The organism is Streptomyces sp. NPDC018031 (assembly GCF_044327625.1).
GTDB lineage: Bacteria > Actinomycetota > Actinomycetes > Streptomycetales > Streptomycetaceae > Streptomyces.
Window position 1 is genome coordinate 350581 of sequence record NZ_JBIRFT010000001.1, and the last position, 113978, is coordinate 464558.

Annotated in this window: 100 protein-coding genes, 1 tRNA gene, 2 pseudogenes and 1 riboswitch (2 of these 104 only partly in view); of the genes and pseudogenes, 38 read left to right on the forward strand and 65 right to left on the reverse strand. The window is 72.4% G+C overall.

The window, feature by feature from the left end; translation table 11 throughout:
* Together ACH4B3_RS01425 and ACH4B3_RS01430 are read right to left on the reverse strand one after the other, a co-directional pair.
* On the reverse strand, nt 1-812 hold the 5' portion of the coding sequence (locus ACH4B3_RS01425; protein ID WP_398461545.1) for a sensor histidine kinase. Its footprint begins 529 nt before the window's first position; the window shows 812 of its 1341 coding nt (coding positions 1-812); it begins with the start codon at nt 810-812; the stop codon falls past the left edge of the window.
* 400 nt (nt 813-1212) lie between these two features.
* Nucleotides 1213-1875, reverse strand: a complete 663-nt coding sequence (locus tag ACH4B3_RS01430) for a response regulator transcription factor (RefSeq protein WP_398460662.1) — start codon at nt 1873-1875, stop codon at nt 1213-1215.
* Between the two features lie 131 nt (nt 1876-2006).
* Between ACH4B3_RS01430 and ACH4B3_RS01435 the strand changes: the two genes are divergently transcribed.
* The gene (locus ACH4B3_RS01435; protein ID WP_398460663.1) at nt 2007-2534 is read left to right on the forward strand and encodes a PepSY domain-containing protein; all 528 of its coding nucleotides are present in this window, start codon (nt 2007-2009) and stop codon (nt 2532-2534) included.
* 104 nt (nt 2535-2638) lie between these two features.
* On the opposite strand, the gene meaB is transcribed toward ACH4B3_RS01435, so the two are convergent.
* Nucleotides 2639-3616, reverse strand: a complete 978-nt coding sequence (gene meaB / locus ACH4B3_RS01440) for a methylmalonyl Co-A mutase-associated GTPase MeaB (protein ID WP_398460664.1) — start codon at nt 3614-3616, stop codon at nt 2639-2641.
* A 155-nt stretch (nt 3617-3771) separates the two neighbouring features.
* Nucleotides 3772-4974: an acetyl-CoA C-acetyltransferase gene (locus tag ACH4B3_RS01445; RefSeq protein ID WP_398460665.1), complete on the reverse strand. Its 1203-nt coding sequence runs from the start codon at nt 4972-4974 to the stop codon at nt 3772-3774.
* 139 nt (nt 4975-5113) lie between these two features.
* Here ACH4B3_RS01445 and mce point away from each other — a divergent pair, with 139 nt between their 5' ends.
* The 7 genes from mce to ACH4B3_RS01480 all read left to right on the forward strand — a co-directional run bounded on the left by mce (nt 5114) and on the right by ACH4B3_RS01480 (nt 15517).
* A complete protein-coding gene (mce, locus tag ACH4B3_RS01450) occupies nt 5114-5554 on the forward strand; it encodes a methylmalonyl-CoA epimerase (protein WP_398460666.1) in 441 nt (146 codons plus the stop codon).
* A 191-nt stretch (nt 5555-5745) separates the two neighbouring features.
* On the forward strand, nt 5746-9858 hold the full coding sequence (gene scy, locus ACH4B3_RS01455) for a polarized growth protein Scy (RefSeq protein WP_398460667.1): 4113 nt from the start codon (nt 5746-5748) through the stop codon (nt 9856-9858).
* A gap of 395 nt (nt 9859-10253) precedes the next feature.
* The gene (locus ACH4B3_RS01460; RefSeq protein WP_398460668.1) at nt 10254-11192 is read left to right on the forward strand and encodes a cellulose-binding protein; all 939 of its coding nucleotides are present in this window, start codon (nt 10254-10256) and stop codon (nt 11190-11192) included.
* Nucleotides 11193-11346: 154 nt separating this feature from the next.
* Nucleotides 11347-12375: an ABC transporter ATP-binding protein gene (locus ACH4B3_RS01465; RefSeq protein WP_398460669.1), complete on the forward strand. Its 1029-nt coding sequence runs from the start codon at nt 11347-11349 to the stop codon at nt 12373-12375.
* A 1-nt stretch (nt 12376) separates the two neighbouring features.
* Entirely contained in the window at nt 12377-13147 is a 771-nt protein-coding gene (locus ACH4B3_RS01470) for an ABC transporter permease subunit (protein ID WP_398460670.1), read from the forward strand.
* A 178-nt stretch (nt 13148-13325) separates the two neighbouring features.
* Nucleotides 13326-14630 carry an ATP-binding cassette domain-containing protein gene (locus ACH4B3_RS01475; protein WP_398460671.1) on the forward strand — a complete coding sequence of 435 codons (1305 nt, stop codon included), beginning with the start codon at nt 13326-13328 and terminating at the stop codon, nt 14628-14630.
* Nucleotides 14627-15517 carry an ABC transporter permease subunit gene (locus ACH4B3_RS01480; protein ID WP_398460672.1) on the forward strand — a complete coding sequence of 297 codons (891 nt, stop codon included), beginning with the start codon at nt 14627-14629 and terminating at the stop codon, nt 15515-15517. Before ACH4B3_RS01475 ends, ACH4B3_RS01480 begins: the two co-directional genes overlap by 4 nt.
* Nucleotides 15518-15599: 82 nt before the next feature.
* On the opposite strand, the gene ACH4B3_RS01485 is transcribed toward ACH4B3_RS01480, so the two are convergent.
* Nucleotides 15600-15923, reverse strand: coding sequence for an ATP/GTP-binding protein (locus ACH4B3_RS01485; RefSeq protein WP_398460673.1), 324 nt, complete (start codon nt 15921-15923; stop codon nt 15600-15602).
* A gap of 259 nt (nt 15924-16182) precedes the next feature.
* Here ACH4B3_RS01485 and ACH4B3_RS01490 point away from each other — a divergent pair, with 259 nt between their 5' ends.
* The gene (locus ACH4B3_RS01490) at nt 16183-17304 is read left to right on the forward strand and encodes an LLM class flavin-dependent oxidoreductase (RefSeq protein WP_398460674.1); all 1122 of its coding nucleotides are present in this window, start codon (nt 16183-16185) and stop codon (nt 17302-17304) included.
* 157 nt (nt 17305-17461) lie between these two features.
* Here the strand turns inward: ACH4B3_RS01490 and ACH4B3_RS01495 are convergent, their stop codons facing one another.
* Nucleotides 17462-17854, reverse strand: a complete 393-nt coding sequence (locus ACH4B3_RS01495) for an SCO5389 family protein (RefSeq protein ID WP_398460675.1) — start codon at nt 17852-17854, stop codon at nt 17462-17464.
* 329 nt (nt 17855-18183) lie between these two features.
* On the opposite strand from ACH4B3_RS01495, the gene nucS reads away from it, so the two are divergent.
* Nucleotides 18184-18846, forward strand: coding sequence for an endonuclease NucS (gene nucS, locus ACH4B3_RS01500; protein WP_398460676.1), 663 nt, complete (start codon nt 18184-18186; stop codon nt 18844-18846).
* Nucleotides 18847-18964: 118 nt separating this feature from the next.
* On the opposite strand, the gene ACH4B3_RS01505 is transcribed toward nucS, so the two are convergent.
* The 5 genes from ACH4B3_RS01505 to ACH4B3_RS01525 all read right to left on the reverse strand — a co-directional run bounded on the left by ACH4B3_RS01505 (nt 18965) and on the right by ACH4B3_RS01525 (nt 24992).
* On the reverse strand, nt 18965-21679 hold the full coding sequence (locus ACH4B3_RS01505; protein ID WP_398460677.1) for an ATP-binding protein: 2715 nt from the start codon (nt 21677-21679) through the stop codon (nt 18965-18967).
* Between the two features lie 351 nt (nt 21680-22030).
* On the reverse strand, nt 22031-22354 hold the full coding sequence (locus ACH4B3_RS01510) for an STAS domain-containing protein (protein ID WP_398460678.1): 324 nt from the start codon (nt 22352-22354) through the stop codon (nt 22031-22033).
* A 199-nt stretch (nt 22355-22553) separates the two neighbouring features.
* Nucleotides 22554-23402, reverse strand: coding sequence for a 3-hydroxyacyl-CoA dehydrogenase family protein (locus tag ACH4B3_RS01515; protein WP_398460679.1), 849 nt, complete (start codon nt 23400-23402; stop codon nt 22554-22556).
* A gap of 101 nt (nt 23403-23503) precedes the next feature.
* Nucleotides 23504-24154 carry a histone deacetylase gene (locus ACH4B3_RS01520; RefSeq protein WP_398461546.1) on the reverse strand — a complete coding sequence of 217 codons (651 nt, stop codon included), beginning with the start codon at nt 24152-24154 and terminating at the stop codon, nt 23504-23506.
* A gap of 184 nt (nt 24155-24338) precedes the next feature.
* On the reverse strand, nt 24339-24992 hold the full coding sequence (locus tag ACH4B3_RS01525) for a TetR/AcrR family transcriptional regulator (RefSeq protein WP_398460680.1): 654 nt from the start codon (nt 24990-24992) through the stop codon (nt 24339-24341).
* Nucleotides 24993-25073: 81 nt separating this feature from the next.
* Between ACH4B3_RS01525 and ACH4B3_RS01530 the strand changes: the two genes are divergently transcribed.
* The 3 genes from ACH4B3_RS01530 to ACH4B3_RS01540 all read left to right on the forward strand — a co-directional run bounded on the left by ACH4B3_RS01530 (nt 25074) and on the right by ACH4B3_RS01540 (nt 27301).
* Nucleotides 25074-25865 carry an ABC transporter ATP-binding protein gene (locus ACH4B3_RS01530; RefSeq protein ID WP_398460681.1) on the forward strand — a complete coding sequence of 264 codons (792 nt, stop codon included), beginning with the start codon at nt 25074-25076 and terminating at the stop codon, nt 25863-25865.
* A gap of 84 nt (nt 25866-25949) precedes the next feature.
* Complete coding sequence (locus ACH4B3_RS01535; protein ID WP_398460682.1) at nt 25950-26699, forward strand: ABC transporter permease; 750 nt, start codon at nt 25950-25952, stop codon at nt 26697-26699.
* Between the two features lie 29 nt (nt 26700-26728).
* Entirely contained in the window at nt 26729-27301 is a 573-nt protein-coding gene (locus ACH4B3_RS01540; protein WP_398460683.1) for a cob(I)yrinic acid a,c-diamide adenosyltransferase, read from the forward strand.
* Between the two features lie 88 nt (nt 27302-27389).
* Here ACH4B3_RS01540 and ACH4B3_RS01545 read toward each other — a convergent pair whose 3' ends face one another.
* On the reverse strand, nt 27390-27977 hold the full coding sequence (locus tag ACH4B3_RS01545; protein ID WP_398460684.1) for a hypothetical protein: 588 nt from the start codon (nt 27975-27977) through the stop codon (nt 27390-27392).
* A 172-nt stretch (nt 27978-28149) separates the two neighbouring features.
* Here ACH4B3_RS01545 and ACH4B3_RS01550 point away from each other — a divergent pair, with 172 nt between their 5' ends.
* From ACH4B3_RS01550 to ACH4B3_RS01560, 3 genes are all read left to right on the forward strand, one after another.
* Nucleotides 28150-29430, forward strand: coding sequence for a sensor histidine kinase (locus ACH4B3_RS01550; protein ID WP_398460685.1), 1281 nt, complete (start codon nt 28150-28152; stop codon nt 29428-29430).
* A complete protein-coding gene (locus tag ACH4B3_RS01555; protein WP_398460686.1) occupies nt 29427-30074 on the forward strand; it encodes a response regulator in 648 nt (215 codons plus the stop codon). The genes ACH4B3_RS01550 and ACH4B3_RS01555 overlap by 4 nt, the downstream gene beginning before the upstream one ends.
* Before the next feature lie 159 nt (nt 30075-30233).
* Nucleotides 30234-32087 carry a glycosyl hydrolase family 18 protein gene (locus ACH4B3_RS01560; RefSeq protein ID WP_398460687.1) on the forward strand — a complete coding sequence of 618 codons (1854 nt, stop codon included), beginning with the start codon at nt 30234-30236 and terminating at the stop codon, nt 32085-32087.
* A 416-nt stretch (nt 32088-32503) separates the two neighbouring features.
* Here ACH4B3_RS01560 and ACH4B3_RS01565 read toward each other — a convergent pair whose 3' ends face one another.
* From ACH4B3_RS01565 to ACH4B3_RS01685, 25 genes are all read right to left on the reverse strand, one after another.
* Complete coding sequence (locus tag ACH4B3_RS01565; RefSeq protein WP_398460688.1) at nt 32504-32953, reverse strand: DUF2550 domain-containing protein; 450 nt, start codon at nt 32951-32953, stop codon at nt 32504-32506.
* A 118-nt stretch (nt 32954-33071) separates the two neighbouring features.
* Complete coding sequence (locus tag ACH4B3_RS01570; RefSeq protein WP_398460689.1) at nt 33072-33449, reverse strand: F0F1 ATP synthase subunit epsilon; 378 nt, start codon at nt 33447-33449, stop codon at nt 33072-33074.
* 111 nt (nt 33450-33560) lie between these two features.
* A complete protein-coding gene (gene atpD / locus ACH4B3_RS01575) occupies nt 33561-35003 on the reverse strand; it encodes a F0F1 ATP synthase subunit beta (RefSeq protein WP_398460690.1) in 1443 nt (480 codons plus the stop codon).
* A gap of 5 nt (nt 35004-35008) precedes the next feature.
* Complete coding sequence (locus tag ACH4B3_RS01580) at nt 35009-35923, reverse strand: F0F1 ATP synthase subunit gamma (protein ID WP_398460691.1); 915 nt, start codon at nt 35921-35923, stop codon at nt 35009-35011.
* Nucleotides 35924-35925: 2 nt separating this feature from the next.
* The gene (gene atpA / locus ACH4B3_RS01585; RefSeq protein WP_398460692.1) at nt 35926-37497 is read right to left on the reverse strand and encodes a F0F1 ATP synthase subunit alpha; all 1572 of its coding nucleotides are present in this window, start codon (nt 37495-37497) and stop codon (nt 35926-35928) included.
* Nucleotides 37498-37639: 142 nt separating this feature from the next.
* Nucleotides 37640-38455: a F0F1 ATP synthase subunit delta gene (locus tag ACH4B3_RS01590; RefSeq protein ID WP_398460693.1), complete on the reverse strand. Its 816-nt coding sequence runs from the start codon at nt 38453-38455 to the stop codon at nt 37640-37642.
* Nucleotides 38452-39000, reverse strand: coding sequence for a F0F1 ATP synthase subunit B (locus ACH4B3_RS01595; protein ID WP_398460694.1), 549 nt, complete (start codon nt 38998-39000; stop codon nt 38452-38454). Before ACH4B3_RS01595 ends, ACH4B3_RS01590 begins: the two co-directional genes overlap by 4 nt.
* Before the next feature lie 41 nt (nt 39001-39041).
* On the reverse strand, nt 39042-39293 hold the full coding sequence (gene atpE / locus ACH4B3_RS01600; protein WP_398460695.1) for an ATP synthase F0 subunit C: 252 nt from the start codon (nt 39291-39293) through the stop codon (nt 39042-39044).
* Between the two features lie 76 nt (nt 39294-39369).
* Entirely contained in the window at nt 39370-40179 is an 810-nt protein-coding gene (gene atpB / locus ACH4B3_RS01605) for a F0F1 ATP synthase subunit A (protein WP_398460696.1), read from the reverse strand.
* A 264-nt stretch (nt 40180-40443) separates the two neighbouring features.
* Nucleotides 40444-40899, reverse strand: coding sequence for a hypothetical protein (locus ACH4B3_RS01610; protein ID WP_398460697.1), 456 nt, complete (start codon nt 40897-40899; stop codon nt 40444-40446).
* 238 nt (nt 40900-41137) lie between these two features.
* Nucleotides 41138-42517, reverse strand: a complete 1380-nt coding sequence (locus ACH4B3_RS01615) for an MraY family glycosyltransferase (protein ID WP_398461547.1) — start codon at nt 42515-42517, stop codon at nt 41138-41140.
* Between the two features lie 151 nt (nt 42518-42668).
* On the reverse strand, nt 42669-44024 hold the full coding sequence (glyA, locus tag ACH4B3_RS01620; RefSeq protein ID WP_398460698.1) for a serine hydroxymethyltransferase: 1356 nt from the start codon (nt 44022-44024) through the stop codon (nt 42669-42671).
* 173 nt (nt 44025-44197) lie between these two features.
* Nucleotides 44198-44872 carry a protein-tyrosine-phosphatase gene (locus ACH4B3_RS01625; RefSeq protein ID WP_398460699.1) on the reverse strand — a complete coding sequence of 225 codons (675 nt, stop codon included), beginning with the start codon at nt 44870-44872 and terminating at the stop codon, nt 44198-44200.
* Nucleotides 44869-45516 carry an L-threonylcarbamoyladenylate synthase gene (locus ACH4B3_RS01630; RefSeq protein WP_398460700.1) on the reverse strand — a complete coding sequence of 216 codons (648 nt, stop codon included), beginning with the start codon at nt 45514-45516 and terminating at the stop codon, nt 44869-44871. Before ACH4B3_RS01630 ends, ACH4B3_RS01625 begins: the two co-directional genes overlap by 4 nt.
* A gap of 55 nt (nt 45517-45571) precedes the next feature.
* Nucleotides 45572-46417 carry a peptide chain release factor N(5)-glutamine methyltransferase gene (gene prmC / locus ACH4B3_RS01635; RefSeq protein ID WP_398460701.1) on the reverse strand — a complete coding sequence of 282 codons (846 nt, stop codon included), beginning with the start codon at nt 46415-46417 and terminating at the stop codon, nt 45572-45574.
* 142 nt (nt 46418-46559) lie between these two features.
* Complete coding sequence (prfA, locus tag ACH4B3_RS01640) at nt 46560-47648, reverse strand: peptide chain release factor 1 (RefSeq protein WP_398460702.1); 1089 nt, start codon at nt 47646-47648, stop codon at nt 46560-46562.
* Between the two features lie 129 nt (nt 47649-47777).
* Entirely contained in the window at nt 47778-48002 is a 225-nt protein-coding gene (gene rpmE, locus ACH4B3_RS01645) for a 50S ribosomal protein L31 (RefSeq protein ID WP_398460703.1), read from the reverse strand.
* A gap of 216 nt (nt 48003-48218) precedes the next feature.
* Nucleotides 48219-49325 carry an LCP family protein gene (locus ACH4B3_RS01650; protein WP_398460704.1) on the reverse strand — a complete coding sequence of 369 codons (1107 nt, stop codon included), beginning with the start codon at nt 49323-49325 and terminating at the stop codon, nt 48219-48221.
* Nucleotides 49326-49704: 379 nt separating this feature from the next.
* Complete coding sequence (gene rho / locus ACH4B3_RS01655; RefSeq protein ID WP_398460705.1) at nt 49705-51741, reverse strand: transcription termination factor Rho; 2037 nt, start codon at nt 51739-51741, stop codon at nt 49705-49707.
* Nucleotides 51742-52170: 429 nt separating this feature from the next.
* Nucleotides 52171-53085 carry a homoserine kinase gene (thrB, locus tag ACH4B3_RS01660; protein ID WP_398460706.1) on the reverse strand — a complete coding sequence of 305 codons (915 nt, stop codon included), beginning with the start codon at nt 53083-53085 and terminating at the stop codon, nt 52171-52173.
* Nucleotides 53086-53548: 463 nt separating this feature from the next.
* Nucleotides 53549-54619, reverse strand: coding sequence for a threonine synthase (gene thrC, locus ACH4B3_RS01665; RefSeq protein WP_398460707.1), 1071 nt, complete (start codon nt 54617-54619; stop codon nt 53549-53551).
* Nucleotides 54620-54702: 83 nt separating this feature from the next.
* Nucleotides 54703-56055, reverse strand: a complete 1353-nt coding sequence (locus tag ACH4B3_RS01670) for a homoserine dehydrogenase (RefSeq protein WP_398460708.1) — start codon at nt 56053-56055, stop codon at nt 54703-54705.
* Between the two features lie 116 nt (nt 56056-56171).
* The gene (gene lysA, locus ACH4B3_RS01675; protein ID WP_398460709.1) at nt 56172-57563 is read right to left on the reverse strand and encodes a diaminopimelate decarboxylase; all 1392 of its coding nucleotides are present in this window, start codon (nt 57561-57563) and stop codon (nt 56172-56174) included.
* Between the two features lie 29 nt (nt 57564-57592).
* On the reverse strand, nt 57593-58690 hold the full coding sequence (nrtL, locus tag ACH4B3_RS01680; protein WP_398460710.1) for an ArgS-related anticodon-binding protein NrtL: 1098 nt from the start codon (nt 58688-58690) through the stop codon (nt 57593-57595).
* A gap of 372 nt (nt 58691-59062) precedes the next feature.
* The gene (locus ACH4B3_RS01685) at nt 59063-59503 is read right to left on the reverse strand and encodes a response regulator (RefSeq protein WP_398460711.1); all 441 of its coding nucleotides are present in this window, start codon (nt 59501-59503) and stop codon (nt 59063-59065) included.
* A gap of 669 nt (nt 59504-60172) precedes the next feature.
* On the opposite strand from ACH4B3_RS01685, the gene ACH4B3_RS01690 reads away from it, so the two are divergent.
* Nucleotides 60173-60244 (forward strand) — tRNA-Arg (locus ACH4B3_RS01690).
* Between the two features lie 249 nt (nt 60245-60493).
* Here ACH4B3_RS01690 and ACH4B3_RS01695 read toward each other — a convergent pair.
* The 6 genes from ACH4B3_RS01695 to ACH4B3_RS01720 form a co-directional block, all read right to left on the reverse strand.
* Entirely contained in the window at nt 60494-61894 is a 1401-nt protein-coding gene (locus ACH4B3_RS01695; protein ID WP_398460712.1) for a tyrosine-type recombinase/integrase, read from the reverse strand.
* Complete coding sequence (locus ACH4B3_RS01700; protein WP_398460713.1) at nt 61891-62088, reverse strand: helix-turn-helix transcriptional regulator; 198 nt, start codon at nt 62086-62088, stop codon at nt 61891-61893. Before ACH4B3_RS01700 ends, ACH4B3_RS01695 begins: the two co-directional genes overlap by 4 nt.
* Nucleotides 62078-63427, reverse strand: a complete 1350-nt coding sequence (locus ACH4B3_RS01705; RefSeq protein ID WP_398460714.1) for a replication initiator — start codon at nt 63425-63427, stop codon at nt 62078-62080. The genes ACH4B3_RS01700 and ACH4B3_RS01705 overlap by 11 nt, the downstream gene beginning before the upstream one ends.
* Nucleotides 63428-63865: 438 nt before the next feature.
* Nucleotides 63866-64048, reverse strand: a complete 183-nt coding sequence (locus ACH4B3_RS01710; protein ID WP_398460715.1) for a hypothetical protein — start codon at nt 64046-64048, stop codon at nt 63866-63868.
* Between the two features lie 23 nt (nt 64049-64071).
* Nucleotides 64072-65400 (reverse strand): FtsK/SpoIIIE domain-containing protein, encoded by a 1329-nt coding sequence (locus ACH4B3_RS01715; RefSeq protein ID WP_398460716.1) that lies wholly within the window; start codon nt 65398-65400, stop codon nt 64072-64074.
* Between the two features lie 29 nt (nt 65401-65429).
* On the reverse strand, nt 65430-65786 hold the full coding sequence (locus tag ACH4B3_RS01720) for a hypothetical protein (protein WP_398460717.1): 357 nt from the start codon (nt 65784-65786) through the stop codon (nt 65430-65432).
* Nucleotides 65787-65949: 163 nt separating this feature from the next.
* Between ACH4B3_RS01720 and ACH4B3_RS01725 the strand changes: the two are divergent.
* Together ACH4B3_RS01725 and ACH4B3_RS01730 are read left to right on the forward strand one after the other, a co-directional pair.
* A pseudogene (locus tag ACH4B3_RS01725) lies at nt 65950-66153 on the forward strand (GntR family transcriptional regulator); the annotation flags it as partial.
* 123 nt (nt 66154-66276) lie between these two features.
* Nucleotides 66277-66690, forward strand: coding sequence for a UTRA domain-containing protein (locus tag ACH4B3_RS01730; RefSeq protein WP_398461548.1), 414 nt, complete (start codon nt 66277-66279; stop codon nt 66688-66690).
* A 482-nt stretch (nt 66691-67172) separates the two neighbouring features.
* Here the strand turns inward: ACH4B3_RS01730 and ACH4B3_RS01735 are convergent, their stop codons facing one another.
* From ACH4B3_RS01735 to ACH4B3_RS01765, 7 genes are all read right to left on the reverse strand, one after another.
* Nucleotides 67173-68852: a hypothetical protein gene (locus ACH4B3_RS01735; RefSeq protein ID WP_398460718.1), complete on the reverse strand. Its 1680-nt coding sequence runs from the start codon at nt 68850-68852 to the stop codon at nt 67173-67175.
* A gap of 266 nt (nt 68853-69118) precedes the next feature.
* Nucleotides 69119-70219: a Swt1 family HEPN domain-containing protein gene (locus ACH4B3_RS01740; RefSeq protein WP_398460719.1), complete on the reverse strand. Its 1101-nt coding sequence runs from the start codon at nt 70217-70219 to the stop codon at nt 69119-69121.
* Nucleotides 70220-70279: 60 nt separating this feature from the next.
* Nucleotides 70280-71131, reverse strand: a complete 852-nt coding sequence (locus ACH4B3_RS01745; RefSeq protein WP_398460720.1) for a hypothetical protein — start codon at nt 71129-71131, stop codon at nt 70280-70282.
* Between the two features lie 505 nt (nt 71132-71636).
* Entirely contained in the window at nt 71637-71840 is a 204-nt protein-coding gene (locus ACH4B3_RS01750; protein ID WP_398460721.1) for a hypothetical protein, read from the reverse strand.
* 11 nt (nt 71841-71851) lie between these two features.
* On the reverse strand, nt 71852-72148 hold the full coding sequence (locus ACH4B3_RS01755) for a hypothetical protein (RefSeq protein ID WP_398460722.1): 297 nt from the start codon (nt 72146-72148) through the stop codon (nt 71852-71854).
* A 23-nt stretch (nt 72149-72171) separates the two neighbouring features.
* Entirely contained in the window at nt 72172-72477 is a 306-nt protein-coding gene (locus tag ACH4B3_RS01760) for a hypothetical protein (RefSeq protein ID WP_398460723.1), read from the reverse strand.
* On the reverse strand, nt 72470-73024 hold the full coding sequence (locus ACH4B3_RS01765; RefSeq protein ID WP_398461549.1) for a bifunctional DNA primase/polymerase: 555 nt from the start codon (nt 73022-73024) through the stop codon (nt 72470-72472). Before ACH4B3_RS01765 ends, ACH4B3_RS01760 begins: the two co-directional genes overlap by 8 nt.
* Nucleotides 73025-73415: 391 nt before the next feature.
* Here ACH4B3_RS01765 and ACH4B3_RS01770 point away from each other — a divergent pair, with 391 nt between their 5' ends.
* On the forward strand, nt 73416-74675 hold the full coding sequence (locus ACH4B3_RS01770; RefSeq protein ID WP_398461550.1) for a hypothetical protein: 1260 nt from the start codon (nt 73416-73418) through the stop codon (nt 74673-74675).
* Here the strand turns inward: ACH4B3_RS01770 and ACH4B3_RS01775 are convergent.
* The gene (locus ACH4B3_RS01775) at nt 74672-75598 is read right to left on the reverse strand and encodes a phosphotransferase family protein (protein WP_398461551.1); all 927 of its coding nucleotides are present in this window, start codon (nt 75596-75598) and stop codon (nt 74672-74674) included. The genes ACH4B3_RS01770 and ACH4B3_RS01775 overlap by 4 nt on opposite strands.
* 399 nt (nt 75599-75997) lie before the next feature.
* On the opposite strand from ACH4B3_RS01775, the gene ACH4B3_RS01780 reads away from it, so the two are divergent.
* On the forward strand, nt 75998-76408 hold the full coding sequence (locus tag ACH4B3_RS01780; protein WP_398460724.1) for a PPOX class F420-dependent oxidoreductase: 411 nt from the start codon (nt 75998-76000) through the stop codon (nt 76406-76408).
* Nucleotides 76409-76599: 191 nt separating this feature from the next.
* Here ACH4B3_RS01780 and ACH4B3_RS01785 read toward each other — a convergent pair whose 3' ends face one another.
* Nucleotides 76600-78561: a bifunctional serine/threonine-protein kinase/glutamate ABC transporter substrate-binding protein gene (locus ACH4B3_RS01785; RefSeq protein ID WP_398460725.1), complete on the reverse strand. Its 1962-nt coding sequence runs from the start codon at nt 78559-78561 to the stop codon at nt 76600-76602.
* Between the two features lie 527 nt (nt 78562-79088).
* Nucleotides 79089-79297: riboswitch (cyclic di-AMP (ydaO/yuaA leader) on the forward strand.
* Nucleotides 79298-79302: 5 nt separating this feature from the next.
* On the opposite strand from ACH4B3_RS01785, the gene ACH4B3_RS01790 reads away from it, so the two are divergent.
* Nucleotides 79303-80484 (forward strand): transglycosylase family protein, encoded by a 1182-nt coding sequence (locus ACH4B3_RS01790; protein ID WP_398460726.1) that lies wholly within the window; start codon nt 79303-79305, stop codon nt 80482-80484.
* Between the two features lie 94 nt (nt 80485-80578).
* Here the strand turns inward: ACH4B3_RS01790 and ACH4B3_RS01795 are convergent, their stop codons facing one another.
* Nucleotides 80579-80965, reverse strand: a complete 387-nt coding sequence (locus ACH4B3_RS01795; protein ID WP_398460727.1) for a DUF427 domain-containing protein — start codon at nt 80963-80965, stop codon at nt 80579-80581.
* 567 nt (nt 80966-81532) lie between these two features.
* Complete coding sequence (locus ACH4B3_RS01800) at nt 81533-82018, reverse strand: MarR family winged helix-turn-helix transcriptional regulator (protein WP_398460728.1); 486 nt, start codon at nt 82016-82018, stop codon at nt 81533-81535.
* 253 nt (nt 82019-82271) lie between these two features.
* On the opposite strand from ACH4B3_RS01800, the gene ACH4B3_RS01805 reads away from it, so the two are divergent.
* On the forward strand, nt 82272-83873 hold the full coding sequence (locus ACH4B3_RS01805) for an MFS transporter (protein WP_398460729.1): 1602 nt from the start codon (nt 82272-82274) through the stop codon (nt 83871-83873).
* On the opposite strand, the gene ACH4B3_RS01810 is transcribed toward ACH4B3_RS01805, so the two are convergent.
* On the reverse strand, nt 83819-84052 hold the full coding sequence (locus tag ACH4B3_RS01810; protein ID WP_398460730.1) for a hypothetical protein: 234 nt from the start codon (nt 84050-84052) through the stop codon (nt 83819-83821). The genes ACH4B3_RS01805 and ACH4B3_RS01810 overlap by 55 nt on opposite strands.
* 485 nt (nt 84053-84537) lie before the next feature.
* Here ACH4B3_RS01810 and ACH4B3_RS01815 point away from each other — a divergent pair, with 485 nt between their 5' ends.
* Nucleotides 84538-84729 (forward strand): DUF1059 domain-containing protein, encoded by a 192-nt coding sequence (locus ACH4B3_RS01815; RefSeq protein WP_398461552.1) that lies wholly within the window; start codon nt 84538-84540, stop codon nt 84727-84729.
* 140 nt (nt 84730-84869) lie between these two features.
* Nucleotides 84870-85628 carry a thioesterase II family protein gene (locus ACH4B3_RS01820; protein ID WP_398460731.1) on the forward strand — a complete coding sequence of 253 codons (759 nt, stop codon included), beginning with the start codon at nt 84870-84872 and terminating at the stop codon, nt 85626-85628.
* Nucleotides 85629-85818: 190 nt separating this feature from the next.
* Here ACH4B3_RS01820 and ACH4B3_RS01825 read toward each other — a convergent pair whose 3' ends face one another.
* Nucleotides 85819-87048, reverse strand: a complete 1230-nt coding sequence (locus ACH4B3_RS01825; RefSeq protein WP_398460732.1) for an MFS transporter — start codon at nt 87046-87048, stop codon at nt 85819-85821.
* 205 nt (nt 87049-87253) lie between these two features.
* Here ACH4B3_RS01825 and ACH4B3_RS01830 point away from each other — a divergent pair, with 205 nt between their 5' ends.
* The 3 genes from ACH4B3_RS01830 (at nt 87254) to ACH4B3_RS01840 (ending at nt 91608) form a co-directional block, all read left to right on the forward strand.
* A complete protein-coding gene (locus ACH4B3_RS01830) occupies nt 87254-88369 on the forward strand; it encodes a LysR family transcriptional regulator (RefSeq protein ID WP_398460733.1) in 1116 nt (371 codons plus the stop codon).
* Between the two features lie 435 nt (nt 88370-88804).
* Entirely contained in the window at nt 88805-90154 is a 1350-nt protein-coding gene (locus ACH4B3_RS01835; RefSeq protein WP_398460734.1) for an FtsW/RodA/SpoVE family cell cycle protein, read from the forward strand.
* Complete coding sequence (locus ACH4B3_RS01840) at nt 90151-91608, forward strand: penicillin-binding transpeptidase domain-containing protein (RefSeq protein ID WP_398460735.1); 1458 nt, start codon at nt 90151-90153, stop codon at nt 91606-91608. The genes ACH4B3_RS01835 and ACH4B3_RS01840 overlap by 4 nt, the downstream gene beginning before the upstream one ends.
* A 50-nt stretch (nt 91609-91658) precedes the next feature.
* Here ACH4B3_RS01840 and ACH4B3_RS01845 read toward each other — a convergent pair whose 3' ends face one another.
* Nucleotides 91659-92486 (reverse strand): polysaccharide deacetylase family protein, encoded by an 828-nt coding sequence (locus tag ACH4B3_RS01845; RefSeq protein WP_398460736.1) that lies wholly within the window; start codon nt 92484-92486, stop codon nt 91659-91661.
* Nucleotides 92487-92732: 246 nt separating this feature from the next.
* Between ACH4B3_RS01845 and ACH4B3_RS01850 the strand changes: the two genes are divergently transcribed.
* Nucleotides 92733-93317, forward strand: coding sequence for a hypothetical protein (locus ACH4B3_RS01850; RefSeq protein ID WP_398460737.1), 585 nt, complete (start codon nt 92733-92735; stop codon nt 93315-93317).
* Between the two features lie 220 nt (nt 93318-93537).
* On the opposite strand, the gene ACH4B3_RS01855 is transcribed toward ACH4B3_RS01850, so the two are convergent.
* Nucleotides 93538-94644, reverse strand: coding sequence for a ferritin-like domain-containing protein (locus ACH4B3_RS01855; RefSeq protein ID WP_398460738.1), 1107 nt, complete (start codon nt 94642-94644; stop codon nt 93538-93540).
* Between the two features lie 169 nt (nt 94645-94813).
* On the opposite strand from ACH4B3_RS01855, the gene ACH4B3_RS01860 reads away from it, so the two are divergent.
* The 4 genes from ACH4B3_RS01860 (at nt 94814) to ACH4B3_RS01875 (ending at nt 98680) form a co-directional block, all read left to right on the forward strand.
* The gene (locus tag ACH4B3_RS01860) at nt 94814-95743 is read left to right on the forward strand and encodes a diiron oxygenase (protein WP_398460739.1); all 930 of its coding nucleotides are present in this window, start codon (nt 94814-94816) and stop codon (nt 95741-95743) included.
* Between the two features lie 182 nt (nt 95744-95925).
* The gene (locus tag ACH4B3_RS01865) at nt 95926-96735 is read left to right on the forward strand and encodes a TetR/AcrR family transcriptional regulator (protein WP_398460740.1); all 810 of its coding nucleotides are present in this window, start codon (nt 95926-95928) and stop codon (nt 96733-96735) included.
* A 379-nt stretch (nt 96736-97114) separates the two neighbouring features.
* Nucleotides 97115-97420: a hypothetical protein gene (locus ACH4B3_RS01870; protein WP_398460741.1), complete on the forward strand. Its 306-nt coding sequence runs from the start codon at nt 97115-97117 to the stop codon at nt 97418-97420.
* A 168-nt stretch (nt 97421-97588) separates the two neighbouring features.
* Nucleotides 97589-98680: a C40 family peptidase gene (locus ACH4B3_RS01875; RefSeq protein WP_398460742.1), complete on the forward strand. Its 1092-nt coding sequence runs from the start codon at nt 97589-97591 to the stop codon at nt 98678-98680.
* A 94-nt stretch (nt 98681-98774) separates the two neighbouring features.
* On the opposite strand, the gene ACH4B3_RS01880 is transcribed toward ACH4B3_RS01875, so the two are convergent.
* From ACH4B3_RS01880 to ACH4B3_RS01900, 5 genes are all read right to left on the reverse strand, one after another.
* On the reverse strand, nt 98775-100058 hold the full coding sequence (locus tag ACH4B3_RS01880; protein WP_398460743.1) for a styrene monooxygenase/indole monooxygenase family protein: 1284 nt from the start codon (nt 100056-100058) through the stop codon (nt 98775-98777).
* A gap of 70 nt (nt 100059-100128) precedes the next feature.
* Nucleotides 100129-100767: a GTP-binding protein gene (locus ACH4B3_RS01885; RefSeq protein ID WP_398460744.1), complete on the reverse strand. Its 639-nt coding sequence runs from the start codon at nt 100765-100767 to the stop codon at nt 100129-100131.
* Nucleotides 100768-100786: 19 nt separating this feature from the next.
* Complete coding sequence (locus ACH4B3_RS01890) at nt 100787-101191, reverse strand: DUF742 domain-containing protein (RefSeq protein ID WP_398460745.1); 405 nt, start codon at nt 101189-101191, stop codon at nt 100787-100789.
* The gene (locus tag ACH4B3_RS01895) at nt 101188-101673 is read right to left on the reverse strand and encodes a roadblock/LC7 domain-containing protein (protein ID WP_398460746.1); all 486 of its coding nucleotides are present in this window, start codon (nt 101671-101673) and stop codon (nt 101188-101190) included. The genes ACH4B3_RS01890 and ACH4B3_RS01895 overlap by 4 nt, the downstream gene beginning before the upstream one ends.
* The gene (locus tag ACH4B3_RS01900) at nt 101670-105482 is read right to left on the reverse strand and encodes a nitrate- and nitrite sensing domain-containing protein (RefSeq protein WP_398460747.1); all 3813 of its coding nucleotides are present in this window, start codon (nt 105480-105482) and stop codon (nt 101670-101672) included. The genes ACH4B3_RS01895 and ACH4B3_RS01900 overlap by 4 nt, the downstream gene beginning before the upstream one ends.
* A 385-nt stretch (nt 105483-105867) precedes the next feature.
* Between ACH4B3_RS01900 and ACH4B3_RS01905 the strand changes: the two genes are divergently transcribed.
* Nucleotides 105868-106638, forward strand: a complete 771-nt coding sequence (locus ACH4B3_RS01905) for a hypothetical protein (protein WP_398460748.1) — start codon at nt 105868-105870, stop codon at nt 106636-106638.
* A gap of 220 nt (nt 106639-106858) precedes the next feature.
* Here ACH4B3_RS01905 and ACH4B3_RS01910 read toward each other — a convergent pair.
* Nucleotides 106859-107335 (reverse strand): annotated as a pseudogene (locus ACH4B3_RS01910) (MarR family winged helix-turn-helix transcriptional regulator); the annotation flags it as partial.
* A gap of 205 nt (nt 107336-107540) precedes the next feature.
* On the opposite strand from ACH4B3_RS01910, the gene ACH4B3_RS01915 reads away from it, so the two are divergent.
* Nucleotides 107541-108392, forward strand: a complete 852-nt coding sequence (locus ACH4B3_RS01915; RefSeq protein WP_398460749.1) for a lysozyme — start codon at nt 107541-107543, stop codon at nt 108390-108392.
* A gap of 270 nt (nt 108393-108662) precedes the next feature.
* On the opposite strand, the gene lon is transcribed toward ACH4B3_RS01915, so the two are convergent.
* Nucleotides 108663-111083, reverse strand: coding sequence for an endopeptidase La (gene lon, locus ACH4B3_RS01920; RefSeq protein WP_398460750.1), 2421 nt, complete (start codon nt 111081-111083; stop codon nt 108663-108665).
* 608 nt (nt 111084-111691) lie between these two features.
* Between lon and ACH4B3_RS01925 the strand changes: the two genes are divergently transcribed.
* From ACH4B3_RS01925 to ACH4B3_RS01935, 3 genes are all read left to right on the forward strand, one after another.
* Nucleotides 111692-112399, forward strand: a complete 708-nt coding sequence (locus ACH4B3_RS01925) for a spermidine synthase (protein WP_398461553.1) — start codon at nt 111692-111694, stop codon at nt 112397-112399.
* 104 nt (nt 112400-112503) lie between these two features.
* The gene (locus ACH4B3_RS01930) at nt 112504-113244 is read left to right on the forward strand and encodes a response regulator transcription factor (protein WP_398460751.1); all 741 of its coding nucleotides are present in this window, start codon (nt 112504-112506) and stop codon (nt 113242-113244) included.
* On the forward strand, nt 113241-113978 hold the 5' portion of the coding sequence (locus ACH4B3_RS01935) for an ATP-binding protein (protein ID WP_398460752.1). It continues 384 nt past the right edge of the window; the window shows 738 of its 1122 coding nt (coding positions 1-738); the start codon lies at nt 113241-113243; its stop codon lies off the right edge, out of view. Before ACH4B3_RS01930 ends, ACH4B3_RS01935 begins: the two co-directional genes overlap by 4 nt.

Sequence of the window (113978 nt, forward strand, 5' to 3'; positions counted from 1 at the left end):
CGCTGCAACCGCACCACGTCCGTCACCGCCCCGTCCAGGTCCAGCAGCCCGGGATGGGCCGCGCCGACCTCCAGCTGGGTACGGAGCGAGGCGATCGGTGAACGCAGCTCGTGCGAGGCGTCGGCGACGAACCTGCGCTGCCGCTCCACCGACGTCTCCAGCGCCGCCAGCGTCTCGTTGGTGGTGCGCGCCAGCCGCGCCACCTCGTCCCGGGAGGCGGGCTCCGGAACCCGGCGGCTCAGGTCCGCGCTGGCCGTGATCGCGGACATCTCCCGGCGGATGCCCTCCACCGGGCGCAGCGCCCGCCGGGTCATCAGCCAGGTCACCGCGGCCACCACCAGCAGCAGCGGGGCCAGGCCCGCCAGCATCGCCCGCCGGACGGTGCCCACCGCCTCCCGCTGCGCCGCCAGCGGCGCGCCCGCGTACACGGTGAGCTCCACATCGCCGGGGGTGGTCACCTCGACGGCCGCGAAGCGGTAGTCCGCCCGCTCCCCGTCGACGGTCGCGGTCCCGTCGGTGTACCCCTCCACGGAGTCCGGGAAGTCGCCGGCGGCGGGCGAGCGCCCGGCCCCGTCCCGCTCGCCGGCGTCGTCGTCGGCGGTGTCGGCGGTGTCGTCGGCGGTGTCGGCGTCGTCGGCGGTGTCGTCGGCGGTGTCGGCGTCGTCGGCGGTGTCGGTGTCGTCCGCGTCGTCGGCAGCACCGTCGTCGGTGTCGGTGCCGGTGTCGGAGTCGTTCGCCCCCGTGGCGTCGGGGTCGCCGGGGTCGCGGGTGTCATCGGTGCTGCCGGCGCTGCCGGTGGCGTCGCCCGCCACGCCGTCCTCCGCCGGGTCCGGGCGTCCGGGCCCGGTCGTCCGCTCGTCGTCGTCCGGGCGGGGTCCGGGCGTCCCGGCTTCCGGCGGGCCCGGGACCGGCTTCACCGAGCGGCTGCCCGCCCCCGACACCGCCTCCAGTTCGTCGCTGACCGCACGCACCCGCCCCGCGCCGTCCACCACCTGGACCGGCGGCTCCTCGTCGAGGTCCAGCCGGTCGGCGGCGACCCCCGCCGCGAGCTGCGCGGCGACCTTCTCCGCGGCCGCCCGGGACTCCAGGTCCGCCTGGTCGGAGAGGTTGGCCCGGAGCACTCCGAGCACCGCCAGGCCGGCCGCCACCAGGGCCACCGCCACCACCACGGTGGCACCGAGCGCCGCCCGGGAGCGGACCGAGCCGAACGGCCTACGCACGGTTCACCAGCCGGTACCCGGCGCCGCGCACCGTCTCGATCAGCCCCGGGCCCAGCTTCCGGCGCAGCGCGCTCACATAGACCTCGACGATGTTCGGGTCGCCCTCGTAGGCGAAGTCCCAGACGTGTTCCAGGATCTCCGCCTTGGAGACCACGTCACCGGCGCGTACCGCGAGCTGCTCCAGAACCGAGAACTCCCGGGTGGTGAGCGTGACCGGCACCCCGTCCCGGGTCACCTGCCGGGCGCCCCGGTCCACGGTGAGCGCGCCGGCCCGCAGCACCGGTGAGGCGCCCTGGCCGCGGCGCCGTACCAGGGCCCGTACCCGGGCGAGCAGCACCACGTAGGAGAACGGTTTGGTGAGGTAGTCGTCCGCGCCGGTGTCCAGCCCCTCGGCCTCGTCGTACTCGCCGTCCTTGGCGGTCAGCATGAGGATCGGCACGTCGTTCCCGGCCGCCCGCAGCGCCGCGCACACCCGGTAGCCGTTCATGCCCGGCAGCATGATGTCGAGGACGACCAGGTCGTACGGCCCCTCACCGGCCCGGTGCAGCCCCTCCAGGCCGTCGTGCACCACATCGACGGCGAAGCCCTCGGCGCCGAGCCCGGCGGCCAGCGACCGGGCGAGCCGTTTCTCGTCCTCCACGATCAGCACGCGCATACGGCCACCCTCCCAAACGCCGCCTGAAGAGATCTTCAGGCTCGTTCAGCAAGGCTTCAGCATCCGTCCGCGACGGTGGTGGACGTCAGCCGGACACCCCGTCCGGCGGGAACGAGCCGGAGGAAGCACTCATGAAGCGCAACATCGTCATAGCCGCCGTCGCCGCCGCCGCCCTGGTCACGGGGGGCACCGCGACCGCCTTCGCGGTCGCCGCGGACGACTCCCCGCGGCCGGCGGCCACGGCCACCGCGGACCGGGACGACGACCCGGCGGGCTCCGCCGGGGACGACGACCGGGACGACCGGGACGACGACGCGCGCACCGGCGCCGACCGGTCGGACGACGGCCGGGACGACGACGCCCGCGAGGCGCGCGCCGCCCTGAAGGACGCCCGGGTGGACGCCGCCGGGGCGGTCGCCGCCGCGGCCGAGCACGGCACCGTGACCTCGGTCGACCTGGACGACGACGGCGCGGTGCGGGCGTGGGAGGTCGAGGTCCTCGGCAAGGACGGCAAGGAGCGCGACCTGCGGGTGGACCTGAAGACCGGCAAGGTCACCCCGGACACCGACCGCGATGACGACACCGACACCGACGACGACACCGACGCAGCCGACGACGCAGCCGACGACCGGGACGACCGCGACGGCGACGACGACTGACCCGCCGGGCGGCCGTCAGCGGCCCGGGCGGCACCCGCCCGTTGGGCCGGACCGGCGGCCGGTCCGGCCCGTACCGGGCGGCGGCGGGCGGGGCGCCGGCGTGGTCAGCCGCCGGCCGGGGCCGGACCGCCCGAGGTCAGCTCCGCCACCAGTTCGTCGGCGGCGGCGTACGGGTCCAGCTCCCCGGCCGTGATCCGCTCCGCCAGCGCCCCCAGCCGCCGGTCGCCGTGGAGGTCGCCGATCCGCTCGCGGAGCGCCGTGACCGCGATCGTCTCGACCTCCAGCGCGGCCCGCCGGCTCCGCCGCTCGGCCAGCACGCCCCGCTCCTCCATCCAGGCGCGGTGCTTCTCCAGGGCCTCCACGACCTCGTCGACGCCCTCGGCGCGCGCCGCGACCGTCTTCACGATCGGCGGCCGCCAGTCGCCGGCGCTGCGGGCCTCGCCCAGCCCCAGCATGTGGTTGAGCTCGCGGACGGTGGCGTCGGCGCCGTCCCGGTCGGCCTTGTTGACCACGTACACGTCGCCGATCTCCAGGATTCCGGCCTTCGCGGCCTGGATCCCGTCCCCCATGCCGGGCGCCAGCAGCACCACCGAGGTGTCGGCCTGGGCCGCGATCTCCACCTCGGACTGCCCCACCCCGACGGTCTCGACCAGGATCACGTCGCAGCCCGCCGCGTCCAGCACCCGGATGGCCTGCGGAGCGGCCCAGGCGAGCCCGCCGAGGTGGCCGCGGGTGGCCATGGAGCGGATGTACACCCCCGGGTCGGAGGCGTGATCGCTCATCCGCACCCGGTCGCCGAGGAGCGCGCCGCCGGAGAACGGCGACGACGGGTCCACCGCCAGCACCCCGACCCGCTTCCCGGCCTTGCGGTAGGCGGTGACCAGCGCCGAGGTGGAGGTGGACTTGCCGACGCCGGGCGACCCGGTGAGGCCCACCACGTACGCCCCGCCGGTCAGCGGGGCCAGCGCGGCCATCACCTCGCGGAGCTGCGGCGACGCCCCCTCCACCAGGGAGATCAGCCGGGCCACGGCCCGGGGCCGCCCCTGCCGCGCCTGCTCCACCAGCTCGGGGACGTCAACCATGGTCTCTCCGCTCTCTCGTCGTCTCACCCGGCACCGTCGGCCGGTCGGGGCGGTGGCGCCCCGGGGCGGTGGTCACGTTCCGGCGCGACCGGGCCGGGCCGGTCGTGCGGGGCGCCGTCCGGGGGGCACCGGGACCCCCGGACGCGCCCGCTCGGTCACTTGCCGGGGACGCGGATGATCAGGGCGTCGCCCTGACCGCCGCCGCCGCACAGCGCCGCCGCGCCGACCCCGCCGCCCCGCCGCTTCAGCTCCAGCGCCAGGTGGAGCACGATGCGGGCACCGGACATGCCGATGGGGTGGCCCAGGGCGATGGCACCACCGTTGACGTTCACCTTTTCGGTGGACACGCCGAGGTCCTTCATGGACTGCACGGCGACCGCGGCGAAGGCCTCGTTGATCTCGATCAGATCGACGTCCTCGATGGTCAGGCCCTCCTTGCCCAGCGCGTGGGCGATCGCGTTGGACGGCTGCGACTGGAGCGAGTTGTCCGGGCCCGCCACGTTGCCGTGCGCACCGATCTCGGCGATCCACTCCAGGCCCAGTTCCTCGGCCTTGGCCTTGCTCATGACCACCACCGCGGCGGCGCCGTCGGAGATCTGCGAGGAGGTGCCCGCGGTGATCGTGCCGTCCTTGGCGAACGCCGGGCGCAGCCTGCCCAGCGAGTCGGCCGTGGTCTCCGGGCGGATGCCCTCGTCCTTGGCGAAGACCACCGGCTCGCCCTTGCGCTGCGGGATCTCCACCGGGGTGATCTCGGCCTCGAAGAGCCCGTTCTTCTGGGCGGCGGCGGCCCGCTGGTGGGAGAGCGCGGCGATCTCGTCCTGCTCGGCGCGGCCGATGCCCAGGCGGGTGTTGTGCTTCTCGGTGGACTCGCCCATGGCGATGCCCTCGAAGGAGTCGGTCAGGCCGTCGTGGGCCATCGTGTCCAGCATCTCCACGGCGCCGTACTTGAAGCCCTCGCGGGACTTAGGCAGCGCGTGCGGGGCGTTGGTCATGGACTCCTGGCCGCCCGCGACGATCACGTCGAACTCGCCGGCCCGGATCAGCTGGTCGGCGAGGGCGATGGCGTCGAGGCCGGACAGGCACACCTTGTTGACGGTGAGCGCCGGGACGCTCATCGGGATGCCGGCCTTGACCGCGGCCTGGCGGGCCGGGATCTGCCCGGCGCCCGCCTGCAGCACCTGGCCCATGATCACGTACTGCACCTGGTCGCCGCCGATGCCCGCCCGGTCCAGCGCGGCCTTGATGGCGGCGGCGCCGAGGTCGGCACCGGAGAAGGTGCGGAGGCTGCCGAGCAGGCGGCCCATCGGGGTACGCGCGCCCGCGACGATCACTGAGGTGGTACCAGCCGTACGAGTCATGGTGCTGCCCTTCGGGAGAAGGAAGGAAGTTAACGAGGGTTACCTGCAATGTACTGAGACGTACCGGCCGGGTCATCGGGCCATGGGTGTGATCGCGCGCACGTTGCGTAACCACGTGCCCGAGCGGTGGACTGGTGCCATGCTGACGCGAATCGACCACATCGGGATCGCCTGTTTCGACCTCGACAAGACCGTCGAGTTCTACCGTGCCACGTACGGCTTCGAGGTGTTCCACAGCGAGATCAACGAGGAGCAGGGGGTCCGCGAGGCCATGCTCAAGATCAACGGTACGGACGACGGCGGCGCCTCGTACCTCCAGTTGCTGGAGCCCACCCGCGAGGACTCCGCGGTCGGCAAGTGGCTGGCCAAGAACGGCGAGGGCGTGCACCACATCGCCTTCGGCACCGCGGACGTCGACGGCGACTCCGAGGCCATCCGGGACAAGGGTGTGCGGGTGCTGTACGAGACCCCGCGCCGCGGCTCGATGGACTCCCGGATCACCTTCCTGCACCCCAAGGACTGCCACGGTGTGCTCACCGAACTCGTGACCTCCGCGGCCCCCGGCACGGCGGAGCACTGACCTTCCCCTTCCCCGGCCGGTAGAGTGCAGGCTCGGCCGGGGTAACGGGAAACGGAAGCAGAATCGGGGCCCGGCCCAAGCTTTGCCGATGATCTGACACCATTTCTTCGTCAAGGGCCAGCTCCGGTACGACCAACCACGCAGGACGGAGCCGGCTGCCAACGCGACCAGGGGACGGATGGGACCGCGCAGTGCGGGGCTACGACCGCTACGAGCCTGACGACCACCTCGCGAAGTTCGAGGCCGAGATGGAGCGGCTGAAGACCGAGCGGGAGAAGGCCGTCCAGCACGCCGACGACCTCGGCTACCAGGTCGAGGTGCTGCGCGCCAAACTGCACGAGGCGCGCCGCACCATCGCCAGCCGTCCCGCGTACGACAGTGCGGACATCGGGTACCAGGCCGAGCAGCTGCTGCGCAACGCCCAGATCCAGGCCGACCAGATGCGCGCGGACGCCGAGCGGGAGCTGCGCGAGGCCCGGGCGCAGACCCAGCGGCTGCTGCAGGAGCAGGCCGAACGGCAGGCCCGGCTCGAAGCGGAGCTGCACGCCGAGGCCGTGGCCCGCCGTCAGCGCCTGGACGAGGAACTGGCCGAGCGCCGGGCCACGGTCGAGTCGCACGTCAACGAGAACGTCGCCTGGGCCGAGCAGCTGCGGGCCCGCACCGAGTCCCAGGCCCGGCGGCTGATGGACGAGTCGCGGGCCGAGGCCGACCAGGTGCTCGGCGCCGCCCGCGCCGAGGCCCAGCGGGTGACCGACCAGACCCGGCAGCGGGCCGGCGCCGAAGCGGAAGCCGCGCGGGCCGAGGCGGAAGCGATCCTGCGCCGCGCCCGCACCGACGCCGAGCGGCTGCTGGGCGCCGCGTCCACCCAGGCCCAGGAGGCCACCGAGCACGCCGAGACGCTGCGCAGCAGCGCGGTCGCCGAGACCGACCAGGCGCGCCGCCAGGCCACCGAGCTGTCCCGCACCGCCGAGGCCCGCATGCAGGAGGCCGAGGAGGCGCTGCGCCGGGCGCGCGCCGAGGCGGAGGAACTCCTCACCGAGGCCAAGGACGCGGCGGCCAAGCGGCTGGCGGCCGCCGAGACCGACAACGAGCAGCGCGCCCGCACGGCCAAGGCGGAGATCGCACGGCTGGTCGGCGAGGCCACCAAGGAGGCCGAGGCGCTGCGCGCGGAGGCCGAGCAGGCGCGGGACGACGCCCGCGCCGAGTCGGAGCGGGTGATCGCCGAGGCGCGGGAGGCCGCGCGGGCCAAGGCCGTTGAGGATTCCGCGGCCCAGCTGGCCAAGGCGGCCCGGAGCGCCGAGGAGGTGCTCTCCAAGGCGTCCGAGGACGCCCAGGCCACCACCAGGGCCGCCGCCGAGGAGGCGGAGCGCATCCGCCGGGAGGCGGAGGAGGAGGCCGACCGGCTGCGCGCCGAGGCGCACGACACCGCCGAGGCGCTGAAGGGCGCGGCGCAGGACGACACCGCCGAGTACCGCGCCAAGACCCGGGAGTTGCAGGAGGAGGCCCGGCGGCTGCGCGGCGAGGCCGAGCAGCTGCGGGCCGAGGCGGTCACCGAGGGCGAGCGGATCCGCGGCGAGGCCCGCAAGGAGGCCGTCCAGCAGATCGAGGAGGCGGCCAGGACCGCCGAGGAGCTGCTGACCAAGGCCAAGTCGGACGCGGAGGAGACCCGTTCGGGCGCCACCGCGGAGAGCGAGCGGGTCCGCACCGATGCCATCGAGCGGGCCGCGACCCTGCGCCGGCAGGCCGAGGAGGCGCTGGAACGGGCCCGCGGCGAGGCCGAGGAGCTGGTCTCGGCGGCCGAGGAGCAGGCCGGCCGGGTCAAGTCCGAGGCGACGCGCGGCGCCGAGCAGCTCCGCGAGGAGACCGAGCGGGCCCTGGCCGGGCGGCGCGCGGACGCCGAGGCGGAGCTGACCCGCCGCGGCGAGGAGGCCGAGGCCAAGGTGGCCGCGGCCGAGGAGGCGCTGAGCGAGGCGCGGGCGGAGGCCGAGCGGCTGCGCCGCGAGGCGGCCGAGGAGACCGAGCGGCTGCGCACCGAGGCCGCGGAGCGGCTGCGCGGCCTCCAGGAGCAGGCCGAGGCGGAGGCCGAGCGGCTGCGCACCGAGGCCGCCGCGGAGGCGGCGGGCAGCCGCGCCGAGGGCGAGGAGATGGCGGCCCGGCTGCGCGGCGAGGCCGCCGCGGAGGCCGAGCGGCTGCGCACCGAGGCGCAGGAGACCGCGGACCGGGTGCGGGCGGAGGCGAACGCGGCCGCCGAGCGGCTGGCCGCGGAGGCCGCCGAGGCGCTGGCCGCGGCGCAGGAGGAGGCGACCCGGCGGCGCCGGGAGGCCGAGGAACTGCTCGGCGGCGCGCGGGCCGAGGCGCAGCGGGAGCGGGAGCGGGCGCACGAGCAGAGCGAGGAGCTGCTGGCCTCCGCCCGCAAGCGGGTCGCGGAGGCGCAGGAGGAGGCGCAGCGGCTGGCCGAGGAGGCCGAGCGGCGCGCGTCGGAGCTGGTCTCGGCGGCGGAGCAGACCGCCCAGCAGGTGCGGGACTCGGTGGCCGGGCTGCACGAGCAGGCCGAGCAGGAGGTCGCCGGACTGCGGTCGGCCGCCGAGCACGCGGCGGAGCGCACCCGCACCGAGGCCCAGGAGGAGGCGGACCGGGTCCGGTCCGACGCCCACGCCGAGCGGGAGCGGGCCGCGGCCGACGCGACCCGGCTGCGCGGCGAGGCGCAGGAGGCGGCGGAGACCGCCGCGGCACTGGCGGAGCAGACCGTCGCGGAGGCCCGCGCGGAGGGCGACCGGCTGCGGTCGGAGGCCCGCGAGGAGGCCAACAAGCGGCGCACCGACGCGGCGGAGCAGGCCGACCGGCTGGTCACCGAGGCGACCACGGAGGCCGAGCGGGCCATCACCGCGGCCGCCGCGGAGGCCGAGCGGCTGGTCACCGAGGCCACCGCGGAGGCGCAGCGGCTCACCGCCGAGGCGGAGCGGCACGTGGCCGAGTCGGCCGCGGAGGCCGAGCGGCTGGTCACCGAGGCCACCGCGGAGGCCCAGCGGCTCACCGCCGAGGCGGAGCGGGTGCTGGCCGACGCGGGCGCCCGGGCGCAGGCGCTGCGCACCGAGGCGACCGACGCGCGGGCGGCGGCCGAGCAGGACGCCAGCCGTACCCGGGCGGAGGCCCGCGGCGACGCCAACAACATCCGGTCCGAGGCCGCGCAGCAGGCGGACCGGCTGGTCACCGAGGCCACCGCGGAGGCCGAGCGGATGGCCGCCGAGGCCCGGGAGGACGCCAACAAGCGCCGCGCGGACGCTGCCGAGCAGGCCGACCGGCTGGTCTCGGAGGCCACCAACGAGGCGGAGCGGCTGCGCACCGAGGCGGCCGAGACGGTCAACTCGGCGCAGCAGCACGCCGCGCGGACCCGGGCCGAGAGCGAGCAGGCGGCCGCGGCCGCCGCGGCGGAGGCCGAGCGGGTGCGCGCCGAGGCGCGGGCGGAGGCCGAGCGCACGGTCGACAAGGCGCGCCAGGACGCCAACAAGCGGCGGGCGGACGCGGCCGAGCAGGCCGACCGGCTGGTCAGCAAGGCGACCAGCGAGGCGGAGAAGGTCACCAAGGAGGCCCGGGAGGCGGCGCTGCGGAGCGCCACGGCCGCCGAGGAGCAGGCCGACACCATGGTGGGGGCCGCGCGCCAGGAGGCCGAGCGGATCGTCGGCGAGGCCGGTGCCAAGGCCACCGCGCTGGTGGAGAAGGCCCGTACCGACGCGGACACCATGCTGGGTGAGGCGCGCGGGGACGCCACCGCCATCCGGGAGCGGGCCGAGGAGCTGCGCGGCCGGGTGGAGTCCGAGGTCGAGGAGCTGCACGAGCGGGCCCGCCGGGAGGCCGCGGAGCAGATGAAGGCGACCGGGGAGCGGGTGGACAAGCTGGCGGCCGCGGCCACCGCCCAGCTGGTCGAGGCCGAGGAGAAGGCGAAGCAGAAGGTCTCCGACGCCAACACCGAGGCGACCAAGGTGCGGGTCTCGGCGGTGAAGAAGGCCGAGGGGCTGCTGAAGGAGGCCGAGCAGCGCAAGGCCGACGCCACCCGGGACGCGGAGCGGATGCGCTCCGAGGCCCGCGAGGAGGCGCGCCGGATCGTCGACGCGGGCAAGCGGGAGCTGGAGGTGCTGATGCGCCGCCAGGAGGACATCAACGCCGAGATCTCCCGGGTGCAGGACGTGCTGGAGGCGCTCGGCTCGCTGGAGGCCCCGGCCGGCGGCGGCTCGGGCAAGGACGGCGCGAAGGCGGCGGCCGGGGCCGGGTCGGGCCGCTCGGGCGGCAAGTCCTCGGGCTCCTAGGCGGGGTCCGGCACCCGCCGGGCCGGGCCCCGGGGCCCGGCTCCCGGGGCCCCGTGCGGTACCGGTGCGGGCGGCCCGCTCCCCCGCGGCGACCGCCGCCCCGGCCGGCCTGCGGGCCGCCGCCCGGGCGGCCCGGAGGGCGGCCCGGTGACCGTGGTCCGCCCGGCCCGGTCCCGGGGCGGCGCGTACCCCGGGCGGGAGGCCGCGCGGACCGCGCCCGCACCGGCCGTGTCCGGATCGTCCGATTCCCTCCAAGGAGTGACAAGGGGCACGTGAACACTCCACTCAAAAGGCTGGACATTCTCCAGATCTCACGGGCGTTGACTCGATGACACGCCGCTGCGCCCCCTAGGATTCCCTCTATCACCTCACCGGTCTCTTTCGACAGGAACCCCATGAGCGACACTTCCTCCCCCTTCGGCTTCGAGCTCGTGCGGCGTGGATACGACCGCGGCCAGGTGGACGACCGCATCACCAAACTCGTCGCCGACCGTGACAGCGCGCTCGCCCGAATCACGTCTCTGGAAAAGCGCATCGAGGAGCTGCACCTCGAAACGCAGAACGCCCAGGCCCAGGTCACCGACGCCGAGCCCTCCTACGCGGGGCTCGGCGCGCGCGTCGAGAAGATCCTCCGGCTCGCCGAGGAGGAGGCCAAGGACCTGCGTGAGGAGGCCCGCCGGGCCGCCGAGCAGCACCGTGAGCTGGCCGAGTCCGCCGCCCAGCAGGTGCGCAACGACGCCGAGTCGTTCGCCGCCGAGCGGAAGCAGAAGGCGGAGGACGAGGGCGCGCGGATCGTCGAGAAGGCGAAGGGGGACGCCTCGACGCTGCGCGCGGAAGCCCAGAAGGACGCGCAGTCCAAGCGTGAGGAAGCGGACTCGCTGTTCGAGGAGACCCGCGCCAAGGCCGCCCAGGCCGCCGCGGACTTCGAGACCAACCTCGCCAAGCGGCGGGAGCAGTCCGAGCGGGACCTGGCCTCGCGTCAGGCCAAGGCGGAGAAGCGGCTGGCGGAGATCGAGCACCGCGCCGAGCAGCTGCGCCTGGAGGCCGAGAAGCTGCGGACCGACGCCGAGCGCCGGGCCCGTCAGACGGTGGAGACCGCGCAGCGCCAGGCCGAGGACATCGTGGCCGACGCCAACGCCAAGGCGGACCGGGTGCGCAGCGAGTCCGAGCGCGAGCTGGCGGCGCTCACCAACCGCCGCGACAGCATCAACGCCCAGCTGACCAACGTCCGCGAGATGCTGGCGACGCTGACCGGCGCGGCGGTGGCCGCGGCCGGTTCGCCGGCCGAGGAGGAGTCGTCCTCCCGCGGGGTGCCGGCCCAGCAGACCCGCTGACCACGGCGCGGTCCGGCTCCGGCCGGGACCGCCGGGCACGCTGATCCCGGGCGCCGGGTGCCATCTGAGGGTGGCGCCCGGCGCCCGGGCGCGTGTCCGGCCGCGGCGCGGTGCTCCGGTGGCGGGTGCGTCGGGGCCGTCTTAGCGTGGCGGCATGATCGAGCTTGAGGGGCTGACCAAGCACTACGGCGAGAAGCTCGCCGTGGACCACCTCACGTTCACCGTGCGGCCGGGCCAGGTCACCGGCTTCCTGGGGCCGAACGGCGCCGGGAAGTCCACCACCATGCGGATGATGCTCGGTCTTGACCATCCGTCGGCCGGGACCGTCCGGATCGACGGCAGGCACTACCGTCAACTGGCGGAGCCGCTGCGGTACATCGGGGCGCTGCTGGACGCCAAGGCGATGCACGGCGGCCGGACCGCGTACCACCACCTGCTCTGCCTGGCGCAGAGCAACGGCATCCCCCGGGCACGGGTCGGCGAGGTGCTGGACACGGTGGGGCTGACCCCGGTCGCGGGAAAGCGCTCCAAGGGTTTCTCGCTCGGCATGGGCCAGCGGCTGGGCATCGCCGCCGCGCTCCTCGGCGACCCGCGGATCCTGATGTTCGACGAGCCGGTCAACGGGCTCGACCCGGAGGGCATCCACTGGATCCGCAACCTGATGAAGGGCCTGGCCGCCCAGGGCCGCACGGTCTTCGTCTCCAGCCACCTGATGAGCGAGATGGCGCTCACCGCCGACCATCTGGTGGTGATCGGCCAGGGCCGGCTGCTCGCGGACACCTCGATGGCCGGCTTCATCGCGGAGAACTCCCGGACGTACGTCCGGCTGCGCTCCCCCGACCACCTGCGGCTGCGCGAGGCCCTCGGCTCGGCCGGCCACGCGGTGACGGCGGGCCCGGACGGCGTGCTGGAGGTGGACGGCGCGGACCCCGCCCGGCTGGGCGAGCTGGCCGCCCGGCACCGGATCACCCTGCACGAGCTGAGCCCCCAGCAGGCGTCCCTGGAGGAGGCGTTCATGCGGCTCACCGCCGGGTCGGTGGAGTACCACGCGCACGCGGCGGACGGCCCGGGCCCGGCCGCGGCCGGGCACCCCGGCGATGCGGAACTTCCGCCCGGCCGGCCGCCGGCCGGGCCGGACCGGTCCGCCTGGGGGCGGGACTGGCGGCGCGGGAAGGGGTCCTGAGGTGCCGGGCACCGGTCAGGTGCTGCGCTCCGAGTGGACCAAGATCAGTTCGGTCCGCTCCACGGTGTGGACCCTGGGGATCGCGCTGGTGGTCACCGTCGCCCTGGGCGCCCTGATCAGCGCGCTGGTGCGGAACGACTGGGAGAACATGTCGGCGCACGACCGGCTGACCTTCGACCCCACCTACGTGAGCTTCGCCGGGACCGGCCTGGGCCAGCTGGCGATGATCGTCTTCGGGGTGCTGGTGGTGTCCAACGAGTACAGCACCGGCATGATCCGCACCTCGCTGGCGGCGGTCCCGCGGCGCGGCCTCTTCCTGTTCGGCAAGATCGCGGTCGCCACGCTGCTCGCCCTCGCCGTCTCCATGATCACCAGCTTCGTCACCTTCTTCACCGGCCAGGCGATGCTGGGCGACCACCGGGCCGCGCTGGGGGACCCCGGCGTCCTGCGGGCGGTCCTCGGCGGCGGCCTCTACATGACCCTCATCACCGTGTTCGCCATGGGCATCGCCACCGTGCTGCGCAGTCCGATGCTCTCGCTCGGCGTCCTGATGCCCTTCTTCTTCCTCGTCTCCAACATCCTCGGCAACGTCTCCGCCACCGAGAAGGTCGGCGACTACCTCCCCGACCAGGCGGGCCAGCGGATCATGCAGGTGGTGACCGCCGGTGACGACGCCCCGTACGGCCCGTGGGGCGGCTTCGCGATCATGGCACTGTGGGTGGCGGCCGCGCTGGCCGCCGGATATCTGCTGCTGCGGAGGCGCGACGCCTGACCGGGAGGCCGACGGCCCGCCCCGCCGACGCCGCCCGGAACCGGACGTACCGGGACAGCCGGTCCGGCGAGGTCACGATGCGTTCACTTTCCGCCGTGACAGGAACCGCCCGTGCACGGTTATCCTCCTAACCCGCACGGGGGCACGTGCCCTGCGGCAACCTCGCGAAGGGCGGATAATGATCGAGGCAGTCGGCCTGACGAAGCGCTACGGCGCCAAGACGGCCGTGTACAACCTGTCGTTCCAGGTGCGGCCCGGTGCCGTGACCGGCTTCCTGGGCCCCAACGGCTCGGGCAAGTCGACCACGATGCGCATGATCCTGGGCCTCGACCAGCCGACGGCCGGTCATGTGACCATCGGCGGCCACCCCTTCCGCAAGCTGCCCAACGCACCGCGCCAGGTGGGCGCGCTGCTCGACGCCAAGGCGGTGCACGGCGGCCGCAGCGCACGCCAGCACCTGCTCTGCCTCGCCCAGCTGTCCGGCATCCCCGCCCGGCGCGTGGACGAGGTGCTCGGGGTGGTCGGTCTGCAGAACGTGGCCCGGAAGCGCTCCAAGGGTTTCTCGCTCGGCATGGGCCAGCGGCTGGGCATCGCCGCCGCGCTCCTCGGCGACCCCCAGGTGCTGCTCTTCGACGAGCCGGTCAACGGCCTGGACCCGGAGGGCATCCTGTGGGTCCGCAACCTGATGAAGCAGCTCGCCGCCGAGGGCCGCACGGTCTTCGTCTCCAGCCACCTGATGAGCGAGATGGCGCTCACCGCCGACCACCTCATCGTGATCGGCCGCGGGCAGCTGCTCGCGGACATGAGCGTGCGGGACTTCATCTCCTACAACTCCGCCGACTTCGCGCGGGTGCGGGTGCCGGACGGCCAGACCCAGGCGCGCGAGAAGCTGACCGCCGCGCTGAGCGAGGCGGGCGGGCAGGTGCTGCCGGAGACCGACGGGGCGCTGCGCGTCACCGGTCTGCCGCTGCCGCGCATCAGCGACCTGGCGCACGAGGCGGACGTGCGGCTGTGGGAGCTGTCGCCGCACCAGGCCTCGCTGGAAGAGGCGTACATGCGGATGACCCAGGGGGCGGTGGACTACCGCTCCACCGCCGACCAGCGGGCCGGGCTCCAGCAGCCCGGATTCGCGCCGGGCATGCCCGGCGGCTTCCCCGGCCAGCCGGGCCACCCGGGCCAGCCCGGGGCGCTGCCGCCGGGCGCGCTGCCCGGCTTCACCCCGCCGCCCCTGCCGCACCAGGCCGGGCCGGGAACGCACCCCGGGGCTCCGCTGCCGGGTCAGCCGGTGCCGGGCGCTCCGGTGCCCGGGCAGGCCCCGAACCCGTACGCCGCGCCGGGACAGGCTCCGCAGGCCGTGCCCCAGCCGCCGGCCCCGCAGGCCGCCCCGCAGCCGGCCGCCCCGCCGGCCCCCGCCGCTCCCCCGGCCCAGCCCACCGCCGCCCCCGCCGATCTGAACAAGCACGACAGCGAGGACGCCCGATGACCACCCCGTACCAGCAGCAGCCGGCCCCGACGGCCCCGCAGACGCCGCCCGCCGGGCCGGCCGGCGGGCCCGCGCCCGGCCTCGGCGTGTACACCTCGCCCATCCCGGTCCGCCCGACCCACCTCGGCCACGCCCTGACCTCGGAGTGGACCAAGATCAAGTCGGTCCGCTCGACCATGTGGACCCTCGGTGTGCTGGTCCTGCTGGTGGTGGGCATCGGCTTCGCCACCGCGGCCGGCCTGTCCGGCAGCGACACCGACCTGGAAGGCGAGACGCCGCTGACGTTCGGCTTCTTCGGCGTCCTGCTGGGCATCCTGTGCGTCATCACGCTCGGGGTGCTGGTCATCTCCTCCGAGTACGGCACCGGGATGATCCGCACCACCCTCACCGCGTGCCCCAGCCGCGGCCGGGTGCTGACCGCCAAGGCCGCGGTCTTCTTCCTGGTGGCCTTCACCACCACGCTGGTCTGCACCGGTGTGGTGGCGCTGATGAACGACAGCATGCTGAGCGAGAACCCCGGCGTGGTGGACCCGTCCGGCCAGGACTGGTTCAAGGCCACCGTCGGCATCAGCCTGTACGTCGCGACCCTCGGTCTGGTCGCGCTCAGCGTGGGCTCGCTCATCCGCCACTCGGCGGGCGCCATCACCATCATGATCGGCCTGGTCCTGCTGCCGCTGGTGCTGGCGATCTTCATGCAGGCCGACGGGCTGCACGATCTCCAGGAAGCGCTGCTGAACTACTCGGTGCCCAACCAGCTCGGCGTCCTGTACAGCAACTCCGTCAGCGACTCCGGCCCGTCGGGCTGGGAACCGCTGTGGATCATCATGGGTGTCGCCGCGGTGACGATGACCGGCGCCTACGCCGCGCTGGACAAGCGCGACGTGTGACGGTCCGCCCCCGGGACGCGCGCCTGCCCGTCCCGGGCCACCGGGGCCGGCCCGGGACTTCCCGGGCCGGCCCCGGGTGGTGTCAGTACCTCGGCGCGTTACGGGACCGCTGGAGCCGCGTGCTCCGGCGGTCTCTCGCGTTCCAGCAGGCCTTGTGCCAGTGCCGCCGGTCGTCGCCGCCGCCGTCCAGCTGCCAGGCCACCAGGTGCGGCACCCCGGGCGGGATCTCCTGGTCGCAGCCCGGGCAGCGGTAGTGCTTGGCCGCGGCGCCGCCGCTGATGTGCCGTACCGCCCACTCCTCGCCCTGCCAGCTCTCGGTCCGCTCCAGGCCGTAGCGGTCCGCTGGGGCCGCGTCGCGGCCGGCGGGGGTGTCACCGCCGCGCGGGCGGTTTCGGCGTGGGGACATGGTGCACCTCGGAAGGGCCTGCGGAACTGTGGGCACCCCCTGGGGCACCCCCCGACGGAGTCTGGGGGAGGTGGCCGGGGAGGTTGTCACCAGCGTACGCGCCGATGTCCGGGCCACCGCCCGGACCATCGGCCACCAGCTGTGATCATCATGAAAACCTCATGCCGGGCCGTGCCTTTGGCACGTGTCAGGCGTTATTGCCTATGCAGGGGGTGCGCTGGGGGGGGCGCGAGCCGTCATCAGGAAGGCAGTAGGCGAGATGCGCGTTGGGGCTTTCATTCTGGCCGCCCAATTCCCAGGCCAGGGACCGGGAGAGGCACTGCACCGGGCGGTGCGGACGGCGGATGCCGCCGAGGAGGCGGGGCTGGACGCGGTCTGGATCGCCGAGCACCACTTCGTCCCGTACGGGGTCTGTCCGTCCGCGATCACCCTCGCCGGTCTGATGCTCGGCCGCACCCGGCGCATCGGAGTGGGCACGGCGGTGAGCGTGCTGCCGAGCGCCCACCCCGTCGCCCTGGGTGAGCAGACCGCGCTGCTGCACCTCACCTCCGGCGGGCGCTTCACGCTCGGGGTAGGGCGCGGTGGGCCCTGGGTCGACCTGGAGGTCTTCGGCGCGGGGCTGGAGGCGTACGAGCGCGGCTTCCCCGAGTCGCTGGACCTGCTGCTGCGCTGGCTGCGCGAACCGCGGGTGGCCGCCGACGGCGAGCGCTTCAGGTTCCGCGAGGTACCCGTGGTGCCGCGGGCCGACGAGTTGCTCACCGGCCCGGAGGCGGGCGGCGGCCCCGGGATGCCGGACGTCACCGCGTCCCGGCCGGGGGCGCCGGGCGCCGGGCCGGGCGCGGCGGGCGGCGCGCGGTCGGCCGCGCCACCGGTGGTGGTGGCCTGCACCTCGGCGGGGAGCGTCCGGCTGGCCGCCGAGCGCGGGTTGCCGATGCTCCTCGGCATGCACAGCGACGACGCCGAGAAGGCCGAGATGATCGCCCTGTGGCGGGGCTGCGCGCTGGCGGCCGGGCACCCGCCGGAGGCGGTGGACGCCGCTGAACACGTGTCGGCGGGTGTGGCGCAGGTCGCCGACAGCCGCGCGGACGCGGCCGAGACGCTGATCAAGGCCATGCCCGGCTGGCTGCACCAGGGGCTGTCGGCCCACATCACGGTGGACGGGCGGTACCGCAGGATGCGCGACCCGCAGGCGTACACCGAGATGCTGTGCGGGATCCATCCGGTGGGCCCGCCCCGGCTGTGCGCGGACCGGCTGGCGGCCACCGCGGAGCGCACCGGCATCCGTCGGTTCGCACTGCTGACGGAGGGGTCCGGCGAGCTCGCGGCCACCGAGGAGAACGTGCGGCGGCTGGGGCGGGACGTGCTGCCCCTGCTCGACTGAATGCGGCGGGGCCCGGAGGATCCTCCGCCCCGCACTGGAGATCATTTCCGACATTTGGCGCGGATTGAGCGTTTCGCGGGTGATGGAGCGTACGACCGTGGATGCTGCCGCTCCTGATCCGATGCACCTCCCCCCGTGGAGCGGCAGCCAAAACGGTTCAGCAGTCGCGCAGTTCCGGTGACTGATTGAGCAACTGGCCGCGTATGGACGTGAAGCGGGTCAGTCGCTCGTCGGCCGAGGCGTCCAGCGGGAAGACCGCCACCCGGTGACAGTTCTGGAACGCCAGCCGTACCCCGAAGTGCCGCTGCAGTGCACCGCGTATGGCGTCACTCGCCAGTGCCCGCAGCAGCTGGCCGCGCGCCTGCTCGTCCGGCGGCGGGGTCTGGTTGTCGGCGAACTCGCCGCCGTCAACCTTCAGCTGGGCCACCAACGAGCTGATCATCTCCCAGGCATACGGCAGGGAGGTCCGGACGCAGTCGACGAAAGCCGCTTCGTCGACCTCGCCTCGCTCGGCCTGTTCGAGGAGGGCCGGTGAGACGTCCAGCGACATGGGTTCTCCTCTCGCGACCCCAAGGACGGGGTCTCACGGATGGACGGACGGCCGCGACGCAGCGTGCACGTCCGACGACCGCCCGCTTCAACGGTATTCCGGCCACTGTCCCGGCACCAGAAGAATGCACCCACAACCAGCCAAGGCCGAACGGGGTCGTCCCGGGACCAAGGGGGCGTCCGGGAGCCGCTCCGGCCGCCGGGAGCGGCGCGGTGGCCGGCCGCCGGAGGGCCGTCCGCGGGGCCCGTGGCCCGGGGCGGCGGGGGTGGCACCGGACCCCGGGTGCGCGAATCGCGTGCACGGCCCCCGGTCGAGTAGCGTTGCGGACCATGCGTCTCGTCATCGCCCGTTGCTCCGTGGACTACGCGGGCCGGCTCACCGCCCACCTGCCCACGGCCCCCCGCCTCATCCTCATAAAGGCCGACGGCAGTGTGTCCATCCATGCGGACGACCGCGCCTACAAGCCCCTCAACTGGATGTCCCCGCCGTGCACCCTGAAGGAGGGCGACGGCGACGTGTGGACGGTGGTGAACAAGGCGGGCGAGAAGCTCATCATCACCATGGAGGAAGTGCTCCACGACTCCTCGCACGAGCTCGGCGTCGACCCCGGCCTGATCAAGGACGGGGTGGAGGCGCACCTCCAGGAACTCCTCGCCGATCGCATCGAGACGCTCGGTCCGGGCTGGACGCTCATTCGACGTGAATACCCCACCGCCATCGGGCCGGTGGACATCCTCTGCCGGGACGCGGACGGCGCCACCGTCGCCGTCGAGATCAAGCGGCGCGGCGAGATCGACGGTGTGGAGCAGCTCACCCGCTACCTGGAACTGCTCAACCGCGACCCGCATCTGGCGCCGGTGAAGGGGATCTTCGCCGCGCAGGAGATCAAGCCGCAGGCGCGGGTGCTCGCCACCGACCGCGGTATCGGCTGCGTCGTGCTGGACTACGACGCGCTGCGCGGCATCGAGGACGACAAGCTGCGGCTGTTCTGATCCGCCGCGCCGCGGCCCGCCCGGGCCCGGTCGCCGGCGGGAACCGCTCGACGCGGAAGGCCGGTGGCACCACCTGAACGGTGGTGCCACCGGCCTTCCGGTGTGTGCCCGCCGGCGGCTACGCCGGGCTGCCGGTGTCCGCCCCGGTCCCGGCGGACGGGGCGGGGCCGCTCGCCGTGTTCGACGAGCTGCTGCTGGGCGGGGTCGACGGCGGGGTGGTCGGCGGGGTCGTGGGCGGGGTGGTCGGCGGCTTCGTGGGCGGCTTCGTGGTCGGGGTGGGGCTCGTCGGCGGCCTGGTGGTGGAGGACGTGGGCCGGGAGGAGGAGCTGGTCGGCGGCGTGCTGCCGGGCTCCGACGGCCGCCCGCTGGTCGAGGGGGAGGTGCTGGTGCCGGGCGACGCCGTGCCGGTGCCGGTCGGACCGGTCGTGGACGGTTCCATCGGGTCGCCGCTCCGGCCGGGCTGCGGCGAGCCGGTGTCGCCGGGCGTGGGGGTCCCGCTCGCCGGGCTGCCGCCGTCGTCCCCGGGGTCCTCCTGCCGGACGGTGCTCCGGTCGCCGGGGCGCACGGTCTCGGCGGGCTTGTCGTCCTCCCCGGAGGTGACGCCGAGGGTGACGACGGTGCCGAGCACGGCGAGCAGCAGCGCGCCCGCCCCGGCCGCGGCGACGTTGCGGCGGGTGGCGTGCACGGCGAGCCAGGCCGGCCCGCGCTTCCGCCGGGCGGCCGGTGGCCGCACCGGGGAGGCCGGGCCGCCGCCGGACACCGAGCCGAGGGAGGAGGCGAAGGCGGAGTCGAAGGACGCCCCGGCGGACGAGCCGGAGACGGTGCCGGCGGACGACGGGCCGGAAGCCGGCCCGGCCGCGGCCCCGGTGACAGCGGGCAGCTCGGTGGTCTCCGCGGCGCCGGCCGGCCGGCCGGGGAGGGCCGCGGGCTCCGCCGGGGTGATCGCGGGCAGCTGCTCGGTGACGGCCGAGCTGCCCGGCTGCTCGGTGCCGAGGGGCGGGACGGGCGGCACGGCGGGCGGCGGCACCGGCTCGCCGGCGGTCGCGGGCCAGGGCGCGGGGCCGGTCACCGGGCGGCCGGGGCGGTCGCCGGTGAGCGCCGGGGGCGCGCCCGGTGAGCCGTTCGCCGGGAGGGCGGGACGGTCTCCGGGCAGGGCGGGGGCCGGGGTTCCGGAGCGGTCGGCGACCAGGGCGAGCGCGCGGCGCCCGGAGACCGCGCCGCGCCGGTCGGCGAGGACCCCGCGCAGCCCGATCGAGGCCTCCAGCTCGGCCCGGGCCCGGTCGAGGTTCCCGTTGCACAGGGCGAGGACGCCGAGTTCGTGGTGGAAGTACGCCTCCTCGGCGACCTCCCCGGACAGCCGCGCGGCCTCCGCGCCGTGCCGCAGGGCCCGCTCCCAGGCGGTCCAGGCGAGCCCGGCGGCCAGCGCCGGGGCGGCGGCCCGGGCCAGCGGTACGGCGGCGCCCGCCGGCTCGGCCTCGCGCCCGGCCACCAGGGCGGCGAGGGCGGCCACGATCACGTCGGCCTCCTGGGCGACCTGGTCGGGGGTGACCGAGGGGTGGCCGGCCCACCAGGTGTAGTGCCGCGCCGCGCCGCGGGCGCGGGCGTCGGCGTCGTCGGCGTATCCGGCGGCGGCCAACTGCGCGGCGACGCCGGCCGCCAGCCGGTGGCGGGGGCCGGCTTCGGTGGTCAGGCCGCAGTCGGCGAGTTCGCCGAGGGCCGCGTCGGCGTCGGCGCCGGAGTCCTCGATGAGGGCGCGCAGGTGGGCCGGGTGCGGGCACTCGCCGCCGAGCGCCACCGCGATCCGCAGCGCCTCGCGGGACGCCGTGCCGAGCCGGTCGGCGAGCAGCGCGGCAGGGGCCGCGGCCTCGGCCACGGTGGGCAGCCGGTGCCGTCCGGCAGCGGGCGCCGGTGCGCCGGTGCCGGCGTCCGGCGTGCCCGCCCGCAGCAGCGCCCCGGCCTGCACGAACCGCAGTGGCAGCCCCTCGGACTCGAACCACAGGTCGGCCGCCCAGGCCGCCTCCGCCTCGTCCAGCGGGCGGCCCAGGGCGTGCTCCAGCAGTTCCAGGCAGGCGGTGCGGCCCAGCCCGCCGAGGACGACCTCCTCCAGGGGGGAACCGGCCGCCGGCACGGGGTCCTGCGGGGTCGCGGAGATCAGGAAGGCGCACTCGGGCGTGGCGTCGAGGAAGTCCTCCAGCGCGGTGCCGCCGAACTCGATGTCGTCCAGCACCACGACGGCGCCGACGCCCCGGACCGCCGCCAGCAGTTCCGTCCGGCCCAGCCGGTGGCGGGGGGTGTCGAAGACCGCGGCGTGCAGGTCGTACAGCAGGTCGGTGGGGGTGCGGTGGCGGCCGCTGAGCCGGATCACGCCGTCCGGGGCGAGCTCCGCGCAGTCGGCGGCCACCGCGGCCAGCAGGGTGGTCCGGCCGGACCCGGAGGGGCCGGTGAGCCGGACCGACCGGCCGCGGGACAGGAGCCGGGACAGCCGCTCGCGTTCCTCGGCGCGCTCCAGCATCGGCGGCGCGTGGCCCTGTGCGGGCGGCGCGGCGGCGGCGCGGCGCAGCTCGGCCCGCCGCCCGGGGGCGTGGCGGACCGGGGCGGGCGGCCGCTCGCCGGGCGGGCAGGGTTCTATCTCGCTGCCGTCGACCGGGTTGACGGTGACCAGGTCGCCGTCGACCACCAGCCGTGCGGTACGGGCCGGACCTGGGGGCGGGGACAGGTCGCGGGGCGGCAGCGGCGGGATGCCGCCGCCCGCCGGGCGCGCCGGATCTCCCGCGGGCCCCGTCCCGGGAGCCCGCAGACCGTGCTCGTCCGGTCCGCTGTTCGTCGGTGCCATGGTGAATGCCCCCAGATGAGTGGCGTACTGTCTGCCTCCCCGCCCGCCGGCGCCCGCCGGCCGCGGGGAGGCTGTCGCCTCGTCCCGTGGCGTCCGGTCGGGTGCCGTCGAGGGCATGGGTGTACGGCGCAGAGCCGAACCCTAGACCGATTCACACTACCCAGCGAGCCCGGGGGGTGCGGCGCCGCCCTGGGATTGTCCGGATATGCGGCCGGGGCTCCGCTTCCGTTCCCTTTCCGGGGCTGTTCCGTGCCTGTTCCGTGTCCGGTCGCGTCCGCTTGTGCTCCCTCAGGGGTGCCGGGCGCGGCGGACGGGATGCGCGGGCGCCGCGGGGCGGCGGGCCTGGGAGGGTCAGACCCGCGGCACGGTCTCCGCCTCCAGCCCGCCCTCGATCGCGAGGATGCGGTGCAGTCTGGTCGCGACCAGCAGGCGCTGCATCTGGGGCGGTACCCCGCGCAGGACGAGCCGGCGGCCGGTCCGGCCGGCCCGGCGGTGCGCTTCCATGATGACTCCCAGCCCGGTGGCGTCCCAGGAGTCCAGTGCGGTCAGGTCGAGCACCAGGTCGCCGCGACCGGAGTCGACGGCGGTGTGCAGGACCGTGCGGGCGTCCGCCGCGCTGCGAACGTCGAGGCGGCCCCCGACGACCAGCTCGGCGTGGTCGCCCCTGATGTACATATGCGCTCCCGTGTTGTGCTGCGACGCTGTCGTGGTGCGCCTATGTCTACAGAACTGACTGCCTCTCACACAGCGAAGTTGCCGCCTGTAAGCGAACCGATACCCAAATCACTCGCGAGGGTGAGTGCCCGGACCTGACGCTGCCTCAGGTCCGGGACCACGCGGCGCCCCTACCCTCGCGAATAACGGCATAAACCCGTCAGTACTGGTAGAAACCCTGTCCGCTCTTGCGGCCGATGTCACCGGCGTCGACCATGCGGCGCATGATCTCCGGCGGCGCGAACTTCTCGTCCTGGGTCTCGGTGTAGATGTTGCCGGTGGCGTGCAGCAGGATGTCCACGCCGGTCAGGTCGGTGGTGGCGAGGGGGCCCATCGCGTGGCCGAAGCCCAGCTTGCAGGCGACGTCGATGTCCTCGGCGGAGGCCACCCCGGACTCGTACAGCTTGGCCGCCTCGACCACCAGGGCGGAGATGAGCCGGGTGGTGACGAAGCCGGCGACGTCGCGGTTGACGACGATGCAGGTCTTGCCCACCTCCTCGGCGAAGGTACGGGCCGCCGCGAGGGTCTCGTCGCTGGTCTTGTAACCGCGGACCAGCTCGCACAGCTGCATCATCGGCACCGGCGAGAAGAAGTGGGTGCCGACGACCCGCTCCGGGCGGCCGGTGACCGCGGCGATCTTGGTGATCGGGATGGCGGAGGTGTTGGACGCCAGGATGGTGTCGTCCTTCACCAGACCGTCCAGGGTCCGGAAGATCTCCTGCTTGACCTCGATCTTCTCGAAGACCGCCTCGACCACGATGTCCGCGTCGGCGACGGCGTCCAGGTCGGTGGTGGTGGTGATCCGGGCCAGCGCCTGCTCGGCGTCCTCCGCCGCCAGCTTGCCCTTGGCGACGAACTTCTCGTACGACGCCTGGATCCCGTTCCTCCCGCGGGCGAGTGCCTCGTCCGTGACGTCGCGCAGCACCACCTCGTACCCGGCCTGGGCCGAGACCTGCGCGATACCGGACCCCATGAGTCCGGCCCCGATGACGGCGAGCTTCTTCGCCACGACACACACCTCTCTTCGACGCTACTGGCCGGACCTTAACGTCCGTTCACCCCCGGCCGCAGCAGTAAGTAAGGCGCGTCACGGTGTGTTCTTCACCGCAGTCACCCGGCCCCCGCCGGCGGCCCGGCCCGGTGTCCGGGGCGGCTCCGGCGCCCGGGCCGCCCCGGTGCCCGGCCGGGGTCGACGAGAGCGGTGACGCCCGCCTCGGTCCAGTGGTCCGCCGCCCCCGGGGACCGGGCGAGGTAGGCGGCGATGGCCGGCGGCCGCCACGCCCCGGCCTCGCCGAGACCGGCGCCCAGGTGCTGGAGGTAGGCGGCCGACGGCGGGTTGAGCGCGGCCTCGGTCAGCCGCCACGGCGCGGTGAAGGTGAGTACCGGCGTCCCGTCCAGGAGCCCCGGGCAGACGAGCGTCTCGTAGCGGCCCGGACCGAGTGCCGCCCGGCCGTGCGTGAGGACCTCCCGCAGGTCGAGGTCGTCGCCCGGCTCCCGGTACATCTCCTGGGCCGCGATGTCGGAGAACTGACCGGTGGTCACCAGGTGGGCCCGCGCCCACAGCTCGCCCCGGGCGGCCGGGTCGTAGAAGGCCCGGCCGCCGGTCCACACCGGGGACTCGGTGGCGAAGTACAGCCGTCCCGGCAGCACCAGCGGGACCGACCCGGCCGGGGGCCGCCCGTCGCGGCACCCGGGGTAGTCGCGGGTGGCCCCCGGCGGGCGCCCGCCGGAGAGGTAGCAGCGCAGGCGCTCCAGGTGCATGTTGGACCCGTAGGAGGCGTACCAGACGCGCTGCCGGGGCGCGCGGCCCGGCAGCACGCGTTCCACCCGGCGCGCCGCCCCGGCCACCGTCACCCCGCCGCCGCACGGCGGCCGGCCGGCCGGTCCGCGCGGCACGCCCCGGCCGGTCCGCGGCGTCCCGCCGTCCCGGGGCGCGCGGACGGCCTCATCCGGCGGCCTTCACCGCGTAGCCCAGGGTGCGCTCGCCGAGCAGGGTCTCGATGATGTCCAGCCTGGCCAGCACGTCGCGCGCCACCTCGTCGGGGTCCCGCCCCTCGGCCATCAGGCGGAGCACGCTGTTCTGCACCGCGCTGGCGGCCCAGGCCAGCTGACTGGCGATCAGCCCGAGGAGCGGGTCGGCGGGGTCGTCACCGGTCTCGTGGGCCAGCGTGGCCTGCGTCGAGCGGCAGATCTCCTCGTGCATGACCATGAGCCGGGCCATCAGGGCCGGCGAGGAGTTGATGACCGCCACGAAGCGGTGGAAGGCGGGGTCGAGCGCTTCGGCGGACCGCTCGGTGAGGCTGGCCCGGAGGGCACGCAGCACGGCGCGGGCCGCGGACTCCCCCACCGCGCGCCCTTCGATGGCCCGGGACAGGCGCGTCACCATCTCCGCCTGGCGGTCGAAGAACAGGTCCTCCTTCGCCGGGAAGTAGTTGTAGACGGTGTTGACGGACACCTGGGCGGCCTCGGCGATCTCGGCGATGGTGACCGCCTCGAACCCGCGCTCCAGGAACAGCCCGGTCGCCACGTCCGAGATGTGCTGCCTGGTCTGGCGCTTCTTCCGCTCCCGCAAGCCCTCGGGCCGTGCCGTGCCGTCCATGCCCCCCATGCTAACTTCGCTGGCCTCGGTTGAATTTTGGAGTCATTGCAAACTTTAAGTCATTGTGTTTTCCTGGGCCGCATGCCGAACCAGCCCTGCCTCACCACCACCGGACTCGCCCACACCTTCCAGACCAGGCGCGGCCCGGTCGAAGCGGTCCGGGGAATCGACCTCACCGTCGCGCGCGGTGAGATCCTCGGCTTCCTCGGCCCCAACGGCGCCGGCAAGACCACCACCCTGCGCATGCTCACCACGCTGCTGCCGCCCACCGGGGGCAGCGCCACCGTCGCCGGGCACGACCTGGTCCGCGACCCCTCCGGGGTCCGCATGCGGATCGGGTACGTCGCCCAGTCCGGCGGCGTCGACCCGGCGGTGCCGGTACGGGAGGAACTGGTCACCCAGGCGCGCCTGTACCGGCTCACCCGCGCCGAGGCCGCCGACCGCACCGACCGGCTCGCCGCCGACCTCGGCCTCACCGGCCTGCTGGACCGCCCCTGCGCGGCCCTCTCCGGCGGCCAGCGCCGCCGGCTGGACATCGCCATGGGACTCGTCCACCGGCCCGAGATCCTCTTCCTCGACGAACCGACCACCGGTCTGGACCCCGGAAGCCGCGCCGACCTGTGGGAACTGATCCGCCGGCTGCGCGCGGAGTCCGGCATGACGGTGTTCCTGACCACCCACTACCTCGACGAGGCCGACGCGCTCGCCGACCGGCTGGTGATCGTCGACGGCGGGCGGATCGCCGCCGAAGGCACCGCCCGGGAGCTGAAGACCCGCTACGCCGGCTCGCCCGACGCCTCCCTGCAGGACGCCTTCATCGCCGTCACCGGGCGCGGCGCGGACGCACGGGACGCCACCCCGGTCGCCGTCTGAAGCCCGCGGACGAAGCCCGCGGACCGCGCCCCCGCGAGGCCCCGCCGCGCTCCCCACCTCACCGAACGGAAGAAGAACCCGACCATGTCCCATGTCGTCTCCGACACCGGTCTGATCCTCGGCCGCCACCTCCGCCAGCTGCTCCGGTCGAAGCTCGGCCTGGTCTTCGGGCTGCTGCAACCCCTGCTCTTCCTGGTGCTGTTCGGCCCGCTGCTGGAGCGGGTGCCGCTCGGCGGGCCCGGGGACTCCTGGCAGACCCTGGTACCCGGCCTGCTGGTCCAGCTCGGCCTGTTCAGCGCCGCGTTCGCCGGGTTCGGCATCCTGATCGACAAGCAGCACGGGATCATCGAGCGGATGCGGGTGACCCCGGTCAGCCGGCCGGCCCTGCTGCTGGGCCGGGTGCTCAAGGACGTCGTCGCGCTCTCCGCCCAGTCCCTGCTGCTGGTGGTGGTCGCGGTGGCGATGGGGCTGCGCGCCCCGGTGGCGGGCGTACTGGTGGGGTTCCTGTTCGTCGGCGCGCTCACCCTCGCGCTGGCGTCCCTGTCGTACGCACTGGCCCTGCGGATCGACTCCCCGCAGGGCTTCGCACCGGTGGTCAACGCGGTCAACCTGCCCGCGATGCTGCTCTCCGGGATCCTGCTGCCGATGGCGCTGGCCCCCCGGTGGCTGGACACCGTCTCCCACCTGGTGCCGTTCCGCTACCTGGTCGAAGGGGTCCGGGCCGCGTACGTCGGCGACTACACGGACGGCGACGTCGCGCTGGGCGCGGTCTGCGCCGCCGGGCTCGCCGCGGTCTCGGTGGCCGTCGGCTCCCGGGTGTTCCGGAAGGCGTGAGGCACCGGGCGGCGCAGTAGTCTCGGCTCATGGTCAATCTCACCCGCATCTATACGCGTACCGGGGACCAGGGCACCACCGCCCTCGGCGACATGAGCCGCACCGCCAAGACCGACCTGCGGATCGCGGCGTACGCCGACGCCAACGAGGCCAACGCCGCGATCGGCGTGGCCATCTCCCTGGGCTCGCTGCCCGCCGAGGTCGTCAAGGTCCTCGTCCGGGTCCAGAACGACCTGTTCGACGTGGGCGCGGACCTGTCCACCCCGGTGGTGGAGAACCCCCAGTACCCGCCGCTGCGCGTCGAGCAGAGCTACATCGACAAGCTGGAGGCGGACTGCGACCGCTTCCTGGAGGACCTGGAGAAGCTGCGCAGCTTCATCCTCCCGGGCGGCACGCCCGGGGCGGCGCTGCTGCACCAGGCGTGCACCGTGGTGCGCCGGGCCGAGCGCTCCACCTGGGCCGCGATGGAGCGGCACGCGGACAGCATGAACCCGCTCACCGCGACCTACCTCAACCGCCTGTCCGACCTGCTGTTCATCCTGGCCCGCACGGCGAACAAGGAGCTCGGTGACGTGCTCTGGGTGCCGGGCGAGAACCGCTGAGGCGGTCCCGGGAGCCGGGCCGGAACCACCGAACCGCGGACGGCGGTGGTCCGGGGCGCCGCACGGCACCCCGGACCACCGCCGTCGATCAGTGCTTGCTCAGGGCCTCGGTCCGCTCGCCGTCCCCGGCGGGGGCCCCGGCCCGCGGGTCCCGCTTCGGCCACAGCGTGTAGCTGCCCGCGATGACCACGTTGATGCCGACGACGAAGAGCATCTTCAGCTGCCAGTCACGCAGCGAACCGATGTCGCCGTCGTCCCCGACGTACCAGACCGCGCCCTGCAGCAGGGCCATGGCGATGCCCGCGGCCAGGATCCAGCGCCCCGCCTCCTTCCACTCGTGGACGGTGCGCGCCAGGCCGTACTTCGGCTTCGGCACCGGCGGCGGGCCGCCGGCGAAGCGGTGGGCCACCCGGACGTCCACCCAGGTGATCACCCGGTGGCCCATGGTCACCGAGAAGCCGATGTAGACCGCCGCCAGACCGTGCTTCCAGTCCGGTACCGCCCCGTTCTTCAGATCCACCGCGGTCACCACCAGCAGCACCAGCTCCAGCACCGGCTCGCAGAGCAGGACCGCGACGCTGGTCTTGCGCATCTTCGCCAGGTAGCGCAGGGCCAGTCCGGCGGCCAGCAGCACCCAGAAGCCCACCTCACAGGCGATGATCAGCCCGACGATCACGGCTCTCCCCTTCCTCGCTCTTCTCGCGGCCGTTTCCACCGTCCCGCACCGCGCGGCGCGTTTCGTCGTCGCGGCTGACGAACCCGGACTGCATCCTTCGATGTAGGGCACCCGGCGTGGTGCCCGACCGTACGGCGACGTCCGCACCCCTCCGCCGTGCTGTGATGGACCCATGCCGTCCAGCTCGCCCGCCACCCGCCCCGTGCACACCCGGCACCGCGACGACTATCTGATCGCCCTGGCCGGGCTGCTCGGCGGGCTGCTGCTGCTGGCCCTCGGGCTGACCAACGGGGAGCCGCTGCTCGGGCTGCCCCGGTGGCTCGCGGTCGTGGCGCTGGTCGCGCTCTCCGGCGCCGAGCTGCTGCGCCGTACCGCCCCCCAGGCCGGGCTGGCCATCGGCACGCTCGCGCTGGCCCTGGACACCCTCACCGGCGGTCTCATCGCGAGCATCGTGATGTTCACCGACCTGATGTACGCGGCCGTGCTCTACGGCACCCCGGCCGCCGCCCGCCGGATCCCGCGCACCACGGAACTGATCACCGTGCTGGCCACCGTCGTGCCGCTCGCCGTCATCCAGCGGCCGGAGGCGCTGCTGATCGGCATCGCCACCGGCATCATCACCGCGGGACCGGCCTGGACCGCGGTTCTGATCCGCAATCACCGGGAGGCCGCCGAGGCGGCGAAGCTGCGCGCCGAGCAGACCGCGCTGCTCGCCGAGATGGACCGCCGGGAGGCGGTGACCGCCGAGCGCGCCCGGATGGCGCGGGAACTGCACGACATGGTGGCCAACCACCTGTCCGCGATCGCCATCCACTCCACCGCCGCGCTCTCCATAGACGAGCCGGCCGCCGGCCGGGAGGCGCTGTCGGTGATCCGCGAGAACAGCGTGCAGGGCCTGGCCGAGATGCGGCGGCTGATCGGGCTGCTCAGGGATGCCGGCGGCACCGGCGAACCGGCCGCCGCGCCCACCCTGGCGGCCCTGGACTCGCTGCTCCGGCAGGCCCGCACCGCGGCCGCGGCGGCCGGGGGCACCGGGCCGGAGGACGGCGAGGGGGGCCGGCGCCTGGAGTTCCGGCTGCGCGACGACCGCTCCGCCCAGGCCTGGCCGCTGCCCGCGCCGGTGGAACTGGCCGCCTACCGCATCGTGCAGGAGGCCGTGACCAACGCCCTCAAGCACGCGGCGCCCGGCGAGGTCCTGGTGGAACTGGTGCGCCGGGCGCCCGGCGAGGACGACGGGGCGCTGCGGGTGCGGGTGGTCAGCCCGCTGGGCGACCGGCCCGGTCCGCGCGCCCCGGGGTCCGGCGCGGGCCTGGTCGGCATGCGCGAACGGGTGGCGCTGCTGGGCGGCGAGTTCGAGGCGGGCCCGGTGACGGTGGACGGCCCGGCCGGGGCCGAGGTGAAGGCGTGGCGGGTACGAGCCGTACTCCCCGTGAAGGAGGGAGAAGAGAGTTGACGATCCGGGTACTCGTCGCCGAGGACCAGCTGGCGGTGCGCACCGGTCTGGTGCTGATCCTGCGGTCGGCGGCGGACATCGAGGTCGTGGGTGAGGCCGCGGACGGCGAGGAGGCGGTCCGGATGGCCCGTGACCTGCGGCCGGACGTGGTGCTGATGGATGTGCAGATGCCCCGGCTGGACGGGGTGAGCGCCACCCGAGAAGTGGTCGCGGAGGGGCTCGCCGACGTGCTGGTGCTCACCACCTTCGACCTGGACGAGTACGTCTTCGGCGCGCTGCGCGCCGGGGCCGCGGGCTTCCTGCTGAAGGACAGCGACGCGGCCGCGCTGGTGGACGCGGTGCGGACGGTGGCGCGCGGCGAGGGGCTGATCGCCCCGTCGGTGACCCGGCGTCTGATCGCCGAGTTCGCCCGCCCGCGGCCGGTGCGCTCCCTCGGTCCCGGTCCGGCGGCGCTGGAAAGCCTCACCCGGCGGGAGCGGGAGGTGCTCGGCTGCCTGGGTCAGGGGCTCTCCAACGCGGAGATCGGCGAGCGGCTGTCGATGGCCGAGGCCACGGTGAAGACGCATGTCAGCAGGCTGCTGGGGAAGCTCGAACTGCGCAGCCGGGTGCAGGCGGCGGTGCTGGCGCAGGAGTTGGGCGTCTGACCGCGCGTCAATGTCAAGTGGTCCAGACCTCTTGACCGATGGTCCAGACCTTTCTACGCTCCCCAATCACTGCGGTGGGCGTCCCCACGCACGCTCACCGGGCGGCGCAGGTTCCCCCGTACTCCCCCCGCACTTCCCGACCCCGCTCGAGGAGCACCCGTGAGATCAGGAACCGCCATACGTACCAGGCCGGTACGGCGCAGGGCCACCGCGGCCCTCGCCGCGCTGGCGCTCCCCGTCACCGCACTCGTCGGCCTGGCATCGGCGAACACCGCCCACGCCGCCGAGTCGGCGACCGCCACCTACGCCAAGGCATCGGACTGGGGCAGCGGCTTCGAAGGCCGGTGGACGGTGAAGAACACCGGCACCACCACCATCAACAGCTGGACCGTGGAGTGGGACTTCCCCTCCGGGACGTCCGTCACCTCCGCCTGGGACGCCAACGTCACCAGCAGCGGCACCCACTGGACCGCCAAGGACAAGGGCTGGAACGGCACCCTCGCCCCGGGCGCGAGCGTCACCTTCGGCTTCAACGGCACCGGCACCGGCGCCCCGAGCGGCTGCAAGCTCAACGGCGCCCCGTGCGACGGCAGCACCAACCCGGGCGACAACCCGCCCTCCGCGCCCGGCACCCCCACCGCCTCGGACATCACCGACACCTCGGTGAAACTGTCCTGGACCGCGGCCACCGACGACAAGGGCGTCAAGAACTACGACGTGCTGCGCGACGGCGTCAAGGTCGCCACCGTGACCGGCACCTCGTACGGCGACAGCGGCCTCACCGCGGGCACCGACTACTCCTACACCGTGCAGGCCCGGGACACCGCCGACCAGACCGGTCCGGCGAGTGCGGCCCGTGCCGTCCGCACCACCGGTGACTCCGGCCCCGGCCCGAACCCGGGCGCCAAGGTCAAGCTCGGCTACTTCACCGAGTGGGGCGTCTACGACCGGAACTACCACGTCAAGAACCTGGTCACGTCCGGCACCGCCGAGAAGATCACGCACATCAACTACTCGTTCGGCAACGTGCAGGGCGGCAAGTGCACCATCGGCGACTCCTACGCGGCGTACGACAAGGCGTACACCGCGGACCAGAGCGTCGACGGCAAGGCCGACACCTGGGACCAGCCGCTGCGGGGCAACTTCAACCAGCTGAAGAAGCTCAAGGCGAAGTACCCGCACATCAAGATCCTGTGGTCGTTCGGCGGCTGGACCTGGTCCGGCGGCTTCGGTGACGCCGTGAAGAACCCGACGGCCTTCGCGCAGTCCTGCTACGACCTGGTCAACGACTCCCGCTGGGCCGGCCTCTTCGACGGCATCGACCTGGACTGGGAGTACCCCAACGCCTGCGGTCTCACCTGCGACACCAGCGGCGCCGCCTCGGTCAGGAACATGATGCAGGCGATGCGCGCCAAGTTCGGCAACAAGCTCGTCACCGCCGCGATCACCGCCGACGCCTCCAACGGCGGCAAGATCGACGCGGCCGACTACGCCGGAGCCGCGCAGTACGTCGACTTCTACAACGTGATGACGTACGACTTCTTCGGCGCCTGGGCCAAGAACGGCCCGACCGCGCCGCACTCCCCGCTCACCTCCTACAGCGGCATCCCGCAGGAGGGCTTCAACTCCGACGCCGCCATCGCCAAGCTCAAGGCCAAGGGCGTCCCGGCCACCAAGCTCAACCTGGGCATCGGCTTCTACGGCCGCGGCTGGACCGGCGTCACCCAGAAGGAGCCCGGCGGCACCGCGACCGGCCCGGCCGCCGGAAAGTACGAGCAGGGCATCGAGGACTACAAGATCCTCAAGACCAGCTGCCCGGCCAACGGCACCGTCGCCGGCACCGCGTACGCGCACTGCGGCAACCAGTGGTGGAGCTACGACACCCCGGCCACCATCGCCGGGAAGATGGACTACGTGAAGAAGCAGGGCCTCGGTGGCGCCTTCTTCTGGGAGTTCAGCGGCGACACCACCAACGGTGAGCTGGCGACCGCGATCGACAGCGGGCTGAGGTAACCCCCGGACGGCCCGGCCCATGACCGGCCGGGGAGGCGGTGTCGCCCCCGCCTCCCCGGCCTTTCAGCCGCCCCGGGGATCCCGTTCCCACCCGGCGCCGGACACGCAGAAGCCCTCCACCGGACTGTGTCCGGGGAGGGCTTACCCCTCTCACACACGGTCAGGCCGCGGGACCCGGCCGCCGGCTCCTGGTACCGGTCCGCGGCCATCCCCCGGCGCCGGCCCCACGGGCGAACGCCTCCGGGCCGGCCCGGGACGCGCGCCGCACGCACCCAGGCCGCGGGGCTGCCACATCAGGCGGCGCCGAACCCGCCCGGGGCCACCGTGCACCCGGACCGCTCGGCCAGGCGACGTTGACCCTCCCCCAGACTCCGTCCGGGGGCACCCCCAACCAACGGGACCCTCAATCAAGTCAATCAAGCAACATTGACCCGTTGGCCGGGCGGGGCCGCTTCCAGCCAGGCGAGGAAACCGGTCAGCGCGTCCTCGCTCATCGCGAGCTCCAGGCGGGTGCCGCCGTGCAGACAGGCGAGCACCACCGCGTCCGACAGCAGGGCGAGTTCCTCCTCGCCCTTCGGGGTGCGGCGCTCCAGCACCTCGATGGAGGCACGCTCCAGGGCCCGGCGCGGCCGGGGCGCGTAGCTGAAGACCCGGAACCACTCGACACGGTCGCCGCTGTACCGCGCCACGCCGTACACCCAGCCCTTGCCGCTGGGCTCGGCCCCGGGCTCCGGGGCGTTCCAGCGCAGACTGCAGTCGAAGGTCCCGCCGGATCGCTGGATCAGCCGCCGCCGCAGACCGAAGACGAAGAGTCCCACCAGAACCAGCGCGACGACCACGCCGCTCACGAGCAGAGCGAGGACCATCTTCACCGACCTCCTCGCGTCATCCGGAAAAACCGCACCTGCATCGCCTCAGCCGCGGACCGCCCTGGAGAATTCCAGCGCGGTCCGCGGCTGAGGATCTGTACTGTCCGTGACGGGCTCAGTGCGCGCCCGTCACCGCCCGCAGGCGGACGTCGGCGCGCCGCTCGGCGGCGGCGTCCGCCTCCGACTTGGCACGCTCCAGCGCCCGCTCCGCACGCTCGACATCGATCTCGTCCGACAGCTCGGCGATCTCCGCGAGCAGCGAGAGCTTGTCGTCCGCGAACGAGATGAATCCACCGTGCACCGCGGCGACGACCGTCCCGCCGTCGCCGGTACGGATGGTCACCGGGCCCGACTCCAGCACACCGAGCAGCGGCTGGTGGCCGGGCATGACGCCGATGTCACCCGATGTGGTGCGCGCGATGACCAAGGTGGCCTCGCCGGACCAGACACTTCGGTCCGCCGCGACCAGCTCGACGTGCAGCTCAGCAGCCAACGTGGCTCCTCGGGTCTGACACCCGCCGGGCTCGGCGGGTGTTGTGTCAAAGAATAACGGGCGTTCGGAGAGGGGCGGGCATGACCCACCCCTCTCCGGTGAGCACGGGGCTCAGGAGACGCCCAGCTCCTTGGCGTTGCCCTTGAGGTCCTCAAGGCCACCGCACATGAAGAACGCCTGCTCGGGGAAGTGGTCGAACTCACCGTCGCAGATCGCGTTGAACGCGGCGATGGACTCGTCCAGCGGGACGTCCGAGCCGTCGACACCGGTGAACTGCTTCGCCGCGTGGGTGTTCTGCGACAGGAAGCGCTCCACCCGACGGGCGCGGTGCACGACCAGCTTGTCCTCTTCGCCGAGCTCGTCGATACCGAGAATGGCGATGATGTCCTGGAGGTCCTTGTACTTCTGCAGGATCCCCTTGACGCGCGAGGCACACGCGTAGTGGTCCTGGGAGATGTAGCGCGGGTCCAGGATCCGGGAGGTGGAGTCCAGCGGGTCCACCGCCGGGTAGATGCCCTTCTCCGAGATCGGACGCGACAGAACGGTGGTCGCGTCCAGGTGGGCGAAGGTGGTCGCCGGCGCCGGGTCGGTCAGGTCGTCCGCGGGGACGTAGATCGCCTGCATCGAGGTGATCGAGTGACCACGGGTCGAGGTGATGCGCTCCTGGAGGAGACCCATCTCGTCGGCCAGGTTCGGCTGGTAACCCACCGCGGACGGCATGCGGCCGAGCAGCGTGGAGACCTCGGAGCCGGCCTGGGTGAAGCGGAAGATGTTGTCGATGAAGAACAGCACGTCCTGCTTCTGCACATCGCGGAAGTACTCCGCCATGGTCAGACCGGCCAGGGCGACGCGCAGACGGGTGCCCGGGGGCTCGTCCATCTGGCCGAAGACCAGCGCGGTCTTGTCCAGAACGCCGGACTCCTCCATCTCCGCGATGAGGTCGTTGCCCTCACGGGTGCGCTCACCGACACCGGCGAACACGGAAACACCCTCGTGCAGCTTGGCCACACGCATGATCATTTCCTGGATGAGGACCGTCTTGCCGACGCCCGCACCACCGAACAGACCGATCTTTCCACCCTTGACGTACGGGGTGAGAAGGTCGACGACCTTCAGGCCGGTCTCGAACATCTCGGTCTTCGACTCGAGGTCCTCGAACTTCGGGGCCTTGCGGTGGATCGCCCAGCGCTCGGACTCCTGGCCGTTGGCCTCCGGCTCGTTCAGCACCTCGCCGAGGGTGTTGAACACCTTGCCCTTGGTGAAGTCGCCGACCGGGACGGTGATGCCGTCGCCGGTGTCGGTGACCACGGCCTGACGGACCAGGCCGTCGGTGGGCTGCATGGAGATGGCGCGGATCAGGCCCTCACCGAGGTGCTGCGCGACCTCGAGGGTGAGGGTCTTGGTCTTGCCCTCCTCGGTGGGGTCCATGACCTCGACGGTCAGGGCGTTGTAGATCTCCGGCATCGCGTCGACGGGGAACTCCACGTCGACGACCGGGCCGATCACCCGGGCGACGCGGCCCGTAGCAACGGCCGTCTCAACAGTGGTGGTCATAGCTCTCAGTCACTCCCCGCGGTCGCGTCGGCCAGGGCGCTGGCGCCACCGACGATCTCGCTGATTTCCTGGGTGATGTCGGCCTGGCGGGCCGCGTTGGCAAGCCGCGTGAGCGACTTGATGAGTTCCTCGGCGTTGTCGGTCGCCGACTTCATCGCGCGGCGGCGGGCGGCGTGCTCGGAGGCGGCCGACTGCAGCAGCGCGTTGTAGATGCGGCTCTCGACGTACCGGGGCAGCAGGGCGTCGAGGACGTCCTCGGCCGACGGCTCGAACTCGAAGAGCGGAAGGATCTCGCCCTTCTTCTCCACCTGCTGCTCGTCAGCGCTGAGGCTGAGCGGCAGCAGCCGGCCGTCGACCGGGGTCTGCGTCATCATCGACACGAACTCGGTGAAGACGATGTGCAGCTCGTCGACGCCACCCTCCGCCGTCTCCTGGGTGACGGCCTCGATCAGCGGGGCCGCGACCTTCTTGGCGTCCGCGTACGAGGGGTTGTCGGTGAAGCCCGTCCACGACTCCTCGACCTTGCGGTCGCGGAACCCGTAGTACGACACACCCTTGCGGCCGACGACGTAGGTGACGACCTCCTTGCCCTCCGCGGTCAGCCGCTCGGTGAGCCGGTCGGCCGCCTTGATGGCGTTGGAGGAGTAGCCGCCCGCCAGACCGCGGTCGCTCGTGACGAGCAGGACCGCGGCGCGGGTGGCCCGCTCCGCCTCGGTGGTCAGCGGGTGCTTGGTGTTCGACCCGGTGGCCACCGCGGTCACCGCGCGGGTGAGCTCACTCGCGTACGGCGTCGAGGCGGCGACCTTGCGCTGCGCCTTGACGATCCGCGACGCGGCGATCATCTCCATCGCCTTGGTGATCTTCTTGGTGGCCGTGACGGACTTGATGCGGCGCTTGTAGACCCGAAGCTGGGCGCCCATGCTCAGCCCTCACCCAGCAGCTTGCCGTCCGAGGTCTCGAACTGCTGCTTGAACGCGGCGATGGCCTCGGCGATCGCCTGGAGCGTGTCGTCGGACATCTTGCCGCCCTCGCGGATCGACGTCATCAGACCCTTGTGCTCGCGGCGCAGGAACTCCAGGAGCTCACGCTCGAAGCGGCGGATGTCCTCGACCGGGACGTCGTCCATCTTGCCGGTGGTGCCGGCCCAGATGGAGACGACCTGGTCCTCGGTGGCGTACGGGGCGTACTGGCCCTGCTTGAGCAGCTCGACCATGCGCTTACCGCGCTCCAGCGCCGCCTTGGACGCGGCGTCCAGGTCGGAACCGAAGGCGGCGAACGCCTCCAGCTCGCGGTACTGGGCGAGGTCCACCCGGAGGCGGCCGGAGACCTGGCGCATCGCCTTGTGCTGGGCGGAGCCACCGACACGGGAGACCGAGATACCGACGTTCAGCGCCGGCCGCTGGCCCGCGTTGAACAGGTCGGACTCCAGGAAGCACTGGCCGTCGGTGATGGAGATGACGTTGGTCGGGATGAACGCCGAGACGTCGTTGGCCTTGGTCTCGACGATCGGCAGACCGGTCATCGAGCCCTTGCCCATCTCGTCGGAGAGCTTGGCGCAGCGCTCCAGGAGGCGGGAGTGCAGGTAGAAGACGTCACCCGGGTAGGCCTCACGGCCCGGCGGACGGCGCAGCAGCAGGGAGACGGCACGGTAGGCGTCGGCCTGCTTGGACAGGTCGTCGAAGACGATCAGCACGTGCTTGCCCTGGTACATCCAGTGCTGGCCGATGGCCGAGCCGGTGTACGGGGCGAGGTACTTGAAGCCGGCCGGGTCGGACGCCGGGGCGGCCACGATCGTCGTGTACTCCAGGGCGCCGGCCTCCTCCAGCGCGCCGCGCACGGACGCGATGGTGGAGCCCTTCTGGCCGATGGCGACGTAGATGCAGCGGACCTGCTTCTCCGGGTCGCCGGTGCGCCAGTTGTCGCGCTGGTTGATGATCGTGTCGACGGCCAGGGCGGTCTTGCCGGTCTGGCGGTCGCCGATGATCAGCTGACGCTGGCCGCGGCCGATCGGGGTCATGGCGTCGACGGCCTTGAGGCCGGTCTCCATCGGCTCGTGCACCGACTTACGGGCCATGACGCCCGGGGCCTGCAGCTCAAGGGCGCGGCGGCCCTCGGTCGCGATCTCGCCGAGACCGTCGATCGGGTTACCGAGCGGGTCGACGACGCGACCCAGGTAGCCCTCGCCTACGGCGACGGAGAGAACCTCGCCGGTGCGCTGCACCGACTGGCCCTCCTCGATGCCGCTGAACTCACCGAGGACGATCGCACCGATCTCGCGCTCCTCGAGGTTGAGGGCGAGTCCGAGCGTGCCGTCCTCGAACTTCAGCAGTTCGTTCGCCATGGCCGAGGGAAGACCCTCGACCTTCGCGATGCCGTCGCCGGCAACGCTGACCGTACCGACCTCCTCGCGCGAGGCCGCGTCCGGCTTGTACGACTGGACAAAGTTCTCCAGCGCGTCCCGGATCTCCTCCGGCCGGATCGTGAGCTCCGCCATCTGGGTTCCCTGCTCTCCTTGTTGGGCCCGAAGTGTTTCTGGGGGTCTGGGGACTGCTTCCCGCGGCGTTCTCGCCGCGGGCCCCCAGGACTGCGTCGGCCCAACTCGGGCCGCTTACATGCTTGTTGAGTTGGTGGCTGCGTCAGCCGGCCATCCGGCGGGTCGCCTCTTCGAGGCGGTCCGCGATGGTGCCGTTGATGACCTCGTCGCCGATGCGCACCAGGACTCCGCCGAGGACCGCCGGGTCCACGTCGAGGTTCAGGTGCACCTGCCGGCCGTACAGCTTGGCCAGCGCGGCACCCAGGCGCCGCTTCTGCCCGTCACTGAGCGGAACCGCGCTGGTGACGACCGCGACCATCCGGTTGCGGCGCTCCGCCGCCAGCTTGGACAGCGCGGTGAGGCCCGATTCCAGGCTACGTCCCCGCGGGTGCGCGACGAGCCGGACCACGAGCCGCTCGGTCACCTGGTGCGCCCGACCGCCCAGCAGGCGGTGCAGCAGCTCGGCCTTGGCCGAGGTGCCGGCGACCCGGTCGGTGAGCGCGGCGCGCAGCCCGGGCGAGGAGGTGACGATCCGGGAGAACCGGAACAGCTCGTCCTCGATGTCGTCCAGCGCCCCGGCCCGCTCGGCGGCGACGAGGTCGGCGATGCTGGCCAGCTCCTCAATCGCGTCGACCAGGTCACGCGAGCGCGACCAGCGGGACCGGACCATGCCGGAGACCAGGTCGACGGTCTCGCCGCCCACCTGGTTGCCGAGCAGGCGGCCGGCCAGCTCGGCCTTGGCCTCGCCGGGCTGCGCCGGGTCGGTGAGGACCCGACGCAGCGACACCTCACGGTCGAGCAGCGCGGTGACGGCGGCCAGCTCCTCGGCGAGCTTCGCCGCGTCGACCGACGTGTTGTCGGTCAGCGCGTCGAGACGCTCGCGTGCGGAGGCCAGTGCCTCGCGGCTCGCTCCATTCATCGGGCCGCCTCGGCCTTCTCCTCAAGCTCGTCGAGGAAGCGGTCGATGGTCCGCGACTGCCGGTCGGAGTCCTGGAGGGACTCGCCCACGAGCTTGCCGGCCAGGTCGGTGGCGAGCTTGCCCACGTCCTGGCGGAGCGTGGCCGCGGCCTGCTTGCGGTCGGCCTCGATCTGGGCGTGACCGGCGGCGACGATCTCCTCGCGCTGCCGCTGCCCTTCGGCCCGCATTTCGGCGATCAGCGCGGCGCCCTGCTCCTGCGCCTCCTGACGCAGGCGCGCGGCCTCGTGCCGGGCGTCGGCGAGCTGTGCGCGGTAGTCCTCGAGGACCTGCTGAGCCTCGGCCTGCGCGGCCTCGGCCTTCTCCATCCCGCCTTCGATCGCGGCACGACGCTCGTCCAGAACCTTGTTGATGTTCGGGAGGAGCTTCTTGCTGAGGAAGAAGAAGACGATGGCGAAGGCGATCAGGCCGATGACCAGCTCTGGGATCGGCGGGATGAGGGGGTTTTCCGCTTCCCCCTCGGACGCCAGCTGTACCAGGTCGATCACGTCAGTGCCTTTCGTCGAAAACGTCTGGTCGAACGCCGCGATCAGCTGGTCGGGTAGACGAACGGCATGACCAGACCGATCAGGGCGAGCGCCTCACAGAGGACGAAGCCCAGGATCTGGTTGGTGCGGATCAGGCCGGCCGCCTCGGGCTGGCGGGCCAGCGCCTGGGTGCCGTTACCGAAGATGATGCCGACGCCGACACCCGGGCCGATGGCCGCGAGACCGTAACCGATCGAGCCGAGGTTGCCCTTGAGCTCGACAGCGGCGAGGGACGTCTGGAGAGCAGCAGACATGCTCGTTCTTCCTTCTCTTTCACGGACCGGTGGGGGTTGGCCACCGGACGTCTGTTGGTTTGTGGTGGCGTGAGGTTCAGTGGTGCTCGGCGAGAGCGCCCTGAATGTAGGAGCAGGCCAGGAGGACGAAGACGTACGCCTGAAGGGCCTGGATGAAGAGCTCGAAGGCGGTCAGCAGGATGACCATCACGAACGAGATGCCCGCGTAGGCGATGCCGATCCCGTTCAGCAGGTACCAGCTGGCGATCGTGAAGATCAGCAGCAGCACGTGACCCGCGAACATGTTCGCGAAGAGCCGGACCGCGTGGGTGAAGGGCCGGATCAGCAGGTTGGAGAAGAGCTCCAGCACCATGACCAGCGGCAGCACCCAGCCGAGGGACTTGTCGTAGCCGGAGACGTTCTTCAGTCCGCCGACGAAGCCGTGCTTCTTGAACGTCAGGCTCAGCCACAGGATGTAGACGATCGCGGCGAGCGCCACCGGGAACGCGATGATCGACGTGGCCGGGAACTGCGCGACCGGGATGACCGACCAGAGGTTCAGGATCCAGACGAAGAAGAACAGCGAGACCATGAGGGGGACGTACTTCTCCCCCTCCTTCTTGCCGAGCGTCTCGTAGACGATGCCGCGCCGCACGAAGTCGTAGCCGGCCTCGCCCACCATCTGGAGCTTGCCGGGGACGACCTTCGCCTTACCGAAGGCCATCCAGAAGAACACCACGATGACGAGGGTGCCCACCAGGGCGAGCAGCATCGGCTTGTTGAAGTCGAAGCTGCCGACGGAGAACATCGGCTCGAACGTGAACGAGTGAAGCCCTGGGGCCGGGAAGCCGCACCCATCGAAGATGTGGCAATCGGTCTCGAAGGCGAGCGTCTGGTCAGAACTCACCGCGAGCTCCTTCAGCGTGGCGCATGGGTACGGCAACCTCGTTGTGTCGGCGCGGCGCACAGCCGCGGAACGGCACTGGACTGGTCTTACGGGTGTGAGTGCGGCTCGTCAGCACGAGGCCGGGGGTCTGGTCGGGCAGCAGCTGCATGGGCCGCCGATTCCTTCCCGGGTGTTCCGGGAGTTCAGCCGCCTGCGCCCGCTGTGCCTCAGATGGCACCGGACGATAGCAGGTGAGCGTTGAGCGCCTTATACCGGCCCTACAGATCACGACGGTGACCCGGCGGGCGCGGCGCTCTTCGCCCCCTCGGACTTCCGTTCGTCCTCGGCTTCCGGCTGCACGTAGAAGATCTTGGCCTTCATGTGGGAACGCACCTGTGCCGCGACCCACACGATGGTCCCGGCCAGCAGCGAGAAGGCGAATGCCCTGGTGTTGAACAGGGTGGTGTCCTTGAAGACCGCGAGCACGACCGCGACCAGGAGGAACTGCACCATGTAGAGGGCCAGCCCCATCATCTGGAAGATCTGGGGGTGGTTCTTGGCGGTGCGCTCCAGCACGGTCAGGTCGATCGCCATGACGGCGGACACCAGGATCACACCGAACGCGGCCCCGAGGGCACCCTTGCCGCCGGCGAGCACGGAACTCACGGCGACGGCGACGACACCGACCGCAGCGGTCGGTACGGCGCAGTGCAGAAGCGTTCGGGCGTCGTTGGACTGCATGAAGGGATCTCCGGCCGAGAGTCGGAAGCAGACGGTTCGTCGTGGACGAGCGTAATCCCCGGGGGTGAGTGGAACCTCGCGGCGAAGGTCCGTCGCACTACGGTCCTTCGGCTCTAGCACCGGGTTTAGTGAACGGTATCACAAACTATTTGATGAGGTCTTTACCTAGTTTGTGTGCCGACTGTCACACGTGAGAGCTATTTTCCGCACGTTGGGCTGACGGGCTGCAAGTTCTCTGCTAGGCACCGATCTTCCGGCGGGAGAACCGGGACCGGTCGCCGATCGCGGTGGCCCCGTGGATCCCGGCAGGAACCGGCTCCGTGGACTCCGGCGACGCGCCCGGGGCGGCGGCAACATCACCGGAACCGGCGGTCGCGACCGCCCCGTTGACCGCGGCGGGAGTGACGTCGGCCGCGGCCGCCGCCGCCCGGCGCCGCTCCCGGCGGTACCGCGGCGGGACGAAGCCCTCCGCCCAGCGCGGCGTCCGCGGGGTGAAGCGCGGCAGCAGGAGCAGCACCAGGCCGACCGCGCTGAGCGCCGCGATGGTCAGCACGATCCACATGCTGGACGACTTCACCGAGAAGGCCACCGCGCCGAAGGCGATCAGCGCCGACCAGAAGTACATGATCCACACGGCCCGGCTGTGCGAGTGGCCGATCTCCAGCAGCCGGTGGTGCAGATGCCCGCGGTCCGCGGCGAACGGCGACTGGCCGCGCCAGGTGCGCCGCACGATCGCCAGGATCAGGTCGGCGATCGGCACCGCGATCACCGTCAGCGGCAGCAGCAGCGGGATGTACACCGGCACGGTGGCGTGCACCGCCTCCCGCTCCGAACCGCCGAAGTCGAGCTTCAGGGCGTCCGGGTCCACCTGGCCGGTGATGGAGATCGCCCCCGCGGCCAGCACCAGCCCGATCAGCATCGAGCCGGAGTCGCCCATGAAGATCCGCGCCGGGTGCATGTTGTGCGGCAGGAAGCCCAGGCACATGCCCATCAGGATGGCCGCGAACAGGGTCGCCGGGGCGGCCGCCTCCAGCCCGTAGCCGAACCAGATGCGGTACGCGTACATGAAGAACGCGGCGGCGGCGATGCACACCATGCCGGAGGCCAGACCGTCCAGCCCGTCGACGAAGTTGACCGCGTTGATGGTGATGACGACCAGCGCCACCGTCAGGAGCGTGCCCTGCATCGGCGTCAGCGAGACCGTGCCGATACCGGGCACCGGGATCCACAGGATGGTGAGGCCCTGCAGCACCATCACGCCCGCGGCGATCATCTGACCGCCCAGCTTGATGAGCGCGTCCACGCCCCACTTGTCGTCCAGCACGCCCAGCAGCCAGATCAGGCCCGCACCGGAGAGCAGCGCCCGCGGCTCGTTGGACAGCTCGAAGACGTCCTTGAGGTTGGTGAGGTGCGAGGCGACCAGCAGACCCGCGCAGAGCCCGCCGAACATCGCGATGCCGCCGAGTCGCGGCGTCGGTTCGCGGTGCACGTCACGGGCCCGGATCTCCGGCATCGCGCCGGCCGCGATGGCGAACTTCCGCACCGGCCCGGTCAGCAGGTACGTGACCGCAGCCGTGACGCACAGAGTCAGCAGGTATTCACGCACAGGCTGCCCCAGGGGATTCGCTGGCCATCACAGCCCCACACCATATCGCCGTGCACACCGGTCCCCGGCCGTCAGGTCACCGCCGGTACCTGTGCAGACACTCAGCAGGCCGATCCGGTTGCGGTCCCGCCCCGCTCCGCCGGGCCCCGGCGGGCCGCCGCCCTCACTCCGGATACGGCCGGAACGCACCGGTCAGCTCGGCCACCTCGCCGCGTACCCTTCCCTCCTCGTCCCGCAGCGCCGCCGCCAGCAGCACCGCGACGCGCGCCATCTCCGGCTCCGCCATGCCCTGGGTGGTGACCGCCGCGGTGCCCAGCCGGATCCCCTTGACGCAGCCCTCGGGGCGCCGGGGCGCGGGCACCGCGCAGGTGTCCAGCACGATCCCGGCGGCGGCGCAGCGGCCCCGCGCGGCACGCCCGTCCAGTCCCAGCGGCGCCGGGTCCGCGGTGATCAGGTGGGTGTCGGTGCCCCCGGTGGTGACGGTCAGGCCGGCGCCGGCCAGTGCCTCGGCGAGCACCCGCGCATTGGCCACGACCTGGTGCGCGTAGGCGGCGAAGGCGGGGGTGGCGGCTTCCCCCAGGGCGACCGCCTTGGCCGCCACGCTGTGCATCTGGGCGCCGCCCTGGGTGAACGGGAAGACCGCCCGGTCGATGCGCTCGGCCAGCTCGGCACCGCACAGGAGCAGTCCGCCGCGCGGCCCGCGCAGCACCTTGTGGGTGGTGGCGCACACCACGTCGGCGTACGGCACCGGGCTGGGCGCCGCGCCGCCCGCGACGAGTCCGATGGGGTGGGCGGCGTCGGCGATGAGATAGGCGTCGACCTCGTCGGCGATCTCCCGGAACGCGGCGTAGTCGGGGTGCCTGGGGTATGAAATCGAGCCACATACGATCGCTTTGGGGCGATGGGAAAGCGCCAGCGCGCGAATCCGGTCGTAATCGAGCAGACCGGTCACCGGGTCCACGCCGTAGCCGACGAAGTCGAACCAGCGGCCGGAGAAGTTGGCCGGTGACCCGTGGGTGAGGTGGCCACCTTGCGGCAATGCCATGGCCAGCACGGTGTCACCGGGGCGCAGCAGTGCGGCGTACGCGGCGAGCACCGCCGAGGACCCCGAGTGCGGCTGCACATTGGCGTGCTCGGCGCCGAACAGGCGCTTCGCCCGGTCGACCGCCAGCCGCTCGGCCAGGTCGGCCACCTCGCAGCCCCCGTGGTGCCGGGCGCCCGGATAGCCCTCCGCGTACTTGTTGGCCAGCGGTGACCCCAGCGCGGCGAGGACGGCGGGCGAGGTGAAGTTCTCCGCGGCGATCAGCTGCAGGTCCTGCTGCTGCCGGCGAAGCTCGGCCAGCAGCACGTCCGCCAGTTCCGGATCCTGGCGGCGGAGCGCCTCCGGAGCGGCCCAGAGGGCGGGGGCGGCGGCTCCGGCGGATGCCACCGGAGGGCCGCCGGCGGACACCGCCCGGGGGCTCCCGGACGCGGCGGTCCGGGGGTGGTGGCCGGAGGAGGGTGCGGGAGTGACAGCCATCGCCGCTCACAGCCTTGGGGAGGGGGTCACCGGGCGTCACACCCAATGTAGGCCCGGGGCGGCGGCCGTGCGCGGTGTGACGGACCCGGAACACCGGCGTCCGGCCCCGGCCCGGCCCGACGGCGCCGGCGGGGCCACCGGTCATGCCGCGCCCGGTGCCGGCGGCACCGGGGTCACGCCCGGGCCGGCACCCCGGTGAGCGCCGTGACCACCGGATCGAGCGCCTGCTGGATCTCGTCGCCGATGCTGCGGAAGTAGGTGATGGGCGCGCCGTAGGGGTCGTGCACCTCGTCGGCCTCCTCGCTGGGAGCCAGCAGCCAGCCGCGCAGCGCGGCCGCCGCCTGCACCAGGGCACGGGCCCGCTCGACCACGCCGCCCGCCTCCTCCGGGTCGGGCAGCGTCGCCGGGTCTATGGCCCGGACCAGCCGGGTGAACTCCTTGAGCGTGAAGGTGCGCAGCCCCGCCGAGTGCCCCATGGAGATGACCTGGGCGCGGTGGTCCCGGGTGGCGGTCAGGACCAGGTCGGCGCGGATCACGTGCTCGTCCAGCAGCTCCCGGCCCAGGAACCCGCCCGGGTCGGCGCCGAAGTCGGCGAGCACGGTGGCCGCGTGCGCCTCCATCGGGGCGCCCTCGTGGCCCCAGGTCCCGGCGCTCTCCACGATCAGCCCACTGGTCCGGGCCGGGCCGAGGCGGTGCACGAGGGCGTGCCGGGTGAGCCGCTCGGTGATCGGCGAGCGGCAGACGTTGCCGGTGCTGACGTGGAGGATGCGGAAGCAGTCGCCGCCGGTGTCACCACCGGTGTCGTGGGAGAGCCGCCCCGCTATGCCACGCCCCTGCGGGGGTGTCAATTGGCCACCTCAAGGTCGGGTACGACCTCGCGGAGCTGCTCCGCGGAGAGCGCGCCGGCCCGCAGCAGGACCGGCACCTTGCCGGTGACGTCGACGATCGAGGACGGTACGGCCGCCGGGGTGGGGCCCCCGTCGAGGTAGACCGAGACGGAGTCGCCCAGCATCTCCTGGGCGGCGTCGCAGTCCTGCGGGGACGGGTGGCCGGTCAGGTTGGCGCTGGAGACCGCCATCGGCCCGAACTCGGTGAGCAGCTCGATGGCGACCGGGTGCAGCGGCATCCGGACCGCGACCGTGCCGTGCGTCTCGCCGAGGTCCCAGGTGAGCGACGGCTGGTGCCGGGCGACCAGGGTGAGGGCGCCGGGCCAGAAGGCGTCCACCAGCTCCCACGCCTGCTCGGAGAAGTCGGTGACCAGGCCGTGCAGGGTGTTCGGGGAGCCGACCAGGACCGGCGAGGGCATGCCCCGGCCGCGGCCCTTGGCCTCCAGCAGATCGCCGACGGCCTCGGCGTTGAAGGCGTCCGCGCCGATCCCGTAGACGGTGTCGGTCGGCAGCACGACCAGTTCGCCCCGGCGGACGGCGGACGCGGCCTCGCGCAGACCGGTCTTGCGGTCGGTCGCGTCGCCGCAGTCGTATCGCCGTGCCATCAGCGGACCTCCTTGTACGGAGTCTGGAAGAGTTCTCGGTGCCGTGTCGTCAGGCTCACGGCATGGCCTTGCGTGCGGTGGCGAAGCGGGGCCGCTTGTTGAGGTCCGGGTGGTCGGCCGCGTCGGCCCAGCCCCGCTCCTCGGTGAAGATCCACGGCACCTGCCCGCCCTGGGTGTCGGCGTGCTCGACGACCACCACTCCGCCCGGGCGCAGCAGCCGGTGGGCGGTGCGCTCGATGCCGCGGATGGTGTCGAGACCGTCCTCGCCGGAGAAGAGCGCGAGCTGGGGGTCGTGGTCGCGGGCCTCCGGGGCGACGTACTCCCACTCGGTCAGCGGGATGTACGGCGGGTTGCTGATGACCAGGTCCACCTGGCCGTCCAGCTCGGGCAGCGCGGTCAGCGCGTCGCCGTGGTGGAGAACGACGCGACTGCCCTCGACGTTCTTGCGCGCCCACTGGAGCGCGCCCTCGTCCAGTTCCACGGCGTGCACCCGGGACCGGGGCACCTCCTGGGCGAGCGCCAGGGCGATGGCCGCGGAGCCGGTGCACAGGTCGACGATGAGCGGCTCGACGACGTCCATGGCGCGGACGGCGTCTATCGCCCAGCCGACGACCGACTCGGTCTCCGGGCGGGGGACGAACACGCCCGGCCCCACCTGGAGCTCCAGATAGCGGAAGAAGGCGCGGCCGGTGATGTGCTGCAGGGGTTCGCGGGCCTCGCGCCGGGCGACGGCCTCCCAGTAGCGGGCGTCGAAGTCGGCGTCCGCCACCGCGTGCAGCTCACCCCGCTTGACGCCGTGCACGAACGCGGCCAGCTCCTCGGCGTCGAAACGCGGAGAGGGCACGCCGGCGTCGGCCAACCGCTGGGTGGCCTGCGCCACCTCGGCGAGCAGCAGGTTCACGATGGTCCTCTCGCATCGTCGTCGATTCCGCCCCCGGCCCTGGGCCCGGCCCGTTGCCGGGGCCGGCCCGCGGGGCCGCCGGGCGGCTTGCCCGGCACCAGTTTCTCAGTCCCGCGGCCCTGTGGTCCCGCGGTCCCGGACCTCAGCTTCCGTCGCCCGCCGCCGCCAGCTTGGCGGCGGAGTCGGCGTCCACGCACGCCTGGATCACGCTGTCCAGGTCGCCGTCGAGCACCTGGTCCAGGTTGTACGCCTTGAAGCCCACCCGGTGGTCCGAGATCCGGTTCTCCGGGAAGTTGTACGTCCGGATCTTCTCGGACCGGTCCACGGTGCGCACCTGGCTGCGGCGGGCGTCCGCGGCTTCCCGCTCGGCCTCCTCCTGGGCCGCGGCCAGCAGCCGCGAGCGGAGGATGCGCAGCGCCTGCTCCTTGTTCTGCAGCTGGCTCTTCTCGTTCTGGCAGGAGGCGACGACGCCGGTGGGCAGGTGGGTGATGCGCACCGCGGAGTCGGTGGTGTTCACCGACTGGCCGCCCGGCCCGGAGGAACGGTAGACGTCGATGCGCAGGTCGTTGGGGTTGATCTCGACGTCGATCTCCTCGGCCTCCGGGGTGACGAGCACGCCGGCGGCGGAGGTGTGGATCCGGCCCTGGGACTCGGTGGCGGGCACCCGCTGGACGCGGTGCACCCCGCCCTCGTACTTCAGCCGGGCCCAGACGCCCTGACCGGGCTCCAGGGCGCCCTGGCCGCCCTTGGTCTTCACCGCGACCTGGACGTCCTTGTAGCCGCCCAGCTCGGACTCGGTGGCGTCGATGATCTCGGTCTTCCAGCCGACCCGCTCGGCGTACCGCAGGTACATGCGCAGCAGGTCGCCGGCGAAGAGCGCGGACTCGTCGCCGCCCGCCCCGGCCTTGACCTCGAGGATGACGTCCTTGTCGTCGCTGGGGTCGCGTGGCACCAGCAGCAGCCGCAGCTTCTCGGTGAGCTCCTCGCGCTGCTGTTCCAGGTCCTTCACCTCGGCGGCGAAGTCGGGGTCGTCGGCGGCCAGCTCCCGGGCGGTCGCGATGTCGTCGGCCGTCTGCTTCCAGGTGCGGTAGGTGCCGACGATCGGGGTCAGCTCGGCGTAGCGCTTGTTGAGCCTGCGGGCTCCCGCCTGGTCCGCGTGGATGGCGGGGTCGGCGAGCCGCTTTTCCAGGTCGGCGTGCTCACCGACCAGCTCTTCGACTGCCTCGAACATCAAGTTTCCCTCGGTGGAAGTGACGGGGCCTGGGACGGGCCTGGGAGGGACCGGCCTGCTGGACGACAAAGCGCCGGTCCGGTCGCACAGCCGGGGCTGAGCGACCGAAGACCGGCGCGGTGTGGGGCGCTACTTCTTCGCGGCCCCGGCGGTCTTGCCGAAGCGGGCCTCGAACCGCGCCACACGGCCACCGGTGTCGAGGATCTTCTGCTTGCCCGTGTAGAACGGGTGGCACTCGGAGCAGATGTCGGCACGGATGGTGCCGTCCGCCACGGTGCTACGGGTGGTGAACGAGGCGCCACAGGTGCAGCTGACCTGGGTCTCCACGTACTCCGGGTGGATGTCGCGCTTCAAGGGAATCTCCTATGGTTCGGGAGGGCGCCGGGTCGGCAGGCCGATTGCCTGACGTGAACCGGAGCCGACGTACCAGTCTGCCAGCACTGGCCGCATCCCCCAAAACCGGGGGTGAGGGCCAGGTATTCCCGGGCCGCCACGGCGGGACCCGGCGGCGCCGGGCGGCGGGGCCGGCCGGGCCCGTGCGGGTCCCCGGCGGGGCCGGGCGGCACCCGGTCAGGGCCTGGTGACGACCTCGTCCACGTCGGTGTCGTCGCCCGCCGAGCCGTCGGTGGCCGACTTCGGGATGGCCCGGTCGTGCCGCAGCGCCCGCCACACCCGGTCGGCCTTGGCCTCGATCGGCAGCACCCGGTTGGGGTCCTGCGGGTCGTAGACCACCGGCAGGGTGACCATGTGCATGTCCTCGGCGCCGATGCCGCGCAGGCTGCGCGAGAAGTCGAGCAGCTTGTCCACCGAGGCCAGCTCCGAGTCCGTGGTGAGGGCCTTGGTGGAGGCGTCGGCCACCCCGTAGAGCTTCTTCGGGCTGCTGAACAGGCCGACGTCCTTGATCTGGTCGATCAGGGCCTTGATGAACGCCTGCTGGAGCTTGATGCGGCCCAGGTCGCTGCCGTCCCCGACCCCGTGCCGGGTGCGCACCAGACCGAGCGCCTGCTCGCCGTCGAGGGTGTGCCGGCCCGGCGGCAGGTCCAGGTGGCTCTTCTTGTCGTGTATCGGCTCGGTGGTGGTCATCTCCACCCCGCCGAGCTCGTCCACCAGCTTCCGGAAGCCGGAGAAGTCCACCTCCAGGTAGTGGTCCATCCGGATGCCGGTCATGGACTCGACGGTCTTGACCGCGCAGGCCGGGCCACCGACCTCGTAGGCGCTGTTGAACATGGCCCGCCGGGCCCGGGGCACGTCCGTGCCGCCCTTGCCGCGCTTGGCGCACCGCGGGCGCTCGATCAGGGTGTCGCGCGGGATGCTGACCACGCTGGCCCGCTTGTGGCCCTGGTGGACGTGGACCACCATCGCGGTGTCCGAGCGGGAGGTGCCCTGGTCCTTGCCGTACTTGCGGTTCTTGCCGGCCCGCGAGTCGGACCCGAGGACGAGGATGTCCAGGGAGCCGTTGTCGACGTCGTCGGGGCGGTCCCGGCCCAGCGCGCCGTTGATGTCGATGCCGGTCAGGTTGCCGTTGAGCCGGTAGTAGAGGTAGCCGAACCCGGCTCCGCCCAGCACCAGCAGGGTGGCCAGCGTCCAGACGGTCGCCACCAGGGCTCTGGGCCGGCCGGTGGCTCGTCCCGCGGAGCGGCGCCCGGCGCCCCGCGTGCTCTTGCTCTTGTCGGCCATGTGCTCCTCTGCTTCCGCCGCCCCCCGGCTCGCCCACCGCCCCGGACGTCCGGGGCGGGGTGGGAATTCGCTTGGTGTCGGTTTCCGTCATCGGCTGAGACGACGGGTCGAGCGTCAGGGTTGCATACGGCCCGTACCTGGATTTCTCAGGACGTGTTCCGTGTCCCGTCCCGCGCGTCGCCCGGCTCCACCCCGGCGACCTGCGGTTTCGTCCCGCAGCCGGGGGCGGTCGGGCCCCGGACGGCCGACACTCTCCTGTGTCATGTCTCTCAGCGCCGGAGCCCGGCCGAGGGGGCCGGTAGGGCGCTCCGGGCGGGAACCGGCGAGGGCCCCGCCGTCGGGTGACGGCGGGGCCCTCGGGGCGCGGAAGGTACGCGGATCAGTCGCCGTTCCCCGGGGCCGGGGTGGTCTTGGCGATCTGCATCAGGAACTCGGCGTTGGACTTGGTCTGCTTCATCTTGTCCAGCAGCAGCTCGATGGCCTGCTGCGAGTCCAGCGCGTGCAGCACCCGGCGGAGCTTCCAGACGATGCCCAGCTCCTCCGGCGCGAGGAGGATCTCCTCCTTGCGGGTGCTGGACGCGTCCACGTCCACGGCCGGGAAGATGCGCTTGTCCGAGAGCTTGCGGTCCAGCCGCAGCTCCATGTTGCCGGTGCCCTTGAACTCCTCGAAGATCACCTCGTCCATTCGCGAGCCGGTCTCGACCAGCGCGGTGGCCAGGATGGTCAGCGAGCCGCCGTCCTCGATGTTCCGCGCCGCGCCGAAGAACTTCTTCGGCGGGTACAGCGCGGTGGAGTCGACACCACCGGACAGGATGCGGCCCGAGGCCGGGGCGGCGAGGTTGTACGCGCGGCCCAGTCGGGTGATCGAGTCCAGCAGGACCACCACGTCGTGACCCAGCTCCACCAGGCGCTTGGCGCGCTCGATGGCCAGCTCGGCGACGGTGGTGTGGTCCTCGGCCGGGCGGTCGAAGGTCGAGGAGATGACCTCGCCCTTGACCGACCGCTGCATGTCGGTGACCTCTTCCGGACGCTCGTCGACCAGGACGACCATCAGGTGGCACTCGGGGCTGTTGCGGGTGATCGCGTTGGCGATGGCCTGCATGATCATGGTCTTGCCGGTCTTCGGCGGGGCCACGATCAGACCGCGCTGGCCCTTGCCGATCGGCGCGACCAGGTCGATGATCCGGGTCGTCAGCCCGCCGGACTCGCTCTCCAGGCGCAGCCGCTCCTGCGGGTACAGCGGGGTGAGCTTGCCGAACTCGGGCCGTCCGCGACCGGTTTCCGGCGCCATGCCGTTCACCGAGTCCAGGCGGACCAGCGCGTTGAACTTCTCGCGCCGCTCGCCCTCGCGGGGCTGCCGGACCGCGCCGGTGACGTGGTCGCCCTTGCGCAGGCCGTTCTTGCGGACCTGGGCGAGGGAGACGTAGACGTCGTTCGGGCCCGGCAGGTAGCCGGAGGTCCGGATGAAGGCGTAGTTGTCGAGGATGTCCAGGATGCCCGCGACGGGGATCAGCACGTCGTCCTCGGCCACCTGCGGCTCGCCGGCGAACTCCTCGCGGCCCCGGCGCCCCCGGCGGTCGCGGTAGCGGCCGCGACGGCCCCGGCGGCCGCCGGCCTCGTCGTCGTAGTCGTCGTCGGCCCGCTGCTGGCCGCCCTGGGCCCGGCCGTCGCGCTGCTGGCGGCCGCCGCCCTGCTGGCCGTCGTCGCCCTTGCCGCGGCGGTCGCCGCGCTCGCGCTGGGCGCCCCGCTCACGGCGGTCGCCCTTCTGGCCGCGGTCCCCGCGGTCGCCCTTGCCGGCCTTGCCCTCGGCGGTGTCGGCCGCGGCCTCCGCCCGGGCCTCCGGGCGGGCCTCGACCTTGACGTCGGTGCCGCCCTCGGCCTTCTCGGCGGCCGCGGACTCCGGGCTGCCGGAGGGCGCGGTGGCCCGGCGGCGGCGGCGCTCGGCGACCGGCTGGTCCTCGCTCACCGGCTGGCCCGGGATGTCGATCTGCGCCTGGGTGCCGGCCTTGTCGGCCGTCTTCTCGGGCGCCTCGGCGGCCTTCTCGCCGCCGTCCTCGCCGGTGCGGGCCTTGGAGGTGGCCCGGCGCTTGGGCTTGGCCGGGGCCTCGGCGGGCGCGCTGTCGGCCTTGGCGCTCCCCGAGCCCTGGGCCTGCTTGTCCTTGATGACCTCGATCAACTGGCTCTTACGCATCCGCGCGGTGCCCTTGATGCCGAGGCTGGAGGCGAGCTGCTGGAGCTCGGCCAGGACCATGGCGTCGAGGCCGGTGCCAGAGCGGCGCCGCCGCGGGGCGCTACCAGTGGCAGCACCGGTGGCAGGCGCGGCGGGAGCGTCCGCGGCGGGCGCGGCGGCATTGCCGACACTGCTGTCGGAGGTGCCGGTGGCGTTCACGCCCATCAGATCGGTGGTGTCGCTCACGAAGGGTCCTTCCCTGGAGCGGGCGTCGGCCTGTCTGGCTCGGCGACCGGTTGTGCTGTCCGGCTGTGGTCCTTGACGTGCGGACCGGGCCGGGGCGGTGGTCCGCCAGGTGCGGCGGAAAGATCAAATTCATGGTTCCGGCGGGACGGGAAGTCGTTGCTGGATTCCGTCACACCGTTCCGGAGCGTGCTCGACACTGCTCAGGCAGGCTGCTCAGGCAGTCGGGGAGGCTCCCGGAAGAAGATGGTCCCGGATGGGGACACTGGAGCACTTCGCCTACGAGGCCATTCCCCATCGGCATCGTGAGGCTTCAAGTGCAGACTTGAGATTAACACTACCGGATCCAACAAACATTCCCCCTCTCCAAGTCCGGCGATCTCTTCACCCACGCCGGCGGCGGCCCGGACCGACACCGCCGGCGCCGTTTTTTCAGGTCAGCGGCAGGACGCTCGCTCCCTGGACGTCGAGAGCCAGCCGGTTGGCCGCCCACCCCTCGCCCGCCAGCAGTGCGACCTTCTCGGCCGCACCGTCCTCGACCAGCGCGAGGACCGTGGGTCCGGCGCCGGAGATGACCGCGGGGACCCCGTCCGCCCGCAGCCGGTTCACCAGGGCGACGCTCTCCGGCATCGCGGGGGCGCGGTACTCCTGGTGCAGCCGGTCCTCGGTGGCCGCCAGCAGCAGCTCCGGCCGCCTGGTCAGGGCCTCCATGAGCAGCGCCGCACGGCCGGCGTTGACCGCCGCGTCGACGTGCGGCACCGACCGGGGCAGCAGTCCGCGCGCGGTGCGGGTGAGCACGGGCTTACCCGGCACGAAGACCACCGGAACGATGGAATCCGACGGATCCATCCGGATCGCGCGGGCGGCACCGGCGTCCGTCCAGGCGAGGGTGAAGCCGCCGAGCAGGCAGGCGGCGACGTTGTCCGGGTGGCCCTCGATCTCGGTCGCCAGCTCCAGCAGTGCCGCGTCGTCCAGCCGCTCGGCGCCCCCTATCGTCACGGCGCGGGCGGCCACGATCCCGGCGCAGATCGCGGCGGAGGAGGAGCCCAGGCCGCGGCCGTGCGGGATGCGGTTGGCGCAGACGACCTCCAGCCCGCGGGGCTGGCCGCCGAGCAGGTCGAAGGCGGTGCGCAGGGACCGTACGAGCAGATGGCTCTCGTCCCGGGGCAGGCTGTCCGCTCCCTCGCCGGCGATGTCGATGTGCAGGCCGGCATCGGCCACCCGGACCACTACGTCGTCGTAGAGCCCCAGGGCCAGGCCGAAGGCATCGAAGCCGGGGCCGAGATTGGCGCTGGATGCAGGGACGCGCACCCGGACGGCGGCGGCGCGGAACGCTGGACCGGCCATCGCTCGATGACTCTCCTTGTGTGACTGCGGGTTTTTTCCACGAGGTACGGAACACCGCCATGGGCCGTGACGGAGTACGGCGACGCCACGCAGAGCCGACTGGAGCGGGGCTCTGCGGCGGGGCGGATTCAGTACAGCCTATCGAAGGAAGGTTCTGCGGCGACATAGGGCGCACGGGAGGCGCACGATGCGTGTCGCACGCCGCCTGTGCATCAGCTGTACCCGCACCGCTGGTTACTGGCGGTAACACTTGCTGGCGGGGGCCGGTCCCCGAGCACCGCCGGGGCCCGCCCCGGGAACCCACGAGTCCGGCGCGGCGGGCCCTCCCGGGCCCCCGGCGCCCCCCGCCCGCGCCACCGGACCGGAACGGCCGCGGCCGCCGCCCGGGCAGCGCCGCATCCCCCTGCGGACACCCACGGACACCCGCGGCCGGCCCGGGTGCGCACCGGCCGCGGGGCGCCCGTCAGACCATGCCGAGCCGCTCGGCCGCCGCCGCCGCGTCCACCGGCACCGGGACGGCCTGCGGCGCGCCCGCCACCGCCCAGTCCGGGTCCTTGAGGCCGTTGCCCGTGACGGTGCAGACGATGCGCTGGCCCGGGTCGACCTTGCCCTGCTCGGCGGCCTTCAGCAGCCCGGCCACGCTCGCCGCCGAGGCGGGCTCCACGAAGACGCCCTCCTGCGCGGCCAGCAGCCGGTAGGCGGCGAGGATCTGGCGGTCGGTCACCTCGTCGATGAGGCCGCCGGATTCGTCCCGGGCCCGCTCGGCGAAGGCCCAGGAGGCCGGGTTGCCGATCCGGATCGCGGTCGCGATGGTGTGCGGGTCCTTGACCGGCTCACCGCGCACGATCGGCGCCGAGCCGGAGGCCTGGAAACCCCACATCCGGGGCGCACCGGAGGACACGCCGTCCGCGGCGTACTCCTGGTAGCCCTTCCAGTAGGCGGTGATGTTGCCCGCGTTGCCGACCGGCAGCACATGGATGTCGGGGGCGTCGCCCAGCATGTCGACGATCTCGAACGAGGCCGTCTTCTGCCCCTCGATACGCGCCGGGTTCACCGAATTCACCAGCGCCACCGGGTAGTTCTCGGAGAGTTCCCGGGCCAGCGTCAGGCAGTCGTCGAAGTTGCCGTCGACCTGCAGGATCCGGGCGCCGTGCACCAGCGCCTGGCCCAGCTTGCCCAGCGCGATCTTGCCCTGCGGGACCAGGACCGCGCAGACCATGCCGGCCCGCACCGCGTAGGCGGCGGCCGAGGCGGAGGTGTTGCCGGTGGAGGCGCAGATGACGGCCTGGGCGCCCGCCTCCTTGGCCTTGGTGATGGCCATGGTCATGCCCCGGTCCTTGAAGGAACCGGTGGGGTTGGCGCCCTCGACCTTGAGGTGCACCTCGCACCCGGTGCGCTCGGAGAGCACCTGCGCCGGAACCAGCGGGGTGCCGCCCTCACGCAGGGTGACCACGGGGGTCGTCTCGCTGACCGGCAGCCGGTCGCGGTACTCCTCGATGATGCCCCGCCATCCGCCGCGGCGGGTGTCGGTCATTCGCGGGCGGTCTGCAATAGCGTTCATGACTTCCTCTGATTCCCCTGACGCCCCGATCGCGCCTGGTTCGCCTTCATTCGCCCTCACTCGCCCTCGACGCGCATGATGCTGGCGACGCCGCGGACGGTCTCCAGGCCGCGCAGCGCCTCGACGGTGGCCGACAGCGCGGCGTCGGCTGCCCGGTGGGTGACCACCACCAGCGACGCCTCGCCGCCCGCCCTCGCGCCCTGCCCGCCGTCCTCTGCGGAGCCGCCTTCCACCGCCGCGCTGAGCGCCTTGCTCTGCTGCCGGACGGTGTCGATCGACACCCCGTGCTCGGCGAAGACGGTGGCGACCTGGGCGAGCACACCCGGCTTGTCCGCCACGTCGAGGCTGATGTGGTAGCGGGTCACCACGTCCCCCATGGGGCTGACCGGCAGCCGGGTGTACGCGGAGTCGCCCGGCCCGGTGGAGCCGGCCAGCTTGTTCCGGCATGCGGCGACCAGGTCGCCGAGCACGGCGGAGGCGGTCGGCGAACCGCCCGCGCCCGGCCCGTAGAACATCAGCTGCCCGGCGGCCTCGGCCTCCACGAACACCGCGTTGTAGGCCTCCCGGACCGAGGCCAGCGGGTGGCTCAGCGGGATCATCGCCGGGTGCACCCGGGCGGTGACCGAGCGGCCGTCCGCGGCCCGCTCGCAGATCGCCAGCAGCTTGACGGTGCAGCCCATGCGCTTGGCGGACGCGATGTCCGCGGCGGTCACCTCGCTGATGCCCTCCCGGTGCACGTCGTCCAGCCGGACCCGGGTGTGGAACGCGATGCCGGCGAGGATCGCGGCCTTCGCGGCGGCGTCGAAGCCCTCCACGTCGGCGGTCGGGTCGGCCTCGGCGTAGCCGAGCGCGGTGGCCTCGTCCAGCGCCTCGGAGTAGCCGGCGCCGCTGGAGTCCATCTTGTCGAGGATGAAGTTGGTGGTGCCGTTGACGATGCCCAGGACACGGTTGACCTTGTCGCCCGCCAGCGACTCGCGCAGCGGCCGGATCAGCGGGATGGCGCCCGCCACCGCCGCCTCGTAGTACAGGTCCGCCCCGCGCTCCTCGGCAGCGGCGTGCAGCGCCGCCCCGTCCTCGGCGAGCAGCGCCTTGTTGGCCGAGACCACGCTGGCGCCGTGCTCGAAGGCGGTCATGATCAGGCCGCGGGCCGGCTCGATACCGCCGATGACCTCGACGACCACGTCGATGTCGCCGCGTTTGACCAGCGCGGTCGCGTCGGTGGTGATCAGGTCGGCGGGGACGCCCTCCCGGGTCCGGCCGGGCCGCCGGACCGCGATCCCGGCCAGCTCGACCGGTGCCCCGATCCGCGCCGTGAGGTCGTCCGCGTGCGTCGTCATGATGCGCGCCACCTCTGAGCCGACCACTCCACAGCCCAGCAGCGCCACTTTCAGCGGACGCGTACGCATCATCCGACCTCGTTTCTCATTCACCCGGGTGTGTGCACCCGGGGTTGTATCCAGCTGTTGAACCAGTCTCACCCACCGGAAAGGGCGCTCCGCACCCCGTCCAGTATTCGAGACCTCGGTTACCCGACGTCGAGACGGAGGAGGTCTTCCTCGGTCTCGCGCCGGACGATCACTCGCGCCTGGCCGTCCCGGACCGCGACGACCGGCGGGCGCAGCGCGTGGTTGTAGTTGCTCGCCATGGACCGGCAGTACGCGCCGGTGGCGGGCACCGCGATCAGGTCGCCGGGGGCCAGGTCGGCGGGGAGGAACGCGTCCCGCACCACGATGTCGCCGGACTCGCAGTGCTTGCCGACCACCCGGCTGAGCATCGGCTCGGCGGTGGAGGTGCGGGAGACCAGCGCCACCGAGTACTCCGCGTCGTACAGCGCCGTCCGGATGTTGTCCGACATCCCGCCGTCGACGCTCACATACGTCCGCAGGCCGGCCAGTTCCTTGACGGTGCCGACCTCGTACAGCGTGAAGGCGGTCGGCCCGGCGATCGCCCGGCCGGGCTCCACCGACAGCCGGGGCACCGCGAGCCCCGCCGCCCGGCACTCCCGGGTGACGATGTCGCGCAGCGCCCTGGCGATCTCATGCGGCTCGCGCGGGTCGTCGGCGGAGGTGTAGGCGATGCCCAGACCGCCGCCGAGGTCGATCTCGGGCAGTTCCACCCCGTGCTCGTCGCGGATCTCCCTGAGCAGGCCCACCACCCGGTGCGCGGCCACCTCGAAGCCCGAGGTGTCGAAGATCTGGGAACCGATGTGCGAGTGGATGCCGATCAGCTCCAGGCCGTCGAGCTTCAGCGCCCGCCGCACCGCCTCCGCGGCCTGGCCGCCGGCCAGCGCGATGCCGAACTTCTGGTCCTCGTGGGCGGTGGCGATGAACTCGTGGGTGTGCGCCTCGACGCCCACCGTGACCCGGATCTGCACCCGCTGGCGGCGGCCCAGCCGCTCGGCGATGTGCGCCACCCGCACGATCTCCTGGAACGAGTCGAGCACGATCCGGCCGACACCGGCCTCCACCGCCCGCCGGATCTCCAGGTCGGACTTGTTGTTGCCGTGCAGCGCGATGCGCTCGGCGGGCATCCCGGCCGACAGCGCGGTGGCCAGCTCCCCGGCGGAGCAGACGTCGAGGTTGAGCCCCTCCTCGTGCAGCCAGCGGACCACCGCCCGGGACAGGAACGCCTTCCCCGCGTAGAACACGTCGGCGTCGTCCCCGAACGCCTCCCGCCAGGACCGGCAGCGGCCGCGGAAGTCGTCCTCGTCGAGGATGTACGCGGGGGTGCCGAACTCCTCGGCCAGCCGGCGTACGTCGAGCCCCCCGACCCGCACGCCACCGTCCTCGGCGCGGCTGACGGTACGGGCCCACACCTGCGGGTCCAGTGCGTTGAGGTCGGCGGGCGGGCCCGAGTAGTGGCCCTCCGGCAGCACGTCGGCGTGGCGGGGCCCGGCGGGGTGGGCGGAACGGCTCATGTCGTGGTTTCGCTCTCTACTCTGCTCACTCAGAGGATGTCAGGTGCGCTGATGCCGAGCAGGGACAGGCCGCCCGCGAGCACCGTCCCGGTGGCGTCGGCGAGCGCCAGCCGGGCACGGTGGGCGGCCGAGGGTTTCCGCTCGCCGCACGGCAGCACCGGGCAGCCGTCGAGCCAGCGGAAGAACGTGTCGGCGGTGGTCTCCAGATGGCGGGCGAGCCGGTCCGGCGCCCGGTGCCGGGCGGCGGCGGTCACCACCCGCGGATGGTCGGCGAGCGCCGCGATCAGCGCCCCGGCCCGCGGATCGGCGTACGGATCCGGCTCCGGCCGGCAAGCGCTGTCCGTCACGAGCCGGCCACCGGCGCGCTCCGCGGGCTCCCCGGCCCCGGGGGGGCGCCCGGAGCCGGCCGGCTCCTCGGGCCCGAACCCCAGGTCCCGGGCGTTCCGCAGCAGCGCGCGGCAGCGGGCGTGCGCGTACCGGACGCGGAACAGCGGATTGGTCTCCCGTTGCGCGAGCAGCCGCGCCGGGTCGAGCACCGGCGCGTCATGGGCCGCGGGCCGCAGCAGCGCCCACCGGGCGGCGTCCGGCCCCAGCCGCGCGAACACGTCCCCGGCCCCGTCCGGCACCGGGACCGCCCGGACCCGCTCGCCGCCCGCCGCGACCGACGCCGCGGCCCCCTGGGAGCGCAGCAGCTCGACGACGGCATCGGTGACCACCCGGGCGCGCACCTCCCCGGCGGGCGCGAACGTCGCCGCCACTCCGGCCAGCGCCGCACCGCGGCCGTACGAGGTGCCGCGGGCCCGCACGGTACGGATCAGTCCGGCGTGCGACCCGGCGGCCAGCGTGATGTTGAGGAAGCCCGGTCCGGCGATCTCGACCCCGGCGATCCCCGGCTCCCGCACCAGCCTGCGCCTGAGCACCTCCGCGACCTCCCGCGCCCCGTGCCCCGCCCCGTCCGGGCGGCTCTTCGCCAGCCGCAGCGCCACGTTGGTCGCGTAGTCCCCGCAGCCCGGCCGGGGCGGATTCTGCACCTGCACCCGTTCCGGCACCGCCACCCGCAGCTCGTCCGCCTCCACGGCACGCCGCACCGAGTGCAGCACGATGCGGGACAGCTGGTCGGGGGTCACGGCACAAGCGTATGGGAGGAGGCGGTCGACACCGCGAACCATTTCGCCCATCGGACTGCGGCACCCGGGCGCGCCGCCCGGCAACCCGTGGGCGGCGCCGCGGCCACCCCCGGCCGGTCAGACCCACCGGGCACTCCCCGCCGGACCCGTTCAGCCGGCGGGACCGCCGCGGGCTCCCCATCCAAGGCGCACCGAACCGGTCCTTCCCACTCGGACACCTTCAGCCGCCCGGACCACCGCGGGCGCCGCCCCAAGACGCACCCGACCGGGGTCTCCCCGTCGGCCACGTCCAGTCGGCAGGACCACCGAAAGCTCCCCACGCCGAAGGCGCACCCGCCCTGGGCAGGCCGCCGGGCACCCCGCCGGACGCGCTCAGCCGGTGGGACCGACCACCGGCGCCGCGTCCCCGGCCGCCGCCGCCCCCGGCATCCCGCCGGCGCCTTGGCGTATCAGGTCCTGCACCAGCCGCACCAGACGAGCCGGCTCGAACGGCTTGGCCAGGAAGGCGTCCACCCCGACCGCTCCGCCACCATCCAGCCCGAGGTGCGTGCAGGCACTGACGATGGCCACCGGCACACGGCAGGTACGCGCATCGGCACGCAGCAGCGCGGCGGTACGCAGCCCGCCGAGCCGGGGCATCACGGCATCGAGGGTGATCACATCGGGCCGGACCTGGTTCACGATCTCCAGGCACTCGGCACCATCGGCCGCGGTCACGACCTCGAAACCCTCAAGCTCAAGGTTGACCCTGATCAGCTGCCGGATGACCTTGTTGTCGTCGACCACAAGGACCCGGCCGGTCACGCCAGGCACATCTCGAAGGGTAGGCGCGCCGCCACCGCGCCGTCCGGGTTTTGCCCACTTCCGCCCCGTGCGAGGGAGCTTTCCCGGACACCCCGCCGGGCCCGCCCCGGATGCGCTAGGGAAGCCCTTACCATCCGCGGCGGGGGTGCGGCCGGGGTGCGGCCGGGGTGCGGCGGGGGTCGACGGGCCGGGCGGCGGGACCGCGGGCCGCCCCCGGCGGGGCAGGCAGGCCCGGCCACGCCCCGCCCCGCGCGACCCGGGGTGCCGGGGCGGGCGCACTCGGCGCCCGCCGAGGACCCGGCCCCGGGGGCGGGTTTCGCCCACGGCATCCGCCGGGAACGGACGAGGATTCCGGTCGTCCGCCGAGCCCGACCGCGCCGGTCGTCCGCCGATGCCCAACCACGGTTCCGGCGGATGCCCGTCCGCGGTTCCGACGGCTGCCCGACCGCTGCTCCGGCGGACGACCCCACTGCTCCCGGGTGGGTGACCCGCCGCTCCGCCGGGCCGACCGAGCCCCCGCCGACAGCCCCGGAGGACTTCGCTGAAGAGCCCGGCGGCCCCCGGACCGCTGCCCGGCGGCCGCCGGCCGCCCCCGGGGTGCACTGCTCCGATTACCCGTTCCTGATCACCCTCCCGGAGCTGGTAGTGTTCTACCCGTCGCCGCGAAACGCAGCGAACGCCCCCGTAGCTCAGGGGATAGAGCAACGGCCTCCGGAGCCGTGTGCGCAGGTTCGAATCCTGCCGGGGGCACTTCGCGAGAAGTGCCGGAAGACCCCGCCACCAGCCAAGTCGCTGGAAGCGGGGTCTTCGCGTATGTGCAGCCGAATGCCGCCGAGAGCAGCCTTATGACAGTGGTCGCGTTGTAGTGACGTGATGATCTTGAGGGTCTTCCCCGCTGGTCAGAGCTGCTTTTGGACCCACACCGGCGCCGAAGTCCCAAGCGCGACGAAGCCCCGGATCTCTCCGGGGCTGACGTCGGCCTGTGGGCGGTGGACAGGCTCAGTCCTGGGAACTGTCCCCCGCCGACTCCTCCTCTCCAAGGCCCTTCATGATCCGGTCGTTCATCTCCGCTTCCTGGCCATCAATGCACTTGGCGTAGATCTTGAGCAGCACGTCCACGGAGTGCCCTGCGCGAGCCGCGACTTCCGGAGCCGGCACCCCGGAGTTGAGCCACTGGGAGACGCAGGCATGCCGCAGGTCATACGGCTTGGCCGCCAGAACGGATGCCACCTGATCGGGCAGGAGGCCAAGCTCCCGTGTCTGCTGCCAGACCCGGTAGTACGACGAGGACGCCACCACGTTGCCCCGCTCGCTGGAGAAGATCCGCCCGTCCTCCGCCGTGCCGAACTCCTCCAGGTGCTCCCGGAGCATCCGGACCAGCGGCGGTGGGATGGGGACGAGGCGCACCTCGCCGGAGCTCCGCTGCTTCAGACCGCGCCGATCATGGGCTTCGCCGGAGTCGGTCCAGGTCTTCCCCGCCGATGGTCGAGTCTCCTGCACCGTGATGCGGCCCCACCCCTGGTCCGGGAGTTCGCAGTCAGAGCGGCGTAGCCCCAACGCCTCCCCCGGCCGGGTCGCCGCGTAGTACATGCAGCCGAAGAACGCACGCAGCCGCCGTCCGCTGGCCCTGTCGTAGCCGCCGACGTACGTCACAGCGTTCAGCAGCTCGCGCGCCTGCCGCGGATTCACCACCACCCGCCGGTCCACTCCCTGCACCGGCTGCTGTCCGCGCTTTCGCCGTACGCGGGCAAGGGGATTGGAAGGCAGCATCTCCAGTTCCACCGCGTATTCGAGCACGTTAAAGGTCAGCGCTCGCCGACGGCGGTACGTCTGGTTTGCTGCCCGCTTCCCATCGAGCTTTCGTGCCAAGGCGTCCGCGAGCTCCCGCGCACGGTCGATCTCGGTCAATTCCGCGACGGGTAAGGATGCCTTCTCGACCCATCGGATTGCAGCCACGACATCGTCCGGGCGCTCTCGCTCGCGACGAGTGACAGGCAACAGGTACGACCGTAAAGCCTTCCGCAAGATCGTCGGCTCGGGCCTGCCCCGGGCCGGCTTAACCAGCGAGGGAACTGCCACAGCCAGGGAGTCCGTCATGCTGTCCCGCTGCTTGGCCGAGGCATCGGCCCATCGGTTGTCGACGTACTGGAGAGCCAGTTCCAGCAGGGTCAGCGATGCCTTCCCTCCACGCAGTGAGTCAGGCAGGCCCGTCACCGTGTCGAACGGTTCGCCCGCGTCCACTGCCCGAATGAGTTTGGCCCGGAAGCGATCTGCCAATGCCTTCGTCTTGTACGACTCGCCAAACGGCGATCCATCGACCGACCAGCGCACGACGTACGAGGGCTTCTTCGTGGTGCGGTTGATGCTGATCTTCCACACGGAGACCTTGTACGACTTCATGCCGTCCCCTCCGCTCGGTCCTCCAGCCAGGAATCCAGCACGTCTCGCCGGACCCGGAGTTCACCATTCGGCAGCCGGATGCAACGCGGCGCGAGTTGCAATTCGCGCCAGCGGTAGAAGGTGCGCTTGGAGACACCGCCCAGCTCTTCGAGGACCTGGCGCACGGTGAGCAGGTCTGCCCTCTCACGCGCCATGACCGTCACCGCCCCTCCGGACCGAGGCCGCGATGAGAGCCGCCTCCGGGCTGTAGCCGCGTCCGGCGAAGCGCCACTGCCCCACGGCGATCGTCGGACGGTTGGCATGGCCGAGGACGGCGCGTTGCTGCTGCGCGCGATGCTCGGCGCGCGCGTTCCTGAGGGCCGTCAACGTGGTGGAGTAGCGACGGGACTTCGTGGAGAAGTGGCCGCGATAGCCGAGCATGTGAGCCCACCGCCGCAGCATCAGCGGCTCGAACTGCGGCAAGCCGCCCAACCACCAGCACGTGCCGATCATCCGACGCGTGTGGTGCCGTACGGGCAGGGTGGCCAGGTCGCTCGCATGCTGGATCCGGCGGTCCATGGCGCCGGCGGACTCGGCGCCCTTGGTCGCGTACTTCGCGATGTAGCCGGCGACCGCCGACGAGGTGAGCCGGTCCTCCGTGCCGAGGCCTGCAACGGGCCGCACGTCGACCTGAGAGCCGAACCGGAGCAGCCGCCGCCCAACGATTTCCGCCCCAAGCGCTGGAAGTCGCACGAGGCGCACGACCTCCCTCACTGCGTCCCCCAGCAGGACCGTCGTCGCCCAGCCCGGCGGAGGCGAGCCCGGACCGTCCGGTCCGTCGAGCCGGATCACGGCATGGAAGTGGACGAGGCCGCGCCGCTGGTATTCGGCGACCTTGGCGTAGGACAGCCGAGCAGCCTGGCTGAACGCCGTGCGCGACAAGCCGGCCCGACGCGCCAGCTCCCGCCGAAGCTCCAGCACGAAGCGGTGCCACAACTGCCCAGCGTGCGCCTGCCAGAGCACGGCTCCGGCGTAGTCGTAGCAGCGCGGACACAGCGGCTCGCCGAGTCGCGGGTCCGCCTCCGCATGCCGGAGGTGACACCCGACCCGAACGCCGTGCGAGCAACGCTCCCCCGTCCGACGTGGGCGGCATGCCGGCACCTGGCCGCCGCGGTCGCGGCGCGTATGGACAGGGCCGAAGCCTGGCGCGGTGAGGGTGGCGAACACCTGGGGGTGCTTGCTGACCCCAGCCCCGACGCCCTTGCCACCGACGAGCCCGGCACGCACCAGCTGGTACGTGTCGGCACGGTAGACCCGGGAGCATGCCGGGCAGACCGTGGCGCGGCGATTCCCGCAGGCGATGAGCAACCGCCCGCCGTCCATGACGGGGAAGTACGAGTCGATCACCTCCCCGGTCCCTGGATCGGTCAGGGTGACGCCGCCGACCAGGTGAATCGGATTGGTACAGCCCCCAAGACGGACGATGCCGCGACGCCAGGCGTTGAATCCGGGCTGGGCCGCCCTCGCGAGGAGAGCGGCGACGCCGTCCGGCATGGCGCCGGTTCCAGCAGTGGCCGTCATCGCGAGCCCCCGAAGGCGTGCTGCATCACGGCGGCAATGGCCTCGGGCCGCGTCTTGGCCGTGAAGCGCAGCGCCGGGACCGTGAGCCAGAGGGCCGCGGCGTGAGCGGGGCATACGCGCTGTTCGCGCCCATCTAGCCCGGCGAGGACGACCTCAGCCCGGCCGACGCATGTGGGGCGCTCTTCCTCGCGCAGCTCGCACAGAGGGGGCGGAGATTTGCGCGAACGATTCGCGGTGGACAAAGTGTGAGTACTCCTTTCACTGCTTACGTGGCGGATGGAGTGGGTTCCTGACGGGGTCGGGTTTGGCGACTTCGCGCCCCGTCGGGAGCCCGTCTTACGGGCGATCGCTGTTGGCCCTTGATCCCGTGGTCGGGTCATGGATGGCCTCCCTCTCGTTCGGGGAGTGGAGTCAGACCTGGAGCTGCCCGAGGAAGGCGGCGACTCCGGTGATGGCCGTCTGCACGACCGGCGCGGCAGCGCTCTCGGCGAGCAGGAAGCCGAAGGTTCCGCAGAGCAGGAACAGCGACCACCGCAGGTAGCGGATGTGGAGCAGGAACCAGATCAGCAGCCCGAGCAGGAGCACGGCTGACATCGAGATGAGCACGCTTCCCCCTCTCACTCGGCCCGGTCGAGACGTTCGAGGTGCACGGCGAGGCCGCCAGCGGCTTCAGCCAGGGCAGGGAGGTGCGGACTGACGTGCGCGAACTCCACCGCGATGGCCTCCGCCTCCCCTTCAGAGACCAGTTGGGACCGGGCCCGCTCCCAGCCATTGGCCGAAGCCAGCACAGCCGTCCCCGCTTCTTCGGGCGCAATGGCCTGAGCCGCATGCAGCGCATCGGAGTCGAGGTCTCCGAGCGTCATCTCCGCCGTGGCGGGATCGGTCACGCGATGGCAGACCCGGCCGGCCAGCTGGGCACGCAGAGCGGTGGCCCCTGGCCCGAGGTCTGAACCCACCCGCTGTCCGGCGACGATCAGATAGATGCCGAGTGCCGCGCCGAGCTGAGCCAGCCGCACCAGCGACGTCGCCGCCGCCTGCGCCTCGTCCTTCTCGTTGCGCCCGGCAACGAGGAATAGCTCCGCGATCTCGTCCACGATCACGACGATGGGCACCGGGCGTGCCTCGTCGGGCAGCCCCCAAATGCTTCGGACGCGCCCCGTACGGCAGAGCGCCATCCGGTCATGGGTCTCGTCCACCAGCGCGGCGAGCAGCTTCACCGCCTGACCGCGGTTCGTCGCCAACGCCGACAGCCGGGGCCCGTAGAGCGAAAGCTCCATGCCGCCCTTGCAGTCGATCCCGACCAGTGCGACGGGTTGCGGAGCCAGCCCCGCGACGAGCGCGTTGATGAGTGTCGACTTCCCGGACCGCGTAGCTCCGACGATCAACCAGTGGGGGATGCGCCGCAGGTCGAGCACCCACTGAGCACCGGTCTCCAACACGCCCACGGCCACGCGGAGCAGGTGCTCGGCCCCGCGCTGCTTGGGTATGCGCGGTTCCTTCAACGGGTCGGCGACCAAGGCCGCTATCCGTACGACACCGGGCTTCACAGTGGCGACGCGGACGGCGTGAACCTCCCAGTCATGGGCCATGGCCGGGGCCGCCTTCACGAAGTCCTCCGGCACCTGCCCGGGGAGCAGCCGCACCAGGAACCAGAAGCCACCGGGAGCCATGCGGATGACACCTCGTCGAGGCACGCGCGGCCGAGGAGGCGGAGCGCCGTTCCCGACGAGGCCGGAGACCACAGTGAGCGCGGCCTTTCGGCTCACAGCCAGCCCACAGCCGGCCATTAACGGTTGCCAGGTTCGCGCAACCCGAAGGCATGCGGCCGGGAAACCGACGCACATCCACCAGGCGTCCGGGTAGCGGCGGCGGAGCGCCGGGCCCGCGATGAGCAGGCCCGACACCAGCACTGCGGCCACCACCAGACCCCAACTCAGCAGGGTCATCCCGGTGGAAGGGGCGGAGGCCAGGTGAGTCATTCCCCTGCTGCCTTCCGCGGCGTGGCGGATGGGGCCGGGACGCTCAGGGGCTTGATCTCAGCGGCACGGAAGGCGATCCCGTGCCGTCCCTCGTTCTCCCACGGCGTGGCGTACAGGTCTCGCACCTGCACGGGCATGCCGTTCTGCACGCCGGTCGGCTCGCCAGGCACGCTCACGGTCACGACGTCGGCGGACGTCCCGGCCATAAGGCACAGGCCGACCTGGTAGACGGTCAGGCCAGTCTCCCGGTCCACCCGGAGCTGACCGGTCTCCCGGTTGGCGACACGCGGGGTCGGCGCAACCGCGCAGATGATCCCCGTGAACTTCGCCGTATCGATAGGTAGGGCTACCACTGCTGAACCTCCTTGTTCTGTCACACCCGAAGCGAACACTTCGGGATGGCTTCCACCCGTAGTACGGGTTGGTTCAGAGTGCAGCCCGTAGTACGGGTTGTCAAGTGACGTTGTTGTAAGGGAGCCTGTAGGCCGACGACACGAAGCAGACTCCGGAGACAACATGCCGACCGAGAAGCCCAGGGCCAAGTACCGGCAGATCGCCGACCACCTGCGAGAAGGCATCCTCAGCGGCACGTACCCAGCCGGTCAGCCACTCCCCTCCGAGGAAGTGCTCGCCAAGCAGTTCGGCGTTACGCGCCCGACCGTCCGCCAAGGCATCTCTGAACTACGGGCAGCCGGCCTGGTCGAGGTGATGATGGGCCGAGGGATGTTCGTCCGCTCGCCGCACAGCCGCCCAAGCCTCACGCGCCCGCGCGGGGTCCGTCGCGAGCCGGACGGCCGATACGTCGAGTCGGATGCCCTTCGCTGGGAAAACGCCGAGGAGCCTGTGGCCACCCGTACGGACGCGCCGCTCACCCTGGCCGATCTGCTCCGCATCCCGCCGGGTGAGCCGCTGTACACCTACGACGTACTCCAGACCGCTGATCGTGGCCGCCTCCGCCAACTCCACCGGACCTACGTGCCATTCTCGATCCTGCTCGGCACGAAGTACGAGGAGCAGGCACCGCCGCCAGCGCCACATCTCTACGACGCCCTCGCCGAGCTCGGCCACGAGCTCCACTTCACGGAGTACGTACGCACTCGGATGCCGCTCCCGGACCAGGCCCAGGCGCTGCGCCTACCCGATGGAGTCCCGATGCTCCACATCGCCCGGGTGGCACTCAACGAGGCCGGCAAGCCGCTCGCCCTGGAGGAGCTGCGTCTCCCGGGCGACGATCTGGAGCTCTCCTACTCGCTTTGACCCTGCCTTGGGCCTGGCTCAAACTTTCTCTACGTCTTCAAGGCGGCTCGCTGCCGCTCGCCGCGCGCGGCCCGGCTCCCCGGGCCGCCGCTCTTGTCTCCGCCCCGCTCCGGCCCGGTCCGCCAGGCCGCGCGGCAGCAGCGAGCACCTTGGCTCAGGAGAAGAGCGTCGTCGTGGCTGGGGTCGGCTCCACGGCTTTAGGCACCTCCCCGGTCCGGGTCCCGCGTCGAGCAAGACCAGGGGGCCACTCGTGCTGATTGCGGGCAGGGGCAAGCCTGCCCGAGTTGCCGGGCCAGCGTACGGCCCCCTGATCATGCTCGACCCCAGACCGGGCAGGACACCGCCCAAACCCGCTCCACCGACCGCGACAGCGCCCCGCCACGTGGCGACGTCCGTAGTAATGGGGAACTCATGCCCCATTGTGATGGCTCAGGCCAGAGCTGAGCTCGCGAACCTGACCGCGCCCGTCATCGCACGATTACTCATTCATTTGGCCGCTCCGCATGGGCCGGGCCACGCAACGAGTACTCCCCAAGCGATGCACCTTTCAGACGCAGAGCCCGCTGCAGTAGATCTTCCAGACTCGATTGCAGATCAGTATCGCCTTCGCCAAACACTTCCTTTGCGATCTCTTCGAAAGAGCTGGCAACAGTCGAAGAAAGAGGCTTCACGCAACGCATAGATTCCACCATGACGAGGCTAGCCAAGGCGTCTAGCGCATGTCCTCTGGCCGTGTATTGGGCACTCGGACTTTCTCCGTCTTGCTGAATCTTCACGAGAATATCCCTTGCTCCCTCTAGTCGGACTTTAGCATGAAAGTGCGCGAATTCCCCAAGGGCTTTATTTAGTGACTGAAGGCGACCAAGACCCGACGCATTCAGCCAGTCCTTTGGGGTGGCGGCGGTCGCGGCTTCCAGTTTTGCTGCTTTCTCAGGCTTATTCGCCCAAGTTCTCAGCCTTGCGCATTGCTCCAGAACGACGCGCAGAAGTGACATTGCCCGGTCATCATCTTCCAGCCACAGCCAATGCGCCGACCGCAGGGCCGAGGAACACAGGCCGGCAGCATTACCTTGCGGCGTATTCCCAAGCCAGCTCGAAGCAATGCCCGCCATCTCGGCCGCCATCACGTGCATAGTGGTGCGCGCACTCAACCCGTCCAGCCTAAATTCGTCTTTGAGTAGCTTCTTTTCCGACTCGAAAGACTTGATAGCCCATGCTGCTGCACGCGCGCGACGCTCATAGAAATACAGAAGGGTCATTTCGTCGTCGCGATACAGCCTTCCCGCAGGTCGCTTTCCTTGCAGGACCTGCTCGTACGCGTGAGCAGCTCCCTGGATTTGACTGACTATGTGCGGTGACAGGCCAGTCTCGGGGAGTAGCGGAAATAGACTTGAAGAGATTGGGCCAGAACTTCCAGCGTAAGTAAGCTCCGGCAGAGCGAAAAGCCCTGGCGCTAGTTGAGTGTGACCTTCTTCTTCTGCCAAAGTAGCGAGACACAAGCGCACTTGGCGCAAGTTAAGCATGAGGACATCTGACAGCAATTGCGAAGCCTCCGTAAGGGCAGGAGGCTCGTTTTCCAGAAGGCGAGAGGCTTCCCAGTGAATAACGTCAACGAAACGATCACGCCCATGCAGCAACTCTGACATGAATTCCATGAGTGTCGCCGGATGGACGCGATAGCTTTCACCTATGAGAACTTCCGGACCTCGGAAACTGCTGGACTCTCTTTCGTCCTCCCAGAATTCCACATCCGCCAGCGCTGGCCCAAAGTTGAATCCGCTCGTTTCCTCATGGAGTCTGAGGGATGACGGGTAGCCTTGATGGCAGCTCGACCATGCCCGTGCCGCGAAACTTGATGCAGATTCACCCTTGCCGTGGTGAACACCAGCATTATAAGCGGCATTCTCAGTCCACCGCTCAAATTGCGAGCGTAGCACAGCTGCCGCTCCCACAAACTGGCCACTAAAGATAAGTCGAGCCGCGACGAATGCGCTATCTGCGCCCCACCCTAGGTGATCTACCCAGGAATCGCCGTAATCCGCCGGATGCCTGTTCTTCGTGGCGCCAAGCTTGCGGAGTGCCGCATCAGTGAAGCCAAAAGACAAGAGCGCGGACATAATCGGAGCAATAGCATTGGGTGGGATTTTCGACATGTTATTCATGCGTTTATTGTGGCGAGCAATCAATGCTTCACCAACATGCCTGTGTGAACTCGAGGCCATTTGCTCGTACTCTGCCAGCGATGAGCCACGAGAACTACCGCGCCGCTCCGCCCTTTTCGCGTGCCGGACCTCCCGCCTTCTGGCTTCCTCTTCCGACTTGGGTGCCTTGCGCAGGTCTGCCCTACGCCTACTCGCCTTTCCCACATGCCCTCCTGGAGCAGCATCCGTCTAGGGGTTTTTCGTAATGACAGGAGGCAACCTCGGTGTTACCAGTTCGGAAGGATCTCCACGCCCCCGCCTGCGCCGAACATGCTAATGGGAATGGTATCCTCGCTCACGATTGACCATCCACTACTGCTCATAATTCGATAGTCGATCGAGTCTGTCCGAGATTTCCAGTCTGCAAATCCCCGATCACCCAGTTCTACAATTCCTTTTGCTCGCCTGCTGTGTCGCAGAGAATGCAGCAGAGCATCAAAGCAGGCGCCGAGAGCATCGGAAGTTCCAGCGGAATCATCGACGGAACTATAGGTGAACTGCACGTGATGGGGATTACTTACAAGCATGTGAACGATGAGAGGGCGAATGCCTCGGATTTCATTCCACAGTGTGCAGACATCCACCGCACGGTCCCGAATGTAGAAATCTGCGTGCCAGAATAGCCCCTGCGCATTTTCCAGATCTTCTGGCCAGGACGCCCAGGGTCGCCGGCTGACCCCTACTTCCAAACCTACCCCATACTGGTAGTCCGCGTGCCGGATAAGGCGGCGAGCAGTGGGATGCTCCGCCGAAATCCACCCAGCAGTCATGGCATCGTTGAACTGCTCCGCTTTAGGAACTGTACGCCTATTGTACGCGGCGCAAGCGATAAAAGCCCCCCGCTCTAGATCGCGAAGGGTTTGCTCAATACGAGCGAGATCATCCCTATGCGGCTTGCGAATATGGCCGATCCGGTGGCGCACCCTTTTCAATTCTTCTTGACGGCCATTCCATGAGCGACTTTCCAGCAGCGCATATGCAAATTGATCCCAATGAGCTTCGATCACCTGTAAAAGTTGACTGTAGTCAAGGTAGGCGAGCGGATTTTCGCTATCAGCAGTTGACATGTGCCTATATGCCGCATCTTGTGCCTGTCGACCCGAAGCAACTCTCAAGTTGTCGAGCCAGGTTGCGCCATAAAGAGCACGCAGTTCTACGTAGATAAGCTCTCGAAGCCATGCTTCCAATTGCCACCATCGAGCATAGAGAGCTAGCGACTGAGCGGGCATAACGCTGGGGACGACGGCGCGCAATGCGTCGTAGCTCTGCCTGTCGAGCCAACTCTCCAGAAGCTCGGGATGCTCCTGGGGCGGGTTTTCGTCACTCATAGCATGTTTCTACTACACGCAGGGGGTCGGCGTGGGTTGTTCTGTGCACTTGGTCATGGACTAGCTGCCTCCCCCAAGCGATGCGCCAGTCCGAGCGATCTTGAAGATCGCCATACTCCCCAAGAGTGGAGACGGGCCACCACCGAGGGGATAGCTGTCTTTTATCCCGGCATAGAGGGCGAGCCCATTCTCATGGAGCTCGTTCAAGATGGCGGTGATGCTGCGTTGGGCGTCGCGCACTGAAGCACGAGAGTGCTCTATGTCGGACGAGATGTCGCTCCAGTCCCGGAAGGTCTGCACAGCACCATCGATGAGGTCCTGCTCCTCGTCGGTACAGTCATTCGGCTCAACATGCTCGAACCACCCGAGGCACCCGGAGAGGATCGGCCAGAGGTCCCGTCCCGTTCTCATGTAACTGAGCGATACGACTTCGAACTCAGGTTCTTCAGTCGAGATGATGTCAATGATTCGGTCGACCTGCTCACGCCTGAGCTTGCAGATCTCAAGGGCGAGCGTCTTGAGCCCCCAAACCTCGATGGTGACACCGGGGTACAGGGGACGCAGCTCATTGTCTATGAACTGGTCAACCTCACCCGGCACGGTGTCGTTGGTGAGGAAGCGCCACACATTCACATCCCGGTGCTCCTGCAGGCAGCCCTCCAAGTCACTGCGAACCTTCGCCTTGGTCTTGTCGAGGCGTTCGTTACGCGTCGCATGCGCTGCAAAGAACACCCTGGCCTTCGGGCAGTAGCCATCGTTCTTAGTGTCACCCCTCGGCCCGGCCGCCCGCACCGGTTGGTAGTCACCGGGGTACAGCTCTAGCCCAAGCCGATCCATACAGTCCTGGAAGGCGTTGCCCTCTAGGCGGATGAGCTGGCCTTCAACGACCTTCCGCAGCGAGTTCTGGTCCACGGGAGTCATTACCGCACAGCCGCACCACTTGGCGCAGCTAGGTAGGACTGATCGAGCAGCCGTGGCCGGCGCAGTGCCGCGCACTCGTTCGTCTGTGCGCCCCACCACGAGCGCACCAGATGGAGCGGGGACGATCGGGGAGTCACGGTAAGGACGCTGAGTCCGACGGGGGACGCGCCAGGCGTAGGACCAGGTCAGCGCCCCACCCAGCCACAAATGATCGCAGCTTCCCAAGCTGAGGGCCCGCACAGCGATGAGACCGAACACGCTCTATCTGCATCAGCTAGTAGCTTGCGGCTGTCAGCCATGGCGCACTGGAGGTTTCCTGGGAACTACTGTTCCCGCCAGTCCTAACCGACTGTGGTCGGCACAGAACCACGGCTATCAGCATGGCGAAGCCCCGCACGGCGGCCACTGCTCAGCGGCACCACACGGGGCTCTGCATCCAGTCAAGAGAGATCGCGACCCTAACCCGATTCGGTCGCCATGGGTTGCTACACAGGTTTCAGGACGTGATCCGCACCACGGCTGCACGCCGAGCTATCAAGGGCGTTTCGGTGTCGAGCACCACGGTCATACCGTTGTCGAGGAAGAGCCGCTTCCGGCCACCGTGCAGCGCGAGCATGTCGCGGACACGCAACTGAGTACGCTCGATGTTCACGATGTCGCCCCGGCGGACAGTGCTCGCATAGACGGTCAGGACTTCCATCAGGACCGCCCTCATGCCGCCTCAGTCCGGTTGGACTCGAGTGCCATCTCCGCCGTTAACCCCGTCTCCAGCAGCCGGACGAGGAGTTGTACCGCCTCCGGCCTGACCGCGCCGAGGCACACGATGCCGTCACCGTTAATGTTCACGTCGGCTCTGAGTCCGGGGAAGTCCGCGTCCAGGCCGAGCGCCTGGAGCTGGCCCGCGAGGGCATCTGCGCCCTGCTTTGCTGCCGACCAGCCGCGTACATACGGCACCCCGGGCACCAGGGCTTCCGCTCGTTTCGCGCAAACGCCTCTGGGGTCAGTCATGCCTTCCACCCTTCGCTTAGAAGTCAGTCAGCTTGGTTGCTGGGCTTGCCGCAGTTGCTGCGGGCTTCAGAGGATTCCTGGCAGTCGAGTGCGCGCTGCAGCAGTTCCGCGAGACGTTTGGCCACCTCCGGCGAGATGCGGCCGAGTTCGATGAAGCCCTGTCCGAACGCGTTGATGTCCGCGCGCAGGTAAGGGAACTCGCGTTCCATGCCCGCGGCGATCAACACATCCCGTAGAGCCGCCGCCGCGTCGCGGGCCGCGTACCATTCACGGCTGTCGATCGGCGACCACCTCGCCGCGTCGGACGGCTCTCCGCTTCCCTCACGCACGGGCCGGCCCCTGCTGCGAGTCCCCAGCCTCCGAAGCCGCCGCGGTCAGAGACTTCTGTTCCTGCCCGTATCGGTCCGCCCGTGCCACCAGGGCAGCCGAGGCGACGAACATGGCAGCCAGCGCGGCAACCCGTGACGGATTCGCCTCCGGACGCCTTATGGGGGCTCGCAGCCATGCGTAGCGGTCGCCGCTCAACGGCATGGGTCCCGGGGCCACGACGACAGAGCCCGTGTCGAGATAGCGGTACTTCGGCGGTGTCGCCACCTCCGACTCCAGCATGGTCACGAACCGCGCCCGGGAACGGGACGGGAGGAAGAACCCGACCTGATGCGCTCCCCAGTCGACCATCACGGGCCCCATGGGCATTCCCTGCCGGTCGAGCTGGTCGAACGTCTCCATGCCGATCCGCTGGTCGATCACCACGACGTCGAAGTAACGGCCGGTCGACAGGGTGACCGGCCGACGAGGGTCACCTGCCCAGGCCGCTCGGCACACTTCCGGATCGTCCGCCGCTGCGGACAGCCATTGCATCCCCCGCTTCGTCATCAACTGCACGGCAATCTCACCTCGCTCGCTCTATGACGGCTGGCCAGCCGCCGTGCAACCAGAGTCGGGCCCGGGCCTCTGAGCTGGGCAGATGATGAGAGGTGACGAGGGGTGACGCCTCCAGTGCAGGCGTGTCATCCCACGTCACCTCACGCATCGGAGTCCGCTGATGACATACAGGCCCCAAGAGCGCCTTTGATTCCGTACATTCAGGGGAAGGCCACCGGCACAACCCGCCTTGGAGGAGGCGAGCACCACGGACTCGACCCAGCCCTTCGGCACGCTTCTGCGCGACGCCCGGAAGTCCCGCGGGTGGGGTCAGTTGCGCCTGGTGAGTGAGCTGAGATCTGCCGCAGGGCGGCAAGGGGCGGCCCTGCCGACCGACGCCAGCGTGAAGCGGCGCATCGCCAGCTGGGAGAACGGGCACAGCCTTCCGGATGACTTCTACGGCCCCTTGATCTGCGAGGCCCTGGGCATGACCGCCGCACAACTCGGTCTCAATCACCTCACGGGGCAGGATGCCCGGCTTCTCGAAGCCCGCTACTCGCCGACTCCCGAGGCAGCCTTCATCGCCGTCGACCAACTGTGGCGTGCTGATCTCCATGGCTACGAGCCGCTGGTACTTGCCGAGCCGTCACAACCCGCCTGGAGCGAAGCGTCTCTTCGGTGGCTCGTTGCGCCAGAGCCTGGCTTCCCCGCGCCTCCGCGTACGGGCGCCGTTCGTGTCGGGTTGGCCGACGTGGCCGTCATCAGGTCGACCAGCACCATGTTCGCCCAGCTGGATGACCAGTTCGGAGGAGAACACGCTCGTCACTCCGTCATCCAGTACCTGAGCAGAGATGTCGCGCCCCTGCTCACCGGCCAGTACACGGAAGCCGTAGGGCGCGCGCTGTTTGCCACAGTCGCGGAGGCGACGCTCCTGGCCGGGTGGATGTCGTACGACTCATGCCACCACGGCCTTGCCCAGCGCTACTTTCTCCAGGCCCTTCGCCTCGCCCAGGACGGCAACGACCGCCGATTGGCGGGGAGCATCCTCTCTGCCATGAGCCACCAGGCCACCTTCCTCGGTCACTTCACGGAGGCGGCCACCCTGGCCCGCGCCGCGCGGATGGGCATCTCGGGAGTCGCGACTCCGACGCTCATGGCTCAGTTCCACGCGATGGAGGCCCGCGCCCTGGCCCGTACCGGCGATACCCGGGCGTGCGAGCTCGCGCTCGCGGAGGCGAGCAAGGCCATGGAGAGCCGCAACAGCAGCGACGAGCCGGAGTGGATCACTTACTTCGACGAGGCCGAGCTTGCGGCCGAGGCCGCCCACTGCTTCCGCGATGTGAACAGCGCACGGCAAGCCGTCGCGCACGCCGAGAACGCGATGAGCGGGAACCACGTCCGAAGCGACTTCTTCGCCACCATGGTCCTGGCCGACGCCCACCTCCGCGCCGGTGAGCCCGTGGAAGCCTGCCGGGTGGCGCTGGACGCGCTTGATCTTGGCGAACAGCTCAGGTCCGCTCGGTGCGTGAGCTATCTCGCCGAATTCCGTCAGCACCTGGCGGAGGCCGGCGAATCAGCCGCTATCCGCGACTTCTACGAGCAGGCGTCCGATCAGCGGCTGTGGCGCGCGACTGACAGAGTCGTCGGGCAACGCTCCCGCTAGAAGGGTCGCCAGTCCCGGCGGCTGCCATCCGTCTTCAAGGCGTTCAGCCGTCGTGCGAACTCCTCCGCGGATTTGGTGCTCGTCGTCACCTGCTGGCCAAGCCAGACGACCATCATCAGTTCCCGGAGGTCGGCGAGGACCGGATAGCCCGGCCAATTCATCAGGTCGAACCCGTAGTGGTAGACGAAGGACTCGTACTCACTCCGCGTGTGCCAGCCATAGCGGTCGTAATAGATCGCGGTGAGGATGAGATCCCACTCTCGCGGAGCCAGCGCGAAGCCGTCGAGATCGATGAAGATCGCTTCGCCGGTTCGGTGCCGGATTACGTTCCCTATGTTCGCGTCACCGTGGATCATCCCGAACGGGAGTACGAAGTCGAGCCGGTCGTACTCCTTGTGCAGCTTGGTGGCGCGATCTTCGAGAAAGGCTCGGTCTTCCTCTGCGACGCCGTCCAGCCGGCGCAGTGAAGCACCCAGCCGGGCGAAGGGGTCGAAGTACGGCAGGCCCAGCGACTCCGGTTCCTCCAGCCAGTGCAGCCGCCGCAAGAGCTTGGCGAGCTCATTGAGGGTCGCGTACTCCTCGCGCTCCTGGGCGCTCTCCCAGAAGGTCACCACCCTGCCACCGGCCAGCACCGGCTGACGGACGTCGGGCAGCACCCGGGTCGCGGGAAAGCTCTCCGTCTCCAGCCACCGGGCGACGCGGACCGCCCGCTGCATCTCTTTCAGGCTGTCGGGGTCTCTGGCGATGCGGATGATCACTGGCGCGGATGCGAGGCGGTAGACAGCATTGGAGCCGAGCCTCAGCAGCTCAGCACCCGCGGGGTTGAGTCCAGCCGCGAGGCAGCTCTCTCCCAGGACCCCCCTCGCGCTCTCCTCTGTGAACTCCGTCGCCCCGTTCGGGGCCCCGCCATCGCCCGAGATCATGCCGTCGACGCTACCGCCCGCCCGGAGCGCCGCGACAGACGGCCACGTCATAATGGCGTGATGATCTTGCTGTGAGCGGGGCCAGCCAGGCACTCCGCCGCAGGTCAACCGGTTCGGGGCGTCTTGAGCTCTCCCGGCCTCCGGAGCCGTGTGCGCAGGTTCGAATCCTGCCGGGGGCACTTCGCGAGAAGTGCCGGAAGACCCCGCGATCAGCGAGTCAGCTGAAGCGGGGTCTTTTGCGTATTCGCGGCCGGATGCGGCTGCCGGCCGTCTCATGAGGGTGATCACGCACAGGCGGTGTGCGGGGGCGGGCGTGGCTCCGGGAGGGCCGCGGCAGTCGCGGCGGGCGGCCTCGGCGGCCTTGACCTCGACCGCGGTTGAGTTTCTAGGGTCGGCCGCATGATCTTCACTGAGAAGGAGCGCGAGTACCTCGCCGCCCAGCCGCTGGCCCGGCTCGCCACCATCGGACCCGACGGGGGTCCGCAGGTCCGCCCGGTGGGCTTCCGGCTCAACGACGACGGCACCATCGACATCGGTGGGCCCGACATGGCCCGCAGCCGGAAGTACCGCAACGCGCAGGCCCGTCCCGACGTCTCCGTGCTGGTCGACGATCTGGCTCCGGCCGATGACCCGGTCGCGGGCGGGTGGGGGCGCGGGGTCGAGATCAGGGGCCGGGCCGAGGTGCTGACCGTCGACGTGCCACCCGTGGCACCCGACTACTTCAGCCGGGACATCATTCGCGTCCACCCCCGGAAGGTCGTCGCCTGGAACCTGGAGGCGCGGGGGACCGACTCCCGCGAGGTCGGGTGAGGCAGGACCGGAAAGCGAATCGGCTCGGTTCCCGCGGGCTCCGGAAGCGGTCGCGGACCGAGTGACCCCCGGACCCTCCGAAAGGCCGTCCGCAGGTTCACCATTGCGCGTTTGCGGCATGGTTCCCGCGGCCCGACAGCGGCCGATGTCCGGGAATCGTGCGACGGTCCGACGCGAGGGTTCCGGCGGGGTTATTGCTGGGGCGGGGCTTCGGCCCGAAGGAGGGGGAGATTCTCGGTCATCGCCGTGTCCCAGGCCCCGTCCGCCGTCATTTTCCGCAGCGCTTGGCGGATTCCGTTCCTGAGGTCGCTGCGTTTGGGAACGCCGATGCCGTAGCGCTCGTAGGTGAGTTCCAGGCCGGCCAGCTCGTAAGTGCCGGGCTCCCGGGCGGCCCAGCCGGCGAGTACGGCGTCGTCGGCCGTGACGGCGTCCACTTCGCCGTTCGCCAGTCCGGCCAGGCACTGCGGAATGGTGTCGCGCTCCAGGAGCTGGGCCCGGGGGGCGAACTTGGTCTTCATGTTGAGTCCGGGGAGGGAGCCGGTGACCGAGCAGAGCTTCTTGTCGTTCAGGTCCGCGGGCTTGTCGACGGACGGGCCGTTCGCGCGGGTCAGCACGTCCTGGTGGGCGACCAGGTAGGGACCGACGAAGTCGACTTTGGTGGCCCGCGCGTCGGTGATGGCGTAGGTGGCGACGATGAAGTCGACCTCGCCGCGTTGCAGCAGACGTTCGCGGTCGGCGCTGGGGGCCTCCTTCCACTCGATGTCGCGGGGGTCGTGGCCCAGTTGCCTGGCGATGTACGTGGCCACGTCCACGTCGAAGCCGCTGTGCCGGCCGTCCGGGGTCTTGAGTCCGATCCCGGGCTGGTCGAACTTGACCCCGATGGTGATCTTCTTGCCACCGGGGGTGCCGCTGCCGCCGGAGGCGCCGGCCGGGTCGCCGCCGGGTGTGCCGGAGGTGCCCGGGCTGCGGGGTGTGCGGCCTTCCGCCTCTCCGCCGCCCGGGTCGCCCCAGGGCAGCAGGGTCCACAGCAGGACGCCGACGACGCCCAGCGCGCCGAGCGCCGACGCGTAGACCCGCCCGTGGCGCAGCCGGGCCGTCGGCGGCCGGGCCGGCGAGGGCGGCGGCGGGGCGGCGGAGGCGGGCGGCGGCGGGGCGGGCGCGGGCGGCGGCGAGGCGGGCGCGGGCCGCGGCGGGGCGGGCGCGGGCGGCGGCGGGGCGGCGGAGGCGGGCGCGGTGGCCGGCTGGGTGGGGGGTCGCGGGCCGGTGGGGCCGGGCGGGTCCGGGACGGGGGCGTCGGGGGACGCGTGGGCCGGCCGGGCCGCGGCCATCGCGGCGGCCTCGGCCTCGGCCAGCAGCCGGTCCAGGGTCGGCGCGTCCGGGCGCCGGTCCGGGTCGCGTACCAGGACCGATGTCAGCACTCCGGTCAGCGGTCCGGCGTGCCGTGGCGGCGGGACGTCCTCGCTGAGGACGGCGGCGAGCGTGGCCAGGGTGTTGCCGCGGCGCAGCGGGTTGTGCCCCTCCACGGCCACGTAGAGCGTCATGGCCAGCGACCACAGGTCGGCCGCGGGCCCGCCGTCCTGGCCGGCGACGCGTTCCGGTGCCATGTAGTCGGGGGTGCCGATGATCGAGCCGGTGGCGGTCAGGACGGTGGAGTCCAGGACGGCGGCGATGCCGAAGTCGGTGAGGACCGGGCGGCCGTCGGGGCGCAGCAGGATGTTGGCGGGCTTGATGTCGCGGTGCTGGATGTCCGCCGCGTGTGCCGCGCGGAGGCCGTCCAGCATCCCGCGGCCGGCCCGGGCCGCCTCGGCGGGCGCGAGCAGGCCGCGGTCGAGCCGGTCCTGGAGCGATCCACCGGTGACGAGTTCCATGACGAGCCAGGGGTAGGGATGCTCACCGCCGTCCACGATGTGGTGGATGGTGACGACGTTGGGGTGGTCCACGCGCGCGAGTGCCCTGGCCTCCCGGAGGACGCGGGCGCGCAGGGCGCGGGCGGCCTCGGGGTCGTACTCGGCGAGTCCCGGGTCGGGTGGGCGCACTTCCTTGAGTGCCACTTCGCGGTGGAGCGCCAGGTCACGCGCTTTCCACACGGTTCCCATGCCGCCGCCGCCGAGCCGCGCCAGCAGCTCGAAACGGTCGTCGATCACCCGCGCCACACGGCCCCCTTCACCCGGACGAGGGCCCCGGGCAGGGTCGTCTGCGAGGATCCGCGGGCCCTCGGGCCGAAGCCCGGGCCAACTCTGCCACAGCTGCCCGGTCGCGGGCAGGCGAGCGGTGAACCCGGCAGTCGGAGGCGCCGCGGCCGGGAGCGGCGGGAACGGATGGGCGTTTTGTCCATCGATCGGGCGGCGCGGCGCCCAACTCATTGACACAAAACGGACTTTTAATGACTCATGCCCTTATAGCTGGCCCGGGTGAGGGAGGTCACGGACGGGGGCGTCAACCCGTGACCGCTCCGTCGCGTCCCGCGCACTTTGCGTCAGGTCGATTACCGGGCGCTTTTCCAGGACGCCATTGTGCAAGATCTCCATTTCGGTACGGAAGAGATCCGGAGCGCAGCGTGACGTAAAGCGGAAGTAATTCGGAGAATGGATCTTTGACGCAGGTCACGTGGCTTGTGGCGGCGAATTCGTTCTGATTACGGTGGCGCCCGCTCCCTTCGGCAATCACTGCTCGGGAGCCTGTAACCGGAGCGCCTAATCCTGCCGCCGGTTGCGGATCCCACGACGCATCACGGCAGGAGCGGGGGAACCAGGTAAGTGCCGGACCGGGCATTCGCACGGCCGGCTTGGGGTGAAGACGCGTTGCGGTGGGATGACCGCTGCTCAGGACGCGGCCGGGCAACTCCAGCCCGAACCCGACAGCTCACCTCGCAGGCGTAGGAGAGGAACACCCCTATGTCTCGCGGACGTCACCGTCGCTATAACCCCGGCCGTATCGCCAAGGTCTCGCTCGCGCTCGCCGCGGGCGGTGCCGGTGTGGCCCTTCCCTTCGTCGGCGCCACTTCGGCGAGCGCCGCCTCCGTCGAGACCTGGGACAAGGTCGCGGCGTGCGAGAGCACCAGCAACTGGAGCATCAACACCGGTAACGGCTTCTACGGTGGCCTGCAGTTCACGCAGTCCACCTGGGCGGCGTTCGGCGGCCTGGACTACGCGCCGCGTGCCGACCTCGCCACCAAGGACCAGCAGATCGCCATCGCCGAGAAGGTGCTGGCCGAGCAGGGCCCCGGCGCCTGGCCGGTGTGCTCGGTGAAGGCCGGCCTCACCAAGGGCGGGCCGGCCCCGGCCATCTCCCCCGACGGTGAGAAGAAGGAGGCGGCTCCCGCCCCGGCGAAGCCCGCCCCCAAGCCGGTGGCCGCCGCGCCGAAGGCCGCCCCGAAGCAGGACGCCCCCGCCACCAAGCCGGCCGAGGGCTCCGAGTACACCGTGGTCCGCGGTGACAGCCTGTTCAAGATCGCCGAGTCGCACGACGTGGACGGTGGCTGGAAGGCCGTGTACGACGCGAACCGCGAGGTCATCGGCGGCAACCCGAACCTGATCTTCCCGGGCCAGGAGCTGGCGCTGACCGCCGAGGCCCCGAAGCAGCAGGCCCCGAAGCCCGCGGCCCCCAAGCAGGAGGCCCCGAAGCCGGCCGCGAAGCCCGCCGCCGCCCCGGCCGAGGCGCCGTCCGCCTCCGGCTTCACCGCGCCGGTCGCCAACCTGGTCCTGGGTACCCCGTACCACCAGGCCGGCAGCGCCTGGTCCAGCGGCTACCACACCGGTGCGGACTTCCCGGTCCCGACCGGCACCACCGTCAAGGCCATCGGCCCGGGTGAGGTCGTCTCGGCCGGCTGGGGCGGCTCGTACGGCAACCAGGTCGTCATCCGCCACGCAGACGGCAAGTACAGCCAGTACGCCCACCTGTCGTCGCTGTCCGTCTCCGCCGGTCAGACCGTCTCCGGTGGTCAGCAGATCGGCCTGTCCGGCTCCACCGGCAACAGCAGCGGCCCGCACCTGCACTTCGAGGTCCGCACCGGTGCCGGCTACGGCTCCGACATCGACCCGATCGCCTACCTGCGCGCCCACGGCGTCAGCATCTGAGGTGCCGACGTCCTGACGGCCGACGTGCCGTAGTCCGGAGTGCCCGGTCCGCCACCGTGCGGGCCGGGCACTTCGGCGTTCCGCCGACGGGTGGTCAGGCGGGTGGCGGAGCGGGGGAATCGCCGGTGACGGCGATGTCGGCGACGGTGTCGTAGAAGGACAGGTGGTCCTTGAGCTCGGCGACGGCGGGGATCGGGTCCGGGTAGGCCCACACGACGTCGCGGTGCGTCCCGCCCGGGCCGGTGTAGGACCAGTACGAGGCGGTGCCCTTGAAGGGGCAGACGGTGTGGTGGGCGGTGGGCTCGAAGAGGCTCAGGTCCACGTCCTGGACGGGCAGGTAGTAGCGGACCGGCAGGCCGGTCTCGTGCACCAGCAGCGGCCGGGTGGACTCGGCGACCACCTGGCCGGCGATCTCGACCCGTACGCGCTGCGAGCCGCGCACGACCTCGACGCGGTGGGCGGTGGTGTGCTGGTCGCTCATGACGGGTTCCCCCTCGGATGGCGTCCGCTCGGTGTCGTTGGGGGAACACCGGGGGGCGGGTTGGGATTCCCGGCCGGTGCGCCCCGCGCGCAGACCCCGGTCCGGTCGCCCGCACGGAGGCCGGCCCGGTCGCCTCCGTGCGGGCCCCGGCCACCTCGGGGGCCCGACCGATCGTCTCCGCGCGGGCCGCGTGCCACGTGCCGGGGCGTTTGAAGGGCCCGGGCTGGGGTGCGTCGGGCTCGCCGGCTGCCCGGCGGAAGGTGCGGCCGGCTCGCCGACCGCCGCGGGCGGAGGGTGCGGTCGACTGCCGGGAGGCGAGGCCCGGTGGGCTGCCGGGCGGCGTGCGCCGGCAGCTGCCGGACCGCGGGGTTGCGCCGGGTGCCGGACCGCGCGGTTCCGCCCGCCGCCCGAAGACTGGTGCCGGCGGGGCCGATCGGCTGCCGGGCCGCGGGGGCGCGCCGGGTGCCGGGAGGCGCGGTTCCGCCCGCTGCCCGAAGACTGGTGCCGGCGTGCGCCGGCAGCTGCCGGACCGCGGGAGCGCGCCGGGTGCCGGGCGGCGGGGGCCGGTCAGTCGCCGGGCGGCGGGGGCTCGGTGTTCCGGCGGGGCCAGTCGCGGCCCTCGTACTCCTCCACCACCCGGTTGAAGCGGGTCAGGGCCGCCTCGAAGTCGGCGAGTTCGTCCGGGGTCCAGTCGGCCAGGATGCGTCCGAGGCCGTCCCGCCGCAGGGTGCGGTCGGCCGCCAGCCGCTTGGCGCCCACCTCGGTCATCCGGAGTTTGCGGGCGAGGCCGCCGTCCGGGTCCGGGATGCGTTCCAGGAGGCCGAGCCGGAGCAGCCCGGCGGTCTGCCGGTTGACGGTGGAGACGTCCAGCTGGAAGGCCTCCGCGAGCCGGCCGATGCTCATCGGCCCTTCGGCGTCGAGCCGGGACAGCAGCACGTAGGCGGAGCGTTCGAGCTGGTACGGGCGGTCGGAGCGGCGCTCACGGGGCGTCATGACATGGCACCGGGCGAGCAGCATCAGCTCGCGCTCCAGCCGTTCGAGGCGGTCCGCCACGCACTTCTCCTCGCTGCCGCCGCCCGTCCTCGGGCCATCGGTCCCTTGACCATGATTTTGCCTTATGCACAGAACGGAGTGCACCCCTCCGGTACTGGATATGCACGATACACATTGTGTGTATGATGCACATCCCGACCGTCCGGCATGTACGCGTCGGCGATGTCGTCCACCCGCTCCACCCCGGGCCCCGGCACGGGCCGCCGGGCCCCGCAGCGCACTGCCTGAACCCACCTCATGGAGGCGGCCCCGAATGTCCGAGAAAGCCAGCGACCCCGTCGGCCCGGCGGAACCCCCTCCCCCGGGGGCTCCGGACGGGCGCACGGCGACGGAGCGCCAGGCGGGCGGCGCGTTCGTGGCCGTGCTCGCCTTCTGCGGCATCGCCGTGTCCGTGATGCAGACGCTCGTCGTCCCGCTCCTCACCGACCTGCCGCGGCTGCTCTCCACCTCGACCTCCGACGCGTCCTGGGTGGTGACCGCCACGCTGCTGGCCGGCGCCGTCTCGACACCCGTCATGGGCCGGCTCGGCGACATGTACGGCAAGCGGCGGATGCTGCTGGTCGCGCTCGCCCTGCTGGTCACCGGCTCACTGGTGTGCGCCATGACGTCCGACCTGGTGCCCATGGTGGCCGGCCGGGCGATCCAGGGCGGCGCCATGGGCGCCATCCCGCTCGGGATCAGCATCATGCGGGACGAGCTGCCGCCGCAGAAGCTGGGCTCCGCGATGGCGCTGATGAGCTCCTCGCTGGGCATCGGCGGCGCGCTCGGACTGCCCGCCGCCGCGCTGGTGGCCCAGCACACGGACTGGCACACCCTCTTCTACGGTGCCGCCGGGCTGGGCACGGTGGCGATCGTGCTGGTGCTGCTGGTGGTACCGGAGTCGTCGGTCCGCACCCCGGGGCGCTTCGACGTCGCGGGCGCGCTCGGGCTGTCGGCCGGGCTGGTGGCGCTGCTGCTGCCCATCACCAAGGGCGGCGACTGGGGCTGGACCAGCGGTGTCACGCTGGGTCTCCTGGGCGCCTCGGTGGTGATCCTGGTGGCCTGGGGCTTCCTGGAGCTCCGCGTCAGCCGGCCCCTGGTCGACCTGCGCACCACCGTGCGCCGCCAGGTGCTGCTGACCAACCTCGCGTCGATCCTGGTCGGCTTCTCGTTCTACGGGATGTCCCTGGTCTCGCCGCAGCTGCTGCAGCTGCCCGGCGCGACCGGCTACGGCCTCGGCCAGTCGATGGTCATGGCCGGTCTGTACGTCGCCCCGATGGGTGTGGCGATGATGCTGGTCGCGCCGCTGTCGGCCCGGATCAACGCCACCCGCGGCCCCAAGGTCTCGCTGATCATCGGCCTGGTGGTGATCGCCGCGACCTACGGCGGCGGCACCGCGATGCTCGGTTCGGTCTGGCAGGTCGCGCTGCTGGCCACCGCGCTGGGCGTCGGCGTGGGCATCGCGTACTCGGCGATGCCGACCCTGATCATCAGCGCCGTGCCGGCCCGCGAGACGGGGGCGGCGAACGGCCTCAACACCCTGATGCGGTCGATCGGCATGTCCACCTCCAGCGCGGTGGTGGGGGTGATCCTGGCGCACCGGACGACCTCGTTCGGGTCGCTCGAACTGCCGAACCTCGACGGGTTCCGGGCGGCGTTCTGGATCTCCTGCGGAGCCGCGGTCCTGGGGCTGCTCATCGCCCTGTTCCTGCCCGCCGGCCGGCCGGGAGGGCTCGGCGCCGGGACGGGACCGGCGGCCGGCGGCACCGGCTCGGCCGCCGGCGGGGACCCGGTGGCGGGCGCGGTCCCGGGCGCGGCCGGTCAGCCCTCCTCGGGCAGGCTGTCCCAGGCCTCGCCCTCCTCGCGCAGCTCGTAACCCTCCGTCTCGGCCACCGACCGCGCGTGCGCCCGGCTGCGCAGCGGCACCTCGTGGGTCTCGCTCTGGACCTCGGCGTGTACGCCCGCGCGGTCGGCCACCGCCTCGATCGAGTGGGTCTCGTAGATGACACGCCCCGGCTCCGCGGCGCTCCGGACCACGTACATGCTCACTGCCATCGGGCTCACTCCCCGAATACGCGTCCCCTGGATTCAGCATCCCACTCGGCGGCGATCTCCTCCCCTCCGTTGGGCCATCCAGGCGTGTCCCGCCGCGAGGGGACCGGCGCGCCGTGTCACGGCGGCGGGACACGCCTGGAAGGCCCGTGCCACCGCGGCCCGGCGCCCTCCGGTCCGCGCGTCACCGCGGCCCGGCGCCCTCCCGGCCCCGTGTCACCGCGGCCCGGCGCCCTCCGACCCCGGACCGATGTCCGGTATGCGGACGTCGCTCGGGGGGCAGCGCGAGGCCCGGTGGGGGCCCGGCAGAGGGTCCGGCGGGGTCCGGTGGGAGACCCGGCGGGGGTTGCGGGCCGGTCCCCCGCGCCGCCCGCCGCGGGTCCGTCCGGCGCCGGCGGACCACCGCCCGGCGCATGATCCGGGCGGGAGCTTTCCCCCGGGACCGAACGGGGGGAAGGTGGGAGGTGACCCACTCGGGAGGCTGCCCCATGCGCAAGGTCCTCGATTGCCGGGATTACCCGGGCGAAACCCACTGCACGCTGACGATCGCGGGCGACGAGGAGGACGTGCTGCGCGCGGCCACCGAGCACGCCGTCTCCGCGCACGGCCACGTCGACTCGCTGGAGCTCCGCGCCACGCTGCGGAAGATGCTGCGGGACGAGGTGCCGCCGACCGGGTGATCGCCGGGATGTGTCCGCCTGACGTCCGCCGACGCCGGTCCGGGTGGCTTCCGGCATGCCCGGCCCCGTACCGTCCTTGTCGGAACACGCTTACCCGGTGCGGCAGATGGCCGGCCGGGCCGATGAGGGGGAACACGAGCATGACGAGCAACACCGGCGACTGGCTGCGGAAGTTCCAGGCGGCCCCGAGCAGTGAGATGCGGCTGGTCTGCTTCCCGTACGCGGGCGGGGCGGCCAGCTACTACTTCCCGTTGGCCAAGTCGCTGGCACCGGCGATCGAGGTGCACGCGGTGCAGTACCCAGGGCGTCACGACCGGTACCGCGAACCGGTCATCGACGACATCAACCAGCTGGCCGACGCCGTCTTCCCCGCGGTGCAGGAGCTGACCGACCGGCCGCTGGCGCTGTTCGGGCACAGCATGGGCGCGGTGGTGGCGTACGAGATCGCGCTGCGGCTGGAGGACCGGCTCGGGGTGAAGCCGGTGGTGCTGTTCGCGTCCGGGCGGCGGGCGCCGTCCCGCTACCGGGACGACGACGACGTGCACAACTGGAGCGACACCCAGCTGCTGGCCGAGATCCAGTCGCTGGAGGGCACCGACAACGCGGTACTCCAGGACCCGGAGCTGCTGCGGATGGTGCTCCCGGCGCTGCGCGGCGACTACCGGGCGATCGGCACCTACCAGCACGTCCCGGGCCGCACGGTGAGCTGCCCGCTGGTCACGCTGATCGGCGACGTGGACCCGAAGGTCACGCTGGACGAGGCGCGCGACTGGGAGCGGCACACCAGTGACGAGTTCGACCTGCGGTCGTACTCCGGCGGGCACTTCTTCCTCACCGACCACATGGCGGGGGTCACGGAACTGATCCAGGAGCGGCTGAACCCGGGCGCGGGCGCGTAGGCACGCCGGGCGGGCCGGGCGCGGGCCGGCACCCGGCTCGCCCGCGCCAGGTCCGCCCGCACCCGGTCCGCCCGCGGTAAGCCGGTGCCACCGCGGTGGGCCGGTGCCACCGCGGTCGGTCAGTGCCACCGCGGTCGGTCGGTGCCGGTTCACTTCAGGCCGGTGCCGGTTCACTCCGGCCGGTGCCGGTTCACTCCGGGCCGGCCGCCGCCTCGGCCCGTGCCGGGCGGCGGTCCGGCACGGCGGTCGCGATCAGGGCGGCCACCGCGAGCGCGCCCCCGCACCACATCACCGCGGTGACCGTGGCCCGGTCGGCGACCTGGCCGCCGAACAGCGCGCCGGTCGCGATGGCCAGGTTGAACGCCCCGGCGAACAGCGCGGACGCCGCCTCGCGGGCCTGCGGGACGGCCCGCAGCACCCAGGTCTGGGTGGTGACCGAGACGCCGCCGTACGCCAGGCCCCACAGCACCAGCAGCGCCACCGCCCCGGGGGTGGACCGGCCGAGCAGCGGGACGAGGAGTTCGGCCGCGGCGAGCAGTCCGCAGAGCACGGCCAGGGTGCGGCGCGGGTGGCGGTGGGCGGCCGTGCCGGCGAGGAAGTTCCCCGCGATGCCGGCCAGCCCGTAGCAGAGCAGCAGGGTGCTGATCAGGTCCGGCTCGACGCCGGAGACGTCCTCCAGGACCGGCCGCACGTAGGTGTAGGCGCCGAAATGGCCGACGACCAGCAGCACCGTGACGATCAGGCCGGTCCGCAGCGGGCGGACGCGCAGCAGCCCGGGGACCTCGCCGAGGCGCACCGAGCGGGTGGCGGGCAGCGGGGGCAGCAGGACGGCCATGGCCACCATGACCGCCACCGCCAGGGCGCCCACCACCGCGAACGCGGTCCGCCAGTCCGCCAGGTCGCCCATGAGCGTTCCGGCGGGGACCCCGAGGACCGAGGCCACCGCGATGCCGCTGAAGATCAGGGCGGTGGCGGCGCCCACGGACCGCTCCGGCACCAGCCGCCCGGCCAGACTCGCGGCGATCGACCAGACACCGCCGATGCTGATGCCCACCAGGACGCGGGCGACGAGCAGCACCGGGAAGGCCGGGGCCAGGGCGGAGAGCAGGTTGGCGGCGGCGAGCAGCCCCATCAGCCCGCAGAGCACCAGCCGCCGGTCCAGCCGGCCGACGGCGGCGGTGAGCAGCGGGGCGGCGAGCGCGGCGACGACGCCGGGGACGGTCAGGGTGAGGCCGGCGGTGCCGTCGGAGACGCCGAGGTCGGCTCCGACGGAGGTGAGCAGGCCGACCGGCAGCATCTCGGTGGTGACGACGGAGAAGATGCCGACGGCGACGGCGCAGACCGCGGGCCAGCCGGTGCGGGGGGTGGAGCGGGGGCCGAACGCCGTCCGTGAAGTGGGGAGTTCCGTGGTTCCGGGCATGGCTCCAGCGAACCGCCGGGCCGGGGGCGGGAACAACGCCGAAGTGCTCATCCTTGTATGAGGCACACTCATCGATCGCGCGCCCTCCCCCGCGCCCGGCGGCGGACGGAGCCGGCCGGGCGGGCGGGACACGGCGGGAGGGCGGCGCGCGTCGGGCGGATCGTGGGCGCCGGACCGGTGGGCGGCGTCCGCCGGGGAGGGTCGGATGACGGACGGCGGCGGTCTGGAGATACGCGAGCTGGAGTGCTTCCTCGCGCTCAGCGAGGAGCTGCACTTCGGCCGGGCGGCCGAGCGGCTGTACGTGTCGCAGAGCCGGGTGAGCCAGCTGCTGCGCGCGCTGGAGCGGCGGATCGGCGGGCAGCTGGTGGAGCGGACCAGCCGCCGGGTGCGGCTGACGCCGCTGGGCGAGCGGTTCCTGGCCGACCTGCGCCCCGCGTACGCCGCGCTGCACGGGTCGGTGCGGGCCGCGCGGGCGGCGGCGCGCGGCGTGCCGGGCAGGCTGCGGCTCGGTTTCCTGGGCAACGCCGACGAGCGGGTGCTGGGCGGCATCAACGCCTTCCGGGACCGGTACCCGCGGTGCGAGGTGGACACGGTGGAGATCCCGCTGGCCGATCCGTTCGGCGCGGTGCGCGGCGGCGCGGTCGACGCGGCGGTCGTGCTGCTGCCGGTCGCCGAGCCGGACCTGGTGCTGGGGCCGTCCTTCTCCCGGCAGCGGCAGACCGTGGCGGTGCCGGTCCGGCACCCGTTCGCGGGGCGGGCCTCGGTCCTGGTGGAGGAGCTGGCGGACTGCCCGCTGATCGGGCCGGCCGGCCCGGCGCCCCGGTACTGGCGGGAGTTCATGGCCCCGACGCTGACGCCGGGCGGGCGGCCGGTGCCCCGCGGGCCGGAGGTGCGCACTCTGCAGGAGGGGCTGACCGCGGTGGCGGCGGACCGGGGGGTGATGCTCTGCTGTGCGCCGACCGCGCGGTACCACGGGCGGTCGGACGTGGTGTTCGTACCGGTGGAGGGGCTGCCCGCCTCGACGCTGGGGCTGGTCTGGCGCCGCTCCCACGAGACCGAGGGGGTACGGGCCTTCAGCCGGGCACTGGCGGAGGGCGTGGTGACGGTGGAGGGGGTGGCCGTGGAACGGACGGCCGAGGAGAGGGCCACCAGGGAAGGGACGACGGCGGACAGGGTGACCGCGGAAGGGACGACCGCGGAGGGGACGGCCGGGGAAGGGGTGGCGGTGGTGCCGGCCGGACCGGACCGCGCCTTCGACCGGGGTGCGGCCGGACCGGCCCGCGCCCTCGCCCGGGATGCGGCCGGACCAGCGGCTCCCTGACCGGCGGCTCCCTGACCGGGTGCGGCCGGTCCGGACGCACCCGCCGCCCGGCGGGGCGGCCCGCCGTCGGGTCCGGCCGGGACCGGCGACCGTACGCTGCCGGGACCGCTGACCGTACGCTGCCGGGACCGCCGACCGTCCGCTGCCGGGGCCGCGCCGCCGCCGGTCCATCACGGCCGGGCCGGGGGCGGCGGCCGCACCGGGCGGGACCGGCGGAACGGGCCACCGGTCCCGCGCCGCCGATGAGCCGCCGGCCCGGCAGTACCGGACGGACAGCCGGTCCGCCCCCGCGACCGGCCGCACCCGGCCGGCCCGGACCCACATCGGCGCCGCCCTTCGGCCCGGCCGCACCAGGCCGGACCGGCACCCGGCCGGACCACACCAGAAAGTCATACATAAGGGACTTACCGCCCGCCGCTTGCTAGATTCCCGGCCATGGGCGCTACGACCACCGACGCTCCCCCGTCACCGCTCCGGGTCCCCCGTCGCCGTGGCGTGGAGCTGGGGCTGATCGTCGGCGCCGTGCTGATCTGCGTCGCGGGCTACGCCGTGGTCGGTCTGGCGGTCGACGGCGCCGTGCCGCGGGACGCCGCCCGCCACGGGGCCGGCCTCGGGCTGCTCGCGCTGCTGGCCCACCTCACCGTCAGGTTCCGCGCGCCGTACGCCGACCCGCTGCTGCTGCCGATCGCGGTGCTCCTCAACGGCCTGGGTCTGGTCCTGATCCACCGGCTGGACCACGCGACCCCCGGGGAGGCGGCCGCCCCCGCCCAGCTGGTCTGGTCGACCCTCGGGGTGGCGCTGTTCATCGTGGTGGTGCTCGGGCTGCGCGACCACCGGGCACTCCAGCGGTACGCGCACCTGTGCGCGGCCACCGCGCTGGTCATGCTCACCGTGCCGATCTTCTTCCCGGCGGTGAACGGTGCCCGGATCTGGGTGCGGTTCGCCGGGCTCTCGTTCCAGCCCGGCGAGTTCGCGAAAGTCCTGCTCGCGGTGTACTTCGCCACCTATCTGGCGGCCGGGCGCCACGCTCTGGCGTACAACCGCCGACGGGTGTGGCGGTTCCGGCCCCGGCTGCCGCCCGGCCGGGTGCTGGGTCCGGTGGTGGCCAGCTGGCTGGCGAGTCTCGGGGTGCTGGTGCTGGAGCGGGACCTGGGCACCTCGATCCTCTTCTTCGGACTCTTCGTGATCATGCTGTACGTGGCCACCGGCCGGATCGTCTGGATCGTGCTGGGGCTGGTGCTGGCGGCCGGTGGTGCCACCGCGGTCGCCTCCGTCGAGCCCCATGTCCACGAACGGGTGCACACCTGGCTCCATCCGCTGGCGGGTACCGAGCCGGGCGGCGCCGGAGCCGGGCAGCTCGCCCAGTCGCTGTTCTCGTTCGCCGCCGGCGGCACGCTCGGCACCGGTCTGGGCGAGGGCCACTCCGCGCTCATCGGCTTCGCCATGAAGTCGGACTTCATCCTGGCCACCGCCGGTGAGGAACTGGGGCTGCTGGGGCTGACCGCGCTGCTCCTGCTGTACGCGCTGCTGGTGGCGTGCGGCTACCGGGCCGGGCTGGCGCTGCGCGACCCGTTCGGCCGGCTGCTGGCGGTGGGGCTGGCCACCATCGTGGCGCTCCAGGTGTTCGTGATCGCGGGGGGCGTCACCGGCCTGATCCCGCTCACCGGCATGGCCATGCCGTTCCTGGCCCAGGGCGGCTCCTCGGTGGTCACCAACTGGGTCATCGTCGCGCTCCTCATCCGGGTCAGCGACAGCGCCCGGGCGCACCAGGGGGTTCCCGGGTGAGCCGCTGCATCCGGCGGCTGACCGCCTTCTGCGCGCTGCTGCTGGTGGCGCTGCTGGCGCACGCCGGCCGCCTGCAGACCGTCACCCGGGACACCTACGACGACAATCCGGCCAACCGGCGGTCCGCGATCACCCGTTACGGCCAGCCGCGCGGCGACATCCTGGCCGGGAACGAGAGGATCACCGGCTCCCGGGACACCGGGCAGCGGCTGCGCTACGAGCGCACCTACCGGCACGGCCCGCTCTACGCCCCGGTCACCGGCTTCGCCTCGCAGACCTACGGCACCTCACTGCTGGAGGCGGCCGCGGACGGCGTCCTGGCCGGCACCGACAGGCGGCTGGACGTCTTCCCGCTGTGGCGGGAGCTGACCCGGACGCGGCGGCCCGGCGGCTCGGCCCGGACCACCATCGTGCCCGCCGTACAGCGCGCCGCGTACACCGCGCTGGCCGGGCGGAAGGGCGCGGTGGCGGCGCTGGAACCGGCCACCGGCCGGATCCTGGCGCTGGTCAGCACGCCGAGCTACGACCCCTCCGAGCTGTCCGGCAACGGGCCGGGGACCATCCGGGCATGGGCCCGGCTGACCGCCGACCCCGACCGGCCGATGCTCAACCGGGCCCTGGACCGCACCTATCCGCCCGGCTCCACCTTCAAGATCGTCACCGCGGCGGCGGCGCTGGAGCACGGCGTGGTCGGCGACGTCGACGCGCCGACCGAAGCCGCCGGTCCGTACACCCTGCCGGGCACGGTCACCCGGCTGCGGGACCCGTCCCGCGGCTGCGCGCACGCCTCGCTGCGCCGGGCGCTGGCGATCTCCTGCAACACGGTGCTGGCCCGGCTCGGGGTGCGGGTGGGGCTGGACCGGATGGTGACCACGGCCCAGGACTTCGGGTTCAACGACGACCGGCTGACCGTCCCCTCGCCGGTCGCGCGCAGCACCTTCGCCACCGGGATGGACGGCGCGCAGCTGGCGCTCTCCGCCATCGGCCAGTACGACACGGCCGCCACACCGCTGCAGATGGCGATGGTCGCGGCGGCCGTCGCGGGCGACGGCGATCTGATGCGCCCCTACCTGGTGGACCGGCTGACCGACGCCCGGGGCCGCACGGTGGCCTCCACCCTGCCCACCCTGCTGCACCAGCCGATGAGCCCGCGCACCGCGGCCACGCTGCGGCGGATGATGGTGGACGCGGTCACGGACGGGACCGGCGCCAAGGCGGCGGTGCCGGGGGCCACGGTCGGCGGCAAGACGGGCACCGCGCAGCACGGGGTGGGGAACGCCAGCACGCCGTACGCCTGGTTCATCGGATGGGCGCGGCGGCACGGGGCGGCCGACCCGGAGGTCGCGGTCGCGGTGGTGGTGGAGGACGCGGCGGCCCGGCGCGGGGACATCGCCGGCGGCGGCCAGGCCGCTCCGGTGGCGCGCGCGGTGCTGGGCACGGCGCTGCGGTCCTGAGCCGGGGCGCGGCCCGCCGGGCCGTCACCGGTGCGCCGCCCGCCGGGCGGTCAGTTCCCGGCGGGCCGGATCTCCGGGAAGTCGAACCCGTACCCCTGGCTCTTGAGCCAGGGCAGCACCTGCCGCAGCGCCTCCACGGTCTGGCCGCGCGGACCGCCGCCGTCGTGGAAGAGGATGGTCGGCCCGTTGGACAGTTCGTCCTTGACCGTGCGGACGATCCGGTCGGTGCCGGGCAGCTCGAAGTCCTTGGTGTCGACGTTCCAGCCCAGCGGGCGCATGCCGCGGGCGGCGGCGATGCGCCGGCTGTCCGGGGTGAACGCGCCGCCCGGTGCCCGGTAGTAGTGCACCGTGGTGCCGCCCGCCGCCTCCTCGATCATCTTCTGGGCGTCGAGGATCTGCTGCTTCTGGTAGGCGACGGACTTGTGGTCCATGGTGACGTCGTGGCCGATGGTGTGGTTGCACAGCCGGTGCCCGGCGGCGACCACCTGCTTGACCAGGTCCGGGTGGGCCTTGGCCTGCGGACCGATCATGCAGAAGGTGGCCTTGACCCGATGGTCCTCCAGAACGCGCAGCACCTGCGGGGTCCAGGTGGGGTCGGGGCCGTCGTCGATGGTGATGTTCACGGCCTTGCCGCCGTTCTCGGTGGCGTGCGCGATGTCCTCCGGCACCGGCCGCTCGACCGGCCGCGCCGGGGGCCTGGCGTGCGGCCCCTTGCCGGCGCGCGGGCCGTCGCCGGCGTCCTTGCGCGCTTCGTTTCCCCGTTCACGGCCGGTCGAGCCACCGTTGACCGCGAGCGTGACCGCGACGGTGGCGATCAGGGCGAGCGCCGAGGCGATGATGATGGCCAGGCGCCGCTGCTGTTCGTTCAGTCGTGCCATGTCCGGGTAGATGGTCGAGCGCAGCGCCGGGTTCCGTGGCCGGACGGACGAGCCGGTGTGGGCCCGGTCACCCCGGCCGCGGCGCCGTCCGGTGGAACGTTGTTTGCGCTCGTGATCCGGAGTGCAGCCGAACTGTCCCACGGAGCACGTTTGCATCCCTGGTTTTCCGCTGCCCCGCTGTGAAACGCTCGTTCGCGGCGCCGTTGCAATTCCCGGAACGTGAACGAATCTATGGCAGGAAATTCCGTGCGCATAACAGCTCCGCTCGCCGCCGCGACCTTCGCCGTGCTGTCCCTGTCCCTCACCGGCTGCGGTGACGGTGACGGCGACTCCGCGGCCTCCGGCCCGTCCGCCACGAGCGCGCGCCCCACGGCCACCGCGAGCAAGAGCCCGTCCACCGGCCCCGACCGCGCCCAGGGCACGAAGTCGCCGAGCGCGCGCCCCACCCAGAGCCGGGCGAGCGCCCCGGCGCGCACCACGGCCCCGGCCCCCACCCGCACCAGCACGCCGCCGCGCACCCGGACCACCGCCCCGGCCGCTCCCCCGACCGGCTCGGGCAGCCGGTCGGGGGTCCAGGGCACCTGGTACTTCTCGCTGCGTGCCCCGGACGGGGGGATCCCGGTGATGACGGTGAGCGGCGGTTCGTTCACCATCGCCCATGGCGACCGCTCGGTGACCGGCACCATCGACGCCGCCCTGAACGTGCGGGCGGACTTCCAGGGGCAGGTCAACACCGGCAAGGCCACGCTCGGCAACGGCGGTCAGAGCCTCACCTTCACCTGGAACGACGGGACCCCGCCGGACCGGTTCAGCCGCACCAAGCCGGCCTGACCGGCCCGGCCCGCCCCTGGCGCCGCCGGGCCGCGGGACACGGCCGGTGCGCGCCCGGAGCTGGTCCGGCAGGCGTGACGGGGGTGCGGCCGGCTGTCCGCCGCACCCCCGCCCGGCCGCCTCAGGCCGTTCTCAGGCTGCTCTCAGTCGGTCCTCGGTCGGTCCTCGGTCGGTCCTCGGTCGGTTCTCGGTCGGTTTCCGGGACGGCCTCGTGCCCGGGTCAGTCCGCCGCACCCTGCGCGATCGCCTCGGCCACCTCCTCCTTGCGGGCGGCTTCCTCGGCCGCGAAGCGTTCGGCGTCCAGGCGGTCGGCCTTCTCCTCGTCGTCGGCCATCAGCAGGTCGAGGTTGCTGTCCCCGAGGTCCAGCACCCCCATGTCGACATAGGCGCGCTGGAGCCGTTCGCCCCACAGGCCGATGTCCTTCACGCACGGCACGATCCGGCTGAACAGCAGCTTGCGGAACAGCCGCAGGAAGTCGGACCGTTCGGTGTACTCCATGGCCTGGTCGTGCGGGACCCCGAAGTTCTCCAGCACCTCGACGCCGCGCAGCCGGTCGCGCATCAGATAGCAGCCCTCGATGACGAACTCCTCGCGCTCGCGCAGTTCGGCATCGGTCAGCTGTCGGTAGTAGTCGCGCAGTGCCATCCGGCCGAAGGCGACGTGCCGGGCCTCGTCCTGCATCACATAGGTAAGGATCTGCTTGGGCAGCGGCTTGTTGGTGGTGTCCCGGATCAGGCCGAACGCGGCCAGCGCCAGGCCCTCGATCAGCACCTGCATCCCCAGGTACGGCATGTCCCAGCGGGAGTCGCGCAGGGTGTCGCCGAGCAGGCTCTGCAGGTTGTCGTTGATCGGGTAGACCATCCCGACCTTCTCGTGCAGGAACCGGCTGTAGACCTCGGCGTGCCGGGCCTCGTCCATGGTCTGGGTGGCGGAGTAGAACTTCGCATCCATGTCCGGCACCGACTCCACGATCCGGGCCGCGCAGACCATGGCGCCCTGCTCCCCATGGAGGAACTGGCTGAACTGCCATGCTCCGTAGTGTCTACGTAATTCGCCTCTGTCCTTGTCGCTCATCTTGTCCCACAACGGGGTCCCGTGGATCATCAGGGCCTCGTCGGGTGAGCCCAGTGGGTCGTAGGGATCCACCTCCTGGTCCCAGTCGATCCGGGTGACCGCGTCCCACTGCTTGTCCTTGCCCTTCTGGTACAGGGCGAGGAGCCGTTCACGCCCTTCGTCGTACTGCCAGTTGAAGCGGGCGGCCCCGGAAGCGGGCACCTCCCATGTGGGTTCCTGGGGTGGCTGCGTGTAGTGATCGAGCGTCGACACCGACGCCTCCTTCGACGTCTGTTCCCCCGTGCGGAAAGGTCATTGCGCAGGCTCACACGCCGGTTGACACCGGTCAACAAGGCCCCGCAAGGGGATTGACGGGCTTACTGACACGCAGTCTCATAAGGGGAGACCCCCGGGCAGCCTGACGACGAGGTGCGACTGAGCCATGACTTCCACGATCGACCCACCCCTGCGGCGGGACGCACTCGGGCTGCTCAAGGACCGCGAGCAGGTGGCCGAGCGGCTGCTGGAGTCCTCCGCCAAGCACTCCTTCGACCCGGACACCGAGCTGGACTGGGACCTGCCGCTGGAGCCCGGGAAGTGGTTCTGGCCGCCGGAGCTGGTCTCGCTCTACGGCACCCCGCTGTGGAAGCGGATGCCGGAGGAACAGCGGATGGAGCTGGCGCGGCACGAGGCGGCCGCGCTCGCCTCACTGGGCATCTGGTTCGAGATCATCCTCATGCAGTTGCTGGTGCGGCACATCTACGACCGGCCGGTGACCAGTGCGCACGTGCGGTACGCGCTGACCGAGATAGCCGACGAGTGCCGGCACTCCAAGATGTTCGCCCGCCTGATCGAGAAGTCCGGCGCGCCCACGTATCCGGTCTCGCCGTTCCACCACAATCTGGCGCGGGTGCTCAAGACCATCTCCACCACCCCCGGTTCGTTCGCCGCGACCCTGCTCGGCGAGGAGATCCTGGACTGGATGCAGCGGCTGACCTTCCCGGACGAGCGCGTCCAGACGCTGGTCCGCGGCGTCACCCGGATCCACGTGGTGGAGGAGGCGCGCCACGTGCGGTACGCGCGGGAGGAACTGCGCCGCCAGATGGCCGGCTGCCCGCGCTGGGAGGCCCAGCTGACCCGGGTCAGCTCCGGCGAGGCGGCGCGGGTCTTCTCGGTCGCCTTCATCAACCCCAGGGTGTACGAGAACGTGGGCCTGGACCGCCGGGAGGCGGTGGCCCAGGTGCGGGCGAGCGGCCACCGGCGCGAGGTGATGCAGTCCGGCGCCAGGCGGCTCACCGACTTCTTCGAGGACATCGGGCTGATGCGCGGCGTCGGCCGCAGGCTGTGGCGGAGCTCCGGGCTGCTGGCCTGAACCGGCGGCGGCCGGGCCGGCGGTGGTGCGCGGCACGGCCCTGAGCGCGCCGCCGGGCCCGGACCGGCCGGGCGAGGGGCCGTACGGCAGGTCCGCGAAAACCGGACACCGTCCGCGACCGCCCGGCCACCGTCCCGCGACCGCCCGGCGGCCGTCCGCGGGCGCCGGTTACGCTGCCTGTCATGACGACTGGCAGCACCGTCCCGGCGGCCCCGCGGCGCGGCGCGTACCGCAGGCTCAGCGTGGAGGAGCGGCGCGGCCAGCTCATCTCGGCGGCCCTGGACCTCTTCGCGCACCGGGCCCCGGAGGACGTCTCGTTGGACGACGTGGCCGCCGCGGCCGGTGCCTCCCGCCCGCTCGTCTACCGCTACTTCCCCGGTGGCAAGCCCCAGTTGTACGAGGCCGCGCTGCGCAGCGCGGCGCAGGAGCTGCGGGACTGCTTCACGGTGCCGCCGGCCGGCCCGCTGACCGAGCGGCTGGCCGGAGCGCTGGACCGCTACCTCGCGTTCGTGGACGGCCATGGCACCGGGTTCAGCGCGCTGCTGCAGGGCGGCACGGTCGCCGAGACCTCCCGCACCACCGCGATCGTCGACGAGGTGCGGCGGGCGGCGGCCGAGCAGATCCTGCGGCACATGGAGGTGGCCGAGCCGCGGCCACGGCTGCGGATGATGGTCCGCACCTGGATCTCGGCGGTCGAGGCCGCCTCCCTGATCTGGCTGGACGAGGAGAAGCAGCAGGACGTGGCGGGGCTCCGCGACTGGCTGGTGGACCACTTCACCGCGCTGCTCACGGTGACCGCGGCGACCGACGAGCAGGCCGCCGCGGTGGCGCGTGCGGCGCTGGACATGGAGGCCGCGGAGGGCCGGGTGGCGCGGCTGGCCCGGGGGGTGCTGCCGGTGGTCGCCGGCGCGGCCCATCTGCTGGCCGAGCCCGGCACCGGGCGGACCGACGGCGCCACGGGCGGTGCCGGCGGAGCCGCGCACACCCCCTGAGCGGTGCGCGCCCCGCCCGTCGGCGCCGGATCGCCGGAGGTCGGGTGGTGACGGGGCGGACGGTGACGGGGCGGGCGGTGACCGGGCGGGCGGCTCGGGGAACGCGGTGACCATTGCCTGGTGACCAGCGCCTGGTGTCCGCCGCCCGCCATGGCGCCGGTCCGGGACGGCATCCCGGCGGTCCGGGACACCACCCACGTCGAACACGACGCCCCCGGCACCCCCGGTTCCACCCCGGCACCCCAGGCTCCCCCGGGCCTCATCCCGCACCCCGGCACCCCGGCGTCGCCCGGAGAGCGGGACCCGACCGACCCGACCGACCCGACCGGCCCGAACAGCCCGACCGGCCCGGCGGGCGGCGGTGGGCGAGACTGGTGGGGTGAGAAGCGAGAACACGCCCTTCGTCGGCGGCCCGATGGACGGCCGGGTGCTGCCGGTACTGGTCGGCCCCACCGGGCAGCCGCCGAAGACCTACGAGATCCCGGTGGCGGACGAGCACGGCGGCCCGCCGGTGGTCCACGTCTACCGCCGGGCGCCCGCGGGCACCACCAAGCGGCTCGGACTGGTGAGCGGCTGGCGGTACGAGTACCAGCCGGAGGGCACCCCGCGCGGCCGGCTCAAGTGGCCCTGGTCGAAGCCGGATTCACCCCCGGCCCCCGGTCCCGGACCGGGCGCGGCCGACTGACCTCCTCATACACGGTCCCCCGCACCGGGCCCGCGCGACACGCACGGGCCGGGCGCGGCCTCCGTCGGACGAGTGACCGTGTTGACCTGACTTACCCATAGTTATGACGATTATCTGACCACTCGTGGCACGCTCCTGCTGTGGTTCCCCCCAGCCGGAGGTGAGTACATGTCAGGACAGTTCGCCCGTATCGTCTGCACGGCAACCCTGGCCGCCGCCGCGGTCGCCGCACCGCCGCCGACGGTGGCCGCGGCCGACCCGGCCCCCACCCGCCCCTCGGTGGCCGACCTGCTCACCCGACTGCAGACCCTCTACGCCGAGGCCGAGGAGGCCGCCGAGGCGTACAACGCCACCGAGGAGAAGCTGACTTCCCAGCGGCAGCGGAGCGGCCGGCTCGACCGGCGGCTGCGCCTCGCCCGCGCCGAACTGGCCGACGGCCGGGCGCAGGCCGGCCGGCTGGCCCGCCAGCAGTACCGGGACACCGCCGGGCTGACGGCCCCGGTGCGGTCCGTGCTCAGCGGCGACCTGCGCCGGATCTCCGACCAGCGGCACGAGCTGCGCCGCGCCGCGGCCCGGCAGGGCCTGGCGGTGGCCCGGATGACCCGGGCCGAGGCCCGGGCCGACCGGCTGGCCGGCCGGGCCAGGACCGCCCTGGAGGAGCGGCGCACGCTCACCACCGAGCGGCGGAAACAGCGGGACAAGGTCACCACCCGGCTGCGCACCATCGAGAAGACCCTGGCCTCGCTGAGCGAGGACGAGCTGCGGACACTGCGGCAGCGGGAGCGCCGGCGGACCACCACCGCCCAGCGCGCCCCGGTCTCCACCCGCGCGCTCGGACGGGCCGGCAAGGCGCCCTCCCGGGACGGCGACAAGGCCCTGCGGTACGCCGTGCAGCAGCTCGGCAAACCGTACGCCTGGGGGGCCGAGGGGCCGGCCGCGTTCGACTGCTCGGGGCTGACCTCCCAGGCCTGGGCGCACGCGGGCCGCCCCATCCCGCGCACCAGCCAGCAGCAGTGGCGCCAGTTGCCCCGGGTGTCGCTGAGCGAGCTGCGCCCCGGCGACCTGGTGATCTACTACCCGAGCGCGTCCCATGTGGCGATCTACGCCGGGGACGGGATGGTGGTCCAGGCGCCCCGGCCGGGCGGCTCGGTGAAGGTCTCGCCGCTGGCCTCGAACCCGGCGATCGGCGCGGTACGGCCGGACGCCGGCACCCCGCCGATGGACGGTTACGTGCCGCCACCGCCGCTGAAGACGGCGTGAGCCCGGCCGGGCGCGCCGCGGCCGCCACCGCCACCACCGCCGCCGCCAGTCCCGGCCGGCGGTGCGCCCGGGCTCCGGCCCGGGCGCCGCCCCGTCAGCCGGCCGGCCGGGCCCCGGCCACCGACTCCAGGTAGGCCGCCGCCTTGGCGGGGTCGTAGAAGAAGTCCTCGAAGTCGGCCGGGTCGGTGAAGCCGGCCGCGATCCGGCGGGCGACCGGGGGGAGCTCCCCGGCGGCGCCGAGCAGGTTCACCACGTGCTCCGGCGGCGGGGCCAGCATGGTGTTGGTCCAGCGCGTGACGTGCCGGGCGGACTCCCAGTAGCGGTCGAAGGTGGCCTGCATCCAGTCGGCGTCGAAGGGCTTGTCCCCGTGCTCGACGATGCTGTCCAGGTAGTCGGCGGCGCACCTGGCCGCGGAGTTGGCCCCCTGGCCGGTGATCGGGTCGTTGGCGACCACGACGTCGCCGACGCCGAGTGCCAGGCCGCCGCCGGGCAGCCGGCCGACGGGCTTGCGCACGGTCGGGGCGTACCGCCCGGCGAGGGTGCCGCCGGCGTCGGTCAGCTCCACCTTGGTCGCCCGGTCGTACTCCCAGGGCGTGTAGACCTTCATCAGTTCCAGCGTCGTGGACAGGTGCTCGGCCGGGTCCTTGATGCCCTGGAAGACGTCGAGCGGGCCGCCGGGCAGCCCTTCCCAGAAGAGGATGTCGGCCCGGCCGGAGGTGGTGAGCGTCGGTATGACGAACAGTTCGCCGACGCCGGGCACCAGGTTGCAGCGGACCGCGTCGAGGTCCGGGTGCTCCGGCCGTCCCTCCAGGCCGTGCACATAGGCCACGGCCAGCGCGCGCTGCGGGGTGTCGTACGGGGAGCGGGCCGCGTCCCGGGCGAACATCGAGACCAGCTCGCCCTTGCCGGCCGCCACCAGCACCAGGTCGTACTGGCGGGCGAAGTAGTCGAGGTCGGAGACGGTGGCGCCGTGGACGACCAGCCGGCCGCCGCGCTGGGTGAAGGCGTCCAGCCAGCCGGCCATCTTCAGCCGCTGGTCGACGGAGAGGGCGTACTCGTCCAGCCGTGCCATCCAGTCCACGGCCCGCCCCCAGCCGCCGGCCTCCGCGGCCCAGGCTCCACCGGGGGCGTCCGGGGCCGCGATCGAGACCCCGAGCCCCTCGATGCGCGGCGCCCGGCTCTCCCAGAAGCCGAGCCGCAGGTCCCGCTCGTACCGCAGGGCGGGGTGGAACATGCACTGGGTGGACATCACCCGCCCGGTGCGGATCTCGTCGGCGGTGCGGTTCGACATCAGGGTGACGTCGTACCCCCGGGCCTGGAGGCCGTGGGCGAGCTGGAGCCCGGACTGCCCGGCTCCGACGATGAGTATCTTCCGCATGACGAGTGCCTCCGAGCTCAAGACAGCAAAGGGAACCGGCAGTTCCGGATCGGCCGGGCCCGAGGTTACGTCACTCGGGGGTGACGTCAAGCGCGTGCCCCACCAGTGCGAGCAGCGCCTCGACCACGGTGTCCCGACGCCGCGCGTCCATGATCACCACGGGCACCTCGTCCGGCACGGAGAGCGCGTCGCGCACGTCCTCGGCCGCGTACGCCGGGGTCCCCTCGAAGTGGTTGACCGCGACCACGTACGGGAGTTCACAGCTCTCGAAGTAGTCCAGCGCCGGGAAGCAGTCCTCCAGCCGCCGGGTGTCGGCCATCACCACCGCCCCGATCGCCCCGCGCACCAGGTCGTCCCACATGAACCAGAAACGTTTCTGTCCGGGGGTGCCGAAGAGATAGAGGACCAGGTCCGAGTCGAAGGTGATCCGGCCGAAGTCCATCGCGACCGTGGTCGTCGCCTTGTCCGGCGTCGCCTCGGTGTCGTCGACCTCCTCGCTGGCCTGCGTCATCAACGCCTCGGTCTGCAGCGGAGTGATCTCCGAGACCGAGCCGACGAAGGTGGTCTTGCCGACCCCGAAGCCCCCGGCCACCACGATCTTGGTGGCGATCGGGGCCCGGCTGCGGTCGGTCTGCCAGCCCTGGAGACCCTCCTCGGTCCCGCCCTCCCCGGTACGGCCGTCCGCGATGTCCGGCGGTATCGCCGTCATGGTGGCCGTCCGGGTCGCCTCAGAGGCTGCGAAGTCCACTCAGAACCCTTTCCAGCAGCGCGCGGTCCGGCTGACCCGGGCCGCGCCCGGTGCCGTAGACGCGGATCTTTCCCTGGTCGGCCAAGTCACTGAGCAGCACCCGCACCACACCCAGCGGGATCTTCAGCAGCGCGGAGATCTCGGCGACCGAACGCATCCGGCGGCACAGCTCCACGATGGCCCTGATCTCCGGCGCCATCCGGGCGCCCCGGCCGCCGTCGGCCTGCTCCCGGCGGTCCTCCGGACCGTCCAGCGCCGCCACGAACGTCTCGACCAGCAGCACATGTCCACCCCGGGTGCGGCCCCCGGTCAACGAGTACGGCCGCACCCGGGAGGGCTTGCGGGACGGCAGGCCGCGCAGCGGCAGCCCGGCGGAGACCGTCACCGACCGGACTCCAGCGACTTCCGCAGCTCACTGCGGAGTTCGGGGGTCAGCACATGTCCGGCGCGCCCGACGAAGAGCGCCATGTGGTACGCGACCACGGTCATGTCGCAGTCCGGCGTGGCGTGCACGCCCAGCAGCGACCCGTCGCTGATCGACATCACGAAGAGGCTGCCCTCCTCCATGGCGACCATCGTCTGCTTGACCCCGCCGCCGTCCATCAGCTGGGAGGCCCCCAGGGTCAGGCTGCCCAGCCCCGAGACGATGGTGGCCAGGTCCGCGCTGGAGCCCTTGGGCCCGTCCTGGGCCGTGGGGTCGTACGCCGGCGACTTGCGCTCCGGATCCGAGGAGAGCAGCAGCAGACCGTCGGAGGAGACCACGGCCACCGAGCGGACGCCGGGCACCTCCTCGACCAGATTGGCGAGCAGCCAGTGCAGATTGCGGGCCGCGTTGCTCAGCCCGTACGTACTACTGGGCGCATTCAATCCCGTGCCTCCTCAACAGTGCCTGCCTCGTCCTGCGCCCCCGGGTGCGGTCCCGGCCGGTGGCGCGGCCCCGCCTGTCCTCTCACCCGCGGCGCCTGCGCCGCCGGCTCCGGACGTCCCTCGCGGGCGTCCCGTCGTGCGGTGACGTCATCCTGCGGTCCCGTGCCGTCGCCGCGGCCGCCCATGGCCTCGGCCTCGGCGTCCCGCCGCCCCTCGCGCGCCCCCTGCTGGAAGCCGCCCAGCCGGCGGCGGAGTTCCTCGGCGTTGACTCCCCGGGCGCGCTCGCGCCCGGCGGGCGCCGGGCGGGCCACCGTTCGCGGGGTGCGCTTGGGCAGGCCCTTGTCCGTCAGCCGCCGCTGGGGCGCGGCCGGCCCGTCGGGGGCCGGGTCGCCGTCGGGGGCCGGGTCGCCGTCGGCGGCCGGCTTGCGGCGGGGCAGCCCGGCCGCGGGGGCGGCCTCTGCGGCCGGCCCGGCGGGGCCGGGGACGGTCCCCCCGGTGGCGCCCGGGGCGTCACCGGAGCGGCCGCCGTCGGGGACGGACTCCGCGGCGGGCGTGGCGCCGGGCCAGTCGTCCGCGCCGGGGGACCGCCGGGCGGCCCGCCCGGGCCGGGGGCGGGACGGCAGCGGCGGCGGTGTCCGGTCCGCCGGGTGGTCGTGCCCGTCCGCACCGGCCTTCCGGCGCGCGTCCGGCGCGGGGTTCCCCTCCGGCGCCGGGGGCGCGGAGGGCGCCGGGGTGCCACCGGGGGCGGCCGGGTCGCCCGGCTGCCGCCAGGCGACGCCCGCCGCCGGGGTGCCGTCCGGCGGCGTGGGCTCGGGGTCCGGGACCGACGGCCGGGCGTCGCGCCCGGCGTCCGGTCCGGAGCCACGGCGGGGGCGGCGCGGCAGCGCCGGGCCCGGCGAACGCGACGGGTCCCCGGCGGCCCGCGGCACGCTCCAGGCGCGGCCGGCGACGGGGGCACCGCTCTCCGGGGCGCCGCCCGGCAGCGGACCGCCCGTCCGGTCACCGGCGGGCGCGTCCGGCAGGGTGCCGGTCGCGGGCCCGGGGTGTCCCTGGCCGGTGCCGGGCGCGGTCGCCCCGGTCCCGGAGCGGGGCTCCGGGTGGCCGCCGTCCCGGCCGGTGTCCGCCCCGGACGGGGCACCGGAGCCGTCGGCCGGGCCGCCGCCGGGGCGCGGGTACCCGTCGGCGCCGTATCCGTCGCCCGTCTCCGGGCCGGCGGCCGGCGCGTGGTCCGCCGGCTCTTCGTGCTCGGGGTGCCCGGGGGCCGCGGCGTGGCCGGGGGCCTGCTCGCCCTCGGGGTGCCCGGCGCCCGGCTGCCTGCCGGACCGCTCCGCGGTGTCGCCCGGGGCCGCCGGCTCCGGGTGGTTGGGGCGCAGGTCACCGCGGAGGGCGGCCAGCTGGATGGTGCGCTCGGCCGCGGCCACCAGCGGGTCCACACCGGGCGCGACGTCCACCTCGATGTCGGGGACGAAGTCCGGTTCGCCGTCGGCGTGCGGGCCGTCCGGCGCCGCCGGGGGCGCCGCGCCCGCCGGGTCGCCGGTTTCCGCCGGACCGTCGGCGGCCCAGGGGCCGCGGGTCCGCGGAATGGCCTCCTCGGCCGCCGGGCGCCCCTCCGGGCGCACCGGTTCCGGCCGGTCCGTCCCCGGCTCGCCGGGCCGCGCGGCCCGCGACCGGGCGTGCCCGGTCAGGGTGTTGGAGTTGGCCTCGGCGGCGGAGCCGGGCAGCCCGGGGCCACCGGCCGGCGCGCCACCGGTGGCCGGCCGGGCCGGGGCGGGCTCGGGCACCGCGCCGGCGGGCGGCGCCGGGAGGATCTTGGTCGGCAGGATCACCACGGCGGCGACCCCGCCCTGCTGCTGTTCGCGCAGCTGGACCTGCACGCCGTGCCGCGCGGCGAGCCGGGTCACCACGTACAGGCCCAGGCCGAGCGGGTCCTCGGCGTTGGGGCCCTGGCAGTAGTCGGGGACCGGCTCGGCCAGGCGCTCGTTCAGCTCGTCGAACCGGGCCGGCGTCATGCCGATGCCCTCGTCCTGCACCGACAGCAGCAGCTCGCCGGTCTCCAGCAGCCAGCCGGAGAGCTGCACATGGGAGTCCGGCGGGGAGAAGGTGGTGGCGTTCTCCAGCAGCTCGGCGACCAGGTGGCTCATGCTGTCGGCGGCGAACCCGGCGACATGGGTGTGCGGCGGCAGGGACTGGATCTGCACCCGGTCGTACCGCTCCACCTCGCTGATCGCGGCGCGCAGCACATCGAGCAGCGGCACCGGGCCCGGGTGCGTGGCCTTGTTCTCCGAACCCGCGATGACCAGCAGGTTCTCGCTGTAGCGGCGCATCCCGGTGGCGAGGTGGTCGAGCTGGAAGAGGGTCTCCAGCCGGTCCGGGTCCTGCTCCCGCTCCTCCAGGCCCTCGATCACCGCGAGCTGCCGTTCGATCAGACCGAGGTTGCGCAGCGCGAGGCTGACGAAGCTGCCGTGCACCCGGGCCCGGAGGCCGTCGAGACGGGCGGCGATCTCGTCCCGCTCGCGGCGCAGTTCGGTCCGCTCGTCGGCCAGCCGCCGCCGCTCGCCGACCACCCGGGCGCGGTCGGCCTCGGCCTTGGCGGCCCGCTCGTGCTCCCGGCGCGCGGCCTCCCGGAGCTCGTTGACGCTCCGCACCGCCTCGGCGAACTCGTCGTCGCGGCCGCGGTACTCCACCGGCTCCTCGGCCACCGGGTCGGCGGCGACCCGCCGGGCGCCCAGCCGGAGCGCGGCCAGCGGCCGGGTCATGGAGCGCGCGGCGGAGACGCCGGCGCCCAGGGCGACCAGCAGACACGCGGCGACCAGGGCGATGTGGATCTCCAGGTCGGTGACGTCGTCGTCGCGCAACTGCTCCAGCCGGTCCACCTCGGCGGTGGCCAGGGCGGACTCCACGCCGCGCATCCGGTCGATACGGGCGGTCAGGATCGCCCCGACGCGCTCCGTCTCCAGGAGCAGGTCGGTGCCGGACAGCTCGGCGTCGTCGGTGAGCCGGTCCAGCTGGCGTTCGGCGGTGGTGACCTCGGTGCCGTTGACGGTGCGGGTGAAGCGCTCCCGGACGTCGGCCGGGGCGAGCTGCTCGAAGTCGGCGACCGCGGCCTGCTCGCGGATGCGGCCGCGCTGGGCGGCCTCGGTGAGGCCCGGCTGACCGCCGTCCGCGGCGAGCGCGCCGAGCAGCAGGCCGCGGGTGGCGGACGCCTGCTCGTTGGCCCGGCCGAGGGAGGCCAGGGCGGCCGCGCTGCCGGTGTCGGCGCGCTCGGGCATCCTGCGGGCCAGGGTGCCCGCGAGGTCCTGCAGCGCCTGGACCGTCTCGGTGTACTTCCTGGCGACGTCCAGCGCGGAGCCACGGCCGGTGAGGGCCTGCTGGCGCAGCCGGGGCAGGTCGTCCAGCAGCCGGCGCAGCGCGCCGGGCACGTCGCCGCGGAGCGCGCCGATCCGGCGGTCGACCCGGGCCCGCTGGTCCTCGGAGACCCCGGCGCCGGAGGCGGAGCTGCGGCCGGCGGCGACGAACTCGGTCATGGCGTCGCGCTCGTCGGCGAGCGAGTGGGCCAGCACCACCGCTTCGCGGTTGGTCCTGGCGAGGTCGACCAGGCGCTGCGAGTCGTGGGTCTGGTCGATGGCGGCGGCGATGGCGGGCGCGCCGGCCGCGGCGACGGCGATGGAGACCACGGCGACCGACAGGACCAGCCGATTACGTACCCGCGCGGTACGCCGGGCCGGGCGGGTGGTCCGCTCGCCTTGTTCGTTCCGCGTCGGTTCGCCGCCGTGCTCGTCGTTGCCGCCCCGAAGCCGCTTCTTCCGCACCGGTGCTCACAATCTTTTCTCGCCCGATCCGTTGTGGACCCAGGAGGTGGTGACGACACTTCAACATGTGTTCGAACGCCACCCCTGGTACGGAATCCGACCATTCCAAGTACCACTGTGAGGCGGACGCGCAACACCGGCCCGGCCACCTGAACGAGTGAACATCATTGCGAAGTTGACCATCAACTTCCGGTTGGGTCCATACCCGTCCATGAGGTCTCCACAGTTGGAAATCGCTTCCGCCTCCTGGCAGTATTCGCGCCCACAACCGGCCTGAAGTGCCAATTCCGACGCCAATCCGGCATCCGTCTCCCAGGTATGTACCAGACCTCGCCGCCGCCGTCCGCCGACCCGGCCGACACCGGTGGTCCGGCAGACTGCCCGGATGCGCATCGAACTCGCCACCGCCCCCGGGGACCTCCAACGCCCCAACGAGGACTACGTGTCAGTAGCGCTACCAGCGTCGGGGCGGGGCGGCGTACTCGCCCTGCTGGACGGCGTGACTCCACCACGAGGGGACGACGGGTGCGCGCACGGGGTGCCCTGGTTCACGGCCCGGCTGGGCGGGGCGCTCCTCGAACTGTCCGGTTCGCGGCGGGATATGACGCTGGCAGACTGCCTCGCGGCCGCCATCGAACAAACCGCCGACAAACACCGGGCTACCTGTGACCTTTCTCACGTCCTCACGCCGCAGGCCACCGTGGTCCTCGCGCGCTGGGACGACGAGCGGGTGGAGTACCTCGTGCTCTCCGACTCGGTGCTGCTGCTGGAGGGCGACGACAAAGAGGTGACCTGCGTCCGGGACGACCGGATCGACCGCCTCCGCGCGGCCGGCCGGCTCCTCGCCCCGCTGCGCAACGCCGAGGACGGCTTCTTCACCGCCGCCGCGGACCCGCTGGTGGCCGGCCGGGCGGTGACCGGGGAGCTGCCCCGGACCCGGATACGGGCGCTGGCCGCCCTCACCGACGGGGCCGCCCGCTGGGTGGAGGTGTTCGGCGAGGGCGACTGGACCCACTGCTTCGGGGTGCTGCGCAAGGAGGGCCCGCAGGGGCTGATCGACCGGGTGCGGGCGGCGGAGCTGGCGGACCCGGCGGGACGGCGCTTCCCGCGCGGCAAGGCGCACGACGACGCGGCGGCGGTGTTCGTCGAGCCGTAGCCGTGCACCCTCCGGCCGGATGGCCCGGCCGGAGGCCGGGTCGCGGGGGCGGGGGCGGCCGGTCAGGACCGGCCTGCGGCGACCACCCGGCCGGTCAGGTCCCGGCCTGCGGCGACCGCGCGGCCGGTGGCGCGTCCTGGCACGGGCCGGAGTCGCGGCACGCCCCGCCGTCCCGGCAGGGGTCCGCCCGGGGGCCCGGGTCCTCGCCGGCCTGGGCGCCGTTCAGCCGGTGCAGCAGCCGGGCCAGTTCGGACACCTCGCCCCGCTCCCAGGAGGCGAGGCGGTTGGCGTACTGGGCCCGCCGGGCGGTGCGCACCCGCCGGAACCGCTCGCGCCCCTCCCCGGTGAGCTGCACCAGGAAGGCGCGGCCGTCGGCGGGGTCCGGCTCCCGGGCGACCAGCCCCAGGTCCTCCAGGGCCCGCAACTGGCGGCTCATGGTGGCCTTCCCGACCCCGAAGTACGCGGCCAGGTCGGTGGCGCGCTGCCGGCCGCCGTCCTCCAGGCGCATCAGCAGCCCGTAGGCCGCCGGCTCCAGATCGGGGTGGACCTCCCGGGCCAATTCCCCCGAGGAGGCGCGGGCGCGGCGCAGAAAGACGGCCAATTCGCGCTCAAGGGCCAGGAATGCATGGTCTACACCCGTAGTGCCCTCGATGCGTGAGCCTCCCGGCTCGGACGGCTCATGGCCGGTATTGTCCATGTCAGCGCCCTCTCCGGATTTTCAGCTGAATGAAACTTTCCGATGGCTGCGCACGTCACCGCAGCTCCGCCAGTATTTCGCAGGATTAGACCAACGGCAGCACCCGGACCCCTTCCCTACCGCTATCTACGCCCGTAGCGTCGTACATGACATGGACACCCCAAATCCGTGTCACTCCTCCCACACTCCCCCTCGGAGGCACCCCATGCCTGCGCACAGACCTGCATCGGCCCGGCGCACGGTGACCGCGATCGCCGGGGTCATCGCCACCCTCCTGACCGTGTCGCTGACCGGCACCGCCTCGGCGGACGAACGCAAGCCCGCCCCGCACCCCGAGGACCACTGGGCCGGCTCCCAGATCCTCAAGCACGAGGGCGGCGCCCGGGGCGGCGACCCCCGGGGCGGCACGGCCGGGACCCCCTCGCTGCTCGCCTCCGTGGAAGGCGTCGACGTCAGCAGTCACCAGGGCAACGTCGCCTGGTCCACGCTCTGGAACAGCGGTGTCCGGTTCGCCTACGTGAAGGCCACGGAAGGCACCACGTACAAGAACCCGTACTTCGCGCAGCAGTACAACGGGTCGTACAACGTCGGCATGATCCGCGGGTCCTACCACTTCGCCCTGCCCAACGTCTCCAGCGGCGCGACGCAGGCGAACTACTTCGTCGACAACGGCGGAGGCTGGTCCCGGGACGGCAGGACGCTGCCCGGCGCGCTCGACATCGAGTACAACCCGTACGGGGCGACCTGTTACGGCAAGTCCCAGAGCGCCATGGTCAGCTGGCTCAAGGACTTCGTGAACACCTACCGGGCGCGCACCGGGCGCGACCCGGTCATCTACACCTCCACCAGCTGGTGGAAGACCTGCACCGGCAACAACGGCAGCTTCGGCTCCATCAACCCGCTGTGGATCCCGCGCTACGGGTCCTCCGTCGGGGAGCTGCCGGCCGGCTGGGGCTTCCACACCATCTGGCAGTACACCTCCACCGGCCCGACCGTCGGTGACCACAACCTCTTCAACGGGGCGTACGACCGGCTGCAGGCCCTGGCCTACGGCTGATCCCGAAGTCCGGCCCGGTGCCAGGGGCCCGGCGGACCCTGGCACCGGGCCGCTCGACCGGCACGGCGGTCGGCCCGCCGCCGCGATCATGGCGGCGGGCGCCACCGCCGTGCCGTGCGGGGTTTCCCCGACCGGCTCCACGGAGCACCGGCCGGCCGCCGTCGTCCGGGAGGCCCGGCATCCCGGTGAGCGTCAGGCCCGCCCCGCCGGAGACCGAGCGGTGGTCTCCGGCGGGGCGGGCGGCCCGGGCAGGCCGGGCGGGAGCGGAGGTCAGGCCGCCAGCGGGACCCGGCTGTCCGCCGTGGCGGGCTGGAGGGCGAGCTCCAGCACCTGGCGGACGTCGGAGACCGCGTGCACCGACAGCTTCTCCAGCACCTCGGCCGGGACGTCGTCCAGGTCCGGCTCGTTCCGCTTGGGGATGATCACGGTGGTCACCCCGGCGCGGTGCGCGGCCAGCAGCTTCTGCTTGACGCCGCCGATCGGCAGCACCCGGCCGGTCAGCGAGACCTCACCGGTCATCGCCACCTCCGGCCGCACCTGCCGACCGGAGAGCAGTGAGGCGAGCGCGGTGGTCATGGTGATGCCGGCGCTCGGTCCGTCCTTGGGCACCGCACCGGCCGGGACGTGCAGGTGGACACCGCGCTCCTTCAGATCCGCGACCGGCAGCTCCAGCTCCGCGCCGTGCGAGCGCAGGAAGCTCAGGGCGATCTGCGCCGACTCCTTCATCACCTCGCCGAGCTGGCCGGTGAGGGTCAGCCCCGCGCCCCCGGTCTCCGGATCGGCCAGCGACGCCTCGACGAAGAGGACGTCGCCACCCGCGCCGGTGACCGCCAGCCCGGTCGCCACGCCCGGGACGGCGGTGCGCCGCTCGGCCGGGTCCTGGGCGGACTCGGGGGTGTGGTGCGGACGGCCGATGAGCGGGCGCAGCTCGTCCGCCCCGATGGTGAAGGGCAGTTCGCGCTCGCCCAGCTCGTGCTGGGCCGCGACCTTGCGCAGCAGCCGGGCGAGGGACCGCTCCAGGGTGCGGACGCCCGCCTCGCGGGTGTACTCCCCGGCGAGCCTGCGCAGCGCCGCGTCGTCCACCGTCACCTCGCCGGGCTCCAGTCCGGCTCGCTCCAGCTGGCGCGGGAGCAGGTGGTCGCGGGCGATGGTGACCTTCTCGTCCTCCGTGTAGCCGTCCAGCCGGACCAGCTCCATCCGGTCCAGCAGCGCCTCCGGGATGGCCTCCAGCACATTGGCGGTGGCGAGGAAGACCACGTCGGACAGGTCCAGTTCGACCTCCAGGTAGTGGTCCCGGAAGGTGTGGTTCTGCGCCGGGTCCAGGACCTCCAGCAGGGCGGCCGCCGGGTCGCCCCGGAAGTCGGAGCCGACCTTGTCGATCTCGTCGAGCAGCACCACGGGGTTCATGGAGCCGGCCTCCTTGACCGCCCGCACGATGCGGCCGGGCAGCGCGCCCACGTAGGTACGCCGGTGGCCGCGGATCTCCGCCTCGTCCCGGACGCCGCCGAGGGCGACCCGGACGAACTTCCGGCCCATGGCGCGCGCCACGGATTCGCCGAGCGAGGTCTTTCCGACACCGGGCGGCCCGACCAGGGCGAGGACCGCGCCCCCGCGCCGGCCGCCGACCACCCCGAGGCCGCGGTCGGCGCGCCGCTTGCGGACCGCCAGGTACTCGGTGATGCGCTCCTTCACGTCCTCCAGGCCCGCGTGGTCGGTGTCGAGCACGGCCTTGGCGCCGGGGATGTCGTAGGCGTCCTCGGTGCGCTCGGTCCAGGGCAGCTCCAGCACGGTGTCCAGCCAGGTACGGATCCAGCCGCCCTCGGGGCTCTGGTCGCTGGCCCGCTCCAGCTTGTCGACCTCCTTGAGGGCGGCCTCGCGCACCTTCTCGGGCAGGTCGGCGGCCTCCACCCGGGCCCGGTAGTCGTCGGACTCGTCCTCCGGATCGCCGTTCAGCTCGGCCAGCTCCTTGCGGACGGCCTCCAGCTGGCGGCGGAGCAGGAACTCGCGCTGCTGCTTGTCGACGCCCTCCTGGACGTCCTTGGCGATGGCCTCCGCCACGTCCTGCTCGGCGAGGTGGTCGCTGAGGCGGGTGATCGCCAGCTTCAGCCGGGCCACCGGGTCGGTGGTCTCCAGCAGCTCGACCCGCTGCTGGAGGGTGAGGAACGGCGAGTAGCCGGAGTTGTCGGCGAGCTGCGAGACGTCGTCGATCTGCTCCACCCGGTCCACGATCTGCCAGGCGCCGCGCTTCCGCAGCCAGCTGGTGGCGAGCGCCTTGTACTCCCGCATCAGTTCGGTGACCGAGCCGGGCAGCGGGCTGGGCACCTGCTCCTCGATCGCGGTGCCCTCCACCCAGAGCGCGGCGCCCGGGCCGGTGGTGCCGGCTCCGATGCGGACCCGGCGGACGCCGCGGATCAGCGCGCCGGGGTCGCCGTCGGAGAGCCGGCCGACCTGCTCCACGGTGCCCAGGGTGCCCACCGCGGCGTAGTTGCCCTCGATCCGTGGCACCAGCAGCACCTGCGGCTTCCCGCCGCCTGGCGCGCGGCCCGCGGCGCGGGCGGCGGCCTGGGCGGCCTCCACCGCGGCCCGTACGTCCGGGTCGGAAAGGTCGAGCGGAACCACCATGCCGGGCAGCACCACCTCGTCGTCGAGGGGCAGTACGGGCAGGGTGAGCGATGCGGACGACGAAGCCATGGTCTCCCCTTCGGCAAGCAACTTGAGCTGTATCGACTCAATGCACCTGCGCCCGCCGGTGTTCCCCACGCCGCGTTCGCTCTCAGCGAACGGGGTGATACACACAGAAACCGGCCATGCCTCACGGAACGGGCGCCGATCCGGCGTGAGGCCGCCCGGCGCAGGTGGCACGAGGCTGCCGGGCGCCGGTGACACGAGCCCGGGCGCCGACCGCTCAGCCGGTCCGGCCGACCGGCAGTCCGCCGGCACACCCGGGCGGCGGCGAGGTCGGCGCGCGGCCACACACCACACGCCCCGCACCGCGGCCGGCCCCGGCCACGCGCCGGCCGCCCCGCACCACCGACCGGCCCCGGTCACTCCCCACCACCTCCGGCCCGCCCCACCCGTGGCGAGCCACCGACCGGACGGGGCGGGCCACCGACCAGGCGACGACCGACGCCGGGGCGGCCCGGACCGGCCCGGCCACCGGCCGAGTGATCACCGCCCCCCGGGCGGGAGCCACAATCGACCATGAAGGCGGCACACGGCATCAACCTGGTGTGATTTCCGTCACGTTGGGCAACCTCTCCACCGCCTCGTTCGTCCCTGTCCGATCACTGGAGGCCCTCATGCACCACCCGCTGCACGACACCGCCGACGACCGGTCGCCGCGGGTCCTGGACCGCCGCGACGGCCCGTACGGCGAAGTGGTGCTGCGGCGCCGCGGCACCGATCACGCGGTGTACGAGATCATCGCCAACGGCTGCTTCCTGATGGACACCTCCGACGGCCGCTCCGAGCGGCTGCTGGTCCGGGCCGCCCTCGCCGCGCTGCCCGCCGACCGGCCGGCCCCGGCGCTGCTCATCGGCGGGCTGGGGGTCGGCTTCTCGCTGGCCGAGGCCGCCGCGGAGCCTCGCTGGGGCCGGATCACCGTGGTGGAGCGCGAGGCGGCGGTCATCGACTGGCACCGCACCGGGCCGCTGTCGGCGGTGTCGGCCGGCGCGCTGGCCGACCCGCGCACCGAGATCGCGCGGACCGATCTGGTCCGGTACGTCCAGGAGGCCGGCGACCGCTACGACGCGCTGTGCCTGGACATCGACAACGGGCCGGACTGGACCGTCACCGAGGGCAACGAGAGCCTGTACTCACCCGCCGGGCTCGCCGCCTGCGCGGCCCGGCTGACCCCCGGCGGAGTGCTCGCCGTGTGGTCCGCGCAGCCGTCCCCGGCGTTCGAGGAAGCCCTCCGTAATGCCGGTTTCACGGGCGTACGGACCGAAGAGATCGCGGTTGCCCGGGGTGTCCCTGACGTGGTCCACTTCGCAACTCGGGGTGCGTAGCCGAGCTACGCACGGTGGCTTTACGCTTCTTGCCTACGAGTGCGGCCGGGCAGGTGACCAGGCACGAGGCCGCCGGTTTCACGGAACGACGCAGGGGCGGGCGTATGGATCAGACTCACACCACCCAGAACGGCGCCGCCGCGACCACGCCCGGGGCGCAGCGCCGGGTGCTGGTCGTCGAGGACGATCCGACGATCGTGGACGCGATCGCCGCCCGGCTCCGCGCGGAGGGCTTCCAGGTCCAGACCGCCGGGGACGGCCCGGCCGCCGTGGACACCGCCGAGGCATGGCAGCCGGACCTGCTGGTCCTCGATGTGATGCTGCCCGGCTTCGACGGGCTGGAGGTGTGCCGCCGGGTGCAGGCCAGACGTCCGGTGCCGGTGCTGATGCTCACCGCCCGGGACGACGAGACCGACATGCTGGTCGGCCTCGGGGTCGGCGCGGACGACTACATGACCAAGCCGTTCTCGATGCGCGAGCTGGCGGCCCGGGTGCACGTGCTGCTGCGCCGGGTGGAGCGGGCCGCGCTGGCCGCGCACACCCCGCGCAGCGGCATCCTGCGCCTGGGCGAGCTGGAGATCGACCACGCACAGCGCCGGGTGCGGGTACGTGGCAACGATGTCCACCTCACCCCGACCGAGTTCGACCTGCTGGTGTGCCTGGCCAACACCCCGCGCGCGGTGCTCTCCCGGGAGCAGCTGCTCGCCGAGGTGTGGGACTGGGCGGACGCCTCGGGCACCCGGACCGTCGACAGCCACATCAAGGCGCTGCGCCGGAAGATCGGCGCGGAGCGCATCCGCACCGTGCACGGTGTCGGCTACGCTCTGGAGACCCCCGCGGCATGAAACCGGTGCCGGTGCGGGAGCTGTGGAGCCGACTGTGGGAGGCGCTGCGGCCCATCGACCCGTACCGCTCGGTGAAGGCCGCGCTCGGCGCGCTGGTCATCGGCTCGGTGATCATCACCACGCTGCTGGTGTTCGTGGCCGCCCACTCCGACACCGAGCTGCGCATCATCACCATCTTCTCGATCATCGCCTCGCTGCTGATCACCCAGTTCGTGGCGCACGGCCTGTCGGCGCCGCTGGACGAGATGACCGAGGTCACCCGGGCGATGGCGAACGGCGACTACACCCGGCGGGTGCGGGCGGCGGAGCGGCGGGACGAGTTCGGCGACCTGGCCGCCGCCTTCAACCGGATGGCCGCCGACCTGGAGGCGGTGGACACCCACCGCAAGGAACTGGTGGCCAACGTCTCACACGAGCTGCGCACCCCCATCGCGGCCCTGCGGGCGGTGCTGGAGAACGTGGTGGACGGGGTCTCGGAGCCCGATCCGGAGACCATGCGGGTGGCGCTGCGGCAGACCGAGCGGCTGGGCCGGCTGGTGGAGCAGCTGCTGGACCTGTCCCGGCTGGACAACGGGGTGGTGCCGCTGCACTCCCGGCGCTTCGAGGTGTGGCCCTACCTCGCCGGGATCCTGAAGGAGGCGAGCATGGCCCGCAGCGCCAGCTCCGACCACCGCTCGGGCACCCATGCGCGCAAGGACGTCCACCTCAACCTCGACGTCTTCCCCTCCGACCTG

Coding starts and splice junctions, on each gene's coding strand:
- ACH4B3_RS01780 (WP_398460724.1), top strand. CDS start 75,998: ATGATCTTCACTGAGAAGGAGCGCGAGTACCTCGCCGCCCAGCCGCTG.
- ACH4B3_RS01810 (WP_398460730.1), bottom strand. CDS start 84,052: ATGGCAGTGAGCATGTACGTGGTCCGGAGCGCCGCGGAGCCGGGGCGT.
- nucS (WP_398460676.1), top strand. CDS start 18,184: ATGCGTCTCGTCATCGCCCGTTGCTCCGTGGACTACGCGGGCCGGCTC.
- ACH4B3_RS01735 (WP_398460718.1), bottom strand. CDS start 68,852: ATGAATAACATGTCGAAAATCCCACCCAATGCTATTGCTCCGATTATG.
- ACH4B3_RS01805 (WP_398460729.1), top strand. CDS start 82,272: ATGTCCGAGAAAGCCAGCGACCCCGTCGGCCCGGCGGAACCCCCTCCC.
- ACH4B3_RS01485 (WP_398460673.1), bottom strand. CDS start 15,923: ATGTCCCCACGCCGAAACCGCCCGCGCGGCGGTGACACCCCCGCCGGC.
- ACH4B3_RS01930 (WP_398460751.1), top strand. CDS start 112,504: ATGGATCAGACTCACACCACCCAGAACGGCGCCGCCGCGACCACGCCC.
- ACH4B3_RS01550 (WP_398460685.1), top strand. CDS start 28,150: ATGCCGTCCAGCTCGCCCGCCACCCGCCCCGTGCACACCCGGCACCGC.
- atpA (WP_398460692.1), bottom strand. CDS start 37,497: ATGGCGGAGCTCACGATCCGGCCGGAGGAGATCCGGGACGCGCTGGAG.
- ACH4B3_RS01775 (WP_398461551.1), bottom strand. CDS start 75,598: ATGATCTCGGGCGATGGCGGGGCCCCGAACGGGGCGACGGAGTTCACA.
- ACH4B3_RS01480 (WP_398460672.1), top strand. CDS start 14,627: ATGACCACCCCGTACCAGCAGCAGCCGGCCCCGACGGCCCCGCAGACG.
- ACH4B3_RS01765 (WP_398461549.1), bottom strand. CDS start 73,024: ATGACGAAGCGGGGGATGCAATGGCTGTCCGCAGCGGCGGACGATCCG.
- ACH4B3_RS01860 (WP_398460739.1), top strand. CDS start 94,814: ATGACTTCCACGATCGACCCACCCCTGCGGCGGGACGCACTCGGGCTG.
- ACH4B3_RS01880 (WP_398460743.1), bottom strand. CDS start 100,058: ATGCGGAAGATACTCATCGTCGGAGCCGGGCAGTCCGGGCTCCAGCTC.
- ACH4B3_RS01740 (WP_398460719.1), bottom strand. CDS start 70,219: ATGAGTGACGAAAACCCGCCCCAGGAGCATCCCGAGCTTCTGGAGAGT.
- ACH4B3_RS01525 (WP_398460680.1), bottom strand. CDS start 24,992: ATGGACGGCACGGCACGGCCCGAGGGCTTGCGGGAGCGGAAGAAGCGC.
- ACH4B3_RS01885 (WP_398460744.1), bottom strand. CDS start 100,767: ATGACGGCGATACCGCCGGACATCGCGGACGGCCGTACCGGGGAGGGC.
- ACH4B3_RS01915 (WP_398460749.1), top strand. CDS start 107,541: ATGCCTGCGCACAGACCTGCATCGGCCCGGCGCACGGTGACCGCGATC.
- ACH4B3_RS01650 (WP_398460704.1), bottom strand. CDS start 49,325: ATGGCCGACAAGAGCAAGAGCACGCGGGGCGCCGGGCGCCGCTCCGCG.
- ACH4B3_RS01535 (WP_398460682.1), top strand. CDS start 25,950: ATGTCCCATGTCGTCTCCGACACCGGTCTGATCCTCGGCCGCCACCTC.
- ACH4B3_RS01530 (WP_398460681.1), top strand. CDS start 25,074: ATGCCGAACCAGCCCTGCCTCACCACCACCGGACTCGCCCACACCTTC.
- ACH4B3_RS01705 (WP_398460714.1), bottom strand. CDS start 63,427: ATGCCGGACGGCGTCGCCGCTCTCCTCGCGAGGGCGGCCCAGCCCGGA.
- prfA (WP_398460702.1), bottom strand. CDS start 47,648: ATGTTCGAGGCAGTCGAAGAGCTGGTCGGTGAGCACGCCGACCTGGAA.
- ACH4B3_RS01445 (WP_398460665.1), bottom strand. CDS start 4,974: ATGACTCGTACGGCTGGTACCACCTCAGTGATCGTCGCGGGCGCGCGT.
- ACH4B3_RS01610 (WP_398460697.1), bottom strand. CDS start 40,899: ATGCAGTCCAACGACGCCCGAACGCTTCTGCACTGCGCCGTACCGACC.
- ACH4B3_RS01830 (WP_398460733.1), top strand. CDS start 87,254: ATGACGGACGGCGGCGGTCTGGAGATACGCGAGCTGGAGTGCTTCCTC.
- mce (WP_398460666.1), top strand. CDS start 5,114: ATGCTGACGCGAATCGACCACATCGGGATCGCCTGTTTCGACCTCGAC.
- ACH4B3_RS01750 (WP_398460721.1), bottom strand. CDS start 71,840: ATGGAAGTCCTGACCGTCTATGCGAGCACTGTCCGCCGGGGCGACATC.
- ACH4B3_RS01755 (WP_398460722.1), bottom strand. CDS start 72,148: ATGACTGACCCCAGAGGCGTTTGCGCGAAACGAGCGGAAGCCCTGGTG.
- ACH4B3_RS01505 (WP_398460677.1), bottom strand. CDS start 21,679: ATGGCACCGACGAACAGCGGACCGGACGAGCACGGTCTGCGGGCTCCC.
- ACH4B3_RS01875 (WP_398460742.1), top strand. CDS start 97,589: ATGTCAGGACAGTTCGCCCGTATCGTCTGCACGGCAACCCTGGCCGCC.
- atpE (WP_398460695.1), bottom strand. CDS start 39,293: ATGTCTGCTGCTCTCCAGACGTCCCTCGCCGCTGTCGAGCTCAAGGGC.
- ACH4B3_RS01925 (WP_398461553.1), top strand. CDS start 111,692: ATGCACCACCCGCTGCACGACACCGCCGACGACCGGTCGCCGCGGGTC.
- thrC (WP_398460707.1), bottom strand. CDS start 54,619: ATGACCGACACCCGCCGCGGCGGATGGCGGGGCATCATCGAGGAGTAC.
- ACH4B3_RS01825 (WP_398460732.1), bottom strand. CDS start 87,048: ATGCCCGGAACCACGGAACTCCCCACTTCACGGACGGCGTTCGGCCCC.
- ACH4B3_RS01820 (WP_398460731.1), top strand. CDS start 84,870: ATGACGAGCAACACCGGCGACTGGCTGCGGAAGTTCCAGGCGGCCCCG.
- ACH4B3_RS01695 (WP_398460712.1), bottom strand. CDS start 61,894: ATGAAGTCGTACAAGGTCTCCGTGTGGAAGATCAGCATCAACCGCACC.
- lysA (WP_398460709.1), bottom strand. CDS start 57,563: ATGAGCCGTTCCGCCCACCCCGCCGGGCCCCGCCACGCCGACGTGCTG.
- ACH4B3_RS01430 (WP_398460662.1), bottom strand. CDS start 1,875: ATGCGCGTGCTGATCGTGGAGGACGAGAAACGGCTCGCCCGGTCGCTG.
- ACH4B3_RS01710 (WP_398460715.1), bottom strand. CDS start 64,048: ATGTCAGCCGTGCTCCTGCTCGGGCTGCTGATCTGGTTCCTGCTCCAC.
- ACH4B3_RS01580 (WP_398460691.1), bottom strand. CDS start 35,923: ATGGGCGCCCAGCTTCGGGTCTACAAGCGCCGCATCAAGTCCGTCACG.
- meaB (WP_398460664.1), bottom strand. CDS start 3,616: ATGGTTGACGTCCCCGAGCTGGTGGAGCAGGCGCGGCAGGGGCGGCCC.
- ACH4B3_RS01540 (WP_398460683.1), top strand. CDS start 26,729: ATGGTCAATCTCACCCGCATCTATACGCGTACCGGGGACCAGGGCACC.
- ACH4B3_RS01460 (WP_398460668.1), top strand. CDS start 10,254: ATGAGCGACACTTCCTCCCCCTTCGGCTTCGAGCTCGTGCGGCGTGGA.
- ACH4B3_RS01495 (WP_398460675.1), bottom strand. CDS start 17,854: ATGTCGCTGGACGTCTCACCGGCCCTCCTCGAACAGGCCGAGCGAGGC.
- ACH4B3_RS01565 (WP_398460688.1), bottom strand. CDS start 32,953: ATGGTCCTCGCTCTGCTCGTGAGCGGCGTGGTCGTCGCGCTGGTTCTG.
- lon (WP_398460750.1), bottom strand. CDS start 111,083: ATGGCTTCGTCGTCCGCATCGCTCACCCTGCCCGTACTGCCCCTCGAC.
- ACH4B3_RS01835 (WP_398460734.1), top strand. CDS start 88,805: ATGGGCGCTACGACCACCGACGCTCCCCCGTCACCGCTCCGGGTCCCC.
- ACH4B3_RS01715 (WP_398460716.1), bottom strand. CDS start 65,400: ATGACCCTGCTGAGTTGGGGTCTGGTGGTGGCCGCAGTGCTGGTGTCG.
- ACH4B3_RS01465 (WP_398460669.1), top strand. CDS start 11,347: ATGATCGAGCTTGAGGGGCTGACCAAGCACTACGGCGAGAAGCTCGCC.
- glyA (WP_398460698.1), bottom strand. CDS start 44,024: ATGGCTGTCACTCCCGCACCCTCCTCCGGCCACCACCCCCGGACCGCC.
- ACH4B3_RS01795 (WP_398460727.1), bottom strand. CDS start 80,965: ATGAGCGACCAGCACACCACCGCCCACCGCGTCGAGGTCGTGCGCGGC.
- thrB (WP_398460706.1), bottom strand. CDS start 53,085: ATGGCCGGTCCAGCGTTCCGCGCCGCCGCCGTCCGGGTGCGCGTCCCT.
- ACH4B3_RS01490 (WP_398460674.1), top strand. CDS start 16,183: ATGCGCGTTGGGGCTTTCATTCTGGCCGCCCAATTCCCAGGCCAGGGA.
- ACH4B3_RS01630 (WP_398460700.1), bottom strand. CDS start 45,516: ATGGCACGGCGATACGACTGCGGCGACGCGACCGACCGCAAGACCGGT.
- ACH4B3_RS01435 (WP_398460663.1), top strand. CDS start 2,007: ATGAAGCGCAACATCGTCATAGCCGCCGTCGCCGCCGCCGCCCTGGTC.
- ACH4B3_RS01670 (WP_398460708.1), bottom strand. CDS start 56,055: ATGATGCGTACGCGTCCGCTGAAAGTGGCGCTGCTGGGCTGTGGAGTG.
- ACH4B3_RS01520 (WP_398461546.1), bottom strand. CDS start 24,154: ATGCACCTGGAGCGCCTGCGCTGCTACCTCTCCGGCGGGCGCCCGCCG.
- ACH4B3_RS01510 (WP_398460678.1), bottom strand. CDS start 22,354: ATGTACATCAGGGGCGACCACGCCGAGCTGGTCGTCGGGGGCCGCCTC.
- ACH4B3_RS01865 (WP_398460740.1), top strand. CDS start 95,926: ATGACGACTGGCAGCACCGTCCCGGCGGCCCCGCGGCGCGGCGCGTAC.
- ACH4B3_RS01475 (WP_398460671.1), top strand. CDS start 13,326: ATGATCGAGGCAGTCGGCCTGACGAAGCGCTACGGCGCCAAGACGGCC.
- ACH4B3_RS01590 (WP_398460693.1), bottom strand. CDS start 38,455: ATGAATGGAGCGAGCCGCGAGGCACTGGCCTCCGCACGCGAGCGTCTC.
- ACH4B3_RS01905 (WP_398460748.1), top strand. CDS start 105,868: ATGCGCATCGAACTCGCCACCGCCCCCGGGGACCTCCAACGCCCCAAC.
- ACH4B3_RS01845 (WP_398460736.1), bottom strand. CDS start 92,486: ATGGCACGACTGAACGAACAGCAGCGGCGCCTGGCCATCATCATCGCC.
- atpD (WP_398460690.1), bottom strand. CDS start 35,003: ATGACCACCACTGTTGAGACGGCCGTTGCTACGGGCCGCGTCGCCCGG.
- ACH4B3_RS01815 (WP_398461552.1), top strand. CDS start 84,538: ATGCGCAAGGTCCTCGATTGCCGGGATTACCCGGGCGAAACCCACTGC.
- ACH4B3_RS01700 (WP_398460713.1), bottom strand. CDS start 62,088: ATGGCGCGTGAGAGGGCAGACCTGCTCACCGTGCGCCAGGTCCTCGAA.
- ACH4B3_RS01790 (WP_398460726.1), top strand. CDS start 79,303: ATGTCTCGCGGACGTCACCGTCGCTATAACCCCGGCCGTATCGCCAAG.